Genomic DNA, 111,431 nt, shown 5'->3' on the forward strand with positions numbered 1-111,431 from the left:
GGCGGAGGCGTTGTGGGGGACGGCGAAGAGGGGAACGAGGAGGAGAGCGAGCAGGCAGCGACGAAAGCGGGTCATGCGAACTCCGATGTCCGATGATCGATGTTGACGTCAACATGCCCGGCCGAGAATCCTCCCGGACCGCGTGCGGTGTCAAGCGTCAGACGGGGGCGACCTCGACCGGAATTCCGTTCAACACCGACGTTCCGGACGGAACGTCCAGCAGCGTCTCGTCGGCGACCAGGTTCGAGTTCACGCCCGGGTTCGCGCGCGCCACCCGGGTCCGCGAGCCGTCGACGTCGTGGCCCCAGCCGTGCGGGATGCTGACCACGCCCGGCCGGACCTCGTCGCTGACCTCGACCGGAACCTCCAGCTGGCCGGCGCGGGACGTCACCGACGCGAGTGCGCCGTCCGTGAGGCCGAGGCGGGCCGCGTCTTCGGGGTGGACCAGCACCGTGCACCGGTTGCCGCCGCGGACCAGTGGCTTCAGGTTGTGCATCCACGAGTTGTTCGAGCTGAGGTGCCGTCGTCCGATCAGCACGAGCCCGTCGTCGGCGGGCTTCGCCAGTTCCTCGCGCAGGCGCGGGACGTCGGCGACGACCGGTTCGGGCGCCAGCTCGATCCGGCCCGACGCGGTGCACAGCACTTCCGGGATCCGGGGCTTCAGCGGCCCGAAGTCCAGCCCGTGCGGTGCCGCTTCGAGGTCGGCGAGCGTGACGTCGTAGGGGCCGGCGCGCAGCAGCAGGTCGACCAGCCGGGCGGGACCGGTGCGGTCGCCGGTGACCTCGATGCCGTTGCGGCGCGCGGTTTCCGCGGCGACGAAGCCGTCGAGCGCCGCGACGTCCGCTTCGGGGCCCTGACCGGCGACGATGCCGGTGAGTCGCAGCATCGTCTCCCACTCCTGCGGCAGCGGCGACGGGAGCGTCGCCGGCGTCCAGTTGGCGACGTTGCGCACCGAAAGCTGGTAGAAGGCCAGGTCGAAGTGCGGACGTTCGAGCGGCGACGGGCCGGGCAGGATGACGTCGGCCTGGCGGGACGTCTCGTTCAGGTAGACGTCGACGGAGATCATGAAGTCGAGGTTCTTCAGGGCTTCGCTCAGCCGCCCGGCGTTGGGCGTGCTCAGGCACGGGTTGCCGCTGACGGTGATCAGCGCGCGGACCTGGCCGTCGCCCGGGGTTTCGATCTCGTCGGCGAGGGTGGCGACCGGCAGCTCGCCGACGACCTCGGGATAGCCGCGCACACGGCTGCGCCAGCGCCCGACGGCGAACGGCCGCCGGTTCCCGGTCGGCTGGCACGCGGCCAGCGGGAACATCGCGCCACCCGGCCGGTCGAGGTTGCCGGTGAGCACGTTGAGGACGTCGACCAGCCAGCTCGCCAGCGTGCCGAAAGCCTGCGTCGTGGTGCCGATCCGGCCGTAGACCACGGCGTTCCCGGTGGCCAGTTCGCGGGCCATCCGGCGGATTTCGGTGGCGTCGACGCCGGTGCGCGGCGCGACGGCTTCGGGGGTGAAGGGCTGGGCCAGCGCGCGGACGTCGTCGAGGCCGTTCAGGTGCTCGCGCAGCCGGCCCGGGTCGACGCGGTCTTCGGCGAACAGGACGTTGACCAGCGCGAACAGCAGCAGTGCGTCGGTACCGGGCCGGATGGCGTGGTGCTCGTCGGCGAACCGCGCGGTGCGGGTGCGGCGCGGATCGACGACGACGATCTTGCCGCCGCGTTCGCGGATCCCGCGCAGCCGCCCGCGGATGTCCGGCGCGGTCATCAGGCTGCCGTTGGAGACGAGCGGGTTGGCGCCGAGGATCAGCAGGTGACGCGTGCGGTCGAGGTCGGGGACCGGGATGGCGAGCGGGTCACCGAACATGGTGCCGGCCGAGTAGTGCTTCGGCATCTGGTCGACCGACGTCGCGCTGTAGAAGTTCTTGGTGCCCAAGGCTTTGTAGAGCACGCGGCCGTACAGCGTCAGCGCGATGTTGTGGACGCCGGGGTTGCCCGCGTACACCGCGACGGCGTCCCGGCCGTACTGCTCGATGATCGGCGGGAGACGGCGGTGGATCTCGTCGTAGGCCTCCTGCCAGCTCACCTCGACGAACTCGCCGTCCCGCTTGAGCAGCGGCGCGGTCAGCCGGTCGGGGTCGTGGTGCAGTGCGCCGAGCGACGCGCCCTTCGGGCAGATGTAGCCCTTGGAGAAGACGTCCTGCTCGTCGCCGGTGACCCGGGTGACCTGCCGGTTCTCGTCGAGCGTCACCTCGAGCCCGCAGGTGGCTTCGCACAGCGGGCAGGTGACGTGAGCAGTGGTCATGGCCAGTCAACATACCGAGCGGTATGTCGATGGGCAAGGCACGATTGTGCCATGGACGTCTCGGCTGCCGAACGCGCGGTGACCTCCCGGCACCTGCGCCGGGTGTGGGCGCTGCCCGCAACCGTGCTGGGCCGCAGCGGCTGGCCACCTTCGCTCGGGCAGCGGCTGCACTGGCACTGGAACTACTGGTGGCAGGCCCACCTGCTGGACACGCTGGTCGACGCCCAGCTGCGCGCGCCGTCGCCGGCGCGGCTGAGGTTGATCCGCTCGTTCGTCCGTTCGGTGCGGCTGCGCAACTTCGGCAAGTGGACGAACGACTACTACGACGACATCGCATGGCTCGGCCTTGCGCTGCAACGGGTTTCGTCGCTCGGCATCGACGTGGGCCCGGCACTGGCGGCGATCGACACGCAGCTGCTGTCGGGCTGGACAGCGGCGGCGGGTGGCGGAATCTGGTGGCGTCGCGGCGACGACTTCAAGAACGCCCCGGCCAACGGCCCGGCGGCAATCTTCCACGCCCGATCGGGAAAGCTCCCACGCGCCCGCGCCATGACGGACTGGCTTTCGTCCACATTGGTCGACCCGGCGACGGGACTCGTCTGGGACGGAATCCGCGCGGACACGGGCGAGCTGGTGAAGCACATCTATACGTACTGCCAAGGGGTTTACCTGGGCGCGTGCCTGGAGCTGTCCGAAGTGGACAATGCGGCGCGCACGGTCCGCGCGGTGGCCGGGCACTGCGCACCGGAAGGAGTGATCCGAGGCCAGGGAGGCGGCGACGGCGGCCTGTTCGCGGCGATCCTGGCCCGCTACCTGGCCTTGGCAGCGCGGTCCCTGCCGGGCCCGGAGGCAGCGACGGCCCGGTCGTTGGTGCTGAAGTCGGCAGCGGCCTGCTGGTCAGGCGCGGCGGAGGGCCCGCTGTTCAGCGCGTACTGGGACCGCCCGGCACCATGGCCGTTGCCGGAAGACGCACCGGAACGCGACCTGTCGGTCCAGGTGGGCGGCTGGATGCTGCTGGAAGCCGCCGCGACGCTGGCGGACTGACTCAGCACCCGCAGGAAGCGCCGTGCAGGAAGCGGGGTGTCAGCAACGCCGTCTCCGGGGGACGGTCCGGGTCCGCCATCCGGGACAGCAGCAGCTGCACCGCCCGGCGTCCGATGTCCGCCACCGGCTGGGCCAGCGTCGTCACCGCCGGGCTCACCCGGCGGGCCCAGTCCATGTCGCCGTAGCCCACCAACGCCAGCTCCGAGCCGATCTTGATGCCCCGGCGGTGGGCTTCGTACTGGACGCCCACCAGCATCGACTCGTCCGCCACCACCAGCGCTGTCGGGGAGGGCCAGCCGTCCAGGAGCTTGGCCGTCGCGCGGGCCGCTCCGCCCGGGGTCGACAGGCCGCACTCCACCAGTTCGCGGTTGAAGCGCAGGCCCGCCTGCTCCAGGCCCAGCCGGTAGCCGCGGACGCGCTCGCGGCTCGTGCCCAGGCCCTCGTCGCCCGAAATCAGGCCGATCTTGCGGTGCCGTCGCTCCGTCAGGTGGCGGACCAGCGACGCCACCGCGTGCACGCTCTCCGTGCCCACCTGGTCGACGTCGTTGCGCGCGGTGAGCCGGTCGACCAGCACGGTCGGCACGCCCATCCGGACCAGGCCGTTGATCACCGCTTCGTCGCCCGCCGACGGCACCAGCAGCACGCCGTCGACGAGGTCGGCCCGCAGCGCGCGGACCACCGCCGCTTCCTCACTGACCGTGTCGCCCGTGTCCGCCAGCGTGACGTCGCAGCCGGCTTGCGCCGCGGCCGCCCTGATCGAGCGCAGCAGCTCACCCGAGTAGGGGTTCGCGTGCACACCCATCGCGACGCCGATCCGGTAGGTGACCGGGGGGTCCCACAACCGGAGCTCCGGCGAAAGTGCGGTCATAAGCCCTCGCAGACGCTCAGCGGAAAGGTATCCGCTCAACGCCCGCGGGATGACACGAAAACCGCAGAATCACTGATGTGAGTGAATCGGCGGGCAGCCACACGACTCACGATGACGCAGAGTGGGTGCCAGCCGGACCGTCTCGGCCTGCCGGGACGGGTCGTTGATCCGGGCGAGCAGCAGCCGCACCGCCTGCCGGCCGATCTCCTGGATCGGCTGCGCCATCGTGGTCAGCGGCGGATCCACGAGGTCCGCCCACTCGACGTCGTCGTAGACCACCACCGGCAGGTCACGCCCGATGCGCAGGCCACGCCGCCGCGCCTCGTGCAGCACCCCGACCATCATGCTGTCGTTCCCGACGACCAGCGCCGTGGGCGGCTCGGGCAGCGCCAGCAGCGTGCTCAACGCGAGCGCCCCGCCGTCGCGTGAGGAGTTCCCGCAGGCCACGAGCTCGGACGACCACGTCAGCCCGGACCGGCCGAGCCCCAGCCGGTAGCCGAGCACGCGCTCCTCGCTCGTCGACAGCCCCGGCGCGCCGCTGATCATCCCGATCCGCCGGTGCCCGAGCGTCGCCAGGTGCGCGGTGAGCGCCGACGTCGCCTGGATGTTCTCCGACCCGACCTGGTCGACGTCGGTGCGGGTGGCCAGCCGGTCGATCAGCACCGTCGGCACGTCCAGCGACACCAGCTCGCCGATCACCGGTCCGTCGCCGGGCGCGGGCGTGATGAGCAGGCCGTCGACGCGCCGGGAACGCAGCGCCCGCACCGTGTCACGCTCGGTGCCGGCGGTGTCGTGCGTGTCGGCCAGCAGCACGGTGTACCCGTGGGCGGACGCCTCTCGCTCGATCGCCTGCATCAGCGTCGCGAAGTACGGGTTGGCCACCAGCGAGATCGCCATCCCGATCGACCGCGTCCCGCCGGTGACCAGGGAACGAGCGATCGCGTCACCGGTGTAGCCGGTGGCCTCGATCGCCCGCAGCACGGCCGCCTTGGTGTCCTCGGCGACCGCCCGCGTCCCGTTCACGACGTGCGAGACGGTCGTGATCGAGACGCCGGCGAGTTCGGCGATGTCGCGCTGGGTGGGTCGCGACGACCTCGGCTGAGGCATGCCAGTCCTTTCCGGCAAGCGTTTGCGCAAACGCTTGCGTCCACGCTGCAGTCTGTCTACCTTCCCGACCATCGGCAAGCCCTCGATCACCAAGGGTGGAAATCATGAGACAGCGAAGTCTCACCGCACTCACGCTGGCCGCCGTCCTCGCCGCGACGACCGGGTGCACGGTCGAACGCCACTGGGGCGGCAACACGAACACCGGCGGGAGCGGCAAAGCGAAGGTCGGCCTGGTCACCAAGACCGACACCAACCCGTACTTCGTCGAGCTGCGCAACGCCGCGAGAGCCGCCGCGCAGGCCAACGGCGCCGACTTCAGCGCCCTCGCCGGCCAGTTCGACGGCGACAACGACGGCCAGGTGCGCGCCATCGAGAACCTCCGGCAGCAGGGCGCGAACACGATCCTCATCACGCCGAGTTCGTCGACCGGCGTGCTCAAGGCGATCAAGGATGCCCGCGACGCCGGCGTCCTGGTCATCGCCCTCGACACCGCCACCGAACCGCCCGACGCGGTCGACGCCACCTTCGCCACCGACAACTTCGCCGCGGGCGAGCAGCAGGGCGCCTACGTCAAGGCCGCGCTCAAGGGCGTTCCGCCCAAGCTGCTCATGGTCGACGGCACCGCCGGCAGCTCGGTCGACACCCAGCGCCACGGCGGCTTCCTCAAGGGCATCGGGCTGACCGACGGCTCGCCCGAGATCAAGGGCCACACCGCCGCCAACGGCGACCAGAGCCTCGCCCAGCAGGGCATGGAGAACCTGCTGCAGCGCAGCACCGACATCAACGCCGTCTACTCGATGAACGAGCCGATGGGCCGCGGCGCGTACGCGGCGCTGAAGGCCCGAGGGCTGACCGGGCAGATCGTGATGGGCTCGATCGACGGCGGCTGCGAAGGCGTCCAGAACGTCAAGGACGGCCAGTTCGCCGCGACCGTCATGCAGTTCCCGAAGAAGATGGCCGAGCAGGGCGTGCTCGCCGCCGTCGAATACGCCAAGACCGGGAAGAAGCCGTCGGGTTTCGTCAACACCGGGTCGGCCGTGATCACCGACAAGCCCGTGCCCGGCGTCGAAAGCCACGACACCGCGTGGGGCCTGCAGAACTGCTGGGGAGGCAACAAATGACCACGGCAGTGGCCACCAAGGAACGTGAGTCCCTCGGCGAGTTCTTCCTCCGCGCCCCGGCGATCGGGCCGGCGCTCGCGCTGGTCGTCGCCGTCGTGGTGTTCTCGCTGGCCACGGACACGTTCTTCGACCTCGACAACCTGTCCACGGTGGTCCAGCAGTCGCTGGTCGTCGGGACGCTCGCGCTGGGACAGACGCTCGTCATCCTCATCGCGGGCATCGACCTGTCGAACGCGTCCTCGATGGTCGTCGCGACGCTGATCATGGCGAAGCTGGCCGCGGCGGGCACGAACGGCTTCGTCGCGCTGCTCGCCGGCGTCGTGCTGACCGTCATCGTCGGCATCTTCATCGGCTCGCTCGCCACGCGGATCAAGCTGCCGGCGTTCATCATCACGCTCGGCACGTTCACCATGCTGACCGCGGTGTCGAAGCTGATCGCCGGCGGTCAGGCGGTGCCGGTGACCGACGGGCTGCTGCAGTGGCTCGGCACCAAGCGCTACCTCTTCGGCGGCATCCCGATCACCTACGGCATGACGCTGGCGCTGCTGATGTACCTCGGGATCTGGTACGCGCTGACGAAAACGGCGTGGGGCAAGCACGTCTACGCGGTCGGCAACGCGCCGGAGTCGGCGCGGCTGTCCGGCATCAAGGTCAACCGCACGGTGCTGTCGGTGTACATCGTGGCCGGGCTGACCTTCGGGATCGCCGCCTGGCAGGCGCTCGGCCGGACCCCGAACGCCGACCCGAACCAGTTCCAGCTCGGCAACCTCGACTCGATCACCGCCGTCGTCCTCGGCGGCACGAGCCTGTTCGGTGGCCGCGGTTCGGTGCTCGGGACGCTGATGGGCGCGCTGGTCGTGGCCGTGCTGCGGTCGGGCCTCACGCAGATGAACGTCGACGGCAACTACCAGGACCTCGCCACCGGCGCCCTGCTCATCGCCGCCGTCGTGGTGGACCGGATCGCGAGGAGGCAGCAGCAGTCATGACCGAACCGATCCTCCAGGCCCGTGGCCTGGTCAAGCGCTACGGCCGGGTGACCGCCATCGACGGCGCCGACTTCGACCTGCTGCCCGGCGAGGTGCTCGCCGTGGTCGGCGACAACGGCGCCGGGAAGTCCTCGCTCATCAAAGCCCTTTCCGGGGCGCTGATTCCCGACGCGGGCGAGATCAAAGTGGACGGTCGGACCGTCCACTTCAAATCCCCTTTGGACGCTCGGCACTACGGCATCGAGACGGTCTACCAGGACCTCGCCGTCGCGCCCGCGCTCGACATCGCGTCGAACATGTTCCTCGGGCGCGAGAAGCGGCTCAAGGGACCGTTCGGGCTGTTCCGCAAGCTCGACACCGCGACCATGCGGAAAGAGGCGCAACGGATCCTCGACGAGCTGGGCATCAACATCAAGTCGATCTCCCAGCCCGTCGAGACGCTTTCCGGCGGGCAGCGGCAGGGTGTCGCGGTGGCCCGCGCGGCCGCGTTCGGCACGAAGGCCGTGATCATGGACGAGCCCACCGCCGCCCTCGGCGTCGCCGAGTCCGGCAAGGTGCTCGACCTGATCGGCCGGATCCGCGACCGCGGCCTGCCGGTGGTGCTGATCAGCCACAACATGCCGCACGTGTTCGACATCGCCGACCGCATCCATGTGCATCGCCTCGGCAAGCGCGTCGCGGTCGTCTCGCCGAAGACGCATTCGATGAACCAGGTCGTCGGCCTGCTCACGGGTGCCCTGCGGCTCAACGAGAACGGCGAAGTGGAAGAAGCGGCCGCCGCGACGCACGTGGCCGGCTTGAAGTGAAGGTGCTGCTGGCGGGCCTGTGCACCGTGGACGTCGTCCAGCGGGTCGGCGAGCTTCCGGCGCCGGGCGAGAAGGTGCAGTCACTGCGGGTGGACGTCGCGGCCGGGGGACCCGCGACGAACGCCGCGGTGACGGCGGCCGCGCTCGGCGCCGAGGCGACCCTGCTGACCGTCCTCGGCGCACACCCGCTGGCGGCGCTCGCCCGCGCCGATCTCGAAGCCCACGGCGTCCGGGTCGTCGACCTCGATCCCGCGCGGACCGGCCCGCCGCCGGTCAGCGCGGTCGCCGTCCGCGACCGCGACGGCGAGCGCACGGTCGTCTCGCGCAACGCGGCCGGCTCCGAAGCCACGTGGAGCGGGGACGTCGACGCGGACGTGGTGCTCGTCGACGGCCACCACCCGAAGGTCGCGCTGGCCGTCGCACGAGCGGCCGGCGACGTCCCGGTCGTGCTCGACGCCGGGAGCTGGAAGCCCGTGCTCGACGAGCTGCTGCCGCTGGTCGACGTCGCCGCGTGCTCCGCGCACTTCACCGCGCCGGAACCGGGCCTGCACGCGCGCGGCGTCCCCACCGTCGTCACCACCGCGGGCCCGGGCCCGGTGCGGTGGTCCACTGCGGACGGCGGCTCGGGTGAGGTGCCTGTGCCCGCCGTGGAAGCGCGGGACACACTAGGTGCGGGCGACGTGTGGCACGGCGCTCTCGCCGTCGCCGTGGCCCGCGAACCGACGGTGACCGACCGGATTCGCTTCGCCAACGAGGTGGCCGCCGAACGGGTGCGGCATGTGGGACCGCGGTCGTGGACGACCGCGATCGCAGGAAGGAACAGGACATGACGGCGTTCGACGACCTGCTGGCCCGGGCCGAGGGCCTGACCGTGCGCGGGCAGCGCAACGTGCTCGGCATCGTGGGCGCGCCCGCGTCCGGCAAGACCACCCTCGCCTGGGCACTGGCCAACGCACTGGGCTCGCGCGCCGCCGTGGTCGGCATGGACGGCTTCCACCTCGCGCAGGTCGAGCTGCGCCGGCTCGGCCGCACCGAGCGCAAGGGCGCACCGGACACGTTCGACGCCGCGGGCTACTACCACCTGATCCGCCGCCTGGCCGAAGGCCGCGAGACGGTGTACGCGCCGGAGTTCCGCCGGGAGATCGAGGAGCCGATCGCCGGCGCGGTGGCCGTGCCGCCGGAGGTCCAGCTCGTCATCACCGAGGGCAACTACCTGCTGCTGCCGGACGACCCGTGGAGCGGCATCCGGCCGCTGCTGACCGAGGCGTGGTTCCTCGCGCCGGACGAGCCGGAGCGGATCGAACGGCTCGTGTCGCGCCACCGCCGGTACGGCCGTTCGCTGGTGGAGGCGCGCCGGCGGGCGCTCGGCTCGGACCAGCGCAACGCCGACCTGATCTCGCAGACCCGCGACCGGGCCGACCTGGTGCTGGAGAACCTGCCGCTGGCGAACTTCGCGATTTGACGCTCGTCGTCACGGGCGGCAGCCGCGGGATCGGCGCGGCCATCTGCTCGCTCGCCGCCGAGCGCGGGTACGACGTCGTGGTGAACTACTCCGGCGAGCCCGGGCCCGCGGAGGCCGTGGCCGCACGGGCGCGGGACCACGGCCGCCGGGCGCTGGCCGTCCGCGCGGACGTCTCCAGCGAGGACGACGTCCGCGCGCTGTTCGACGCCGCCGCGCGGCTGGGACCGGTGACCGCGCTGGTCAACAACGCGGCGATCGTCGGCAACACCCCGGGACGGCTCGACACCTACGAGGTGGCCGTCGTGCGCCGCACTTTCGACGTCAATGTGACCGGCGTGTTCCTGTGCTGCCGCGAGGCGGTCCGCCGGATGTCGACGCGGTACGGCGGCGACGGCGGCGCGATCGTCAACATCTCCTCGACGGCCGCGCGCACCGGCTCGGCCGGGGAATGGGTGCACTACGCCGCGTCGAAGGCCGCCGTCGACACCTTGACGTTCGGGCTCGCGCAGGAGGTCGCGGGGGAAGGCGTGCGGGTCAACGCCGTCCGGCCGGGCCTGGTCGACACCGGCCTGCACGCGGCCGCCGGCCTGCCCGGCCGGCTGGCGAAGTACGCGCCGCAGATCCCCATGGGTCGCGCGGGTGAACCGGTGGAGATCGCCGAAGCCGTGCTGTTCCTGCTGTCCCCCGCGTCGTCGTTCACCACCGGTGCGGTGCTGGACGTCGGTGGCGGCCGGTGACCGGCTGAACACCGTCCGGCAAACGCGAATGACCTTCGGTCACCGGCGTCCGCCTGCTGGGACGCCCGGAGACGGCGAGATCACGATCGGACGCGGAACTTGGTCACCGCGGTTTCGGCAGGCGAACGCTGTGCAACTCTGGGAAGCCGCCACGCGAAAGGACGGCTTCGAAAGCCATGGCCAAACTCATGTCCGTGCACCATCTCGCGCTCACCGTGACCGACGTGGACCGCAGCGTGCCGTGGTACGTGCGCGTCCTCGACCTCGAGGAGGTCACCCGGCGCGAAGAGCCGGACACGGGTCTGCGCAAGGTCGTGCTCCGGTCCGCCGGGGACGAGTTCTCCGTGGTGCTGGTCCAGCACGCGGACACCGGCAGACGCGGGTTCGACGAACGCCGGACCGGGCTCGACCACGTCGCGTTCCGCGTCGGCTCGACGAGCGAGCTGGCCGAGTGGGAAGCCCGGCTGGCCGAGTTCGGCGTCTCCTACCTGCCGACCGCGCCGTCCCGCACGTTCGAGGGCTCGCACGTGCTCGTGTTCCGCGACCCGGACGGCATCCAGCTCGAGATCTGGGCCGATCCGCAGCTGTGACTCAGGCCCGCGCGTCGTCGCGCTCGTCGACCGGGCGGCGCATCTCCTGGCGGTAGCGCAGCACACCGAAGCCCGTCCCGAACACGAAGAACGCGATGCTGACCCACAGCGCCGCCGTCTTCAGCCACGGCAGGGCGTCCAGCAGGCCCGCGCCGTAGTAGCCGAGCAGCACCAGCGTCGGCACCCACAACAGCCCGCCCAGCGTGGTCGCCAGCAGGAAGCGGCGCGGGGCCATCCGCGCGGCTCCCGCGATCAGCGGCGCCAGCGTGCGGATCCACGGGATCCACCGGGCCGCCACGATCGCGAAGAAGCCCTTCCGGTCCAGGAACCGCTGCGCGCGTTCCAGGTTGTGCCGGTTCAGCACCTTCCCGTCGCGGCGCACGATGAGTTTCGTGCCGCTGGTGCGCCCGATGTAGTAGCCGATCTGGTTGCCGAGGACGGCGACGATCAGCGCGGCACCCGACAGGAACCACGCGTTCGCGTCCGAACCGTGCTGCGCCAGCACCACGCCGGCCCCGAACAGCAGCGAGTCACCGGGCAGGAACAACCCGATGATCAGCGCGCACTCGACCAGCACGAAACTCAGCACGATGACCCAGACGAGCAGCGGTCCGGCGGTGTCCAGCCAGCTCACGCCGACGCCCGCGGCCTCGATGCTCACGACGTTCACACCCGGAGCCTACGTGGCCCAGGTGAACACCCCACGGCGAACGGCCAAATCGAGCTGTCCGGAACACGCGCTTCTACGAACGGTGAAGGCCCCCTCACCGGTGGTGAGAGGGCCTCCATCCACGAACTCACGGGCTCAGAACTGCGGCAGCGACTCGCCCTGCACCGCTTCGATGTCCAGCTCGACCTTCACGGTCGTGCCGACCGCTGCGACGCCGGCGCGGACCATCGCGCTGTAGTTGATCGCGAAGTCGCTCCGGTGCAGCGTCGTCTCCGCGTGGAACGCGGTACGCACGCCGCCCCACGGGTCCGGGCCCCAGCCGCCGTAGGTGAGCTCCAGCTCGATCTCGCGGCGCTCGCCGTGCAGCGTCAGCTCACCCACCAGCGTCCACGAGTCCACCCCGCGCTGGCGCAGCCCGGTGCTGGTGAACGTGATCACCGGGTGCACGTCGACGTCGAGGAAGTCCGGCGAGCGCAGGTGGTCGTCGCGCATCTTGATGCCGGTGTCGATGCTCGCCGCCTTGATCTCGGCGTGCACCGACGACCGCTCGGCCGGGCGGCCGATCTCGATCCGGCCCGACACGTCCGGGAACCGCGCCTTGATGCTCGCGATGCCCAGGTGCCGCGCGGTCGCGACGACCGACGAGTGCATCGGGTCGATCACCCACGGCCCGACGGGCGGCAGGTCGATCGCCTCGGCGACCGGGGCCAGCACGACGTCGCCGAGCGAGCCCGACCCGTCCGAGGCGATCTGCGCCATCCGGGCGACCGGGGTGTACCCGGCGGCCGTGACGACGGCGGTGTAGGTGCCCGGCGCGAGCGCGCCGGTCACCACCTCGCCGCGGACGTCGGCCGCCTGCCGGGCGACCTGCCGCCCGGCCGGGTCGGTCACGGTGAGCACCGCGTGCTCCACCGCCCAGCCCTCGGCCGTGCGGAAGGTCGCGCGCAGGCCGGTCATGACCGGTCGACCAGCTCGTCGAGGGCCTGGTCGTAGCTCAGCCGGACGTCGTGGCCGGCCTCGCCGCCGGTGAGCTCCACCTGGCTGGTCGCCGGCGGGTAGCCGCTCGCGACCACCGTGTAGGCGCCCGCGGGCAGGTCGCTCACCACGTACCGGCCCTGGTCGTCGGTCCGGGCCACGGCCGCGACGTTGCCTTCGGCGTCGAGCACGGTGATCCGCGCGTCCGGCACCACCCGGTCGCCCTCGGTCCGCGCGGTGCCGGTCAGCAGCACCGAGCTGGCCAGCTCGACGTCGTGGCGCAGCACGCCGCTGTCCGGCACGGTCAGCGTCACCGCGACGGGCCGGTAGCCCGCGCCGCTGGCGACCAGGGTGTAGGCCCCGGCGCCGACCCCGACGAAGGCGTAGGTGCCGTCCGTGGTCGTGATGAACGCGCCGTTCACCTCGCCGCGGCTGTCGGTCAGCGTCACCGTCACGTTCGGCAGCGGGGCGCCGGTCGCGGCGGCCCGCACGGTGCCGGTCAGCTCGCCGGAGCCGGTGAGCGTGACGTCGACCGTGGCCGGCCCGTTGCTGATCACGACGCTGGAGGCCTGCGGCTGGTGGCCGTGGGCCGACACGATCAGGACGTACTGGCCCGGGCCCTGGCTGGGCACCGAGTAGCTGCCGTCGGGAGCCCCGGTGGCCCGCGCGACCTGGCGGCCGCGCTGGTCGATCAGGGTCAGCGCGGCACCCGGCACGTGGCTGCCGTCCTGACGGCGGACGTGGCCGATCACCGGCACGCCACCCGCGCCGACGGGCACGTCGAGCTCGGAGTCCGCGACGGAGTTCGTGATCGGCAGCGCGCCCGACACGGCCTGGTAGTCACCGTGCCCGTTCGTGCTCAGCGCGTGCTTCCCGCCGCTGCCGACCAGCGCCGGCTCGCGGTCGAGCGGACGCACCGGCTCGACGATCTCGGTCGGCTCGTCGGCGTGCTCGTCCAGCAGCGCCTCGCCACCCTCCATGGCCGCGGCGGCCGGGGCGGCGTTGACCAGCGGGATCTCCTTCATGAACAGCAGCACGAGCGTGGCCAGCAGGGCCACCGCGCCGGCGACGTAGAACACCGTGGTGATCGAGTCGGTGAAGCCGATCAGGACCGGCGTCCGGATCGCCTCGGGCAGGTTCTGGATGCCGCTGGTGTCGCCGGTCAGGTTGCCGATACCGGCACCCGCGCCGGGCGGCAGCTGACCGCCGAACGCCTTGGTGATGTTCGGCAGCAGGGTGTTGAAGAGGATCGTCAGGAAGATCGCGACACCCGCGGTACCACCGATCTGGCGGAAGAACGTCGCCGACGCGGTCGAGACGCCCATGTCGCTGCGCGGGCCCGCGTTCTGCACCGCGATGATCAGCGTCTGCATGCACTGGCCGAGGCCCAGGCCGATGATGGCCGCCGCGACCAGCGGGTGCCACAGCTGCGAGTCGTACTTGACCTGCGCGAAGAAGAACGCGCCACCGGCGATCAGGATCGTGCCGATGATCGGGAAGATCTTGTAGCGCCCGGTCTTCCCGGTGAGCCGGCCGGACACGACCGAGCTGGTCATGATGCCCGCCATCAGCGGCAGCATCAGCAGACCCGACTCCGTCGGCGTGTAACCCTGCACAACCTGCATGAACTGCGGGATCATGGTGATCGCGCCGAACATCGCGACACCGACGATGACGCCGCCGATGATGGCCACGGTGAACGTCGAGTTCTTGAACAGCCGCAGCGGGATCAGGGCGGCTTCCTTCATCCAGCGCTCGATCGCGATGAAGGCGATGACGCCGACACCGCCGACGACGTAGCACCAGATGGCCTTCTGGTCGCCCCAGCCCCACTTCTGGCCCTGCTCGGCGACGATCAGGAACGGCACCACGGCGACGACCAGTGCGAGCGCGCCCCACCAGTCGATCTTGTGCTCGTGGCGCTCGTGCGGCACGTTCAGCACCCGCGCGACGACGAACAGCGCGAGGACGCCGATCGGCACGTTGATCAGGAAGACCCAGCGCCAGCCGTGGATGTCGTAGCCGAAGATGCTGCCGGCGTGCTCGATGCCCGCGAAGAACCCGCCCAGCACCGGGCCGAGCACGGTGGACAGGCCGAACACGGCGAGGATGTAACCCTGGTACTTGGCGCGTTCCCGCGGCGGCACGATGTCGCCGAGGATGGTCATGGCCAGCGACATCAGACCGCCGGCGCCGAGGCCCTGCACCGCGCGGAACGCGGCCAGCTGGTACATCGACTGCGCGAAGGTGGAAGCCAGCGAGCCGATGACGAAGATGCTGATCGCGGCCAGGTAGAACGGCTTGCGGCCGTAGATGTCGGAAAGCTTGCCGTAGATCGGCGTGACGATCGTCGAGGTGATCAGGTACGCCGTGGTCGCCCACGCCTGCAGGTCGAAGCCGTGCAGGTCGTTGGCGATCTTGACGATCGACGTACCGACGATCGTCTGGTCGAGCGCGGCGAGGAACATGCCGCACATGAGGCCGCTCAGGATCGTGACGATCTGGCGGTGGCTCAGCCGGGGTGGTTGCTTCACCTCGGCGTGTGCCGGTGCTTCGGTGGTGGAACTCATGCGTTGGCCCCCTTGGCCGGTGCAGTGGCGGACGCGTGCGCGTCGGCCAGCTGTGGAGAGTGGTTCTCGATACCTGTGTTGAGCCGGCCGAAGAGCCGGTTCAGGGTCTGGATCTCCCCTTCGGTCCAGTCCCCGAGTACTTCGGCCAGCCACTGGTTGCGCTTCTTGCGGTTCTCTTCGAACACCCGCATGCCCTCGGCCGTCGGCGCGAGCAGGCAGGCCCGCCCGTCCTCCGGGTCGGCCTGGCGCTCGACCAGGCCGTGCTGGACGAGCGAGCTCGACTGCCTGCTGATCGTCGAGATCTCGGAGTGCAGCGACTCGGCGAGCCTGCTGGTGCGCTGCGGGCCCTCGTGGATGAGGGTGAAGAGGATCGCGTAGGCCGCCCGTTCGATCCCGTCCGGACCCTGCTTGGACACCTGCGACTTCGCCTTGTTGACCAGGCGGACGAGACGGACGAGCTCGTGCCCGAGCTGGTCGGCGAGGTCCAGTTCGGCCGTGGGCCGGGTGGCGGAGCGGTTCGGTGCCATGGATGGAGTCCTTCACGGCGTTGGTTGGCGGCTGCAACTAGTTGCCTACGGCAAGAATGTGCCTTCACTAGCGGTTATGCAAGCGGAGGCGCCGCCGATGTGTCGGAACACACTTTAGTTGCCATATGCAAGCAGATTTCCGGCGGCTCCCGGAACAAACGCGGCGGCATCCGGTTGGTACAGCTATGACGGACGACACAGCGCTGAAGGACTTCCTCGCCGCGCGCCGCCACGGCGTGCTGGCCACGATCCGCCGCGACGGGCGGCCCCAGCTGTCCACGATCACGCACCTGTACGACCCGGAGACGAACACGATCACCGCGCCGATCACCGAGACCCGGGCGAAGACGAAGAACATGCGCCGCGACCCGCGGGTGACCTACCACGTGGGCAGCGAGGACGGCTGGAGCTACGTGGTCGCGGAAGGCCGCGCCGAGCTGAGCCCGCCGGCGGCGGCACCGGACGACGCGACCGTGGAGGCGCTCGTCGACTACTACCGCCGGGCGGCGGGCGAGCACCCCGACTGGGCCGAGTACCGCGCCGCCATGGTCACCGACCAGCGCGTGCTGCTGCGGGTGCACGTGGAGAAGCTGCTCGGACTGGTCCGTTGAGGCCGATTTCGAAAGAGAACTTCCGCTCTGCGGACTATCCGGGCTTACCATGAGGCCATGGGCAACGAAGCTTTGGTCACCCGCCTGCGCGACCTGCTCGGCCGGAACGCCGTGCTCACCGATTCCGACGTCACGGCCTCCTACGCGCGCGACATGATGCCGCTGGCGCCGTCCGGCAAGCCGCTCGCGGTCGTGCTGCCGGCCAACGTCGAGCAGGTGCAGGCCGTGGTCAAGGCGTGCGCCGAGGCGAAGGTGCCGATCGTGCCGCGCGGCGCGGGCAGCGGCCTGTCCGGCGCCGCGAACGCCATCGACGGCTGCGTGACGCTGTCGCTGACCAAGCTCGACCAGATCGTCGAGATCGACCCGGGCAACCGGCTCGCCGTCGTGCAGCCCGGCGTCGTCAACCTGGACTTCCGCACCGCCGTCGAGAAGCACGGGCTGTTCTACCCGCCGGACCCGTCGAGCTACGACTGGTGCACGATCGGCGGCAACCTGTCGACCAACGCGGGCGGCCTGTGCTGCGTGAAGTACGGCGTCACGACCGACTCGGTCCTCGGCCTGGAAGTCGTCCTGGCCGACGGGTCACTGCTGAAGACCGGGCGGCGGACGGTGAAGGGCGTCGCCGGGTACGACCTGGCGCGGCTGTTCGTCGGCAGCGAGGGCACGCTCGGCGTCATCACGCAGGCGACGGTCCAGCTCAAGCCACTGCCGCAGGCGCCGGCGACGCTGGTCGCGGGGTTCTCGACGACCGAAGCCGCCGGGGAGGCCGTGGCCCGCGTGGTGCGCGAAGGGCTCGTGCCGTCGTTGCTGGAGATCATGGACGCGTCGTCGATCAAGGCAGCCGAGACGTACCTCAAGACGGATCTGGGCGCGGGCTCGGACTGCCAGGCACTGCTGCTGGGCCAGTCGGACGCGGGCGGCGAGGTCGCCCGCCGCGAGCTGGCGGCGCTGGAGCAGATCTGCGTCGACTGCGGCGCGGACCTGGCGTACACGACGGAGGACCTCGAAGAGGGCCGGATGCTCCTGCAGGCCCGCCGGGTGGTGCTGACCGCCTTGGAGACGTACGGGCTGTGGCTGACCGACGACGTGTGCGTCCCGCGCACGCGCATCGCGGAGCTGATCCGCGGCTGCGAGAAGATCAGCGAAGAGGTGGGCCTGCGCATCGCGGTGGTGGGCCACGCGGGCGACGGCAACATGCACCCGACGATCGTGTACCAGTCCGACGACCCGGACGAGTTCGCCAGGGCCCGGCGGGCGTTCGACGAAATCCTCGAGGTGGGCCTGTCCCTGGGCGGCACGGTGACCGGCGAGCACGGGGTGGGCAAGATCAAGCGCGAGTGGCTGGCGCGGGAGATCGGGCCGGTCGGGCTGCGCGTGCACCGGCAGATCAAGCAGGCGCTGGATCCGGAGAACCTGTTCAACCCGGGTTCGATGTTTTCGATGGCGGAGTGATCAGTCCTTGACGCGCGGAATCCGCTGCGTGACCTCGGGATCGGTCTCTGCGAGAGCCTTCTTCCCACGCCGCGACTTCAGGTACTCGAGGACGATCGGCACCACCGAGATCAGCACGATCAGCACGAAGATCGCGTCGATGTTGTTGCCGATGAACGGGATGTCGCCGAGCACGTAGCCGAGCACCGTGATGCCCGCGGCCCACAGGATGCCGCCGATCACCGTGTACGTGAAATACGTCTTCGGGTTCATCCGGCCGATGCCGGCGATCCAGGTGATGAACGTCCGGACGAAGGGCACGAACCGGGCCAGCACGACCGCCTTCGGGCCGTGCTTCTCCAGGAACGCGTGCGTCTTGTCGACGTGCTCCCGCTTGAAGAACTTCGAGTCCGGCCTGCTGAACAGCTTGGGCCCGGCGAAGTAGCCGATGTAGTAGCCGACGACGTTGCCCAGCAGCGCCGAGACCGTGACGAGGATGCAGGTCAGCCAGAGCGGGAGCAGCCCGCCGCCCGCGATGAGCAGGCCCGCCGTGAACAGCAGCGAGTCACCGGGCAGCACCGGGAAGATGCTGCTCTCGATGAAGATGACGAGGCACAGCACCGCTACCGCGGGCCCGGCCACCCCGGCGAGCAGGGTGTGCGGGTCCAGCCATGACGGCAGCAGCGACATCGTGTTGACCGTGCTCTGGGCGAGAATCACCCCAAAAACGGTACAGGGTCACCCTGAGTCGTGGCTGAGACCCGGTCAGACCAGCGTGAGCAGGCCCACGACGGACCCCGCGGCGAGACCGAGCAGCACCGCCAGCAGCAGGATCCAGTACGCGGGCAGCTGCGCGCCCTGCCGCGCGGGCGGTGGCTCCGGCGGGGGTGAGTACGCCGTGGGAGCCTCCGAAGCGGCGTCCAGCGCGGCCCGCTCGCGCTCCAGCGAGTCCGCGCTCGCGCCCGACAGCAACCCGTAAGCCGAGGGCAGCTCGTTGATCGCGCTGGCGGGGACCGCGTCGGTGCCCGGCTCCGGCTCCCGGACCGGAGCGGACGCCGTGGACGACGCCTGCGGGGCGAAGACGGCTTGCGCGCGAAGGGCGTCCGCCAGCAGCTGCTCGGGGTCCTTCGGCTCGCTCATCTCCGCCCGTCCGCTCGTCGGGAACCTACGTACTCAAGGTAGCCGTACCCACCTCGGCGACCCATTCGCCCCGGCGCAGCACCTTCGCGGGCCGCAGGTCCTGGTCGAGGACCACGATGTCGGCCGCGTAGCCGGTGCACAGCATCCCCGTGCGGTCGGCGATGCCGAGCAGCTCGGCGGGCCGCTGCGACGTCGCGTGCACGGCGTCGAGGATGCCGAGTTTCGCACCCCGGACCAGATTCCGGAAGGCGGTGTCCATCGTCAGCGTGCTGCCGGCCAGCGAGCCGTTGTCGGCGAGAGTGGCGACGCCGTCGTGCACGTCGACCTCCAGCCGGCCCAGCGTGTAGCGGCCGTCGGCGGCGTCGGTGGCCGACATCGCGTCGGTGATCAGGACCGTCCGGTCGCGGCCCGCGTGCCTGGCGGCCAGCCGCACGACGGTCGGGTGCAGGTGGACCAGGTCGCAGATGAGCTCGATCGTGATGCGCTCGTCATCGAGCAGTGCCCCGACCGGGCCGGGCTCGCGGTGGTGGAGCGGCCGCATGCCGTTGAACAGGTGCGTCGCGACGGTGGCGCCCGCGTCGATGGCGGGCAGCAGCTGCTCCTCGACGCCGTCGGTGTGCCCGATGGCCGCGATGACGCCCGATTCGGCCAGCTGGCGGACGGCCTTGACGCCGCCGTGCAGCTCGGGGGCGATGGTGACCATCCGGATCGCGCCCTGGCCCGCGCGCAGGAGCTTGTCGACCGTGCCGGTGTCGGGCTCGAGGAGCGTCTCCGGGTCGTGCGCCCCGCAGCGGGCCTTCGAGATGAACGGCCCCTCCAGGTGGATGCCCGCGACCTCCTCGTCCTGGACGAGCTCACGCAGCGCGGCCACTTGCTCACGCAGGATGTCCACCGGGTCGGACACCAGGCTGGCGAGCATGGTCGTGGTGCCGTGACGGCGGTGCGCTCGCACCGCCGTCAGGAGCTCTTCCGGATCGGGGGAGGTGAACGAAGCACCTCCCCCGCCGTGGCAGTGGGTGTCGACGAACCCGGGCACGACCAGTGCCCCACCGACGTCGACGTGCTCGCCCGAAGGCGGGGTCCCGGAACCCACGCCGGCGATCCGCCCGTCGGAGACGGCCACCCAGCCGTCGTCGAGTAAACGGTCCGGGGTTGCCACCCGGCCGCCCATGATCACGAAATCTCCGGCGCCTCTCACGCCCCCCAGCATATATTGGTCTGGACCAAGCATGGTGATACGACTCAGTGATCGGAATGGTCCACCCGGGTCACTGTGGGGCCTGCATGGCCTTCTGGAGTGCCTCGAGCGCCCGGCTGGCGGTCGATTTCACGGTACCCTTGGAAATGCCTGCCGCCTCAGAGATTTCGGCCTCGCTCAGCCCACCGTAGTAACGCAGCACCAGCACCTCGCGCTGCCGGGGTGGCAGCTTGGACAGCGCGGCGACGACGGCCTGGTGCTCGCTGGAGAGCATCGCGAGGCTCTCGGCGGAGCGGGCGTTGACCGCGTGCGGCGGCACGTACTCCCGGGCGGTCTTGCGGCGGCGCAGCACGCTGCGCGACCCGTTGACCACGGCGGTGCGCAGGTAGCCGACGGCGGCCGCGGCGTCACGCAGCCGTCCCCAGTTGCGGTGCAGGCCGGTGAAGGCCTCCTGGACCACGTCTTCCGCCGTCGCGGGCTCGTCGACCAGCAGAATCGCCAGCCGGACCAGTCGCATGCGGTGCTGGCGGTAGAGGTCTTCGAGGGTCAGCGGCGCGGCCGTCTGCGCCGGGACCGGACCGTCCATGACCCGCAGGTGGCCGAGGGTCGCCTCGACGCTGCGTTCCGCATTGCCCTCGAGCATGAACCCCTGCCTGTCCTCGACCCCGGTCTGCACGTGGTGCCGCGTCAGCAGGTTCACGGTATTCACAGCGCTCACACAGGTACTGACGCACACCCAGCCTATCGGGTTGGCCTGCCGTCGCCACCGATCGCCCGCCGTGATCCGGGTAGCGTCGGACCCGTCCCGTCCGTGCGACCCCGGAGCGCCCCTCATGGCCTGGTTCCTCGTCGAAATCACCTACGTCCAGGAGAAGATGCCGGACGTCCGGCCGCGGCACCGCGAGTTCCTGGGCAAACTGGCCGAGCAGGGCCGCGTCGCGGTCGCCGGCCCGCTCGGCGACGGCACCGGCGGCGTGACGCTCTACCAGGCCGACGACGAGGCGCACCTGAAGGAGACGATCGACCAGGACCCGTACTTCCTGGAGGGTGTCGTCGCGGAGCGGACGGTGCGCGAGTTCAAGCCGGTGATCGGCGCCTGGCTGCCCGCCTAGGCGGACCGGCCGGACAACTCGTAGTCCGCCGGGTCGACCTTGCGCGTCTCCAGCCAGTACCGCCAGGTGAAGCCCGGCCAGATCGTCCGGTTCACGCCCTTCGCGTCCAGGTACCAGCTCTTGCAGCCGCCCTGGGTCCAGACGCCCTTGACCAGCTTGTCCTGGATCTCCCGCTGGAACCGCTCCTGCACGCCCGGCCGGACGTCGAGCGCGGCGGCGTCGCGGGAGTCGGCCAGCTTGATCGCGTCGACGACGTACCGCGACTGCGACTCGATCATGAACACCACCGAGTTGTGGCCCAGCGCGGTGTTCGGGCCGAGCAGGAAGAACAGGTTGGGGAAGCCGGACACGGTGATGCCCTTGTGCGTCCGCATGCCTTCGGTGGCCCACTCCTTGGCGAGGTTGCGGCCGTCGACGCCGGTGATGTCCAGGTACTCCAGCGCGTCGGTCACCTTGAAGCCGGTGCCGTAGATGATCGCGTCGACCTCGTGCTCCACGCCGGAGCCGTCGACGATCGAGTGCGCCTTGACCTCCTTGACCCCCGCCGTGACGACGTCCACGTTCGGCCGGTTCAGCGCCGGGTAGTAGTCGTTGGAGATCAGGACGCGCTTGCAGCCCATCGTGTAGCGCGGCGTGACCTTCTTGCGCAGCGCGGGATCCTGGACACCCTTCGCGATGTGCCGCTTCGCGATCAGCTCGCCCGCCTTCATGATCGCCGGGTGGCCGTTGAAGCCGATGGCGCGTGCCTCGAGGAACCAGTACAGCGCGTTGCGGTACAGGCGCTGCGTGCCAGGAACGCGCTTGAACAGCGTCCGCGCCCACCGCGGCATCGCGTGGTCCGGCTTGGGCATGATCCACGGCGGCGTGCGCTGGAACAGCGTCAGCTCGGCGACTTCGGGGGCGATCCGGGGGACGAACTGGATCGCGCTGGCCCCGGTCCCGACCACCGCGACCTTCTTGCCGCGCAGGTCGTACTCGTGGTTCCAGCGCGCCGAGTGCCAGGTCTGGCCGGCGAACTTCGCGATCCCGGGCAGCTCCGGGATCTGCGGGATGTGCAGGCCGCCGACGCCGGAGACGAGGAACTGGGCGACGAACTCGCGGCCGTCCTTGGTCGTCGCCGTCCAGCGGCGGTCCCGTTCGTCCCAGTGCGCGCCGGTGAGCTCGACGCCGAAGCGGATCTTCTCGCGCAGCCGGTACTTGTCCGCGACCCGCTTGAGGTACTCGAAGATCTCCGGCTGCGGCGAGAACGACCGCGACCAGTCCGGGTTCTGCTCGTACGAGAACGAGTACATGTGCGACTGCACGTCGCACGCGCACCCGGGGTAGGAGTTGTCGCGCCAGGTGCCGCCCACCTCGTCGGCCTTCTCCAGGATCACGTAGTCCCGGATGCCGGCCTTTTCGAGCTGGATCGCCTGGCCGAGCCCGGAGAACCCGGTGCCCACGATCACGACCTTGAACCGCTCGGTCATCTGTCGGCCTCCGCTGCGTCGAGGTTGCTGCCCAGATGACGTTACCTCAAGTAACAGTTACTTGGAAGTACTCCCTACCGGCTAGTACGTCCCGTCGAGCTTGGTGTGGTCCCAGCTGGCGACCTTGGTCGGGGTGAACACCAGCCCGATGCGTTTCGGGGCCTGACCTGCGATGAACGCCTTCAGCTCGGCCGGCGCGGGGTCGCCGGGCCGGGCGCCCGAGTACCGCTGCATGAGCGTGATCCCCATCCGGGTGACCTCTTCGGTGTCCTCGATGATCCGGACGTCGGCTTCGAACGAGACGCCGCGCAGCTTCTCGTAGCTGTCACCGTCTTCGACGAGCACGGTCGCCTCGGGCAGGCGCCGGAGGTTCTTCGCCTTCTGCGACGTGCCGTACGTCCAGGTCGCGACGCCGTCCTCGTGCGGGAAGTACCACAGCGGCGCCAGGTGCGGGCGGCCGTTCGGGCCGATGCTGGCGACGTTGATGACCTTCTGCTCGGCGAGGTACGCGCGCACCTCGTCCTCGGTCATCCGGATCTGGTCGCGACGGGACATGGTCACCCCTTGGTGGCGGCCCGGCCGCCGTGTCCGGTGACCGCCGACTCGAACGCGCCGCGGGCCTCGATGTCGGCCAGCGCGGCCTTGTCCGCCGACGGTACCCGGCTGCGGGACCCGATCTCGATGATCGGCGGCAGGAACGCGCGGAACAGCTTGAGCGCGCCGACCCAACGCGGCACGTGGATGGTCCTGGCCCGCTTGAGGATGCCCGCTTCGAGGTCGTCGAGCGCGACGTCGAGCGGGTAGGTCTTGCCGATCAGGCCCGGCATCGACGCGCGGAGCTTGCCGAACACCGGGTGCGCGTCGGCGCTCTCGACCAGGTCGGTGCGGATCCACGTCGGGTGCGCGACGCCGACCTTGACGCCCAGGTGCGCGACCTCGGCGCGGAGGCTGTTCGAGAACGCCTCGACGCCGGCCTTGGCGGCGGCGTAGTTCGCCATGCCCGGCGCGTGCGTGATCGCGGCGAGGCTCGAGATGGCCAGCAGGTAGCCCTTGCGCTCGATGACGTGCGGGAGCGTGACGCGGAACGTGCGCCAGACGCCGAGCAGGTCGACCTCGATGACCTTCTCGAAGGCGGCCCGGTCGACCGACCGGACGAAGCCCGCGGTCGCGATGCCGGCGTTCGCGATGACGATGTCGATCCCGCCGAAGTGCTCGACGACCCCCTTGGTGGCCTGCTCGAGGGCGTCCCAGCTGGTGACGTCGGCCTCCCACGCGCGGGCGTTCGGCCCGATCCGGCCGGCGACCTTCTGCTGCTCTTCGGCTTCGAGCCCGACGAGGGCGACCTTCGCGCCGCGCGCGGCGAGCCGCTCGGCCAGCCCGGCGCCGATGCCGCGGGCGGCGCCGGTGATCAGCACGACCTTGCCGTCGACCTTCTTGGTGCCGCTCAGCAGCGAAAACGGGTTGGCCACGGTGCCCTCCTAGACGTCACTTGAGGGCACCGTACCGCACCTTACCCGCGGTAAGCTACCCAACAGTAGGCTCACTTTCGCGGGAAAGTGCGGCCAGTTCGTCCGCGGTGAGTTCGAGGGTCACGGACGCGACGAGATCGGTGAGCTGCCGGGGCGTCCGCGCGCTGGCGATCGGCGCCGCGACCGTCGGCTGCTGCCGCAGCCAGGCCAGTGCCACGGTGGCGACCGAGACGCCGCGCGCGGCCGCGACCTCGTCGAGCGCCGCGAGCACGCGTTCGCCGCCGTGGTCCAAATAGGACGCCGCACGAGCGGCACGCGGGCTGTCACCGGTCTCGTCCTTGGTGCGGTACTTGCCCGTGAGGAAGCCCTTCGCCAGAGCGAAGTACGGCAGCGTCGCGAGGCCTTCGCGCTCGACGAGCGGGGCGAGGTCGCGCTCGTAGCCCCGCTCCACGAGGTTGTAGTGCGGCTGCAGCACGGCGTACCGCGCGAACCCATTCCTGTCCGAAATGGACAGTGCGGCGGCCAGCCGCTCGGCGCTGTAGTTGGACGCGCCGATGTGGCGCACCTTGCCCGCGCGGACCAGGGCGTCGAACGCTTCGAGCGTCTCCTCGAGCGGGGTGCCCGGGTCGTCGCGGTGGGCGTAGTAGAGGTCGATGTGGTCGGTCCCGAGCCGGCGCAGTGAGTCTTCGGCCGCGGCCTGGATGTTCTTCGCGGACAGACCGGGCCGCGCGTCCCACATGCCGACCTTGGTCGCGATGACGACGTCGTCGCGGTTGCCGCGCGTGGCCAGCCAGTTGCCGAGGATCTCCTCGGAACGGCCGCCGCCGCCGTACAGGTCGGCTGTGTCGACGAAGTTGCCGCCGGCCGTCGTGTAGGCGTCCAGCACGGCGAAGGACTGCGCCTCGTCCGCCGTCCAGCCGAAGACGTTGCCGCCGAGGTTGAGCCCGTACACGTCGAGGTCGGTGTTACCCAGCTTGGTCATGCCGCCGACGTTAGTCTTTCCCACGTACTGGGAAGCCGGGAGGAAAATCGCCTCCTCGCGCGTTGGAGTGTTCCATGGCAATCGAACTGGGCAAGCTCGGAATCTGGCGGCAGTACCCGGACGTCGACGCGAAGTTCGCGGCGGACGCGGAGAAGCTCGGCTACGGCGCGATCTGGCTGGGCAGCTCGCCCGGCGGCGACCTCGCCTACGTAGACGACCTGCTGGGCGCGACGGAGTCACTGGTCGTCGCGACCGGCATCGTGAACATCTGGCAGGACGAACCGGCGTCGATCGCCAAGGCGTACGAGCGGATCGCGGGCAAGTACCCGGACCGGTTCCTGCTCGGCGTCGGCGCCGGCCACCGCGAGCACACGCAGGAGTTCAAGAAGCCGTACACCGCGCTGGTCGAGTACCTGGACGGCCTGGACGCGGCGGGGGTCCCGGTGGCCGGCCGGGCGCTGGCCGCGCTCGGCCCGAAGGTGGTCAAGCTGGCCGGGGACCGGACCGCGGGCGCGCACCCGTACCTGGTGACGCCGGAGCACACGCGCGAAGCGCGGCAGATCCTCGGCCCGGGCAAGCTGCTGGCGCCGGAGCACAAGGTCGTCCTCGGCACCGACGCGGCGGAGGCCCGCGCGATCGGCCGCCGGACCGTGAAGTTCTACCTCGGGCTCGTCAACTACGTCAGCAACCTGCGGAAACTCGGCTTCACCGACGAGGACCTCGCCGGCGAGGGCAGCGACCGCCTGGTCGACGCGCTGGCGTTGCACGGCGACGCGGAGACGATCGCGACCGGCCTGCGCGCGCACTTCGAGGCGGGCGCGGACCAGGTCATCGTCCAGGTGCTGAACGAGGACCCGTGGCCGGCGTACCGCGAGCTGGCCGCCGCGTTGCGCTGAGCGTGTGACGTCCGTCCGGTCCCCGGGTGCCCGTGGACCGGACGGGCCGCGTTCTGAACCGATTCGACGTGCGCGGAAGTTTCTGCGCGGGGACCGGTGTGCGGCGGCGGTCCACCTCGTACGATGCGGTCGGGACCACCCTGTGCCAAGGAGGAGTAACGATGCCCATCGCCACCCCCGAGGTCTACGCGGAGATGCTCGACCGGGCCAAGGCGAACGAGTTCGCCTACCCGGCCATCAACGTGACCTCGTCCGAGACCGTGAACGCCGCCATCCGCGGCTTCGCCGAGGCGGAGAGCGACGGCATCATCCAGTTCTCCACCGGCGGTGCCGAGTTCGCGTCCGGCCAGAAGGTCAAGGACATGGTCACCGGCGCGACGGCGCTCGCGGAGTTCGCCCAGGTCGTCGCGGCGAAGTACGACGTGAACGTCGCGCTGCACACCGACCACTGCCCGAAGGACAAGCTGGACGGCTTCGTCCGCCCGCTGCTGGAGATCTCGGCCGAGCGGGTGAAGAACGGCCAGAACCCGCTGTTCCAGTCCCACATGTGGGACGGCTCGGCGATCGACCTCGACGAGAACCTGGAGATCGCGGCGGAGCTGCTGGCCAAGGCGTCGGCGGCGAAGATCATCCTCGAGGTGGAGATCGGCGTCGTGGGCGGCGAGGAGGACGGCGTCGCGCACGACATCAACGAGAAGCTGTACACGGCCGAAGGCGACTTCCTGAAGACGATCGACGCGCTGGGCGCGGGCGAAAAGGGCCGCTACCTGCTGGCGGCGACGTTCGGCAACGTCCACGGCGTGTACAAGCCGGGCAACGTGAAGCTGCGCCCGGACGTGCTGAAGGGCGGCCAGGAGGCGGCGGCGAAGAAGCTGGGCCTGGACGCGGGCTCGAAGCCGTTCGAGCTGGTCTTCCACGGCGGCTCGGGCTCCCTGCCGGAGGAGATCCGCGAGGCGGTCTCGTACGGCGTGGTGAAGATGAACGTGGACACGGACACGCAGTACGCGTTCTCCCGCCCGATCGCGGACCACTTCTTCAAGAACTACGACGGCGTCCTGAAGGTGGACGGCGAGGTGGGCAACAAGAAGGTCTACGACCCGCGTTCGTACCTGAAGGCGGCAGAGGCCGGCATGGCGGCCCGCGTGGTCGAGGCCTGCCAGGCGCTGGGCTCGGCGGGCACGAAGCTCAAGTAGGTTTTCGCGCGAAGGGCCGCCACGGAAGATTCGTGGCGGCCCTTCGTCGTGTTCAGATCGTCTCAGGCACCACCGAGCGCCGGGCGGAGAACCGCCGCGCCACCGGACCGGCCCCGGCCCACAGCACGAACACCCCGGCCAGCACCACCAAAGCCGTCCAGTACGCGACCGGTGGCGCCGACTCCGTGTGCGCGTCGCCGAGGACCCACGGGCGGAACTGGGACTGCACCCACAACGCCCCGTACCCGAACGCCGTCACCAGCAGCGCTCCCGCGCCCGCGCGCAGCACGCCGTTGCCCATCGTGAACGCCACGTCCACTGCCAGCCCCACGAAGACCAGGTAGAACGGCACCGTCGACACCGGGAACCCCAACCCGAGCAGCAGCGGCCACATCACCGACCGGTACGCCACATACGCCAGCGCCACCGAAGAGGCCGCCCAGCGGAAGCCCAGCGTGCGGCGCGCCAAGACCAGGATCAACGCCATCACCCCGATGCCCCACAGCGGGTACACCCACTCCGGAATCGGCATCGTGAAGTGCAGCACCGCCGTCCGGTCGACCGGGTGGCCGATCTGGTTGGCCGCGAAGTCCAGCAGCGACTTCTCCGCCTCCGGCGTGCCGCGCTCCCACGCGCGCAGGCCCAGGATCCCGTACTCCTGCTGGCCGTTCGGGAAGAACGTGTTCTCCAGGAAGAACGCCCACAGCGCCAGCAGCACGCCCGTGCGGAAGCGGCCCGGCGGGGACAGCCTGAGCCAGCCGAGCAGGACGCCCGCCTGCATGATGCCCGTGCCCAGGTAGAGCATCATGTGCGACGGGCTCCACGCGGTCAGGTCGAGGCCGTTGACGCGGTGGTTGATGACGTCCAGCGGCGCCGCCACCAGGAACGTCAGCAGGCCGATCTGCATCAGGCGCAGCGACCGCCGGTCGGCGCCGAGGCCCGTGTAGCTGTGGATCGCCACCAGCACGACGATGATCACCGTGCCGACCGTGTTGATCAGGTGCGGCGGGGCCAGGTCGTCGCGCAGCCACCGGAAGTGCCACGACATGTCCCACGACGAGCCGACCAGCTTGAACGCGAACGCCGTCAGCCACATCCCGTAGCAGAACCGCAGCACCCAGTCCGGCGTCGGCTGCCCGGGGGCGCCGCGGTGCCAGTGCCGCGTGAAGAACAGCCGCGTCTTGCCGATCGGGCTGCGCGGGATCACGTCCGCCGGGACGTCGACTGCCTTGGCCATGCCGGACATCATGGCCGGTCATGGTCACGAGCGGATCCCGACCGTGGCAAACACCGCGAAAATCCGGGTTCCCCCCGACCTTCGCCCCACCTTCTTCCCCACCACCGCCCTCAACGGAGGCGCTTCGCGCCACAGTTCACCCTTAAGGGTGGCCGGCTTGCTTCCGGCCGCCGTGGCTTGGCATGGTGTGCCGCCATGATGCCGAAACGAGTTGTGGCCGCCGTCCTGGTCGGCGCCCTGGTCCTGGCCGGCGGCGGGGTTCTCGCGGGTCTGTTCTTCTGACCATTGGGCAGAATGGGCGCCATGACGCACAACCTGCTCGGCCCCGAGCCGACGCTGCTGCCGGAGCACACCGCCGCCCAGGCCGCGCTCGACGCCGGGAACGACCCGGCCGCCGTCGCGGCCGAACACCCCGACTACAGCGAGGCGTGGGCTTCGCTGGCCGAGAAGGCCCTGGACGCGGGCGAGACCGTCGCCGCGTACGCGTACGCCCGCACCGGCTACCACCGCGGCCTCGACCAGCTGCGCCGCGCCGGCTGGAAGGGCTTCGGCCCGGTGCCCTGGTCGCACCGCCCCAACCAGGGATTCCTGCGCGCCCTCGCCGTGCTGGGCAAGGCCGCCGGCAAGATCGGCGAGACCGAAGAGTACGAGCGCTGCAAGACCTTCATCGCCGACTCCGACCCGGCGGCCGCGGAAGCCACCGGCCTGAAGTGACCCGCCCGGTCGTGAGTGAGAAACGGTGTTCCAACCCTGTTTCTCACTCACGACCGGCCGCGGGAGGGGTCAGAACAGGCCGCAGTCGGTGGGCGCCGGGAGACCGGCGAAGCGCCCTTCGAGCCAGGCGAACGCCTCCGGGAACGCCCGCACCGCGGCCAGCACGTGCGTCGGCACCAGCGTCGTGCTGAACTGCACCCGCACGCCCTTGCCGCACCACGTCCGGCCCAGGTCCCGGTCCTGCGCGTACGGCACGATGTCGTCGAGCGCGCTGTGGACGATCAGCACCGGCACCGACGGCTTCAGCGTCCCGATCTTCTGCTCCGCCACCCGCGACGCGTACGGCTCCTCACCGAGGTACGCGGTCAGCGAGCGGCCGTCGTTGGTCAGCGTCGACGACTGCGTGAACGCGTGCGCCGCGATCGCCTCCACCGTGCACTCGGTCCGCACCTGCTCGAACAGCTGCTTGCCGCGCGCGTTGAGCAGCGCCGGGATGTTCAGCTCCGGGTACGCGTAGTTCATGCTGACCAGCGCGAAGCCGAGGAAACCGACCGCGTAGTGGCCGTCGAGGTTCTTGGCGACCTCGGCCAGGTCCGCCGGTACCGCGCCCGCGTACGCGCCCTTCAACTGCAACTCGGGTGCGTAGCTCGGCTGCAGCTCGGCCGCCGCGGCCGACGCGCCGCCGCCCTGGGAGTAGCCCGCGATCGCGACCGGGCCGTCGTCCGGCAGCCCGGCCTCCGGCAGCCGCTGGGCCGCGCGGACCGCGTCGAGCACCGCGTGCGCCTCCGCCGCGCGGTTGACGTACGTGTGGTCTCCGGGCGTGCCGAGACCTTCGTAGTCGGTCACGACGACGCCGTAGCCCCGCGTCAGCAAGCCCGCGATGAAGGGCCCTTCGTACTCGAAGCCGGCGGCAAGCGCTTTCGACGGCGCGCAGTCGTCGCCCTCGCCCTGCGTGCCCACGGCGTAGGAGACGATCGGCCGCGGGCCCGAGCCGTGCCATGCCGTTCGCGGCGTCAGCACGGTGCCGGTGACCGCGATCGGCGCGCCGTGCGTGTCCGTGCTCCGGTACATGATCCGCTGGACCGACGCGTCGGCCTTGATCAGCTTGATCGGGTCGACGTAGAAGGTCGACGTCTCGTGCCGGATGACGTCGCCGTTGCTGCCCGCGGGCAGCGGCGACGGCGGGTCGTAGAAGGACTCGGCGGAGGCCTGCGGCGGGCCGAGCGTCACCAAGGCCAGCACGGAAACCGTGGCGACCGCCGCGGACAGCGCGCGGCGAGGGAAGATACGCATGCTTGCTCCTCGTTGAGCAGGACTAGTGCGCGGGGAACACCTTTTCAGACAGAGGTGTCGGAAAAAGAATCACGTGAGGTGGACCACCATGTCAAGCCCGGCGCCGCGCGGGCGGCCGCGCAAGCTCCCGGTCGGCGAGCAGCGCACCCGCGTGCTGGACGCGGCGGCCAAGGTCGTCGCGCAGCACGGGATGCAGGGCGCGACGATCGAGCAGATCGCGCGCGAGGCCGGCGTCTCGCGGCAAGCCGTCTACGAGCAGTTCGGTGACCGCGCGACGCTGTTCGCCGAGGTCGTGGCGGCCACCGAGGAGCAGGCCTTCGCCGCCATCGCGGGTCCTTCGGTGACCGACCCGCAGCCGGGGCTGCGGGCCTGGGCGCGGGCCAACTACGCCACCATGGTCACCTTCGTCGCCGAGCGCCCGGAGGCCTACGGCGTCCTCCGCGCGGCCGAGCGCGCCGGCGACCCCGCACTCACCCGGTTGAGGGAGAGATTGGCCGCCGTATACGCCGACGCGAGCCGCAAGCGGTGGGCCGCGCACGGCATCGACTCCGGCCGCGCCGACCGCGCGCTCGTCACGCTCTTCTTCGCGATGACGGAGTCACTGGTCCAGGCCACCTGGGACGGCGATCCGCCGGACCAGGACGCCCTGATCGACCTGCTCACCGAATTCACGGTCGGCGGCGTCGCCCGCCTCCAGACGAAGGCGAGCGACGTCATCGAACGGCTGCGGTAGGGCAGCTAAGCCGCGGCCAGTGCCACGGGGACCGAGCCCACGACCCGGTTGCGCCCGCCGTGCTTCGCCGCGTACACGGCCGCGTCCGCGGACGCCATCACTTCCTCGATCGAGGACCCGTCGATCGGGTAGGCGGCGACGCCGATCGACGCCGTCTGCCGTTCGATGTCGACCGCCGCGCCTTCGTTGGTCGTCGTGCTGATGACCAGCTCGCTGACCCGCTGCCGGATCCGCTCGGCCGTGACGATCGCGTCCTCCTTGGACGTCGACGGCAGCAGCGCGACGAACTCCTCGCCGCCGAAGCGGCCGACCAGGTCGTGCGCCCGGGTCTCCTGCTTGACCACGGCGGCGACCGCCTTGAGCACGTCGTCACCCGCGAGGTGCCCGTAGGTGTCGTTGATCCGCTTGAAGTGGTCGAGGTCGATCATCAGCGCACCGAAGCTGCCGTTCTCGCGCTCGGCGCGCGAGATCTCCCGCTGCGCGCCGTCCTGCCAGGTGGTGGCGTTGAGCAGCTGCGTCTTCTGGTCCGTGGTGGCCAGCTCTTCGAGCCGCTTGATCAGCACGGACCGCTGCAGCACGTACAGCGGCAGGATGACCAGCACCGACAGCAGCGGCTCGGTCGTCAGGACCATCACGAGCAGGCCGCCGACGCACAGGGTGGCCAGCTCCAGCAGGTTGTCGTCCATGCTGCCGAGGCAGTTCTCCGCGGTTGCCTTCTCCGGGGCGGCCAGGTAGAGGCCGAGGCCGGTCAGTGCGGTGTTCGTGGTGAAGAACGCGGCCGCGGCCAGCGCCACGGCGACCATGCCGTGCCCGCTGAACAGGTCCGCGACCAGGCCGGCCGCGAAGCCGGACAGGATCATCGTGGTCGCGTTCGCGGCGACGCGGTGCGCTTCACCCGGACGGGTGCCGGACCAGCTGCGGAACGCGAGGTAGACGTACAGCACGGTGCCCAGCACCGCGACCAGCTGCGGCGGCACCAGCAGCCCGGCCGGCAGCAGCCACACCGACGTCATGTTGATGTGCGGGCCGTTGCTCAGGATCCGGCGCTGGCGCTCGATGCGCCTGCTGACTTCGGTCTGCGCCACCGCGAGGCCGGTGAGCAGCGCGAACGTCCCCAGGTTCGCGAGCGTGACCGGAATCGTGACCGCGGCGGCGGTGGTCCAGGCGAGCATGACGGCGATCGCGGCGAGCGTGACCGTGACCCAGGCGCGTGGCCTGCTCCACAGTGCCCAGGCCGCAACACCACGAACCGACGCTTGTCCAGACCGTTCCCCCGATGTGACCATTTTTCCCCCAGCCCCTTGCGCAGGTGATCAGTGACAATCTACTCACGGACAGTTTCAGACCGTTTGCCTGCTGTCCACAAGGGCTTTCGGTGTGTACTTTTTGTTTGACACCGGAACGAGAGGTGGCCAGCGATGCGCGGCAAAGATCAGTGACCGCACAGCGCACCGCAAGGTCGCGCAGGTCGAGCCCACGCGCGGGGCATGTCAGGCATGTTCGGCGCGTGCGGCTTCTTTGTCGACCCATCTTCCGGGGTCGCCGGCGAGGGCGCGCGCCCACAGCACGGCCAGCGGCAGGGTGAGGACGATCCCGGCGACGCCGAAGATCCCGACGGTGCCGTGCGGGCTCAGCTGATCCGCGAGCACACCGCCGATCAGCGGGCTGATGCCCATCATCGTGGTCAGGCCCGTGTTCGACAGGCCCATGACCTGCGCGCGCTGCTCGTCGGGCACGGCCAGGGTCAGTGACGCGGTCGCCTGCAGCAGGCAGACGGTGCCGAGGCCGCCGGAGACGATGAACAGCACGATCGACGAGACGGGTCCCGGGTTCAGGAAGCACAGCACCAGCGGGATCGCGCAGAGCGCCGAGAGCGGGCCGATCAGCTTCGGCCGCAGCCCGGCGGGCACCCAGCGCGTGTAGGCGAAGGTCGCGATGACGCTGCCGATCGGGTCGGCCGCCAGCAGCAGGCCGATGGCTTCGGGACCGCCGCCCGCCGCGGCCACGTACGGCGCGGCGATGCCTTCGTAGACCGGCAGGAGCCCCATCAGCCAGGTGAACAGCACCAGCGTGCGCAGCGGCGAGCTGGCGAAGGCCGTCCGGCCACCGCCGCCGAGCGTCGCGAAGAACGACTTGCGCTGCTCGCCGCTCGCCGCGGCCGGCCGGGCGCGGACGCCGAAGCGGACGAACACGGCCGAGAGCACGAAGGTGGCGGCGTCGATGACCAGCGCCACGTGCGGGTCGAGCGCGATCAGCAGCGCGCCGCCGCCGGCGAAGCCCAGTAGCTGCGCGCTCTGCACGGTCATGCTGCGGATGCCCATCCCGACGACGAACCGGTCACCCTCGAGCACCTGCGGCAGCAGCGCGAGCTGGGACGCCTTGAACGGCGGGTTGACCAGCGAGACGCCGCCGACCAGCACGCACATCAGCCAGAACGGCATGCCGGGCAGCGCGACGAGCAGGATCAGGGCGGCCCGCAGCAGGTCGACGAGCACCATCACGGTGCGACGCGGGAAGCGGTCGGCGAAGCCGGTCAGGAAGATGCCGCCGAGCAGCGAAGGGGCGTAGGTCAGCGCGTACGTCAGGCCGGTGAGGGTGGCGGAGTTGGTGCCGGAGAAGACGAGGATGGACAGCGCGACCCTGGCCAGCTGGTCACCGGCGATCGACAGCAGCTCCCCGAACCACAGCGCGCGGAACTCGGCGATCCCGAACACCTCGCGGAACGTGACGCGATCCCGCGGAGCTGCCATGCGCGTTCTCCCGACCTCTTGTGCAGACCGTGGCCCTCGCACGACGATCGGTCCGTCATGACGTAGTCACGGTACGTGAGTTACCTCAGTCAGTGTCCCGTGACTGTTGGTGAATCTCTAGGTTCTTTCGCCGGTATCCAAGGTGTCACGGAGGTTTCCTGAACGGGTCAGACGATAGCCCGGAGTGTCTGGCCGGTCGCCCAGGAGTCACCAATGGATCATTCCGTACCCGATGGCCGGAGGACCAGAGGCAAAAGTAGCCACCTCGCGCGAGGCGAGGTGGCTACCGGAGTCGGCCCGCTGGGGCAGCGGGTTCGGGAGGAGGGGCGGGGTCAGCCGTCGACGGCGAGGGCGTCCTCCGCCGGGGCTCGGTTCGTCTTCGCGGCACGCTCGGCGTCGCGCTTGGCCACCTCTTCGCGGACGATCGGGATCACGTACCGGCCGAAGTCGATCGTGTCGCCGAGCATGTCGTAGCCGCGGGCCGAGAGGATCTCGACGCCGAGGTCGTAGTAGTCCAGCAGGGCCTGCGCGACCGTCTCCGGCGTGCCGACCAGCGCGTTCGAGTTGCCCGCGCCGCCCGTCGCGGCCGCCGTCGGAGTCCAGAGCGCCCGGTCGAACCGCTCGCCGCGGCTGGCGATCTCCAGCAGCCGCTGCGAGCCCGTGTTCTCCGGCTCGGTCAGCTTGTGCCGCCGGGTCAGCGGCCGGCCGCCCTTCGTGCGGTCCTTGATCGCGCCCACCGTCGCGTACGCCTTCTCCCAGGCCAGCTCCTCGGTCGGCGCGATGATCGGCCGGAACGCGACCTGGATCCGCGGGACGTCCGTGCGGCCGGCCGCCGCGGCCGCGGCCTTGACGAATTCGATCTGCTCCGCGGTCTGGGCCAGCGGTTCGCCCCACAGGCAGTAGATGTCGGCTTCGGCGCCACCGGCGGCGTACGCGGCGGGCGAAGAGCCGCCGAAGGAGACGTTCGGCCGCGGCTGCTGCACCGGCTTCACATCGCTGACGAAGTCGGCGAAGCGGTAGTACTCGCCCTCGAAGTCGAACGGCTCGTCCGACGTCCAGGCCTTCTTGATGATCTGGATGGCTTCGCGCGTCCGCGCGTAGCGCTGGTCCTTCGTGAGGTAGTCGCCTTCGCGCTGCTGCTCGTGGTCGTTGCCGCCGGTGATGAAGTGCACCGTCAGCCGGCCACCGGAGATCTGGTCCAGCGTCGCGAACGTCTTCGCCGCGAACGTCGGGTACGAGACGTTCGGCCGGTGCGCGAGCAGGATCTGCAGCTTGTCCAGTTTCGTGGCGACGTACGCGGCCGCCTGCGCCGGGTCCGGCGAGCCGGAGCCGTAGGCGAACAGCACCCGGTCCCAGCCGAAGTCCTCGTGCGCGCGGGCCAGGCGCAGCGTGTACTCCTTGTCGAAGACCCCGCCCGAGCGGGCGTGCGTCTCCGAGCCGTCGTGCGTGCCTCCGATGCCCAGGAACTCGACCGGCATACCGTCCTCCATCTCGCGTCGGTACTGCCGACAGCTACGCCCGTCCGGCGCGGTGCGGCAACGGGGTCCGCAGGGTGGAACTCACCGCCGGTGCTCGAAGGTGGGCGGGGCCGCCCGGTTGACCACGACGGTCGGGGACCGCCGTGGGATGGCCACGAACGTCCCGGGTTTGGTGTTATTCCCGGGATTCCGGAGTATGGGAAGGGCTTCCCGGACCCGGGCCGCGGCGTAGCTTCGGCTGCGTGGCCGATCTGCCGCCGTTCACCCTCGCCGTCGTGGGCGCCGGACCCCGGGGGGTCGGCGTCCTCGAGCGGCTCGGCGCGAACTCCGCCGAACTCCTGCGTGGCCGCCGGCTCGAGGTGCACCTGATCGACCCGTTCCCGCCGGGACCCGGCCGGGTGTGGCGGTACGACCAGTCACCCCTGCTGCGGATGAACTCCATGCCCGAGGACGTCACGATGTTCACCGACGAGTCGGTGAAGATGGCGGGCCCGGTGCGGCCGGGGCCGTCGCTGCTGGAGTGGGCGCGGAAGGTGCGTGACGGCGTCCTCGACGCCGAAGTGCCGCCGGACGTCGTCGCGGAGCTGACCGCGCTCGGCAGCTTCGACTTCCCGACCCGGCGGCTGCAGAGCGCCTACCTGACCTGGGTGTACCGGAAGGTCGTCGCGGACCTGCCCGGGAACGTCGACGTCGTCGAGCACGCGGCGCGGGCGGTGGGTGTCGACGGTTATACCGTCAGACTGTCCGACGGTACCTCCGTCACGGCGGACGCCGTCGTGTTCACCGTCGGGCACCTCGACGCCGAGCCGGACGACCGGGAGCGCGAGCTGGCGACGTTCGCCGCCCGGCACGGGCTGGCCTACTACCCGGCCGGGTACACCGCCGACGTCGACTACTCGGGCATCGCGCCCGGGGAAACCGTGCTGGTGCGCGGGTTCGGGCTGGCGTTCGTCGACCTGATGCTGCTGCTGACCGAGGGCCGCGGCGGCCGGTTCGAGGAGCTTGCGTGCGGCGGCCTGCGCTACCACCCGAGCGGCGCCGAGCCGGTGCTGCACGTCGGCTCGCGGCGCGGGGTGCCGTACCACGCGAAGATCGGCTACCGGCTGCGCGGGAAACCGTTGCGGCTGCCGAGGTTCTTCGACGCGTACGCCATCGACGAGCTGGCCGGTGCCGCCCTCGACTTCCGCGCGGACGTCTGGCCGCTGATCGCGAAGGAACTCGCTTGGGGCTACTACAGCGAGCTGTTCACCGGGCACCCGGACCGCGTGCGCATGGACTTCGCGGTCTTCGCCGACGCCTTCGCCGACCTGCCGTGGGGCTCGCCTGCCATGCGGGACCTCGTGCTGAAGGCGGTGCCCGCCGAAGCCGACCGCCTCGACCTCGACCGCCTCGACCGGCCGATGGCGGGCCGCGAGTTCGGCTCGGCGGAGGAGTTCGGCAAGGAGCTGCGCGAGTACATCGAAGCCGACCTCGCGCGCCGGGCGGACCCGGAGTTCAGCGCCGACCTCGGCGCGTTCATGGCGTTGCTGTCGGTGTACGGCCAGCTGCCGGTCCTGGTCCAAAAAGGACGATTGGATGCGTCGTCGCAAGTGTCTGATATGGACGGATGGTTCCACGGGTTCTTCTCGTACTACGCCAGCGGGCCGCCGCCGCGACGGCTGGAGGAACTGCTGGCCCTGCACGAGGCGGGCGTGGTTTCCTTCGCTGGCGCGGAAATGCGGGTGACGGCTGAGGGTGGCGTGTTCGTGGCGTCGAGCGCGAGCTACCCGGGCACGGTGGAGGCACGCACGCTGGTGGAAGCCCGGCTGCCGGGCCCGAGCGTGACCCGCGCGGCGGACGGTCTCCTCCGACAGCTGCGAGACGCGGGCGAGCTGGCGGAGGAAACGGTGGCGGACCCGGTGACGGGCGCGCTGCTGCCATCGGGCCGGATCCACACGCGGGTGTCGGACTCGCGCCTGCTCGACGGATCGGGCCAGGCCCACCCGCACCGTTTCGCGGTGGGCCCCCACACAAGCGCCCGATCGGCGGCGGCATTCACCCGCCCCAGGACGAACGCGCTGTCGTTCCGCCAGAACGACGCGGTGGCGCGGGAGATCCTGGCGCTGGCCGGCGAGCAGAGCTGATCGGCGCGGCGGGCGTTGCGCTAACGGTGCCCGGCACGGCGGTTCCGCGTGCCCTCAGCGAGCCCAGCTGACCAGCTCGCCCAGCACTTCCTCCGGCGGCGGCATCTCCGCGATCTCGGCAGCCACCCCTCGCGCGACTTCGCGCGGTTCCGGATCCTCCAGCAGCGCCCGCGCCGCCGCCTCGATCGCCGGTATCCGGATCTCCGCACCCACCAGCGCCGTCCCCGCCCCCAGCGTCGTCAGCGCCTCCGCGTTCGCGAACTGGTCCGCTCCCTGCGGCAGCACCAGCTGTGGCAGGCCCGCGGCCAGCGAGGCCAGCACCGTGCCCGAGCCGCCGTGGTGGACCACCGCGCCCGCGTGCTTCAGGACCTCCGCCTGCGGGACGAACCCCGCGATCCGCACCCGCTCCGGAACCGGGCCCAGCGCCGCCGGGTCGCCCGGGCCCAGTGCCACCAGCACCTCCACCGGCAGGCGGGACAGCGCAGCGATCGCTCCACGCAGCACGTCCGTCGCGCCGAACGCCACCGTGCCCAGCGTCAGGTACACGAAACCGTCCGCCGGCAGCGGCGGTAGCGGGACCTCCGGGTCGTACGGGGTCGGGCGCATCCGGAACACCTTCGGCACGCCCGCCGTCCCCGGGTCGCGGATGCTGTCCGGCCAGACGTCGATGCAGGCGTTGCCCAGCATCGCGTCCGCCGGGGGCGTTTGCCAGATCGGCGCCAGCCGCTCGGCTGCGAGCGCCAGCACCTGCGGTGGCATCGACCGGCCGATGACCAGCGACACCGCCGGCACGCCCGCCCGCTGCGCCAGCGCTCCGGCGCCGACGTCACTCTGCTCGTAGACCACCAGGTCGGGACGCAGTTTCGGCAGCAACGGCGTCAGGTCGCCGATGGTCGCCCGTGGCAGCAGCTCCGCGAACATCGTGATGCCGACGTCGAGGAACCCCGCGTCCTCGCCGTGCCGCCGCCTGGCCTCGGCCTCCGCGTCGGCGATGGCGATGCCCACGCGGTGTACCTCGAAGCCCAGTTCACGCACGCGCGGCACGAAGGCCTCGCCGGTGCCGAAGACGACGTCGTGTCCCGCCGCGCGGGCCGCGTTCGCCAGCGGCAGCAGGGGGAACAGGTGCCCGTACGCCGGGCGGCACGTGAAGAGGATCCGCACCGCCCGAGCGTACCGGTCAGCGCTGCCCGGCCGGGGCGATCCGGGACCGCCCCGGGATCGCCGCGAGCAGTTCCTTCGTGTACTCCGCCCGCGGCTCGTGCAGCACCTGCGCCGCCGGGCCCAGCTCGACCAGCGAACCGTCCCGCAGGACGCCCACCTGGTCGGCCAGCTGCCGGACCACCGCGAGGTCGTGCGAGATGAACAGGTACGACAGCCCCAGCGACTCCTGCAGCTCCGCCAGCAGCCGCAGGATCTGCGCCTGCACCGAGACGTCCAGCGCCGACACCGGCTCGTCGCACACCACCAGGTCCGGCCGCAGCGCCAGCGCCCGCGCGATCGCCACCCGCTGCCGCTGGCCGCCCGACAGCTCGGCCGGCTTCCGGCGCGCCACCGACGCCGGCAGCGCCACCTGGTCCAGCAGTTCCGGGACCCGCGTGCGCGGCAGCCCGAACGCCCGCAGCGGCTCGGCGACGACGTCCTCGATCGAGAACTTCGGGTTCAGCGACGCGTACGGGTTCTGGTACACGACCTGCATCCGCCGCCGCAGCCGGCGCAGCTCGGACCCGGCGAGCGACGTGATGTCCCGGCCGTCGAACACCACCGAGCCCGCCGACGGCGTCTCCAGCCGCAGCACCATGCGGGCCGTCGTCGACTTGCCCGAGCCGGACTCGCCGACCAGGGCCAGGGTCTGGCCGCGCGGGATGTCGAACGAAACGCCGTCCACCGCGCGGATGCCGCCGTCGAACGTCTTCGCCAGGTCCCGCACCGACACGAGCGGCTCGGCGGGCGGGGCGGCCGGCCGCGAAGCGCTCGACATGCTCGGAGCCGCCGCCAGGAGCTGCTGGGTGTAGGGGTGCTGGGGCGCGCTGACCACCGACGGGCCCTCTTCGACCACCGATCCCTGCGAGAGCACCACGATCCGCGACGCCCGGTCCGCCGCGACACCGAGGTCGTGCGTGATCAGCAGGATCGCCGTGCCGGACTCCGCCGCCAGCGCCGTCAGGTGGTCGAGGATCCGCCGCTGGACGGTGACGTCCAGCGCCGAAGTCGGCTCGTCCGCGATGATCAGCTTCGGGCGCCCGGCCAGCGCGGCCGCGATCAGCACCCGCTGCCGCAGCCCGCCCGACAGCTGGTGCGGGTACTGCCGCGCCCGCAGCTGCGGGTCCGGGACGCCCGCGCGTTCCAGCAGCTCGATCGCCCGCGCGGGAGCGGACCGCCGGTCGGCGAGCCCGTGGATCTTCAGCACCTCCGCGACCTGGTCGCCGACCCGGTGCACGGGGTTCAGCGACACCGCCGGGTCCTGCGGCACCAGCGCGATCTCTCGCCCCCGGACCCGGCGCCACTGCTTGTCCGACAGGGAAAGCAGGTCACGGCCGGCGAACGTGATCGAGCCGCCGTCGACCCGGCCACCGCGCGGGAGCAGGCCGATCGCCGCGTGCGCGGTGGTCGACTTCCCGGAGCCCGACTCACCGACGACGGCGACCACTTCACCCGCCTCGACGTCCAGGCTGACGTCACGGACGGCCGGGACCGCCCGGTACGACACCGCGAGCCGGGAGATCCGCAGCAGGGTCATCGTTCGCCTCCGTCCAGTGCGCGGGACAGCCGGTTCGCGGACAGGACCACCGCCGCGACCGTCAGGCCCGGGAACGTCGTCATCCACCAGGCCGTGGCCAGGAAGCTGCGGCCGCCCGCGACGAGTGAGCCCCACTCCGGCGTCGGCGGGGTCGCGCCGAACCCGAGGAAGCTCAGCGCCGACACCTCGAGCACGGCCGTGCCGAGGGTGAGCGTGGCCAGCGCCAGCACCGGGCCCACGGCATTGGGCAGGACGTGCCGCAGCAGCACGCCGGACCAGCGCACTCCGCTGGCGCGTGCCGCTTCGACGAACACGCCGCTTCGCACGCGAAGCACCTCCGCGCGCATGACCCGCGCGAAAGACGCGAGATTCGCGATGCCGACGGCGATCGCGACGTTCGTCGTGCCGAAGCCCAGGGCCGTGACCAGGGCCAGCGACAGCAGGATCGGCGGGATGGCCAGGAAGACGTCGACGATCCGCATGATCACGGTGTCCGCCCAGCCGCCGCGGAACCCGGCCAGCAGGCCCAGCGCCGAGCCCGCGACCAGCGCCACGAGCACGGCGATCGCGGTCGCCCGCAGCGAGAGCGACGCGCCGTGGATCACCCGCGCGTAGACGTCACGGCCGGTCTCGTCGGTGCCGAACAGGTGACGCAGCGAAGGGCCTTGCAGCCGTTCCGCCGGGACGCCGGTGATCGGGTCGTACCCGGTCAGCAGCGCCGGCACGAAGGCCGCGAGCAGCACGAACGCCAGCACGGCGACGGCGAGCACCAGGCCCGGGCGGCGCACCACGCGGGCCGGGGCGGCGAGGTCAACCACGGGCCACCACCGCGGGCGTGCGCGCGATGCGCGGGTCGAGCAGCGGGTAGAGCAGGTCGACGACCAGGTTGAGCACCACGAACACCAGCGCGGCCAGCACGATCACCGCCTGCACCACGGGGACGTCCTGCGCGGTGACGGCGGCCGCGGTGATCCGGCCGACGCCGTCGCGCGAGAACACCGTCTCGGTGATCACCGACCCGGCGACGAGGTTGCCCGCGACCACGCCGGCGACGGTCAGCGTCGGCACGGCCGCGTTGCGCAGCAGGTGTCCGAAGTGGACGCGCCAGCGGCTCGCGCCCTTGGCCGCCGCGATCTCCGCGTACGGCTCTTCCTGCTGCGTGGCGAGGCTCTTCGCCAGGACCTGGCCGATGATCGCGCCGGTCGGCAGGGCGAGGGTGATCGCGGGAAGGATCACCGCCGAGAAGCCCTGCGTGCCGAGCGCCGGCAGCAGCCGCAGCCGGAACGAGAAGAACTGGATCAGCAGCAGCCCCACCCAGAACGGCGGCAGCGAGATCGCCAGCGACGGCAGGGACAGCAGGGCCTGCCGCAGCCAGCGGAACCGGGTGAACGTGCCGAGGAACGCCGAGCCGCCGCCGAACAGCACCGCGAACACCAGCGCCAGCCCGGTCACCGCGAGCGTCGGCGGCAACGCCGTGACGACCATGTGCGTGGCGTCGTCGCCGGTCGCGACGCTGCGGCCGAAGTCGCCGTGCAGCGCCGAGACCAGCCGTTTCAGGTACTGCACCGGCAGCGGCGAGTCGAGGCCGTACTCGGCGCGGGCCGCCGCCAGCTGCTCCGGCGTCGCCGACGAGCCCGCTTCGCCGCTGGCGAGCTTCGCCGAAACGGCGTCGCCCGGCAGCAGGTAGAGGATCAGGAACGACAGCGTGAACGCCGCCCACAGCACGAACACCGCCTGCCCGAAGCGGCGCAGCAGGTAGCGCCTCACGACAGCCACGCGTCGAACAGCTGCAGCCGCGACGACGCCTCGAAGTCGACGCCGTGGGCCTTGGAGCTCAGCGCGACGACCTGGGTCAGCTCGAACACCGGGACCGCGTAGGCGTGTTCGACGATCAGCTTCTGCGCCTCCTCGGCCGGCGGCTTGCGCTTCGCCGCGTCCACAGTGGACGACTGCGCGTCGAGGACGGCGTCCAGCGGGTTGCCCGGCGCGAGCTTGCTGCGGTTGCCCGCCTTCGTCGAAAACTGGCTGCGCAGGATGTCCGGGTCGGCGCGGGTGACGTTGTACCAGAGGAAGTCGTAGTTCCCGCTCAGCTGGATCTGCGTGGTCTCGGCCGTCGTGTGCTGCTCGATCTTCAGGTCGAAGCCGATCTTGCGCAGCTGCTGCTGGATCAGCTCCAGCACGCTGCGGTTCTGGTTGAACACCGGCGAGAACACCACGGACGCGGCCAGCTGCTGGCCGTTCTTCGTGCGGATTCCGCCGGGCCCGGGCACCCAGCCGTCGGCGTCCAGCAGGGCCGCCGCGCCCTTCTGGTCGTACGCGAGCTGCTGCGAGAAGTCGCTGTGCAGCGGCGTCGCCGAGCCGAGGATGCTGGTGGCGGCCTTGTAGCTCGGCGTCAGCACGGTGTTCACCACCTCGGCGCGGTCGACGCCCTTGAGGACGGCCTGGCGCACCTTCTCGTCGGTGAGCACGCCGCGGGTGGTGTTGGCGTGCAGGTTGAACACGACCCCGGGGTTGGGCCGGATGTTCTCGCCGAAGCCGTTGCCGGCGAACTGCGGCTCGTCGACCGGCTGGACGTCGGTGATCGCGTCGAGCTGGCCGGAGGCGAGGCTGCCGGTGCGGACGCCCGGCTCGGGCACGATCTTGTAGTCGATCTTGTCGAGGTAGGCTTCGCCCTGGTGCTTGAACAGCGCCGAGCCCCAGGTGTAGCCCTTGCGCTTGGCCAGGACGATCTCCTGGTTCTGCTTCAGGCTCTCGAAGACGAACGGCCCCGAGCCGATGAGGCCGTTGCCCTGGCAGCGCTGCTCCGGCGTCTTCGCGAACGCCGCCGGGGCCAGGACGCCGAGCGACATCGTCGAGCTGGCCTGCAGGAACTGCGCGCTGGGCGCGGAGAACTCGAGGCGGACCGTCCGCGGGTCCACGACCGTCGCCGCCTTGTACGCGGCGAGGTAGCCGTAGCCGAGCTGGGCCTTCGTGCCGAGGGCCTTGATGCCGTCGAAGCTGGTCTTGACCGCGGCGGCGTCGACCGGGCTGCCGTCGGAGAACGTCGCGCCGGAGCGCAGGTGGAAGGTGAACGCCGTCGAGCCGGCGTCGATCTCCCACTTCTCGGCCAGCCACGGCTTGATCTCGCCGGTCTTCGGGTCCTGGTCGGTGAGGGAGTCGACGAGCTGGCGGCCGACGTTGATGGACGCGTTCGTGGCCGACTGCTGCGGGTCGATGCAGTCGGGCGCGGACGAGATGCCGAGGCGCAGCGTGCCGCCGGCCTTCGGCGGGCCCGCGTCGGCGGCCTGTTCGGTACCGGCGGCGGAGCAGGCGGTCAGCAGGACGGGAAGGGCGAGCAGGGCCGCGGCGTTGCGGGCGCGGGAAAGGGGGGACACCGGACGGCCTCCAGCGGGGAGCGGTTGCGTCTTCAACCACCGACGCTAACCACGCGCTGAAGGCCGTCCCACTGTGCGAACCGCGGTCTCATTCCCTGACACCGCAAGGATTCGCTCTTGACAGCGTCAGCAGCGGTTGAGCATGTCCGTCAGCGCGCTCTTCTCCGCCGAGTTGATCGTCAGCTTGAACTTGTACTTCACCGCGACCCACATCTTCGCGTAGGTGCACCAGTAGCTGACCAGCGGCGGCTTCCACGCGTCGGGCGACTTGTCGCCCTTCTCCTGGTTGACGTTGTCCGTCACGGCGATCAGCTGCGGGTCGGTGAGGTCGTTCGCGTACGCCTGGCGCTGCGCGGTGGTCCACGTGGACGCGCCGGTGCGCCACGCGTCGGCCAGCGGGACGACGTGGTCGATGTCCACATCGGACGCCGCGGTCCAGGTCGCGCCGTCGTACGGGCTGAACCACTTGCCAGAGATGGGCGCGCAGCTGGAGTCGGTCACCACGTTCGTGCCGTCGCGCTTGAGCACCACTTCGCGCGTGTTGCAGTTGTTGCCCTGGTCGATCCAGTGCGGGAACTTGTCGCGGCTGTAGCCGGTCAGCGAGCCGTCCGCCTTGACGGTCAGCGCCGCGAGCTCGGACTTCGCCGTGGTCGCCGACGGGATGCCCGGCGGGGTCGCGTCCGCGACGCCGGCCAAGGTGCCGGACAGCACGGCCGTGACGGCGAGAATGGTGAACGAATGACGAACAGCACGCCTGGTTGGCATCTTGCTGCCTCCGTGTCAGGTGCGGGGACAGCTAACCCTGATACATCGGAGTGGCGTGTGCAACACGTATAGGTGACATGTTGCTGCCCGTCGATGAACCGTGCGTTACCAGGCGGGCACCCGCTCGTGAACCCCGCCGGTCAGAGCGTGCCGCGCACCAGCCGCAGGTCCTCGGTGTGCCGGTACCACGTCCACTTGTTCACCGCGCGCTCGTGGACGACGTCGTCGCGGACCGGGCGCGTCGGGATGCAGCCGATCTGGAACGCCCGCGCGTAGAACGTCGTCGGCCGCTTGAAGAGGGTGCCCTTGACGACCCGGACGGCCAGGCCGGGCCCGCCCGGATCCGGCGTCACCTCGATCGACGAGGCCGGCCCGCGCAGCGCCACCTGCTCGTCGGCGTAGGCCACCCCGCGGACCAGCCGCAGCTGCCCGCGCCCGACGAGCACGCCGCCGACGTCGTCGCGGATCAGCGGCACCGGGTCGACCTCGCCGCGCAGCGCCAGCGCGAGCGCCTGCAACGGCGTCTTCGGCAGCCCCCAGAGCGCCGCGACGGCCGAGTCCGGCGACGACGGCACGAACCCGACCGACACGCCGGAGAGCGCGTCCTTGCGGAGCAGCCGCAGCACGACCGCGGCCAGGTCCGCGTCGGTCCCCGACACGACCAGGTGATCGTGTTCGCCCAGCAAGGGGTCGATTTCCGCCTTGCCGGGACGGCTCGGCACGCGGATCGACACGACGTCGTCGACCTCTTCGAAGCCCGCCGCGCCGTCGCCACAGGCCACCACTATTCCGCGCACCCGCGGGACCTCCGTTACAGTCATGCACCGGCATTTCCCAAGCGCCACCGGTGTCCGTCCGGGACACTTAACCTCAGTCGTCGAACACCTGGAGTGTCACATGCCGGCCATCGTGCTCATCGGTGCCCAATGGGGAGACGAAGGCAAGGGCAAGGCCACCGACCTGATGGGTGACCGGGTCCAGTGGGTCGTCCGCTACCAGGGTGGCAACAACGCCGGTCACACGGTCGTCCTGCCGAACGGCGAGAACTTCGCCCTGCACCTCATCCCGTCCGGCATCCTCACGCCCGGCGTGACCAACGTCATCGGCAACGGCGTGGTGGTGGACCCCGGTGTGCTGCTGGAGGAGCTGTCCGGCCTCGAAGCGCGGGACGTCGACACGTCCAAGCTGCTGATCTCGGCCGACGCGCACCTGATCATGCCGTACCACGTGGCCATCGACAAAGTCACCGAGCGCTACCTCGGCAGCCGCAAGATCGGCACCACCGGGCGTGGCATCGGGCCGTGCTACCAGGACAAGATCGCCCGCGTCGGTGTCCGGGTGCAGGACCTGCTCGACGAGAAGATCTTCCGCCAGAAGGTCGAGGCCGCCCTGGAGTTCAAGAACCAGGTGCTGGTGAAGGTCTACAACCGCAAGGCCCTCGACGCGAACCAGGTCGCCGACGAGGTGCTGACCGCGGGCGAGAAGTTCGCGCACCGCATCGCCGACACGCGGCTGCAGCTCAACCAGGCGCTCGAGCGCGGCGAGACCGTGCTGCTGGAGGGCTCACAGGGCACGCTGCTGGACGTCGACCACGGCACCTACCCGTTCGTGACGTCGTCGAACCCGACGTCCGGCGGCGCGAGCGCCGGGTCGGGCATCGGCCCGGGCCGGATCACGACGGTGCTCGGCATCCTGAAGGCGTACACCACCCGCGTCGGCTCCGGCCCGTTCCCGACCGAGCTGCACGACGAGTCCGGCGAGTACCTGCGCAAGCAGGGCGGCGAGTTCGGCGTGACGACGGGCCGGTCGCGGCGCACCGGCTGGTTCGACGCGGTGATCGCGCGGTACGCGGTCCGCGTCAACGGCATCACCGACTACTTCCTCACCAAGCTGGACGTGCTGTCCGGCCTGGAGAAGGTGCCGGTGTGCGTCGGTTACGAGGTCGACGGCTTCCGCACGCAGGACATGCCGATGACGCAGACCGACGTGCACCACGCGATCCCGATCTACGAAGAGCACCCGGGCTGGTTCGAGGACATCTCGGGCTGCCGCACGTTCGAGGAGCTCCCGGCGAACGCCCGCGCGTACGTCGAGCGCCTCGAAGAGCTGTCGGGCGCCCGCATCTCGGCGATCGGCGTCGGCCCGGGCCGCGACCAGACGATCGTGCGCCACGAATTCGTCTAGGTCAGCTTGGTCGACACCGGCGTCTCGTTGCGGAAGAGGTCGAGCACCGGGCAGTGCTCGTCGACCTCGCGCTTGAGGTCCTCGTAGCGCTCCCGGCTCGCCGGGCCCTCCAGTTCCACGGACACGCGGACGTCGCCGAAGCCGGGACGCGTGTTGAAGGAGAAGCCGAAGAAGCCGTGCAGGTCGAGGTCGCCGTCGACGGTGACCTTGATCGAGTCGAGCGGGATGCCGCGCTTCGCCGCCCAGAACTGGTAGGTGATGACCTGGCAGGAACCGAGGGCGGCCAGCGCGTACTCGACGGGGTTGGCGGCGTGGTCGGTCCCGCCGAGCGCGGGTGGCTCGTCGACGGTGAAGCTGTGGTCCCGCACCTTCACCTCGACCTCGGTCCTGGTGCCGGGCTTGAGGGTGTTGGCCACGCTGAAGGAGACGGCGGCGTTGTGCGGGTCGGCGTCGACGGCCCGGCGGGTGCCGTCGATGACGTCGGTCAGCGACATGGGTGCTCCTCGGTGATCGGTATTTCGCCACAGGGTGGGCGAATCCCGCGCGCCGCGCTCGGGTTCTCAATTCCTGGGAAGCCGGAAATCGGGGCGGGCACTCGCTAGCTTGGGATCATGACCATCGGAGTCACGCTGCCCGCCGGCGACACCGCGGCCGCGCCCAACCTCGTCGACGAGCTGATCGCCCAGACCCGCCAGGCCGCCGATGCCGGCCTGAAATCCGTCTGGTTCTCGCAGCTTCCGCTCGGCCAGGACGCCATCACCGTCGCCGCGCTCGCCGGGCGTGAGGTGCCCGGGATCGAGGTCGGCACGTCGGTGGTGCCCACGTATCCGCGGCACCCGTTCCTCGTCGCGAGCGCGGCGCAGACCGCGCAGGCGGCGACCGGCGGCCGGTTCACGCTCGGGATCGGGCTCGGCTCGCAGGGGTTCCTCGGCCCGGTCTACGGCCTCGAATACCCGCCGCCGATCCGCCATCTGCGCGAGTACCTGACCGTCCTGAAGCAGGTCTTCGCGGGGGAAGCCGTCGACTTCGAGGGTGAGACCGTCACCGCGAAGGCGCCGGGACCGTCCACTGTGGGCGGTGCGGTGCCGGTCGTGGTCGCCGCCATGGGGCCGCAGGCGCTGCGCGTCACCGGTGAGCTGGCCGACGGCACCCTGCCCTACCTCGCGGGGCCGAGAGCGCTTTCCGAGCGGATCGTGCCCGCGCTTCCCGGGGGCAAGCGGATCATCGCCGCCGTTCCGGCCGTCGTCACCGACGAGCCCGACGCCGTGCGCGCGCTGGCCGTCGAGCAGATGGGCTTCTACGCGCAGATCCCGTCGTACCAGCGGATCCTCGACGCGGAAGGCGTCGATCATCCGGCGGACCTCGCGCTCATCGGTGACGAAAAGACGGTCCTGGAAGGCCTGCGGCGCTACTACGACGCCGGCGCGACCGGCGTCGTCGTGACGCAGACCGGCATCCGCTCCGCCGAGGAGCGGCTTCGGACATGGGAGGTCGTCAGCTCAGCCGGTTCGTGAGCGTTGTCGACACCGACAGCTCCTCCAGGTCCAGCTCCCGCAGCACCTTCTGCAGGATCTCGTCGTCGAGCCGGCCCGCGCGGTTCTCCTCGAGCATCGCCTTGCGCTGCGTGATCAGCAGCTCCCGCCGGGCCTTGGCGAACTGGGCCTGCGGGCTGCCGGCCCGCTCTTCGCCCGAAAGGGTGATCGCCGCCTTCGCGAACCGGTACCGCGTGTCGACGAGCCGCTCGAGCCGCTCCTTGAGCCGGTCGATCCGCTCCGGCGGCAGGTCCAGCGACGCCAGCCGGTCGCGGCTGATCTCGCGCAGCCGTTCGTGCGCCGCCTTCTTCGCGACTTCGCGCGCGGCCAGCTCCTCCGCTTCGTCTCGCTCGGCTTCCGAGGGGTCCTGCACCTTCAGGACGCGGATCAGCGGCGGCAGCGTCAGGCCCTGGATCAGCACGGTCCCGATCGCCACGGTGAACGCGAACAGCTGGATCTCCTCGCGTCCCGGGGTGCCGGCCGGGACGCCGGCCGCGGCGGCGAGCGTGACCACCCCGCGCATGCCGGTCCACGACACCACCGCCAGGGTCCGCCACGACGGGGCCGCGCGGTCGCGGCCGAACAGCCGCACGGTCTGCGGCAGGTACGCCGAGACGAACACGGCCGGGATCCGCACGAGCATCGTCACCGCGAGCACGGCCACCGCGACCAGGGCCAGCGTCCCGTTGTCGCGGGCCGCGTGCTGCGCGCCTTCGAGCACGAACGGCAGCTGCAGGCCCATCATCGCGAACACCAGCGATTCGAGCAGGACGTCGATGGACGCCCAGACGGACCGGTCCTGCATGCGCGTCGCCGGGGACGCGTAGATCGACCGGTGGCCGAGGAACAGGCCCGCCGCGACGACGGCGAGCACGCCGGATCCGCCGAAGTCGTCGCTGAAGGGGTGCAGGTGCTCCGCGGCGACGTACGCGGCGAACGGCACGATGATCCCGAACGCCGACTCGATCAGCGGGTCGTCGAGCTGCCGCCGGATCAGCACCACGGCGGCGCCGATCGCCAGCCCGACGGCGATGCCGAGCACGGTCGCGACGCCGAACACCGCGAACCCGTGCCCGGCCGAACCGGCGGTGCCGGCGACGGCGGCGAGCGCGACCTTGTACAGCGTCAGCGCGGCGGCGTCGTTGACCAGGCTTTCGCCGGTCAGCACGGTCATCACCCGCCGTGGCAGGCCGAGCTTGCGGCCGATCGCCACCGCGGTCACCGCGTCCGGGGGTGCCACGACCGCGCCGAGCACGAGCGCCGACGCGAAGGGCACGTCGGGCAGCAGCAGGTGCACCACGAAGGCGACGACGACCGCGGTCACCGCGACCAGCACCACGCCGAGCGCGACGATCGGCCGCAGCGCGCGCTTGAAGTGCGTCAGCGAGCTTTCCAGCGACGTCGAATACAGCAGCGGCGGCAGCACGACGGTGAGGACCAGTTCCGGCTCGAGCTCCAGCCGCGGCACGCCGGGGACCAGCGCGACCCCGAGCGCGACGACGACCACCAGCAGCGGCGCGGACAGGTTGTAGCGCCGGGCGAGCGCGGTGAGCGCCAGCGATCCGGCGAGCACGGCCATGAGCGTCAGGATCTCCACGCGCGTGATCTTTCCGCAGGTAGAGGCCATGCGCTCGGCTTCCGCTGAATGGAAGTGACCTGGCTCGCCCCGGGCCGCCGGGGCATACTGTGCGCCATACGCACAGCTGTGCGGATCATGTGCACCGACGCACGTCCGGAGGTTCCCCATGTCCGCTGGCGCCCGCTCCTGGGTCGTGCCCCTGGCCTGGACCGCCGTCCTGCTCGACGGGTTCGACCTGGTCGTGCTCGGCACCGTGCTGCCCGTGCTGCTGCGCGGCCACGTCTGGGGGCTGACGCCGGGCACGGCGTCGGTCGTCTCCACGGTGGGCCTGGCCGGGATGATGCTGGGCGGCCTGGCGATCGGCACGATCACCGACGTCATCGGCCGCCGGAAGGCGCTGATCATCTCGGTCGCGTTGTTCTCGCTGTGCACGCTGCTGTGCGCGGTCGCGCCCTCGACGTTCGTCTTCGGCCTGCTGCGGTTCGTCGCCGGCCTCGGCCTCGGCGGCTGCCTGCCGACGGCCATCACGCTGGTCACGGAGTACGCGCGGCACGGCCGGTCTGGCAGCGCCACCACCACGGTGATGACCGGCTACCACGTCGGTGCCGTGCTGACGGCGTTGCTCGGCATCGTGCTGATCGCGCCGCTGGGCTGGCGGGCGATGTTCGTCGCCGGCGCGGTCCCCGCGGTCGTGCTGATCCCGTTGATGCTGAAGTTCCTGCCGGAGTCCGAGACGTTCCAGCGGGTCCGCGAGACCGAGCGGTCGGCCGGGCACGCCGTGGCCGGGTTGTTCCGCGGTGGCCTGCTGCGCGCGACGATCGCGTTCTGGGTGACGTCGTTCATGGGCCTGCTGCTGGTGTACGGGCTCAACACGTGGCTGCCGGAGATCATGCGGCAGGCCGGCTACCCGCTCGGCGCCGCGCTGAGCCTGCTGCTGACGCTGAACGTCGGCGGCATCGCCGGGCTGCTGGTCGCGGGCCGGGTGGCCGACCGCGTCGGCATCCGGCCGTCGGCCATCGCCTGGTTCTGCGCGGGCGCGGTGTTCCTCGCGCTGCTGAGCGTCAAGCTGCCCGCCGCGGGCCTGTACGCGGCGGTGTTCCTCACCGGCTGTTTCGTGTTCAGCGCGCAGGTGCTGGTGTACGCCTACATCGGCCGGATCTACCCGGACGCGGTCCGCGCGACCGGCCTCGGCTGGTCGGCGGGCATCGGCCGGGTGGGCGCGATCTCCGGCCCGATCCTCGGCGGCGCCCTGCTGACGGCGGGCATCGCGTACCCGTGGGGCTTCTACGCGTTCGCCGGCGTCGGCGCGCTGGGCGCGGCGGCCGTGACGGTGGTCCGCCCCGGCCGCCACAGGCCGGCTGTGGAACCCGCGCCGGCCGCGGACTCCCGCCCCGCCACCACCTGATTTCAGCCCAGCTCTTTCAGCTCCTGCTCCACCGCGGCCAGTTCCGCCTCGGAGCCCTGGACCTTCGGGCCGGTGAACCACTTCCGCGCCGAGGCGACCCACCACAGCGCCGCCCCGCCGAGCACGACCAGGAACGCGATCGGCGTGTAGTTGAACGAGTCCACGGTCACCGGCGACACCTGCGGCAGCATGAACAGCACGAAGATCACCACGACCCACGCCGTGGCGACGATGCCGACCGGACGGCCCCAGCGGCCCAGGTGCCACGGCCCGCGCTCGAAGGCGTCACCCTGGCGGACGCGCAGGAACACCGGGATCACGTAGGCCACGTACAGCCCGACGGTCGCGATGGACGTCACCGCCGCGTAGGCCGTGGGGCTCCACAGGTACGGCAGCGCCAGCACCAGCGCCCCGCCCGCGGCGAGCCACACGGCGTTGGTCGGCGTCTGCGTGCGCTTGTTGATCCGGTGCCAGAAGGCCGACCCCGGGATCGCGCCGTCGCGGGCGAACGCGTAGATCATCCGCGAGTTCGCCGTCACCGACGCCATGCCGCAGAACAGCTGCGCGCCGATGCAGATCAGCAGCAGGAACTTGCCGGTGACCGCGCCGGTGGCGTCGATGAAGATCTGCGCGGGCGGGACGCCGGTGGCGGAGTTGACCGCGCCGTCGTAGTCCTGGATGGCGAAGGTCAGGCCGATCAGCAGGATCCATCCCGCGACGAGCGAGACGACGATCGACATGACGATCCCGCGCGGACCCGCCTTCGCCGCGCTCTTCGTCTCCTCCGTCATGTGCGCCGAAGCGTCGTAGCCGGTGAGCGTGTACTGCGCGACCAGCAACCCGAGCGCGAAGACGTAGAACGCCGAGCCCCAGCCCGTCTGGTTGACGAAGCTGCCGAACACGAAGGACGCGTCCTGGTGCTTGGCCGGCACGAAGATCAGCACGCCGACGATCACCAGCACGCCGATGAGGTGCCACCACACGCTGACGTTGTTGAGGATCGCGACGATCCGGACGCCGAAGGTGTTCAGCAGGCCGTGCACCACGAGGATGATCGCGAGCAGCAGGATCGTGTGCCCCGGCGTCGCTTCGAAACCCCACTGCAGGTCGAGGAACGCGTTGAGGAACAGCGCCGCGCCGAAGTCGATGCCCGCGGTGACGGCGATCTGCCCGACGAGGTTGAACCAGCCGGTGAACCACGACCACGCGGGCCCGTTCTTCCGTGCCAGCTTCGCCGCCCAGTAGTAGAGCCCGCCGGCTGTCGGGTAGCTGGAGCAGACCTCGGCCATGCCGAGGCCGACCAGGACCACGAACAGCCCGACCAGCGGCCAGCCCCAGATCATCGCGGCGGGCCCGCCGGTCTTCATGCCGAAGCCGTAGAGGGTGAGGCAGCCGGAGAGGATCGAGATGATCGTGAACGAGACGGCGAAGTTGGAGAACGCCGACATCGTCCGTTTGAGCTCCTGCGCGTACCCCAGCTGGTGCAGGCGGGCGCTGTCGTCGTCGGTGTGGTCGGGGGTGGTCTGCTGGTCGGAAACGTCCATCGGGCACCTCTTGAAAGGTATGCGGCCAGACCATTGAATTCGCCGAAAGTAGCCTTGGCGCCCGAGGGTGTCAAGGCTTCGCCAGCAACTCGTCCAGGCGGCGCAGCCGGGGCCCGCCACCCCGGTGGTCGTTCGAGATCAGCGTCGCGGTGACACCCGATGACGGCCGGTGCGTGCTGCGGAACGAGACGCCGTGGTCGCCGCCCTCCAGCCGGACCAGGCCGGGCCCGGGCAGCCAGAAACCGAGCCCGTAGCCGTCCGCGTGCGGCCGCAGCATCCGGTCCACCCACGCGCGCGGGACGATCCGGCCGTCCAGGAGCGCGGGCCAGAACTTCCGGAAGTCCGGCGCGGTGCTGTAGCACCCGCCGTCGCCGTGGCCCAGCACGGGCAGGCTGAAGACGTTGGTGCGGCCGTCCTCGAGGTAGCCGGTGGCCGTCCGGCCGGGCAGTGCGTCCGAACGGAGGAACGCCGTGTCCGTCATCCCGGCGGGCTCGGACACGCGGGTCCGGACGAGGTCTTGGAAAGGTATGCCGGCGATCCGTTCGGCGATCAGGCCGAGGACGACGAACGCGCCGTTGTTGTAGCGGAACCGTTCGCCGGGCGGGAACCGCTGCGGGAAGCCGCCGAGCGCGGCGAGGTAGTCGGCCGACGTGGCGAGCAGCGGGTTCGGTGGCGGGTCGGCCGCTTCGTCGCAGTAGTCGCCGATGCCGGACGTGTGCGTCAGCAGGTGCTCGACGGTCACGCGGTCGTCGATCAGCGGCAGGTCGTCGCCGAGGACTTCACGGGCCTTCGTGGTCAGCTCCAGGCGGCCCTCGGCGATCAGGCCGACGACGACCAGCGCCGTGAAACCCTTGGTGCCACTGGCGATCGCGAAGCGGGTGCCGACGGTGTTCTCGACGCCGTAGCCGATGTGCGCGTACCCGGACGCCTCGGCGAGCAGGACTTCGGCACCGCGGCTGACCAGCACGACACCGGAAAAGGGCGCTTCCATGGACTCAGCGTCCACGGAAGCGCCCTGGACGGCAAAGCGATTACCGGCCGAGGAACGCGTGCAGCGACTCGAGCGCGGTGTCGGGCTGGTCGGCGAAGAAGCCGTCGACCCCGGCCTTCAGGAACGCCGCTTCTTCGGTGAAGACGTCACCGTAGGCGTCCGGCTCGGCCGACGAGCGCAGGTTCGCCGGCAGGAACGGGTTCTCGTTCCGGAAGGTGTACGGCTGCACCTTCAGCCCGGCCTGGTGCGCGTCGGCCACCAGCGTGGTCGGCGTGCCCAGGTTGTCGTTCTTGTCCCGCGGGATGACCTGGGCCTTGTCCGGCCCGAGGTACTTCGCGTACTTCGCCACTTCGCGCAGTCCCTGCGGAGTCACGAGGTCGGCGTACGTCCGCTTGTCGCCCTTCGCGACGAAGTCCGCCGGGGCGCCGGAGGCCGAGGTCAGCTGCAGCAGCGGCGTCCGGAGCTCCTTGTGCAGCGCGACGAGGTTCGACACCTCGAACGACTGGATGATCGCCGGCGCGTCCGGCCGGTCGAGGCCGTTGCGCTTGAGGATCGACACCAGCTTCGGCTCGGTCGGGTTGCCGATCGACTGGAAGAACGTCGAGTGCTTGACCTCGGGGTAGGTGCCGAGCGTGCGGTGCAGCTCGCGGCCGAGCCGCCGGGTCAGGTCGAGGACTTCCTGGTAGGTGGCGATCTGGTAGCGGCCGTTGTAGAGCGTGTTGTGCGGCCGGTTCTGCGGGATGCGCTCGACCGCCCGCAGCGTCTTCAGCTCGGCGAGGGTGAAGTCCTGGGTGAACCAGCCCGTCGTGGCGACGCCGTCGATCACCAGTGTCTTCTTGCGGTTGGCGAACTCGGGGTGCTTGGCGACGTCGGTGGTGCCGCCGATCTCCGGCTCGTGCCGCGCGACGAGCTGCCCGTCCTTGGTCGGCACGAGGTCGACGTCGACCCAGTCGGCGCCCATCCGGAAGGCGAGCTCGTAGGAGGCGAGCGTGTGCTCCGGCCGGTACCCGGGCGCGCCGCGGTGTCCGATGATCACGGGGTCATCGTGGCCCCGCCCGTGCGCGGCCGCGTCGGCGGACCCGCTTTCCGACGCGCTCGCCGACCCGACGGCCAGTCCGGTGACGCTCAGCAACGCCAGTCCCGCCAGTGCCAGGACGCCCACACGTTTGCGCTTCATCTGGTGACCTCTTTTCACACAGGGTGTTCCCTGACTACTCGCGCCACCCTCGATGCCGCAAGCGACTCGCGGCGGTACTTCGGTGGTCACGGCGGTGAACGCCACGTGGACTCCTGGCCGGTTTGCGGCGGATGGGGTTTTCGCGCCGGCTGCACGGTCACCCACGGCGTGCCGGCCCTCACCACCGGTGTCAGCCGGACGGCGAAAGTGTCCGGCGCGAACCGGCCGGATACGCTGTGCCGCGTGCGCGTACTGGTAATCGGGTCCGGCGCCCGTGAGCATGCACTCGTCCTCGCGGCGTCCGGCGATCCCGCCGTCACCGCGCTGGCCTGCGCGCCCGGCAATGCCGGGACCGCCGCGATGGCCGAACAGCTCGGCGTCGACGCCGCCGACCCGGAAGCGGTCGCGGCGCTCGCGCGGAGCTGGGAGGCCGACCTGGTGGTGGTCGGGCCGGAGGTCCCGCTCGTCGCCGGGGTCGCCGACGCCGTCCGCAAGGCGGGCATCGCCTGCTTCGGCCCGTCCGCCGCGGCCGCCCGCATCGAGGGCTCGAAGGCCTTCGCGAAGGACGTCATGGCCGCCGCGAACGTGCCGACCGCGCGCAGCGAAGTGGTCGACAACCCGGCCCGCCTCGACGCCGCGCTCGCCCGCTTCGGCCCGACGTACGTCGTCAAGGACGACGGGCTGGCCGCCGGCAAGGGTGTCGTCGTCACCTCCGACGTCGACGTCGCCCGCAAGCACGCGATCATGCTCCTCGACGGCGGCCACCCGGTCCTTCTGGAGTCCTTTTTGGACGGTCCGGAGGCCTCGCTGTTCTGCTTCGTCGACGGCCACACCGTCGTCCCGCTGCTGCCCGCGCAGGACTTCAAGCGCGTCGGCGACGGCGACGCCGGCCCGAACACCGGCGGCATGGGCGCGTACGCGCCGTTGCCGTGGGCGCCCGAAAACCTCGTCGACGAGCTGGTCGAGAAGGTCGTCCAGCCGGTCGCCGACGAGCTGGTGAACCGGGGCGCGCCGTTCTCCGGCCTGCTCTACGCCGGGCTCGCGCTGACCTCCGAAGGCCCGCAGGTCATCGAGTTCAACTGCCGCTTCGGCGACCCGGAGACCCAGGTCGTGCTGGCGCTGCTGCGCACCCCGATCGCCGGGCTGATGCACGCCACCGCCACCGGCAAGCTCGCCGAGCACCCGCCGCTGGAGTGGGCGAACGGCGCCGCGGTCACCGTCGTGATCGCCGCCGACGGCTACCCGGGCAAGCCGCGCACCGGCGACGTCATCACCGGCGCCGAACTGGAAGGCGTGCTGCACGCCGGCACCCGCCGCCGGGACGACGGCGCCGTCGTCTCCGCCGGCGGCCGCGTGCTGTCGGTCGTCGGCACCGGCAAGACGCTCAAGTCGGCGCGCAAGCACGCCTACGAGATCGTCGAGAAGGTCCACCTCGCGGGCTCGCACCACCGCACCGACATCGCGCTGAAGGCGGCGAACGGCGAGATCAGCGCCCCGGGGGCGAAACAGCGCGCCTGATCCACGGATCGGGGAACCGGCCGGGCACGCTCTCCGTCAAAACTCAGGCTGCCGCCACACCGGCGTTGGTAGCCTCGACGGGAGCCGGCCGGTCACTGTCCGTATGACGTCAGGGGAGAGCATGTCAGGACCCTCGTACGACCTCAGCTCGGCCGTCCCGGTGGCACCGGCCGCCGCGGACGTCCTGGTCCACCCGGACAAGCTGCTCGACGTCGCCCGGATCGTCGAAGAGCAGGCCAACGCCCTCGAAGACCAGCTGCTGACCAAGCTCGGGCAGCTGCGCATCGACGCGCCGTCGGCCGACGTGATCAGCACCCAAGCGATCCAGGCGTGGAACACCCTGATCGCCGACGGCGACCGCTCCTACGCCGGCCAGGTCCGCGAGTACGTCGCCGGGCTGAAGCGGCTGGTGTCGCAGCTGCGGGACGCGGCGAAGGACTACCAGGTCAGCGACGAGGAGAAGGCGGCGGTGTTCGGTGACCGCGGCAAGCACGGTGCGTAACCGGAGGTTGCGGGTCACCGGGGGCGTGCTCGCGACCGCGGCGCTCGCCGGCTGCTCGGCGGGCACGGCGGGCACCGCCTACCCGGTCGAGACGGCCGCGACCGCGGCGTCGCAGAGCGCCAAGGCGGCCCAGCTGCCGCAGCGGCCCGCCGAGCTGCCGCTCGCCGGCGTCAACCTGTGCGAGGTCTTCCCGCAGGTGCAGCTCGACGCGCTGAAGATCACGAGCGTGCCACGGGAGGCACCGCCCGAAGACGGCCCGACCTGCGTGTTCGACGCCGACGGCGCCGAGCCGATGCACTCCTACCACGTGCGGGCGGTCCCGGCGGACCTCGGCGAGTGGATCACCGGCGCCCGCAAGAAGAACAGCATGACCACCGAGCCGAAGACGATCGGCGGTTACCCGGCGCTGACGAACTACCGCGCGGCCGGCGACCCGGCCGACTGCGAGACCCTCGTCGGCGTCGCGCGGGGCCAGACGCTGGCCGTCCAGACGTTCGCCATCACCCGCGGCAAGCTCACGCAGCCGCAGCTGTGCGACATGTCGGCGCACGCCGCCGACCTGGCGCTGCAGTCCCTGAAAGCACGCAACTAGGGAGGGCGCGTGGAATTCTCCGAGCTCGCGGCCGGCATCCGGAACCACCGGTTCGACGGCTGGACCAACACCGCGATCGCCGACCAGATCACGCGGATGATCAACGGCGACGGCACCGGCAGCATCGGCACCGCCGTCGACGCGCTGAAGGCCGTCGCGACCGCCCTCGCCCACACCGACCAGACGCTGCGCGCGCAGCTGCTGAAGCTCGGTGTCGAGTGGCAGAGCCAGGCCGGGGGCGCGGCCAGCCAGGTGCTGACCGAGCAGGCCGGGTTCTCCCAGGACGCCACCGCGAAGGTCGCGCACGCCGCGGAAATGGTGTTCGAGCAGGGCGAAGCCTTCAACCGGACCAAGTACAAGCTGCCGGACGCCGAGACGGTCCGGAAGGGCGCGGGCGGCTACACCCTCACCGACGGCCTGCTGCTCAGCCTGATCGGCTTCGAGACCGACCACGCCCGGCAGGTCGAGGCGGCCAACAACGCCAAGGCGCAGGCGCAGCAGGCGCTGAACGAATACGCCCAGGAGAGTGGCTCCAACCTGCTCTCGACGCAGTCGCTGTCCGATCCCGAGTCGCTGAAGCTGGCCGCGCCCGGGGTCACGCCGGGCGTGCTGGACGTCGCCGGGGCCGCCGTCGCGGTGACGCCGGACGGTGGTGTGCGGCCGGCTTCGGACAAGGTCCGTTCGGTGCACGTCGACCCGCCGGTGGTGCAGCCGGTGTCGCACACCGTCCACGCCGACCCGCCGACCCCGGTCTACGGCGTCGCGGCGCAGCAGCAGCCCTCCCGCGCCGCCGCGCCGCCGCCACGGCAGACCGGCGGGGGCGTCGCGCCCGCCCAGCACACGACGCCGAGTTCAGTGACGACGCCGTCGGGCGTGAAGCCGGCGGCGCCGTCGCCCGGCCCGGGCTGGGTGAACGGTCCCGGCCGCGGCACGTCGTCCGGCGACTCCAGCCGGTTCACCCCGGGACCCGCGACCGGCGGCAGCGGCGACCAGTTCGCTCCGCCGGGCGCACCGGGCGCACCGGGACCGTTGCCGCCCGGCTCGTCACCGGCGACGGCGCCGATCAAGTCGCTCGGCGGCGGGGGCGGTGGCGCGCCGGGTGGGTCGACCGGCGTCGACAGCTCGCCCGGCCGTGGCCCGGACGGGCTGCTGGGCAAGGGCCGCACGGTCGGCGCCATGCCGCAGGCGCCGCTGCCGCCCGGCCAGTTCACGGCCGAACGCGGCTTCGCGGCCAAGCCCGGCGCGACGCCGGGTGAGCTGGGCGCGGGCGCGGCGGCGGTCGGCGCGGGCGCGGCCGGCGGCGCGCTGAGCGGCGACAAGGAACGTCAGCGGCGAGAGAAGAACCAGCCGAAGGGCCCGGTGCGGCCGCTGCCGGTCGGCGAGCTGCCCGAGGAGGAGGCCGCCGCGCTGCGGAAGCGAGAACAGATCAGCCCCAAGCAGCAGTCCGGCGAGGCGAAGTTCCTTTCGGAAGCGGCCCCGCAGGAGGAGGACGCCGAGCACATCCGCCGTTACGGCGTCGACGACCAGGACCTGTTCGCCGACCAGCGGATGGTTTCTCCCGACGTGATCGGCGACCACGGCGGGGATGTGCGCTGACCGTGTCGCTGATGCTTTCGGTGCGTGAGTTCGACGTGCTCTGGGAGTCGCTGGACCTGCCCCGCCGGCACGTCGCGATCGACGTGCCGAGCGAGGGCACCACGCGCACCGAGCGGCAGGAGCTGGTGGAGTCGGCCTGGGCGTCGCTGGGCGAGCGGCGGCTGGCCCGCAACCGCCGGGTGTCCGGCGAGGTGGCCGACCTGCTGCACCTGCTGGCCCGGCCGCGGTTCGGGGTGGACGTGTGGGTGTGGGCCGAACGCGAGATCCGCGGCCGCGCGGTGAGCGCCGGTAGCCAGGCGGTGCTGGCGGTGGTGGACCACGGCGAGGTCTGGCTGATCCCGGCCACGGACGACGGCCTCCCGGAGGCGGCGGTCTCGGTGGCGGGCGAGCTGGGCCCGGGCATCGGCCAGACGGTGAGCATCCCGTACGAAGTCCTCCGTTCGGCGGACGCGGCGGCGAAGGGCGACGCGAAGGCGCTGGTGACGGCGCTGGAGGACCGGGGCGTGGCGTTGTTCCAGGCCCAGGAGCTGTCGGGGATGCTGCTGGGCCAGGAAGCCCGCGGCCAGTTCGGCGCGGAACGCGTCGGCCGCGACGGAGTGGTCCACCGGGCGGGCCGCGTGGTGGCCTTCTTCGACACGGACGCGGGAAGGTACCTGTTCCAGGTGGCGAAGGACCGCGAAGGCCGCGAGTGGGCGACGGTCACCCCGGCGGACAACACCCTGCTGGCGACGAGGATCCGCGAGCTGATGGCGGAGGCCTGAGCTCCGCCGGGTGGAAGTTGCCGGAGATCCCGTACGCGCGACCTCGGTGAAGTCATAAAGTAAGCGCGGGAACCGTCCTGGTCATCGCGACGTCTGACCGGGCGGACACAAGTTTTCCGAAGGGGATGACGAACCGTGCCTGTCTACGACCCGGACTCGATGGCCATCGCGGCCGGCCAGGTGGAGAAGCTCAAGGACGAGTTCGAAAAGTCCAAGCAGAAGGTCACCGGGCTGGACCACGAGAAGGAAAGCCCCTTCGGCGGGATGGACGCGACGGGCGACGCCCACAGCGCGGTCGGGAAGTTCAAGGACGGCGTGCACAGCCAGTTCGACGCCGCGGGCAAGCACATGGAGGCGCTGGGGTTCGCCATGCGCAAGGCCGCGGGGCTGGTGACCGAGACCGACCAGGTCGGCGCGAGCGACCTCACCCTCCACGTCGACAAGTGAACTGAGCAGGGGGCACGACAGTGGCTTTGACTTCGAAGGGTGCCGGGGAACCGGACAATTGGCACGACTTCATGCAGAAGGTCGAGCAGGTCGAGAAAGTCGACCTGACCAAGATTTCGGCGGCGGCGGCGCAGTTCCGCGAGGCGGGCAAGAACGCCGGCGACCACAATGCCGCGCTGAAGAATTCGACCGACGCGCTCAACGGCGGTGTCTGGGCCGGTCCGGCCGCCGACCAGTTCTTCACCTACGTCCGCCAGGTGCGGGACGCCGGCACGAAGGTGCAGACCCACCTCGAGGACGTCGCCAAGGACCTCGACAACCTCGCGTCGACCCTCGACCAGATCAAGAAGAACGTCGGCGACAAGCAGCTGGCCGCGGAGAAGGCGGTCAACGCCCGCAACGAGCAGGCCCAGAACGACATGGACGCGGCGAACCGGGCGGCCGCCGAGCACGAAAAGGACTCGAGCAAGCCCGCGCCCAGCCCGACCGCCGCGGAGATCCTGGCGAAGGCGAAGGCGGACATCCACACGATCACCGCCGGCTTCGACGGGGACGTGACCGGCCTGCAGACCCAGGCCGACACCGCGATCAAGGCGTCGCAGCAGCTGATGTCCCAGCAGATCGAGGGCGGCTACGACCAGGTCCCGCTGCCGAGCAGCTCCGCGTCCGCGCCGAAGAGCACGGGCGGCATCCACAGCAACGGCTCCTCCGGCTACCACGGCGGCGGAGGTGGCGGTGGTGGTGGTGGAGGCGGCGGCGGCCTCGGCCCGAGCGGCGGCCCGCCGTCCTCGCCGCCGCCGGGGAACGTGCAGCAGTGGATCCAGGAGGCCCTCAAGGCGCTCCAGGCCGCCGGGGTGCCCGTCACCGATGCCGACATCCCCAAGATCTGGGCGATCATCCAGCACGAGTCCGGCGGGAACCCCAACGCCATCAACAACTGGGACTCCAACGCGGCCGCCGGGCACCCCTCCAAGGGGCTCATGCAGTGCATCGACTCGACGTTCAACGCCCACAAGCTGCCCGGGCACGACAACATCTACAACCCGGTCGACAACATCATCGCCGGGGTGCGGTACTCCTTCGACCGGTACGGCAGCCTCGACAACGTGCCGGGCATCAAGGCCATGGCCCACGGCGGCGCCTACCGCGGTTACTGAGCGGCCGCGCGGCCAGGCACTAGCCTGGCCGCATGGTCGACCTCGGAGCCTTCGCCGGGCCGGCGCTGCGTGCCGGCGTCCCGCCCTTCCACGTCATGGACGTCCTCTCCGCGGCCGGCGCGCGGCAGCGCAGCCACGGCGACCTCGTGTCGCTCGCCGCCGGGCAGCCGTCCGCGCCCGCGCCGAAGCCTGTCCTCGAAGCGGCTGAACAGGCGCTGCGGGACTCCACCCTCGGTTACACCGAGCAGCTCGGCATCCCCGAGCTGCGGGCCGCCGTCGCCGGGCACTACCAGCGGAAATACGGTCTGGACGTGAACGCGCAGGACGTCGTGCTGACCACCGGGTCCTCCGGCGGCTTCCTGCTGTCGTTCCTCAGCGCCTTCGATCCCGGCGCGAAGGTCGCCATGGCCCGGCCCGGCTACCCGGCCTACCGGAACCTGCTGTCCGTTCTCGGCTGCGAGGTCGTCGAGTTCGCCACGACCGCCGAGACGAACTTCCAGCCCACCGTCGAGCTGCTCGACCGGCTGGGCCCGATCGACGGGCTGATCGTCGCCAGCCCCAGCAACCCCACCGGCACCGTGCTGCCGCCGGGGGAGCTCGCCGCGATCACCGGCTGGTGCTCGTCGCACGGCGTGCAGCTGATCAGCGACGAGATCTACCACGGCATCTCCTACGGCGCCGAGCTCGACTGCGCGTGGCAGTTCGGCCGCGAGCCACTCGTGCTGGGCAGCTTCTCGAAGTACTTCGCGATGACCGGCTGGCGGCTCGGCTGGATGCTCGTGCCGCAGCGCCTCCACCGCGCGGTCGACGTCCTGACCGGCAACTTCACCATCTGTCCGCCCGCGGTTTCGCAGTACGCCGCGCTCGCCGCCTTCACGCCGGAGGCATACGCCGAGGCCGACGCGCACGTCGAGCGGTACCGCGCCAACCGTGACCGCCTCTTCGCCGGTCTCAAGCGCATCGGCCTCGGCAAGCTCGCCCCCGCCGACGGCGCCTTCTACGCGTACGCCGACGTCAGCGAGTACACCGAGGACAGCCTGAGCTGGTGCCAGCGCCTGCTCGCCGACACCGGCCTCGCGATCACGCCCGGGGTCGACTTCGACCCGGTCGATGGCGGCAAGTACGTGCGGTTTTCGTTCGCCGGCAGCGCCGAGGACATCGACGAAGGCGTCCGGCGGCTGGGCGCCTGGCTCGGCCAGGGGGAACCCTGATTCATCCCTGAACGTTGGCTCGACGAGGGGAGTTTCACCGCCGGAGATGGCACATTGGAGTCACCGGGCCGGTGGGGCCACGGGAGCAATCGGAGGAGCCATGTTCTGGAAGATCGTCGGCGGCCTGATCGTCGCCTGGGTGGCGTTCATGGTGCTGGGTGCCGTGATCGGCTTCGTGTTCAAGGCCGTCCTGTGGATCGCCATCATCGGCGGCATCGCCTTCCTCGGCGCGGCCGGCTACCGCGCCATCAGCGGGAAGAAGGACTACAAGCGCATCAACCGCTACTGACTTCGTGACGGGCGTGGCTCACTCGAGCCACGCCCGCGCCGCGTCGGCGCCGTTCCACACCTGGGCCTTGAGGCCCACCGCCCGTGCACCATCCACATTGGACGGACGGTCGTCGAAGAACAGGCAGTCGGCCGGCTCGGCGTCCAGCTGTTCCAGCAGCAACCGGAAGATCTTCGCGTCCGGCTTGACGCACCGGACGTCGCCGGAAAACAACGTCACGCGGAACAGCCGCGACCAGTCCTGCGCGCGAACCCACTCGCCGAACACCACCGGCGCGTTCGACAGCAGCGCCAGGTTCGCGCCCGCCTCCGCGAGCGCTTCGAGCAGGTCACGCGAAGACGGTTCCAGGTGTCCCCAGCCTTCGACGTCGATGCGGGTCAGCTCGGCCGACATCGCCTCGTCGACGGACACGCCCACGGCGTCACCGACCGCCTGCCAGTATTCGAGCGGAGTGCTGCCGGCGTCGTACGGGATCCGGTAGTCCCAATAGGCCTTCTCGAACTCCGGCAGCGGCGCACCCATCCGCGCGGCCAGGTCAGGGCGGGCGAGGCTCGGCTTGCTCAGCACGTCGCCGTAGTCGAACACGATCCAGTTCACGGTGCCCCCAGTGCTCATCACGCGCCGGTCTTGATCCGGCGCAAGGCTTCTTCGACGTCGGCCGCGCTCAGGTCCCGGTGGGTGACGAACCGGACCCGGCCCGCCATCGGCACCGCCCGGATCCCGAGCGAGTCGAGCCAGGCCAGCGCGGTCGGGATGTCGGGGACCTCGGCGAGCACGATGTTCGTGTCGGGCTCGTTCGTCGGCCACCCGTGCTCGCGCAGGCCCTCGGCCAGCCGGCGCGCGTTCTCGTGCGACTCGGCCAGCTCGGGGATGCGGTCCAGTGCGACCAGGCACGCCGCGGCCAGGACGCCGCCCTGCCGGACGCCGCCGCCGAGCATCTGCCGCATCCGCCGCGCCCGCTCGACGAACGCGGCGCTGCCCGCGACGACCGAGCCGACCGGCGCGCCGAGGCCCTTGCTGAAGCAGGCCGACACGGAGTCGACGCCGACGGTCAGCGCGGCGGGCGGCACCTCCAGCGCGACGGCGGCCTGCCAGAGCCGGGCGCCGTCGAGGTGCACGGTCAGCCCGGCTTCTTTCGCGACGGACAGCAGCTGGGCGTGCTCGTCGGGCGGCGTCACCGCGCCACCGGCCGCGTTGTGCGTGTTCTCGAGACAGAGCAGGGATGTCCGTAACGTGAAGTACGGTCCGGGTTGTCCGATCGCGGCCGCGAGGGCGTCAGGCGATGGGCGGCCCGGGCCGCCGTCGTGCTCCAGGATGTCCGGCATCCCGCCGGCCAGCCACGCGGCCGAGCCCAGCTCGTTGGCCAGCACGTGGGCGCCCCGCGTGGCGAGGAACCGGTCGCCGCGCTGCAGGTGCAGGCTCAGCGCGATCAGGTTCGCCATGGTGCCGCTCGGCACCCACAGCGCGGCCGGCATGCCCAGGACGTGCGCGGCCCGTTCCTCCAGCGCCGCCACCGTCGGGTCGTGCTCGAGGACGTTGTCGCCGACTTCGGCGGACGCGATCGCCGCGCGCATCACGTCGTCCGGACGGGTGACAGTGTCGGAGCGGAAGTCCAGCGGTGGCAGCGTGAAGGTCACGGAGTGATCACATCACACCCACCTCCCGGGGATCAATCAGCCCTTGAGTGGTCGAACCCGGGCCGTCCGTGCAACCGTGGACGCCCCTGATTCCGTCCTACCGGCCGAACGACAACAGAGCGGAGCACGACTGCGCGTGGACCAGCGCGACGAGCAGGAGTTCGCGGAGTACTTCGCCGCCAGGCGGGACGCCGTGCGCCGGACCGCGTACATGCTCTGCGGCGACTGGCACCGGGCGGACGACCTCGCGCAGACGGCGTTCGTCGCACTGCACCGGAGGTGGAAGAAGATCAGGGATCGCGCGGCGACCGACGCGTACGTCCGCAAGACGCTCGTCCGGGCGTCGATCGACGAGTCACGGCGTCCGTGGCGGCGCGAATGGCAGACCGAGACGCTGCCGGAGCCGTCCGACGACACGCCGGGCCTCGACGAGCTCGTCGCGACGCGGGAAGACCTGCTCGCGGCGCTGAAGGAGGTGCCGCCCAAGCAGCGGGCGGTGCTGGTCATGCGGTTCTTCGAAGGGCTCGACGTGACCAGCGCGGCGCAGGCGCTGGGCTGCAGCGAAGGCAACGTCAAGAGCCAGACCGCACGCGGGCTGGCGAACCTCAAGCAGGTGCTGGAACGGGAGGTGGAGACCAATGGATGAGCAGGAGCTGCGCTCGTTGTTCTCCACCGCGCCGGGCGAGCCGCCCGCGCCGACGTTCACGCAGAACGACGTCGTCCGCGAGTCGCGCCGGCAGACCGTGCGGCGCCGGCACCGGATCACGACCGGGGTCAGCGCCGCCGCGCTGGTCGTCGTCGGATTCGGCGCATACGGGCTGCTGTCCGGGGGTACCCCCGAGTCGTTGACCGCGGCGAAGGACAACACCGCGCAATCCGCGCCGGGCTCCGGGCAACCCGGGATCGGCCCGGCACGTCCTGAGATCGGTGGGGAGTCACCGAACTTCTCGTCCGAACCACCCCGGCAGGGGGGTGACCAGGGCGGGAAGACCGGCCCTCTGGCCGAAGGCGCCTCCGGGTGCGAACAGGTGGACGGGGAGCTCGCCATCGCCCTCGCTGGCGAGCTCCCCGCCCACGTCGCCGTTTCCCAGGCTGTCCCGGGCGGCGCCTGTTCGACGGCGGCGCGGTCCGCCGGGTTCCCGGTCGCGGGCGGCGAGGTGTCGGCGGCGGTGTACCCGAAGGGCACCCCGGTGGTCTTCAAGTCCCAGCCGGCCGGCACGGTCACGGCACAGGCGGCCACCGCGTCCGGCGGGGCCATGGTGCTGGTCAGCGTGCCTGCCGCCGGAGCGGCCGCGCCGTACGCGAGTCAGCTGGACAGCTTCGCGCACCATCTCGCGCCCCGCTTCTGAGCCCGGGTCCGCCCGGTTGGCAGAATGACCCGTCATGACCGCCGCGACCACCCCGAAGGGGGAGCGACGGCGCGCCGCGCTCGTCGAGGCCGCCGCGAGCCTGCTCGTCGAGGGCGGGTTCGACGCCGTCCGGCACCGGGCGGTCGCCGAGCGCGCCGGGCTCCCGCTCGCCTCGACCACGTACTACTTCGACTCGCTGGAAGAGCTGGTCACCGCGGCCGTCGAGCACCACTCGAACGCGGAGCTGGCGACCGGCCGGCGCCGGCTGGAGGAGCTGGCGACGCGCAACCGCGGCGTCCAGGCGACCGTCGACCTGGTGCTGGAGATGCTGCTGGGGCCGGAGAGCGGTGACCCGGAGGCGGACGCGGAGGCGGTCCTCCTGCGGTACGAGCGGCTGGTCGCGACCGGGCGCCGCCCGTACCTGCGGCCGCTGATGCGGACGCTGTCGGCCCAGCTCAACGAGCTGCTGACGGAGATCTTCGCGCGCTCGGGCACCCCGGTGACCGACGCCGAGCTGGAACGGCTGGTGGCGCTGGTCGACGGCGCGGTCGTCAACGCCCTGATCGCGATCGACCCGGCCCCGCGCGCAGCGGCGGCCCGGATGCTGCAGGCCGCCCTCGACGGTTCATGACCGCGTGCGGCGGGCCTTCGCGAGGTCTTCGCCTGCCTTGGTGACCAGCGTGAGCATCGCCTCCTCCGCGGCCACCGGGTCGCCGGCCACGATCGCGTCGACGACCTTCCGGTGACTCGGCACCGGGTCCGCCGCCGGCGCGGCCCCGTGCACCAGCTTGTCCCGCTCGGCCAGCCCGATCGCGATGACCCGTTCCACCCGCATCAGGAAGTTGTTGTGCGTGGCGGCCATCAGCCGCCGGTGGAACGCCAGGTCGGCCTGGACGCTGGCTTCGGCGTCGTCGCCGGCCGCGGCCATGTCGGCCAGCGCCGCCCGCAGCCCCTCGACGTCCTCGTCCGTCGCGCGCCCGGCCGCGATCCGCGCCGCCGCCGGCTCCACGACCGCGCGGACCTCGGTGAGCTCGTCGAGCAGGCGCGGGTTGTCGGCCGCGGCCGTCTGCCAGCGCATGACGTCGGCGTCGAGCAGGTTCCACCTCTCGCGCGGCTGGACGAACGTGCCATGCTTCTGCCGTGCGTCGATCATTCCCTTGGCAGCCAGCACTTTCAGCGCTTCGCGCAGCGCCGTGAGGCTGATGTCGAGCTCCTCGCGCAACGCGGGCAGGTCGAGGACCGTGCCCTCGCCCCATTCGCCGGAGAGGATGCGGCTGGCCAGTGCCTCCACGGTCTGGCCGTGCAGCCCGCGTGGCCGGTGTTCGGTCAAGGGAGGGCCCTCTCGGTTGGCAGCGGTGGCACGGAATCAGGGCAGGGAGACCGGCAGCACGAAGGTCGGCGAGCCGGTCGGGTAGTACCGCAGTTCCGCGTCTCCCGACGCCGTCAGCGTGAACGCCGTGATCGCGTCCTCCAGCTGGGCCGCGACGTAACAGGTCCCGTCGACCAGCGCGAAGTGGCGCGGGCCGGCGCCGCACGGCTGGTCCGCCACCGCGGCCGCCTCGTCGAGCGCGAACTCGGTCACGCAGTCCGGGCCGCGGTTCGACACGTACAGCCGCGAGCCGGTCAGCTCCAGGTGGGCCACCAGGTTCGGGCCGGACGGCTCGGCGAAGGTCGACGCCGTCGAGGTCACCACCGAGAACGCGCCCGGCGAGGTTTCCCGGAGCGTCAGCAGCGTCCCGGCCAGCTCGCCGACGACGTACGCGAGGTCGGTCCCCGGCCGCCGGACCAGCTGGCGCGGTCCCGTGCCCGGCGGAAGCGGCGACACCGCCAGCGGCTCCAGGCCGCCCGACGGGGTCAGCGTGTAGCTGCGGATCTCGTCGGTGCCCAGGTCCACGGCGCTCACCATGGCGTCGCCGGGCACCGCCATGTGGACGTGCGCCGCCTCCTGGCGGTCGGACACCGGGCCGCTGCCGCTGTGCTGGACCAGTGCTGTCCGCGCGAGCAGTTCCCCGTCCGGGGACAGCGAGAACACGGCCAGGCTGCCGCCGGTGTAGTTGGCGCACAGCAGGAACCGGCCGTCCGGGGTCACCGCGAGGTGGCACGGGTGCGCCCCGCCCGTCTCGGCCGTGCCCAGGATCGACAAGGCGCCGGAAGGAGATATCGACAACGCGGTGACGCGGCCGGTCGAAAGCTCGTTCGCCGCGTACAGCACCGGCAACGAAGGGTGTCGCACCAGCCACGACGGTGATTCCAGCGGCAGCGAAGCCACTTCCGTCAGCGAACCGGAGGCGGACCGGGAGAACGTCGTGATCCCCGTGCCGTTCCCCGCGTCGCCGGTGTAGCACCCGACGAAGACCAGTTCAGCCATGCGCGCTCCTCACCAGCGTCTCGACCCGGGCGGCGATCTCCGCGGGGGTGCCGCGCGTCAGCGCCGACCCGACCCCGCACGCCACCGCGCCCGCCGCCAGCCACTCTGGCACGTCGTCGACGCCGATGCCGCCGGTGGGCACCAGTGGCGCCTGCGGCAGGGCCGCCCGCACGTCCGCGACCCACGACGGCCGCAACGCCGAAGCCGGGAACACCTTCACCGCGTCGGCGCCTTCCGCCAGCGCCCGCACGATTTCCGTCACCGAGCCCGCGCCCGGGAAGGCCGCCACGCCGTACCGGTGCGCGGTGCGGATCACGGCCGCGTCCACCGACGGCGACACGAGGAACCGCGCGCCGGCGCGGATGGCCAGCACCGCCGAGGCCTCGTCGAGCACGGTGCCGGCACCGATCGTGGCGTCCGGGTAGGCCGCCACGAGTCCCGAGATCGCGTCCAGCGCGCCCGGGTTGGTCAGCGGCAGTTCGACCGAGCGCAGTCCGCCGTCGAGTGCCGCGCGAGCCGCCTCGACCGCGGACTCGGCGTTCCGCGTGCGCACGATCCCGATCACGCCCTGGCGCAGCGCGGCCGCGGTGATCTCCCAGCGATAGCTCATGGGCCGCAGCATACCGGCGGAAAACATATTTTAGGATTTATTCTTGACCGCCGCGGACACTGCCCGGCATGCTGCACGCGGTGGTCGTCTCGGAAAGGGGTCGGCGATGTCGACGCGTACGGCGGTGGTGACCGGAGCGGCGTCCGGGATCGGGAAGGCGACCGCCCGGAAGCTCCTCGAAGACGGCTACCGCGTGCTCGGCGTGGACATCGCCGAGCTGCCCGAGGGTGTCGTCCCGATCCGCGGCTCGGTGGCCGACGAGGCGACCTGGACGGACATCGGCGAGGTGGACGCCCTGGTCAGCAACGCCTACGTGCCCAGCACCGGCCCGCTGCACGCGATCGGCCGCGCCGAATGGCAGCGGCAGCTCGACGTCAACCTGACCGGCGCGTACCTGGCCGTGCGGGCCTGCCTGCCGTCGCTGCGGGCGCGACGCGGCGCGGTCGTGCTGGTCTCGTCGGTGCACGCGCACTTCGGGCTGCCGGGTCACCCCGCGTACGCCGCGAGCAAGGGCGCGCTCGTCGCGCTGGCCCGGCAGCTGGCCGTCGAATACGCACCCGAGGTGCGGGTCAACTCGGTCCTGCCCGGGCCGGTGCTCACCGAAGCCTGGCAGCGCATCTCGCCGGAAGACCGCGAACGCACCGCGCGGGCCACGCCCGCGGGTCGCCTCGGCGAACCGGACGAGGTCGCGAACGTCATCGCGTTCCTGCTCTCGGACGCCGCGTCGTTCGTCACCGGGGCCGAGCTGACCGTCGACGGCGGCTGGTCCGCCGCCAAGGATTCCGCGTAGAGGGGGGACACCGGTGAAGATCACCGCGGTCGAAACGTTCCTGGTCGCGCCGCGCTGGCTGTTCCTCAAGATCAGCACCGACGAAGGCCTCAGCGGCTGGGGCGAACCCGTCGTCGAGGGCCGCGCGGAGACCGTGCGCGCGGCCGTGCACGAGCTGTCCGAGCTGCTGATCGGGCAGGACCCGCTGCGCATCGAGGACCACTGGCAGGTCCTGCGCCGCGGCGGGTTCTACCGCGGCGGCCCGGTGCTCTCCAGCGCGCTCGCCGGGTTCGACCACGCGCTCTGGGACATCGCGGGCAGGGCCCGCGACGCCCCGGTGCACGAGCTGCTCGGCGGCCCGGTCCGCGACCGCGTCCGGGTCTACAGCTGGGTCGGCGGCGACCGCCCGTCCGGCATCCGCGAGGCGGTGTCCGCGCAGGTCGAAGCGGGGTTCACGGCGGTGAAGATGAACGTCGCCGGCCCGCTGACGGCGATCGCGTCACCGGCGGAGGCCGACGCGGCGGTGGCGCGCGCGTGGGAGGCGCGGGAAGCGCTCGGCCCGCGCCGCGACCTGGCCATCGACTTCCACGGCCGGGTCTCGCCCGCGATGGCCCGGCGGCTGGTCAAGCTCCTCGAAGACGTCCAGCCGATGTTCGTGGAGGAACCCGTGCTGCCGGAGACCCAGGGCGACGCGCTGCGCTCGGTCGTCGAGGCGTCCACCGTGCCGATCGCGACCGGCGAGCGGCTGTACTCGCGCTGGGAGTTCAAGCCGGTGCTCGACGCCGGGGTCGCGGTGGTCCAGCCGGACCCGTCGCACGCCGGCGGCATCTCCGAGCTGCGGCGGATCGGCGCGCTGGCCGAGATCTACGGCGCTTCCTTGGCCCCGCACTGCCCGCTCGGGCCCATCTCGCTGGCCGCTTCGCTGCAGGTGGCGTTCGCGACGCCGAACTTCCTGATCCAGGAGCAGAGCGCCGGCATGCACTACCACGAAGGCCGCGAGCACCAGTACCTCACCGACCCGTCGATCTTCGCCTTCCGGGACGGTTACGCGGGCCGCCCGGTCAAGCCCGGCCTCGGCATCGAGGTCGACGAAGAAGCCGTCCGGCGCGCCGACGAGACCGGCCACACCTGGCGGTCGCCGGTGTGGCGCCACGAAGACGGCGGCTTCGCGGAATGGTGATCTGGCTCGAGCGCGGCGACCTGCGGCTCGGCTTGGTCCCGGAGCTGGGCGGCAGGCTGCTGTCGGTGTGCCACCGCGGCGTCGAGCTGCTGTGGCGCAACCCGGCGCTGCTCGGCGACGACCTGCGCGGCGACTACGCGCCGAACTCCGGCCGGATGGGCGACTGGGTCAACTACGGCGGCGACAAGACGTGGCCGGCGCCCCAGGGCTGGGCCGGCCCGCACCAGTGGCCCGGCCCGCCCGACCCGGTGCTCGATTCCGGCCCGTACACCGCCGTGGCCGACGGCGACACGGTGACCATGACCAGCGCACCCGACCCGCGGACCGGCCTGCGGTTCACGCGCGCGGTGACGATCCTCGACGACGGCTACGAGCTGCGGCTGCGGGCGGAGAACACGACCGGCCGTCCGGTCCGCTGGGCGCTGTGGAACGTCACCCAGCTGCCCGGCGGCGGGCCGGTGACGGCGGGTCTGCGCCGCCCGGACGTCGTCGCGCTGGTGGCCGGGACCGGCACCCCGGAGTACACAGTGGACGGTGACCGGTTGGTCGTGCCGCCCCAGGACGTCGTCGGCAAGCTCGGTGTCCCCGGCACGGCGGGCTGGGTGCGGTACGGCCCGCTGACGCTGTCGTTCGGCGTCGACCCGGCCGGCGAGTACCCGGACGCGGGGTCGCCGCTGGAGATCTGGCTGGAGCACCCGCTGCCCGCACCGCTCGCGGAACTCGGTGACCTTGACCCGCCCGCGCGGATCGTCGAGCTGGAGATCCTCGGTCCACTCACGACTCTCGGGCCGGGCGAGGACACCCGCTTGGTGGTCCTTGCCGGGATCCGGGAAGATGACGTGTGCCCTTCACCGTCAGGACCCTGACCGCCGCGGTGTTCGCGCTGGTCGCCTCGGCCGCCGTGCCCGCCACCGCACACGCGCAGCAAGCCCCGGAGTGCCCGCCGGACCTCGGCTGCCGGTTCCTGCCCGCCGCCTACGACTGGGCGAGCGCCGACCACGGCGACCCCAACAACTACGGCAACTACGACCCCGCGAACCGGCCGTCCGACGGCCAGCAGATCCGGTACATCGTCATCCACGACACCGAGAGCGCGCCCGGCAGCGGCGCGAGCCCGTACGACCAGGCCATCGCCACCTTCCAGAAGCCGTCGAGCGGGTCGAGCGCGCACTACGTCATCCGCTCCTCCGACGGCCAGGTCACGCAGATGGTGCCGACGAAGGACGTCGCCTGGCACGCCGGCAACTGGACGCTGAACGAGCACTCGATCGGCATCGAGCACGAAGGCATCGCGGCCGAGGGCCGGACCTGGTACACCGAGCGGATGTACCGCGCTTCCGCGGAACTGGTGAAGTACCTGGCGGCGAAGTACCACATCCCGCTGGACCGGCAGCACATCCTCGGCCACGAGGACATTCCCCGCGAGCGCGCGGCGAACTTCGGTGCCGCGCACTGGGATCCGGGCCCGTACTGGGACTGGAACCACTACATGGACCTGCTCGGCGCGCCGGTCGAGGCCACCGGGCGGGACGGCGGCCCGGCCGTCACGATCCACCCCGACCACGCCGCGACCGGCGTGAACTACGTCGACCTCCACACGGCACCGGACGCGGCTTCGCCGTTGATCACCGACCCGGTCGTGCACCCGGACGGCTCGCCCGGCACGACGGCGCTCGACGACTGGGGCGACAAGGCCGTCGCGGGCCGCACGTACGCGCTCGCCGGCGAGCAGGGCGACTGGACGGCGATCTGGTACGGCGGGCAGAAGGCGTGGTTCTCCAACCCCGGGCACAGCGTCACGCTGCCGGCCGGCGGCCGCCGGGTGACCGCGCCGGACGGCGTCACGTCGGTGCCGCTGTACGGGCGTGCCTTCCCCGAGCAGTCCGAGTACCCCGCGGCCATCCCGTTCGACCCGATCTGGACGGTCGGCGCCATCCCGTGGACGCTGCCCGCGGGCCAGAGCTACGTCGTCACCGGGGAGTTCCAGGCGGAGAACTACTACGCCCGGTTCGACCCGGCGGGCGCGCCGGCTGGCCACACGCTGGTCACCGGAGCCACGAAGTACCTCCAGCTGTCCTACAACCACCGGCTCGTCTACGTGAAGGCGTCCGACGTGCGACCCTGCTGACCTGCGCAGGTATCGTGAGGGCGTGACGGACAAGCCCCGCATTCCGAACGTGCTCGCCGCCCGCTACGCCTCGGCGGAGCTGGTCTCGCTCTGGTCCCCGGAGCACAAGGTCGTCCTGGAGCGGCAGCTCTGGCTCGCCGTCCTCAAGGCACAGAAGGACCTCGGCGTCGAGGTGCCCGACGGCGTCGTCGAGGACTACGAGCGGGTGCTGGCGGACGTCGACCTGGAGTCGATCGCCGCTCGCGAGCGCGTCACCCGGCACGACGTCAAGGCGCGCATCGAGGAGTTCAGCGACCTCGCCGGCCAGGAGCACATCCACAAGGGCATGACCTCGCGCGACCTCACCGAGAACGTCGAGCAGCTGCAGCTGCTGCGCTCGCTGGAGCTGGTGCGCACCCGCGTCGCCGCCGTGCTGGCGCGGCTGGCCGCCCTCGCCGTCGAGCACACGGACACCGTCATGGCCGGGCGTTCGCACAACGTCGCCGCGCAGGCCACCACCCTCGGCAAGCGGTTCGCCACGGCGGCCGACGAGCTGCTCGTCGCCTTCGAACGGCTCGACAACCTGATCGAGCGCTACCCGCTGCGCGGCATCAAGGGCCCGGTCGGCACCGCGCAGGACATGCTCGACCTGCTCGGCGACGAGTCCACTTTGGACCAGCTCGAGGACCGCGTGATGCAGCACCTCGGGTTCGGCAGGCGGTTCGTCAGCGTCGGTCAGGTGTACCCGCGCTCGCTCGACTTCGACGTGCTGTCCACTGTGGTCCAGCTCGCGGCGGCGCCGTCCAGCCTGGCCAAGACGATCCGGCTGATGGCGGGCCACGAGCTGGTCACCGAGGGCTTCAAGCCCGGCCAGGTCGGCTCCTCGGCCATGCCGCACAAGATGAACACCCGCTCGTGCGAGCGGGTGAACGGCCTCGCCGTCGTGCTGCGCGGCTACCTCTCGATGATCGGCGAGCTGGCCGGTGACCAGTGGAACGAAGGCGACGTGTCCGACTCGGTCGTCCGGCGCGTCGCGCTGCCGGACGCGTTCTTCGCGCTCGACGGCCTGCTGGAGACGTTCCTCACGGTGCTTTCGGAGTTCGGGGCCTTCCCGGCGGTGATCGAGCGTGAGCTGGATCGCTATCTGCCGTTCCTGACCACGACGAAGGTGCTCATGGCGTCCGTCCGCGCGGGTGTCGGACGTGAGACGGCCCACGAAGCGATCAAGGAGCACGCCGTCGCCGTCGCGCTGGAGATGCGCGAAGGCCGGGCCGAGAACGACCTCCTCGACCGCTTCGCCGCGGACGAGCGCATCCCGCTCGACCGCGGTGAGCTGGACAAACTCCTCGCCGACCGCATCTCGTTCACCGGGACGGCCGGGCGTCAGGTCGCGCAGGTGGCCGAGCGCGTCGAGCGGGTCCTCGAGCGGTTCCCCGAGGCGGCGGGCTACGCGCCGCAGCCGATCCTGTGAGCTGACGCACCCGTCCACACACTGGAACAAATCCACTCGAACGGGCGAAATCCCTAATCTCGATCGCTGACCACGGAGCGCTGCGAAGCGCCAGTCCTCACCATGGAAGAAGCGATGAGATCCACGCTGTCCAAGATCGCCGCCGTCCTCACCGCGGGCGCGCTGACGCTGACCCTGGCCGCCTGCGGTGGTTCCGGCGCGGGGTCGGCCACCCTGCGCGTCGGGACCCTCAGTGACGCGCCGCCGTCGATCTACCTGGAGAACGGCCGGTTCACCGGCTATGACAACGAGCTGCTGCGCGACATCGCCAAGCGCGAGGGCTTCGAGGTCGAGTTCGTCGGCACCGAGTTCTCGGGGCTGCTGGCCGGCGTCGCGAACGGCAAGTTCGACATCGGCAGCTCGACGATCTCCAGCACCGAGGCGCGCAAGAAGACCGTCGCCTTCTCCAACGGCTACAACACCGGCTTCACCACGGTCGTGACCGCGAAGGGCGCGAACCTCAAGGACGTCGCCGCGCTGGCGGGCAAGCGGCTCGGCGTGGTCCAGGGCTCGGTGCAGGACGAGTTCGCCGGCGGCAAGGTCGCCGGCGCCCAGGTCGTCCGCTTCCCGGACTACAACGCGGGCTTCGCGCAGCTGAAGAACGGCACCCTGGACGGCTGGGTCGTCCCGCAGGACATCGGGCAGAAGTACCTGGACCAGAACCCGGGTGTGCCGCTGGAGCTCGGGTACACCGTCGAGGACAAGGACACGCCGTCGGCCTTCGCGGTCGCGAAGAAGAACACCGACCTGCTGAACAAGCTCAACGACGGCCTCGCCAAGGCCATCGCGGACGGCACGGTCGCCCGCATCTACGCGCAGTTCTACAAGAACACGCCGTTGTCCAAGGAACTCCAGCAGGGCGGCCCCGGCCTGCCCGTGAAGAACGTGGGTGTGTGACGTGAAGAAGCTGATCGTCATGGTGCTGGCCGCCGCGCTCACGCTGACCGCGTGCGGCAGCGGCTCGGACACCGCGTCCTCGACGCTGCGCGTCGGGACGCTGAGCGACGCGCCGCCGAACATCTACCTCAAGGACGGCAACTACACCGGCTTCGACAACGAGCTGCTCAAGGCCATCGCGGCCAAGGAGAACCTCAAGCTGGAGTTCGCCGCGACGGACTTCTCCGCGCTGCTCGGGCAGGTCGCGTCGGGCCGCTACGACATCGCCAGCTCGGCGATCGCACAGACCGACGAGCGCAAGAAGACCGTCGACTTCTCCGCGGCCTACGACTTCGAGACGATGAGCATCCAGGCCAAGCAGGGCACGCCGGTGACCGACGAGAAGGGCCTGGCGGGCAAGCGCGTCGCCGTCATCCAGGCGACCGTCGGCGACCACTGGCTGACCAGCACGGTCCCCACCGCGCAGGCCGTGCGCTTCCCCGACTACGCCGCCGCGCTGACCGCGTTGAAGACCGGCGCCGTCGACGCGTACATCCTCGACCAGAGCATCGCCGAGAAGAACGTCACCGACAACCCGGACGCCAAGCTGGTCGTCGTGAAGAGCTTCGTCACGGACGTGCCGCACGGCTTCGCGGTGAAGAAGGGCAACACCGAGCTGCTCGGCAAGATCAACGACGGGCTCAAGCAGGTGATCGCCGACGGGACCTGGCTTAAGCTGCACCAGCAGTTCCTGCCGACCGCTCCGGTGCCGGCCGGGTTCCATGGTTAGGAGAAGCATGAAGAAGACACTGGTCACGGCGATCGCGGCGACGCTGCTCGCGGCGCTGACGGCGTGCGGTGGCGGCAGCGGGGACAGCGGTTCGAAGACCCTGCGCGTGGGCACGCTCAGCGACTCCAAGCCGAACGCCTACCAGGAGAACGGCACCTTCACCGGCTTCGACAACGAGCTGCTGAAGGCCATCGCGGCGAAGGAGAACCTCAAGCTCGAGTTCGTCGCGACCGACTTCTCGGCGCTGCTCGGCCAGGTCGCGAACGGCACGTTCGACATCGGCAGCTCGGCGATCTCCCAGACCGACGCCCGCAAGAAGACGGTCGACTTCTCCGCGCCGTACAACTACCAGGCCCTCGGCATCGAGGCGAAGGAGACGGCGGGCATCACCGACGAGAACTCCTTGGCGGGCAAGCGGATCGGCGTGGTCCAGGGCACGGTCTCCGACACGTGGCTGGGCTCGAACGCGCCGGCCGCGCAGGCGGTCCGGTTCCCGAACGACGCGGCCGCGCTCAGCGCGCTGAAGACCGGCGCGGTCGATGGCGCGGTGTTCGACCAGGCCACGGCGGAGGACTACGCGAAGAACAACCCGGACGCGAAGCTCAAGGTGACCAAGGCGATCACCACGACCATCCCGCACGGGTTCGCCTTCAAGAAGGGCAACACGGACCTGATCGGCAAGATCAACGACGGGTTGAAGAAGGTCATCGCGGACGGCACCTGGGTCAAGGTGCACGACGAGTTCGAACCGACCGCGCCCGTCCCGGCGGAATTCAAGCCCGGGCAGTAAGTCCACATGGAACAGTTTTTCGACACCTTCCTCGACTGGGAGTACATCTGGCAGGTCTTCCCGGATCTGCTGAAAACCGGCCTGCTCAACACGCTGATCCTGGCGGTGACGTCCGCGCTGATCGGCACCGTGCTCGGCATGGTGCTGGCGGTGATGGGCCTGTCCACCAAGATCTGGCTGCGGTGGCCGGCGCGGGTGTACACCGACATCTTCCGCGGGCTGCCGGCGATCCTGACGATCCTCGTGATCGGCCAGGGTCTCGGCACGCTCGCGCGGGGCGTCGTCGGCACCAACCCGTACCCGCTGGGCATCCTGGCGCTGAGCCTGATCGCGGCCGCCTACATCGGCGAGATCTTCCGGTCCGGCATCCAGAGTGTCGACAACGGACAGCTGGAAGCCAGCCGGGCGCTCGGGATGAGCTACAGCAAGGCGATGCTGCTGGTGATCATCCCGCAGGGCGTGCGACGGGTGCTGCCCGCGCTGGTGAACCAGTTCATCGCGCTGATCAAGGACTCCAGCCTGGTGTACTTCCTCGGGCTGCTGTCCGAGCAGCGCGAGCTGTTCCGCATCGGCCAGGACCTCGCGGCCAACACCGGCAACCTGTCGCCGCTGGTCGCGGCCGGGTTCGTCTACCTGGTGATCACGGTCCCGCTGACGCACCTGGTGAACTACATCGACAAGAAGCTCCGGACCGGCCGCAAGGTGCGCGTCGACGACCCGGGCGAGGATGACGAGCTGGACCTGGTCTCCAGCGGGAAGGTCGTCTCGTGACGACGGCGGTGCGATCGTCGAGTGTGGAGCTGCGGGACATCCACGTGCGCTTCGGCACGCTGGAGGTGCTGCGCGGAGTGGACCTGCGCGTGGAGAGCGGTAAGACGACGTGCGTCATCGGGCCGTCCGGCTCGGGCAAGTCGACCCTGCTGCGGTGCGTGAACCGCCTGCAGGAGCCGGATTCCGGCGACCTGCTGCTCAACGGCGAGTCGGTGATCAGGTCCGACCCGGACGCGTTGCGCCAGCGCGTCGGCATGGTGTTCCAGCACTTCAACCTGTTCGGCCACCGGAGCGTGCTGGACAACATCGTGCTGCCGCTGCGCAGCGTGAAGAAGCTGGGCAAGGAAGAGGCGGCGGAAATCGCCAGGGCTCGCCTTGCGGAGGTCGGCCTGGCGGACAAGGCGCCGTACCGGCCGAGCGCGCTGTCGGGCGGCCAGCAGCAGCGCGTGGCGATCGCGCGGGCGCTGGCGATGGACCCCGAGGTGATGCTGTTCGACGAGGCCACCAGCGCGCTCGACCCGGAGCTGGTCAAGGGGGTGCTGAACCTGATGGCGGGCCTGGCCGCCCGCGGCCTGACGCTGATCGTGGTGACGCACGAGATGGGCTTCGCCCGCAGCGTGGCCGACGAGGTGGCGTTCATGGACGCGGGCCGGATCGTGGAGCAGGGGCCGCCGGCCCGGATCTTCGACGAGCCCCAGAGCCCGCGTCTGCAGCGCTTCCTGTCCCAGGTGCTGTGAAAACGGCGGGCTTGACCGGCGGCCGCCCGGGTAGCCTGCGGGCATGGCGAGGATCGCGCGGCTGACGTACTACCCGGTCAAGGGCTGTGCCGGCACTTCGGTGCCGGCCACCGAGGTCACCCCGGCCGGGCTGGCGCACGACCGCGTCTTCCAGGTCGTCGCGCCGGACGGTGACTTCCGCAGCCAGCGCCGTTACCCCGTGCTCGCGTCGGTCCGGCCGCGCGTGCTCGGGGAGCAGCTCGCGCTGTCCGCGCCCGGCCAGGAAGACCTCGTCGTCGACATCCGGCGCGACGGCCCGCGCCACCCGGGGTCGACGTTCTCCTGGGAGGGCGAAGGCATCCACCAGGGTGCCGAGGCCGCCGAGTGGTTCTCGGACCTGCTGAAAACGCCGTCCGTGCTGATCCACGTCGCTCCGGACCACGAGCGCGTCACCAGCGGGGAAACACCCGGCACGGCCGCGTTCGCCGACGGGCACGCGCTGCTCGTCGCCTCCGAGTCCTCTTTGGACGGATTGAACGCGCGGATCCTCGAACGCGGCGGCGAGCCCGTGCCGATGGACCGCTTCCGGCCCAACGTCGTCATCTCCGGCTGGACCGAGCCGCACACCGAGGACGAGGTCCGCGCCATGACCGCCGGCACCGCGGAGTTCGGCTACGCCAAGCAGTGCGTCCGCTGCACGGTGCCGATGGTCGACCAGGAGACCGGCGCGAAGGCCGGCCCCGAGCCGATCCGCACGCTCGCCACCTACCGCCGTCACCCGGACGGCGGGGTCACCTTCGGGATGAAGGCCGCGGTGCTGCGCCCGGGTCAGGTCTCGGCCGGCGACGAGGTGATCGTGCACTCCTGGGCGGGCCCGAGCCCGAGCACGGCGGCCGCGGAACCGCCGTTGACCGCGACGGCGAGCCGTCCCGCGGAGTCCGTGTAGAGCACGCTCGCCCCGGCGGGCACGTCCGCGAACGTCCGCCCGATCACCGTGCTGACCGCGACGCGCTCGCTGTGCACGGAGACCGCACCGGACAAACCCGACAGCTCCAGGTCGGCCGGGGTCGCCGCGAGCTGGACGTTGCCGAAGTGGTCGACGGTCAGCACCTCGGACACGAGCTTGCCGGGGAAGGCGGCCACGAACGGCTCCGGCATCGAGACCAGCTCGGCGACCGGGTCGCCGAAGTCGGACGGCGGGACGCCCAGCGCGAGGTGCGCGGCCGCCGGCGCGAAGACGTCGCGCCCGTGGAAGGTCGCCGACGTCACCGGCAGCCGCAGCGACGGCTCGGTCAGCTCGTAGGCCGCCCGCACGCCGCCCAGCGCCTGCGCGGCGGGCAGCAGGAGGCCGTTGTCCGGCCCGACCAGCAGCCCGCGCTCCGCGACGACGACCACGCCGAGCCGTTCGGTGCCCACGCCCGGGTCGACGACGGCGACGTGCACCGCCTCGGGCAGGTACGGCACCGTCTGGGCCAGTGCCATCGCCCCGTGCCGGATGTCCTGGGGCGGCACCTCGTGGGTCACGTCGATCACCCGCACCGCGGGCGCGAGCCGCGCGATCACGCCGTGGCAGGCCGCCACGAAGCCGTCGCGCAGGCCGTAGTCGGTGGTCACCGAGATCCAGTCGTACGCCATGCCAGCATCATCCATGGTGGCGGAGGGTGCCCGTTAGGGTTCAGCGCGTGACACCCCTCCCCGCGCTCGCCACCGGCAAGGTCCGCGACCTGTACGCGGTGGGCGACGACCACCTGCTGATCGTCGCCTCCGACCGCATTTCCGCCTTCGAGCACGTCTTTCCCACTCCCGTCCCCGACAAGGGCCGGGTGCTGACCGCGATGAGCGTGTTCTGGTTCCGCGAGCTCGCCGACGTGCTGCCGAACCACCTCGTGGCCTGCGACGGCCCCCGGATCCCCGAGGCGGTCCGCGGCCGGGCGCTGCTGGTGGAGCGGCTCGAGATGCTGCCGGTCGAGGCCGTGGTCCGGGGTCACCTGACCGGCCGCGGGTACGCCGACTACCGCAGGTCGGGGTCGGTGTGCGGGGTCGAGCTGCCGCCGGGGCTGGCCGAGTCGGCCCGGCTGCCGGAGCCGATCTTCACCCCGTCCACGAAGGCCCGGCCGGGCGAGCCCGACGAGAACATCGACTTCGACACGTTCGTGTCCGTCCTCGGCCGCAAGCTGGCCGAAGAGGTCCGCGAAGCCTCGCTCGAGCTGTACCGCCGGGGTGCCGCGCGGGTCGCAGAGCAGGGGCTGGTGCTCGCCGACACGAAGTTCGAGTTCGGCATCGGCGCGGACGGCGGCCTGGTGCTGGCCGACGAGCTGCTGACGCCGGACTCGGCGCGGTACTGGCTCGCCGGCGACCACCGGCCCGGCCGTCCGCGGCCGTCGTTCGACAAGCAGCACGTGCGCGACTGGCTGGTCGGCCCGTCCTCCGGCTGGGACTGCGTGTCCGAGCTGCCGCCGCTGCCACCCGAAGTGGTGACGGCCACGCGCGAGCGGTACGTCGAGGCGTACCACCGCATCACCGGGCTGTCCCTGGCAGACTGGCCGCGTGATCCTGCTGATCTGCGGCAGCCTGCGGGCCGGCTCGGGCAACGCGGCGGTGCTGGGGACCGTCGCGACCCTCACCGCGAGCAAGACGTACAGCGGCCTCGGCGACCTGCCGCACTTCAACCCGGATGACGACCGCGACCCGCTGCCGGCGGCCGTCGCCGAGCTGCGGGCCGCGATCGGGGCGGCGGACGCGGTCCTGATCTGCACGCCGGAGTACGCGGGTGGCCTGCCGGGCTCGTTCAAGAACCTCCTGGACTGGACGGTCGGCGGCGGCGAGATGTACGGCAAGCCGGTGGCGTGGATCAACGCGTCGTCGGTCGCGGCGCCGACGGGTGGCCGCGACGCGCACGACTCGCTGCGCAAGGTGCTGACCTACGCGGGCGCGAAGATCGTCGAAGAGGCGTGCGCGCGGATCCCGGTCTCGCGCGCGGCGGTGGCCGACGGCCAGGTGGCCGACCCCGACCTGCGCGGCCGGATCGCGGTGGCCGTGCAGCGGCTGCGCGAGGGGATCTGACCCTTCCGGCAACGGTCTCCCGCCCGTTCTGCGCCGTTCACGCGGGTTTCAGACGCGTGCGTCCCAATGGGGTCGTGGACGCTCGCTTGCTGGTCTCGCTGTCGGGAATCACCCCGCGCACGCTGCACCGCTGTGCCGACCTCGCGGCCGAGCTCGACCGCCGCAGGGTGCCGCTGTCGGTGCTGTACGCCGCCCGCACGGGCGAAGGCCCGGTGACGGAGTGGGTGCGCACCCGCGCCCGGCTCGGTGATTCCGTGCTGCTGCACGGTTACGACCACACGGTCACGCCCACGCACCGCACGGTCTACCTGGGCAAGAAGGCGGAGTTCGCGACGCTGCCGGCCCACGAGGCGCGGCTGCGGCTGATCGCGGCGAAGGCGTTGCTGGACACGGCGGGCTTGTCAGTCGACGGCTTCGCGCCGCCGCGCTGGATCGCGTCACAGGGCACGTTGCAGGCGCTGGCCGAGCACGGCTTCCGGCTGTGTGCGGACCTGGGCGCGGTGCGCGACCTGGTGACCGGCGAGGTGCGCCGCGCCCGCGTGAACGAGTTCACAAGCCAGTCGCACCGCACGGAGACGGTGCGCTGCTTCGCGCTGGTGCTGGCGGCGGCGCGCGCGGCCCGCCGGGGCGGGCTGGTCCGGCTGGGGGTGGACGCCACGGACTTGACCCGCCCCGGCCTCCGCCAGGCCCTGCTCGACGCGGTGGACGTGGCTCTGGAGAACCGCGCGTACGGCGCGACCTACGGGTCGCTGCGCACGGTGGCGGCCTAGAGCGTCGTGGGTTCGGCCCGCTCGAGGACCTTGACCTCGGTGCCTTCGGGCGCGAGGTTGCCGAACAGGCCGTAGTGCATGGCGGGGTTGGCGAGCACGGCTTCGTGGATGGGCACGGCGATCCGCGGCGCGACGGCCCGCAGGTAGTCGACGGCCTCCCCGGCCTTGAGCCAGGGCGCCCCGGTGGGCAGGCCGAGGACGTCGACCTTCTGCTCGGGCACGAAGAACGAGTCGCCGGGGTGGAAGAAGGCGCCGTCGTCGAAGACGTACCCGATGTTCGGGATGACCGGAATGTCGGAGTGGATGACAGCGTGCTCCCCGCCGACGGCCTTGATCGAGGTGTTCCCGACGGCGAAGGCGTCACCCACGTTCGCGACGTCGAAGGCGAGTCCCAGCTTCTCGACCTCGGGAGCCGAGCCCGGATCGACGACGAGCTTGGCACCGGGGTTGGCCTCGAGCACCTTCGGCAGCCGCTCGGCGTCGAGGTGGTCGAAGTGCTGGTGCGTGATCAGCACGGCGGACAGCTCACGTTCACCCTCGAACCCGGTGGAGAAGACGCCGGGATCGATCAGGATCCGCTCGGAGCCGGTCTCCAGCAACAGGCAGGCGTGTCCGAAATGGACGATACGCATCGATGGTTCTCCTTCAGGCGTGGTCGATTTCCAGCCTAGTCCCGGTCCACGAGCCGGCGCCGGATCGCGGCGATGTCCTCGCGGGCGACCCCGGCGTCGAGGAGGTACCGCTCGACGTCGAACCCTTCGAGGGTGTCGCGGACGGCCGCCGCGGTCGTCGTGCCCCGCTCCGCGAGGAGCGCCGCGATGGCCGACCCCTGGTCTTCGGCGCCCATCGCGGCGAACAGCGGTTTCACGGCTTCGGCGGACAAGTCGTAGTCCGCGGCGATGGCGCCGGCGTCGACGTCGGCCAGCGCCAGCAGCAGCAGCGCGACGAGACCGGTCCGGTCGCGCCCGGCACCGCAGTGGAACAGGACGCCGCCGGGGGCGGACCGGGCGATCGCTTCCATGACGGCGGCGCAGCGTCCGGCCTTCCGATCGAGGAAGACGCGGTAGTAGAGCGGGGTGCCGTTCAGCCGCTCGCGGTTGACGTACCGCCAGAACCCGAGGTCGTCGATGTCGTCGAGGGGAACCTCGACGCGGTCGATGCCCGGTGGTGTGATCGCCGCGTCCGCGGCGGCGAACCGCGCGGACCCTGCCAGCGACGTCGGGGAGTCCGCTGTCGGCCGGATCTCGTCGGGGTTGCGCAGGTCGATGACGGTCCGCACGCCGGACTCCAGCGCCTGCGCCCAGCCGGTGCCGGTCACGAACCGGAGGTCCGCGGCCCGGAAGAATGCGCCGCGGCGGGTCGTGCGGCCCGAACGCGTCGGCAGGCCGCCGAGGTCCCTGGTGTTGTAGAAGCCGTCCCACGCCACTGCTCTGGTCACAGTCACAGTTTCCCGGTCAGCAACGCGTCGCCGAGTTCCGTGCGCCGGTACAGCACCCGATGACCCCGCCGTTCCGACGCCAGTAGTCCCGCCGCGCGCAACGCCGTGAGGTGCGCCGAAACCGTCGCCGGAGCCAAGCCGTGCCGCCGGGCCAGTTCCGTCGTCGCCGCCGGTTCGTCCAGCGTCGCCAGCAGCAGCGCCCGCGTGCGGCCGAGGATCTCCGCCAGCGGTTCCGGTGGTGCCGCGGCCGACGTCCACAGCGAAGCCACTCCGCGAGCCGGGTACAGCAGCGAAACCTGCCACGGCGGCACCGTCACCACCCCGACGTTCGGCCACGCGAACACCGCCGGGATCAGCAGCAGCCCGCGCGCGTCCACCTCCAGCCGTTCGCGTGCCCGGACGTCGACCAGCACTGATGTCTCCGCGAGCCGCACGCGCGGGTGCAGCCCGGCCAGCATCGCCGCGATGCCACCGGACCCCAGCTGCCGCGTCCGGTACGCGATGTCCGCCGCCAGCAGCTCCCGCAGCCGCGGCCACTTCGGGGCCAGCAGCGCGTGCCACACCGTCTCGAGCTGGCCGGCCAGCAGGTCGCGCGCGGTGGCCGGGTCGGCGGGCAGCGCCGAAAGGTCGGCGTCGACCATCGAAAGCTCCAACGCCACCTGCGACGGCGGCGTCGCGCGCACGGCCTCGAGCTGCGCCTCCGCGGTCGTCTCCGGGCCGTCGGGCGGCGGGCTCAGGAACTCCGTGATGTAGTGCCGCGCGCTCAGGACCGCGGCCAGCTCGGGCACGTCGGGAGCGCCGGAAAGCCACGCCGGGTGCGCCGGGTGCCGCCGGACGCCGAGCAGTGCCTGGACGGCGCCCAGCACCTCCTCCAGCGGCGAGATCGCGAACCGGACGCGTTGCGCGCCGGCCGCCGTCAGGACCAGTTCGATCATCGCGGATTCGTCCTCACCCGAATCAGTGTGCCTCGACCGGGCGGCGAACGACGCTGGCGGCATGTCGTTGTTCACCCATCGCGCCTACTGGCGCTGGTCGGCCGGCGTCCAGTTCGCGCGGCTCCCGTCGACCATGGCGCCGCTCGCGTTCACCCTGCGCACGACGGCCATGACCGGTTCCTACCGGCTCGGCGGGGTGCTGATGTCGGTACTCGTGGCCGCCGAGATGGTCTGCGCGGTGCCGGTCGGCCGGCTGCTCGACCGGGTCGGCCCCGCGCGCGGCCTGCCCGTGTTGCTGCTGCTGACCGCGGCCGGGTTCGCCGTGCTCGCGTCGGCCTCCGACGCTCCCGCGCCGGTCCTGGCCGCGCTCGTCCTGCTTCCCGGCATCACCGGCGGGGCGTTGTCGGGCGGGTTCCGGACGTTGCTGGCCGACACCGTCGACGACGCGTTGCTGCCCCGCGCGATTTCCGTGGACGCGATGATCCTCGACGGCGTGCTCGTCGGCGGGCCCGCGTTGGTCACGCTGCTCGACCTGGCCGGTCCGCTCGTGCCACTGGCCGCGATGGCCGCCGCCTGCGTGGCCTCCGCCGCGCTCGTGCCGCGCCGCGCGAGTTCCCACGAAAGTGTGGATTCCACCGAAGCTGGGCCGTCCGTGCGACCGGTCGCCTACCTGCCGTGGCTCGGCTGCGCCTTCACCATCGGGCTGCTGACGTCGACGATCGAGGTCGCGCCGTTGCCGCTGGTCCAGCGCCTGGGCGCGGCGGAGACGGCGGCCCCGGTCGTGATCGCCGTGCTGACCGGGGCGAGCATCGCGGGCAGCGCGGGCTACGTGTGGCGCGGGAAGATCGGCGACCCGCGGCTGTTCCTCGGCGGGTTCGTCGCCGGCGGGATCGGGCTCGCCGCGGACCTCGGCTGGGCCGGGCTGCTCGCGTCGGCGGCGGTGATCGGCGCGTGCGGTGGGCCGCTGGTCGCGGCGACGTCGGTCAACCTGCAGCGGCTGCTGCCGAAAAACCGCAGGTCATCGGGGTTCTCATTGAGCTTCACGGTGCAAGCGGCCGGCTTCGGGCTGGGTTCGCTGGCCGTCGGCGTGCTGCCGTTGTGGCTCGCACCGTTGTTCGGTGTCTTTGCCGCGGCGGTCACCGGTGTAATGCTGGTGCGGAAGCCCGCACGAGCTATTGGCACACTGTCAGTAACGTCGTAACCTGGGCTGACCCTCGACCTCACGGGAGACGCCGATGACTGCCGTCCAGCCGAAGCCGACGTCGGTCGGCGAGACCTTCGACTCGCTCAGCCCGGCGACCGACGAGGTGGTCGGAACCTACCCGATCCACACGGCCGAGGACGTCAAAGCGGCCGTGGCGCGGGCGCGCGTCGCGGCGAAGTGGTGGGAAGGGCTCGGCTTCGCCGGGCGCGCGGAGCGGCTTCGCGCCTGGAAGGGCGTGCTGACGCGGCGGCTGCCGCAGCTGTGCCAGGTGGTCCGCGACGAGACCGGCAAGCCGATCGCCGACGCGCAGCTGGAGAGCGTCCTGGCCATCGAGCACATCGCTTGGGCGGGCAAGCACGCTCGCAAGGTGCTCGGCAAGCAGAAGCGCTCGGCGGGGCTGCTGATGTCGAACCAGGCGGCGACGGTCGAGTACCAGCCGCTGGGCGTGGTCGGCGTGATCGGCCCGTGGAACTACCCGGTGTTCACGCCGCTCGGCTCGATCGCGTACGCGCTGGCGGCGGGCAACGCGGTGGTGTTCAAGCCGAGCGAGTACACGCCGGGCGTGGGCAAGTGGCTGGTGGACGCGTTCGCCGAGGTCGTCCCGGAGCAGCCGGTGCTGCAGCTGGTGACGGGCTTCGGCGAGACGGGCGCGGCGCTGGTCGGCGCGGGCGTCGACAAGATCGCGTTCACGGGTTCGACGGCGACGGGCAAGCGCATCATGGCGGCGGCGGCGGAGACGCTCACGCCGGTGGTCATCGAGGCGGGCGGCAAGGATCCGGTCCTGGTGGACGCGGACGCCGACCTGGACGCGGCGGCCGACGCGACGGTGTGGGGCGCGTTCTCGAACTCGGGCCAGACGTGCATCGGCGTGGAGCGGGTGTACGTCCACGAGAAGGTGCACGACGAGTTCGTGGCGAAGGTGGTCGAGAAGGCGAAGGACGTCCGAGCGGGCTCGGACGAGGCGGCGCAGTACGGCCCGGTGACGATGCCGTCGCAGCTGGGCGTGATCAAGCGCCACATTCAGGACGCGCTGGCCAGGGGAGGCAAGGCGGTCCTGGGCGGCGAGGACGCGGTGGGCGACCGGTACGCGCAGCCGACGGTGCTGGTGGACGTCCCCGAGGACTCGGAAGCGGTCAAGGAGGAGACGTTCGGCCCGACGGTGACGATCGCGAAGGTCCGCGACATGGACGAAGCGGTGGAGCGGGCGAACAACACGAAGTACGGCTTGGGTTCGACGGTGTTCTCGAAGTCCCGCGGCGTGGAGCTGGCGGAGAAGCTGCGCACGGGCATGACGGCGATCAACGCACCGCTGTCGTTCGCGGGCATCGCTTCACTGCCGTTCGGCGGCGTGGGCGACTCGGGTTTCGGCCGCATCCACGGCCCGGAGGGCCTGCGCGAGTTCGCGAGGACGAAGGCCATCGCGCGGCAGCGGTTCACGGCCCCGTTGACGTTGACGTCGTTCAGCCGCAAGCAGTCGACGGACGCGTTGGTGGCAAAGCTGGTGACGGTGCTCCACGGCAAGCGTTGAGCAGCGCCGGGGCTGTGGACAACTCAGGTCCGCAGCCCCGGAACTGTCGGTGCCCGCCGGTAAGCTGGATACCGGGGGCCGAGGGCCACCCCGCCCGCCGGAACCTCACCGCCCCCGGATCAGGTCCGCCGCCTTCTCCGCCACCATGATCGTCGGCGCGTTCGTGTTCCCCCGTGGCACCACCGGCATCACCGACGCGTCCACCACCCGCAGTCCTTCGACCCCCTGAACCCGCAGCTGCGGATCGACCACCGTCCCGATCGCGCACGTCCCGACCGGGTGATAGAGGGTCTGCGTGTTCTCCCGGATGTGCTCGGCCAGCTCCGCGTCACTCAGATCGTGCCGCGCGGGCAGGAACGGCTGGTCCAGGAACCGCCGCAACGGCCCCGACCGGCCGATCTCGATCAGCGCCCGCAACCCCGCGATCATCGTCTCCAGATCGCGGGGCTCCGAGTAGTAAGCCGGGTCGATTTCCGGCTTCCACAACGGATTGGCCGACTTCAGCCGCAGCCGGCCCCGGCTGGCCACGTCCACCAGCGTCGCCGCCGACGTGAAACCCGGGACCGTCGGCTCGCGCAACCCGTTGTCGTAGAACAACGTCGGCGCCACGTGGACCTGCATGTCCGGCGCGGGCAGGCCGTCCGTGGTCGGGAAGAACGCGCCCGCCTCGCCGATGTTCGACGCCAGCGGCCCGCGGCGGGTCAGCTGGTAGCGCACCAGCCCGAACGGCGTGGCCGCGTCGACCAGGTCCGTCGTGTCGCGCGTCGACCAGATGATCCCGCACGCCGGGTGGTCGTGCAGGTTCTCGCCGACGCCCGGCAGCGCGGCGACGACGTCGATCCCGTGCTCGCGCAGGTGCTCGGCCGGTCCGACACCCGAAACCATCAGCAGCTGCGGTGAATTCACCGCGCCGCCGCTCAACAGGACCTCGGTCGACGCGCGCACGGTCCGCTCGACGCCCTTGTCCAAATAGGACACACCGATCGCCCGCGTGCCCTCGAAGACGACCCGGGTGGCCGGCGCGCACGTCTTCACCGTGAGGTTCGGGCGGTCGAGCGCCGGGCGCAGGTAGGCGTCAGCGGTGGACCAGCGTCGGCCCTTCTTGCAGGTCACCTGGTAGACGCCGGCGCCTTCCTGGCTTTCGCCGTTGAAGTCGTCGGTGCGCTTGAGGCCCCACGTGACGGCCGAGTCGACCCACGCGTGCGACAGCTCGTGCGTGAACCGGCGGTCCTCGACGTGCAGCGGGCCGTCGGTGCCGTGCAGCGGACCGTCCAGCCGCTGGTTGCCCTCGGCGCGCTTGAAGTACGGCAGGACGTCGTCCCAGCCCCAGCCTTCGGCGCCGTGCTGATCGCGCCAGCCGTCGTAGTCGGCGCGGTTGCCGCGGATGTAGATCATGGCGTTGATCGACGAGCAGCCGCCGAGCATCTTGCCGCGCGGCCAGTACGCGGGCTTGCCGGTGTGCTTCTGCTCGACGGTCTCGTAGTTCCAGTCCCACTTGGTCTTGAACAGCGAGGGGAACGCGGCGGGGATGTGGATCTCGTCCGCGGTGTCCTCCGCCCCCGCTTCGAGCAGCAGGACCTGCGCCGACGGGTCTTCGGTGAGGCGGTTCGCGAGGACGCAGCCCGCGCTCCCGGCGCCGACGATGACGTAGTCGTAGGACTCCTGGACGGCCACGATGCCTCCTGTTGGCGAGATGTCAACGACTCATCATGGCGCAGCACCGCGCCGTGGGCCAGTCTAGGTTTCCCGGTGGTCCTCGCCACCTGGGCGCGGGCGCCGCCGACCTCGTCAACTATGCTGGCGAGGTACCCACGACCTGCGTTTTTAAGGAGCGGCCTGCCGTGGCCCGAGTCGTCGTCGACGTCATGCCGAAGCCCGAAATCCTCGACCCGCAGGGGCAGGCCGCACTCGGCGCCGCCGGCCGCCTGGGGTTCACCGGGATCACCGAGATCCGCCAGGGCAAGCACTTCGAGATCGAGGTCGACGACACGGTCGACGACGCGACGCTCGAGAAGATCGCGGAAGGCTTCCTCGCCAACCCGGTCATCGAGCAGTGGACGATCAAGCGGGTGGACGCGTGAGCGCGCGCATCGGCGTCATCACGTTCCCGGGCACGCTCGACGACGGCGACGCGGCCCGCGCGGTCCGCTACGCCGGCGGCGAAGCGGTGCCGCTGTGGCACGCGGACGAGAACCTGCACGACGTCGACGCGGTCGTCGTCCCGGGCGGCTTCTCCTACGGCGACTACCTGCGCGCGGGCGTGATCGCCCGGTTCGCGCCGGTGATGACGCCGGTGATCGAGGCGGCGCGCGCGGGCATGCCGGTGCTCGGCATCTGCAACGGGTTCCAGATCCTCTGCGAGGCGGGCCTGCTGCCGGGCGCGATGATCCGCAACCAGGGCCTGCACTTCATCTGCCGCGACCAGTGGCTGCGGGTGGAGAACAACGCGACGGCGTGGACGACGCGGTACGAGCCCGGCGCGGAGATCCTGATCCCGATGAAGAACATCGACGGGTGCTACGTCGCCGAGCAGTCCACTTTGGACGAGCTGGAGGCGGAGGGTCGCGTGGTGTTCCGGTACGTCGGCGGCAACCCGAACGGGTCGCGCAACGACATCGCGGGCATCCGCAGCGAGAACGGCCGGGTGGTCGGGCTGATGCCGCACCCGGAGCACGCGATCGACGCACTGACCGGCCCCTCGGACGACGGGCTGGGCATGTTCTACAGCGCGGTCGACGCGCTGGTGAAGGCCTGAGGTTCCGCGGCCGGGCGCTCCCGGCCGCGAGCCGAGGTCTCAACGCGGGTCGGCTGCCTGATCACGCGTGCAATCGAGCCGTTGCCACCGCCGCAGCTGGGATGGGCGGTGGCGGGATCGCCGTCAGGTGATCGGTCATCTCCAGCGTGCTCCGGGCTCGCCGGCGCCTCGGCCGGAGCCCGGAAACAGGGGGAAGCGGGTCCGGCCACGCTGCCGGCCGGAGTCGGTGTCGGCTTCCCGATGACGCGTGTCCATGCGTCCATCCCGGGACTCGGCGCTCGCGCAACCCCGCTGACGCGTCCAGCCAGCTCACCGTGCGCAGGGCGGCCCTCGGCCCCCGGCATCCATTTTACCGACGGCCACCGACAGTTCCGGGGCTGCAGACCCAACCTGTCCACAGCCCCGGACCACGTCAACCCTTGCTCTGGTCGTTCGACAGCCACTTCTCCGGCCGAACCCGCACGAGCACCGAATTCTCACCCAAGGCGGAGTCGACGTAAGCCGTCGCCTGCTCCGCAGGCCAGTACCGCTCAGCGATCCGCAACGCCTGTTCGCGCGTCGGCGGCTCGTCGTTCGCCACCACCGGGCCCTCCACCGTCACGTACTTGTACGGCGGGTTCTCGTCCTGCGCCACCAGGCTCAGGCGCCCGGCCGCGCGGATCGACCTGTCCTTGACCGTGTCGCGTTCCATCCAGATCAGCAGCTCGCCGCCCGGCGAGTAGTCGTACCAGACCGGGACGGCCAGCGGTGCCCGGTCCGCGCGCTCCACCGCCAGCACCCCCACGTGCACCCCGCTCAGGAACTCTTCGCGCTCCGCCGCGGTCATCACGAACGACGACATGTCACTCCCCAGGTAGAAGGCCATTCCTGGGGAGCAACACGTCGACCGCACCGGACATTCCGGACTACGAAGCCGCCGCCACCAGACGCGCGTACGAGCCGCCCGCCGAAAGCAGCTGATCGTGTGGTCCCAGCTCCGTGACCCGGCCGCCCTCGACCACCGCGACCCGGTCGGCCGCCGCCGCCGTGTGCAGCCGGTGGGCGATCGCGATCACCGTCCGCCCCGCCAAAACGCTGTTCAGCGACCGCTCCAGGTCCCGCGCCGAGCCCGTGTCCAGCAGGGACGTCGCCTCGTCCAGCACCAGCGTGTGCGGGTCCGCCAGCACCACGCGGGCCAGCGCCAGCTGCTGCGCGATCGCCGCCGGCACCGGGTGCTCGCCCGAGCCCAGCTTCGTGTCGAGGCCGGCCGGCAGCGACGCCACCCAGTCGGACGCCCCCGCCGACTCCAGCGCCGCCAGCAGCTCGTCGTCCGTCCAGTCGCCGCCCTCGCGACGCGCCGGGAGCGCCAGGTTCTGCCGCAGCGTCCCGGAGAACACGTGGTGCTCCTGGGTCAGCAGCAGGACCTCGCCGCGCAGGACGTCGTCGGCGAGCGCGGAGACGTCCTGGCCGCCGATCCGCACCGAGCCCGCCGTCGGCGCCGCGATGCCCGCCAGCAGCCGGCCGAGCGTCGACTTGCCCGCGCCCGACGGCCCGACGATCGCCAGCCGCTCGCCACGCGGCACCCGCAGGTCGATGCCGTGCAGCACCTCGCGGTCGGCCGTGTACGCGAACCGCACGCCGTCGACGTCGATGTCACGCCCGCGCGGCACTTCCGTCACCTTCGGCGCCTCCTCGGTGGCCACCGACCGGACGCCGAGGATCCGGCGCGCCGCGGCCGCCGCCACCTGCAGGTCCTCCAGCCAGAACAACGCCTCGTTCAGCGGCGCCGCCATCGCCTGCACGTACAGCAGCATCGTGGTGATCTCGCCGAGCCCGGCCCAGCCGCGCGTGTACGCGAGCAGCCCGAGCGGCAGCATCACCGCGATCGGCAGCACGTAGCTGATCTCCAGCGACGGCAGCCACCGCAGCTGCAGCGCCCGCATCCGGCGCTCGCCGAGGATGCTGCGGTCCAGCGCGTCGTACGCCGCGCCGATCCGCCGCTCGGTCAGCCCGAGCGCCTCGACCGTGCGCGCGCCCTCCGCCGTCTCGTGGACGCTCGTGGTCAGGTCCGCCCAGCGGTCAAGCATCCACTGCATCACCGACGGGATCCGCCGCTGGTACCAGACGTTGACGCTGACCAGCAGCGGCAGCGCGATCAGCAGGCCCAGCGCGAGCAGCGGCGACGTGCACACCATCGCGACGACGGTGAACACCACGGTCACCGCCGCGATCAGGATCTCCGGCGCCGCGAACCGCGCCGCGTGGTCGATCCGGCCGAGGTCGGTGGTGGCGCGGCTGAGCAGGTCGCCGGTGCCCGCCGCCTCGACCGTGCCGAGCGGCAGCCGCAGCGCCGTCCCGACGAACTCCTCGCGCGTCTCGGCCAGCACCAGCTCGCCGAACACCGCACCGCGCATCCGGGCGACCTTCCGCGCCAGTGCCTGCAGCACCAGGATCCCGACGAACGCGGCCGCCAGCACGTCGACACGGCCGGTCGTCGTGCCGGCCGCGACGTCGTCGACCAGCGTGCCGAGCAGCTGCGGCCCGGCGAGCCCGATCAGCGTCGCCACCGCGAGCGCGCCGAGCAGCAGCCCGAACTCGCGCTTGTGGCCCATCGCCGTCTTCAGCGCCCAGCGCCGGACGTCCCGCCGGGACGCCGTGGGGAGCCGTTTCATACCGTCACTGCTTTCTTCGTGTAGACCTCGTCCGCCACATGTGTCCACAAGGGACTCTGGCTGAACACCACCGTCGTCTTGCCGCGCCGCAGCCGCGCGACGCGTTCGGTGATGCGAGCCTCCGTGTGCGCGTCGACCGCCGAGGTCGGCTCGTCCAGCACCAGGACGTCGGCGCCGGTCGCCAGCGCGCGGGCCAGGTTCAGCCGCTGCCGCTGACCGCCGGACACCTCGCGGCCGCGCTCGCCGATCACCTCTTCGACGCCGTTCGGCAGCGCCTCGACGATGTCGTCGGCGTCGGCCGCGTACAGCGCTTCGGCGATGCTCACGTCGCTCGGCCGCGCCGGCGTCAGCTGCTCGCGCAGCACGCCGGAGAACCAGATGTCCTGGTTGTGCGCGTAGACGACCCGCCGCCGCAGCTCCGCGAGCGCGATCTGGTCCGCCCGCACGCCGCCGACCAGCACCTCTTCGCCCTCGGCCGGGTCGGCGAACCGGGCCAGCCGGTCGGCGACCGCTTCGCCTTCGGCGCCGAAGTCGACGACCGTCAGCCGTCCGGGCGCGACCCGGACGCCCGACTCGGTGTCGACCAGCTCCAGCGGCCCGTCGGGCAGCGGCACCGGCGTCTCGGGGTCGGCCAGCTTCGGGCGCAGCGCCAGCAGCGCCACCACCTTGCGCGCGGCGACCAGGCCGGACGTGATCGCGCCGACCGCCTCGGTCGCGGCGGTGACCGGCCAGATGAGGAACGCCGAAACGCCGTAGAACGACACGAGCTGCCCGACGCCGATCTCGCCGGCCACGGCCAGCCGCGCCCCGAGCCAGGTGATCACCACGGTGACCAGGCCGGGCAGCGCGATCTCGGCCGCGGCCAGCCACGCTTCGGCCTTGCCGACGTCGATGCCGGCCCGCCGCACCCGCTGGCTCGTTTCCCGAAATCGGGTGAAGAACCGCCGCTCGCCACCGATGCCACGCAGGATCCGCAGGCCGGACACGATGTCGGCGCCGAGCGCGTTGACGTCCCCGCGCTTCTCACGCTGCTTCGCCTTGCGCTTCTGCAGCGGCGCCAGCAGCGGCCCGATGCCCAGCACCGCGACCGGCACGCCGACCAGCGCGACCACGCCCAGCAACGGCGACGTCGAGATCAGCCAGACCGCGACCACGACGAACGCCAGCAGCGAGCCGAACGCGCGGCCGGTCATCTCGACGGTGTTGCCGACGTGGTTGACGTCGGTGGTCGAGATCGCGACGAGGTTGCCGGTGGTCGTCTGCTCACGCAGGGCGGCGCCGATCCGCGTGGTGTGCGCCGACACGGCGCGCTGCGTCGAGCCGGCGCCGTGCAGCCACAGGCCGTAGTTGAGGAAGTGCAGCCACGTCCCGGTGAGCGTCTGCACCAGCCCGAGCAGGGCAGCGGCGAGCGCCCACCGCCAGACGGCGGCGCCGTCGTGCGCGCTGACGGCACCGATGCCCTGGCCGATCACCAGCGGCACCAGCGCACCGGGCAGCGCCCAGACGACACCGAGCGCGGCCGCGCCCAGCACCGTGCCGAGCCGAGCCCGGAACACGGCGAGCAGGAACCGGCTCGCGCTCGGCCGCGCGGGCAGCCGCAGCGGCGGAAAGGGATATGTGGCGGAAAGCACGATTCCCGACGGTAAGCCGAGGCCGGGACAAAGGCGACCGATTTTCGCCGCGCCGGCGTCCCCACGTGCCCCGAGCCGCTTTGGGGACCCCCGATTTCAACGTTACTCGCGAGGACCGACAGTTCCGGGCCCGCGCACCGGAGTTGTCCACAGCGCCCCAAGGCGGCCTTGGTTGCGTCTCACGCACCGAAGGCCGCCTTGGGTGCTCCACCCATGCCACCACCGCCGCCCTCAGCGGAGGCGCTTTGCGCCGCAGTGCTGATCCAATGCACCGAAGGCCACATTGGGGCGCTCGGGGCCGGGCGATGTCGGCTTGCTCACACCCCGCCGAGCGCGGCCCGATTCCGCGGGCCCACCGTCCGGGGCACCCGGGACCGGCACGTATCCTGGCGGCCGTGGCGAACCCTGACACGGACACCGTGACCAGCACCGTTGACACCACCGAGCGCGCCGGGGCGACCCCGGACCACACCCAGCCGTACCGCGAACTCGGCCTCGCCGACGACGAGTACGCCCGCATCCGCGAGATCCTCGGCCGCCGGCCCACCGACGCCGAGCTGGCGATGTACTCGGTGATGTGGAGCGAGCACTGCTCGTACAAGTCGTCGAAGAAGCACCTCCGGTACTTCGGGGAGACCGCCACCGACGAGATGAAGGCCAAGATGCTGGCCGGCATCGGCGAGAACGCAGGCGTCGTCGACATCGGCGAGGGCTGGGCGGTCACCTTCAAGGTGGAGAGCCACAACCACCCGTCCTATGTGGAGCCGTACCAGGGCGCGGCGACCGGCGTCGGCGGCATCGTCCGCGACATCATGGCCATGGGCGCGCGGCCCCTCGCGGTCGCCGACGCCCTGCGCTTCGGACCGGCCGACGCCCCTGACACCAAGCGCGTGCTGCCCGGCGTCGTGGCCGGCGTCGGCGGCTACGGCAACTGCCTCGGCCTGCCCAACATCGGCGGCGAGCTCGTGTTCGACCCGTCCTACTCGGGCAACCCGCTGGTCAACGCCCTGTGCGTCGGCGCGATGCGCGTCGAGGACCTGCACCTGGCGTTCGCGTCCGGCACCGGCAACAAGATCATCCTGTTCGGTGCCCGCACCGGCCTCGACGGCATCGGCGGCGTCTCCGTCCTGGCAAGTGACACCTTTTCGGGTGACGAATCGGCGTCCGGCCGCAAGAAACTGCCGAGCGTCCAGGTCGGCGACCCGTTCACCGAGAAGGTGCTCATCGAGTGCTGCCTCGAGCTGTTCGCGCAGAAGCTCGTCGTCGGCATCCAGGACCTCGGCGGCGCCGGGCTGTCCTGCGCGACGTCGGAGCTGGCGGCGGCCGGTGACGGCGGCATGCACATCTACCTCGACCGCGTCCCGCTGCGCGCCACCGGGATGACGCCGGCCGAGGTCCTCTCCAGTGAGTCGCAGGAACGCATGTGCGCGGTCGTCGCGCCGGAGAACGTCGAGGCGTTCATGGCGGTGTGCCGCAAGTGGGACGTCATCGCCACCGACATCGGCGAGGTCACCGACGGCGAGCACCTGGTCATCACCTGGCACGGCGAGACGGTCGTCGACGTCCCGGCGCACACGGTGGCCCACCAGGGCCCGGTGTACGACCGGCCGATCCAGCGTCCGTCCACTCAGGACGCACTGATCGCGGACACGTCGGCGAAGCTGCCGCGTCCGTCCACTCCGGACGAATTGCGCGCGGACATCCTGCGGCTGATTTCGTCGCCGAACCAGGCGTCGAAGGAATGGGTGACGTCGCAGTACGACCGGTACGTGCGCGGCAACAGCGTGCTGGCGCAGCCGTCCGACTCGGGCATGATCCGGATCGACGAGTCGAGCGGCCGCGGCGTCTCGGTGGCGACGGACTGCAACAGCAAGTTCGTCTACCTGGACCCGTACCGCGGCGCGCAGCTGGCGCTGGCGGAGGCGTACCGCAACGTGGCGACGGGCGGCGCGACGCCGGTTGCGGTCTCGGACTGCCTCAACTTCGGCGCCCCGACCGACCCGGGCGTGATGTGGCAGTTCGAGCAGGCGGTGCACGGCCTCGCGGACGGCTGCGTGGAGCTGGGCATCCCGGTGACGGGCGGCAACGTGAGCTTCTTCAACCAGACGGGCGACACGGCGATCCTGCCGACGCCGGTGATCGGCGTGCTGGGCGTGATCGACGACGTCACCCGCCGCATCCCGACGGGCATCGGCGCGGAGGCGGGCGAAACGCTGCTGCTGCTGGGCGAAACGCACGACGAGCTGGACGGCTCGGCCTGGGCCCGCGAGCTGCACGGCCACCTGGGCGGCGTGCCCCCGCGCGTCGACCTGGCCCGCGAAAAGCTCCTGGCGGAGATCCTGGTGGCGGGTTCCCGCGACGGCATGATCTCGGCCGCGCACGACCTTTCGGACGGCGGCCTGATCCAGACGCTGGTCGAGACGGTCCTCATCGGACAGTGCGGCGCCCGGGTGTTCCTGGACACCGACCAGGACCCGTTCGTCCAGCTGTTCTCCGAGTCGGCGGGCCGCGTGCTGGTGGCGGTCCCGCGCACGGAGGAGCTGCGGTTCACGGAGATGTGCACGGCCCGCGGGCTGCCGTGGCGCAAGACGGGCGTGGTGGACCCGGAGTCGGGAACGCTGGAGCTGCAGGGCATCACCGAGTTCACGCTCGACGAGCTGCGCGAGGCCTGGGAGAACACGCTCCCGGCCCTGTTCGACTGACCCGAACCCCGACCTGTCCACAGCCGGGCCCGAATGTGGACAGGTCAGGGCTTCGCGGGCAATTTCGCGGGTTTCGTCGCACCCCGCCGATAGACTGGAACCGGGGACGCCCCCCAGGGAAGGGCGGGGGCTGCTCATGTGCGGCTACAGCCGGGGCGAAACGATCGTGGCGCAGCCGCATCCACCGCTATCCCGCGACACCTGGTCCACGACCAGCTCGCTGACCGTGGACCAGGGCCGCCGGGCAGCGGCCATCTCGCGCGCGGAGTGCACGGGCCGTTCGCCGGCCTCATGCGGTGCGTAGTTGATCTCGGCCGGTCGGAAACCGGACCGGCAGGGGGTTGCTCGGCCCGCCTCGGTGACGACTCGCGGCTCCAATCCCCCGCGCTCACGGCAGCGCAAAGCACGCCGCTCAGCCGACCGTCGCGCGACCTCACCCCGCCTTGGCGATGATCCTCAGCTCCCCATCCCGCAGCTCTTCCAACACCCAGCTCTCCGGCAACTGCACATCCTTCTCCGCCCGAACCCGCGTGTTGTACAACGCGGGCGGCGACGCAAGCGACGCGAACCGCAGGTCGGTCTGGCCCCCGAATCGGGTTCGGTTCAAATCGATCGACCCCGCCACCACGACCCCGTGAAACACCGCGTCGCCCGCGAACGTGGCGTTCTTGAACGTCGTCTGGCCGGCGAACGTCGTCTCCGTGAAGTCCACCAGCTCGGCGAACCGGGTTCCGCTGAACCACGCGAGACTCTCGAAAACCGCCCCGCGGCACCGGAAGTGGCCCCCCAGCCGGCCCGGTCCCGTACCCGCTCCCGTCAGGTAGACCCTGCCCGTGAAGCGGGAGCCGCTCAGGTTCGTGCTGCTGTGCAAGGCCGCGTACCTCAGCAGCATGCCGCCCACCTTGCACCCCGACAGGTCGAGGTATTCGACGACCGCGCCCGTCAGGTCCAGGTCGTAGCCGGGAGCGCCGGCTTCGCCCGCCGGTGGCAGCAGCTCACGGATCAGCCGCTGGGCCGTCAGCCGGACCTGCAGTTCGCGCTCTTCCTCGGGCGGACCGATCAAGGCGTCGCGGTCGAGGCCCGGCTTGTACCGCGGGTGGTCGAACGGCCGCCGCAGGTACGAGCACAGCACGTCCAGCACCGTCTGCGTGTACTCCGGCCGGCTCCGCGCCAAGCCCGCCAACGCGTGCAGCGCCCCCACCCGCACCTGGTCGGCGTCGTGCCCCAGCAGCTCCACGGCCTTGGCGAACCGCTCGTCCGCCACCCGCTCGCGATCCTGCTCCGCGCGCTGCGACTCCAGCTCGTGGCGGCGTCGCTCGATGTCCTGGCGGCGCTCCTCGACGCGTCGGCGCCGGTCGTTCAGCCACAACGCGTACAGCGCCACGATCGCGCCGCCGGCGAGGCCGCCCGTCTTCAGTGCGTCGCTGCGGCTCGTGGCCGGGTCGGCCAGCAGCCAGCCGCCCACCGCCACCAGCAGCAGCGACGCCGCGAACGTCCACGCCAGCGGCGATCGCCACACCCTCACGAAACGAGCATCGTGCTGATGCAGAAACCCTTGTCGTCGAAGTTCGTCGCGCTCAGCGTGCCCTTGACCGACTTGCCCGCCGACGTCCCGGTGACCTGACCCTCGACCAGGAACTGGTCGTCCGGCACGTCACCGAGCTGCAGCTGCAGCGGCGGCTTGAGGAACGTCTTGAGCCACGAGTCGAGCAGGTCCTTCGAGTCCGAGCAGCCCAGCGCCAGCGCGCCCGCGTTGTCACCCGCGTTCAGCTTGTCGATGAAGCCCTGCAGGACGGCCTTCGCGTCCGCGTTGCCCGACCCGCTCGGCGCCGACGGCTTCGTGCTCGGGGTGGTCGACTTCTTCGGGGTCGGCTTCGGCGTCGACGGCTTGGCCGACGTGCTCGGCGGCGCCGCGACCGTGTTGTCGTCCTTCGACAGGAAGAAGCCCGGCGCGACGAAGCCGGTCACGCCCACGGCCGCCAGCAGGACCACGACCGTGGCGCCGATGGCGATCCACATCCCGGTCTTGCTCTTCTTCGGCGGCGCCGGCGGCCCGCCGAACCCCTGCCCGTAGCCCCCGGCCTGCTCCCAGCCGGACATCTGGCCGCCCTGGCCCGGGTCCCACGCCTGCTGGCCGTACTGCTGCGCGTTCGGGTCCGCCCACGCCGACTGCTGCTGCGCGTTCGGGTCACCCCACTGCGGCTGCGGGCTCGCCGGGAAGCCACCGGACGGGTACCCCTGCGGGTACTGCTGCGTCGGGTACGGCTGCTGCTGGTTCGGGTCCCACCCACCCTGCTGCGGGTACGGCTGCTGCGGGAAGCCACCCGACTGCGGCTGCTGGCCGTACGGGTCGGGCTGGCCGGGCTGGCCCGGCTGAGGCGGGTACGTCATCTTTCATGCCTTCCGGGCGCGGGGTGTTCGTGCGCTTCCGACGTCCGCAAGGCCCGTGCGGTTCCCCCAGGACGTGGTGAGCAGCATTCTGCAAGCTCGGACGGTACGGCATGAAACCGGCTCCCGGACGCGGCCGACGCGAAGTCGTCACGATCCGGGAGCCGGTGCTGCGGATCAGCCGTTGGCCAGCGCCTGGAGCCGGTCGTAGGCACCGTTGAAGGTGTCCTGGTCGAGCGGGCTCGAGGTGTACTGCCAGACGGTGTAGTAACCCCAGTTGTACGGCAGCGTGCCCACCGACGAGGCGTACCGCGCGACCCACAGCGGGGCCGTGCTGGAGAAGTCACCGCTGACGCAGGAGCTCCACCAGCTCGTCGAGGTGTAGATCACCGGGTACCGGCCGGTGAGGGCGTGGTAGGTGTCGTGGAAGTCGAGGATCCACGACGTCATCCCCGCCTTGCTCAGCCCGTAGCAGGTCGCGCCGTACGGGTTGTACTCCATGTCCAGCGCGCCGGGCAGCGTCTTGCCGTCGGCCGACCAGCCGCCGCCGTGGGCGACGAAGTACTGGGCCTGCGCCGCGCCGCTCGAGGTGTTCGGCGTGGCGAAGTGGTAGGCGCCGCGGATGAAGCCCTGGTTGTAGGAGCCGTTGTACTGCTGCGCGAAATACGGGTTGGTGTAGCTGGTGCTCTCCGTGGCTTTGGTCCAGACGAACCGCTTGCCCTGGTTCCACCAGCTCGCCCAGTCGACGTTGCCCTGGTAGCTGGCGACGTCCATGCCGGCCACCGTGGCCAGCACCTGGTTCGGCACGGCCTGCGCCGGCTGTGGCTGCTGCGCCGCCTGCTGCGTGTCCGGTGTCGACTTGTCGCCTTCGACGCGCCGGATCTGCGACCCCAGCTCGTGGTTGTGCTGCGCGATGTCCGCGTTGATCGCGGCCACCGGGTCGGCCTCGGGGGAGAACGTCGCCGCCTGCGCCGTGCTGCCGAGCAGGAGCAGCGTGGCCGGGACGACCAGGGCGGCGAACAGCCGCCCTCTTCGGGAAGTGGACATCGTTGAATCCCTTCACAGATACCCTCGCTGAGGACGGCTTACTGCAGGTAGCCGTCCGTGCACGATTGTTGAGGACGACGTGGCGTTTGTCACTCAGTTCCGTGAAATTGGGTATACGCGTGGGTGATTTTCCCGGGAAGTTGATCTTCAATTGGTGATGCGTTAACACTTATTACTGACGCCGCTGGGCCGTTCAGCCCAGCGCGAGGGCGCGCAACCGGTCGGCCGGGCCGTTGAACCAGTTCTGGTCGCCGGGCAGGGAACCGCGGTCGGCGAACTGCCAGATCGTGTGGATGCTCCAGCCGGCGGGCAGCTCGCCGATGAAGGTGTTGTAGCGCGCGATCCACAGCGGGTTGCCGCCGAACCCGCCGTTGTTCGCGGTGCAGCGCTTCCACCAGCTCGTCGACGTGTAGATGGTCGGGTACCGGCCCGTCGCGGCGCGGTAGGTCTCGGAGAAGTCGCGGATCCAGGCGACCATGCCCGCGGCATCCTTGCCGTAGCAGGTCTCGCCGTACGGGTTGTACTCCGCGTCGAGCGCGCCCGGCAGCGTCTTGCCGTCGGCCGACCAGCCGCCGCCGTGGGCCAGGAAGTACCGCGCCTGCGACGCGCCGTCGGAGATGTCCGGCCGGGCGAAGTGGTAGGCGCCGCGGATCAGGCCGACTTGGTAGGAACCGTTGTACTGCTGGGCGAACTGCGGGTTGAGGAACCCGGTGCCCTCGGTCGCCTTGACGTAGACGAACTTCGCGCCCGACCGGGCGGCGCCGGGCCAGTCGACCGGACCCTGGTGCCCGCTGACGTCGTGGCCGAGCTGCTGGTCGTCACCGCCGTACAGCACGCCGGGCGCCGCGTCGACGCCTTCCACCTTGGCGATCTGCGAACCCGCGTAGTGGTCCTCGGCGCCCGCGTAGACGTCACCGGCCGTCGCCGGGGCCTGCCCGGCGGCGAGCAGGACGACGGTCAGGAACGCGGGCAGCAGCGAACGACGTTTCACCCTCTTGCTCCCCACCGGTCCCGTGAGATTTCTTCAGGCTCACGATGCACCCGCGTCGCCGGATCGGCGACTCGGATGATCACTCGGTGGGGTGGAACCCGCAGGTCAGCGGCGTTCGTCGGCCAGTGCCTTCAGCAGGTGCTCGGCCGGCACGACCGCCGTGATCAGGTCGTGCGGGTTGATCGCGACCGGGTGACCGCCGAGCAGCCGGACGATGTCGCGGCCGAGCACCGCGCGGGCGTGCGGCCACTCGCGCGGCACCAGCGCCTTGCGCGTGTAGGCGGGCACCATGACCCGGCCGTCGGTGTTGTGGAACCCGATCACCGTGCGCTGCACCGGCGACATGGCGTAGACGAACAGCGTCGCGTCGAGGACGACCTTCGGCAGGTCCGACGCCGGCCGGTGCTCGGTGCGGACCAGCTGCAGCAGCTGCTCCAGCTCGTTCGTCGGCTCCGGGAAGCCGAGCGCCTTGGGCGAGGGCCGGTAGCGGTCGTTCGGGTGGAAGTCGGCGACGACGTCGCCCGCGCCGTTCACCGGGTAGGCGCCGACGACCGCCCACGACGGCACCGGGCCGTTCGGGTCGAAGGCCTCGTCGATGACGTAGAGCCAGCTGTTGGGGTTGGCGCGGGCGTTCGCGCGCATCTCCGCGGTGATCTCCGGCGTGCCGTGCCTGCCCGACCGGCGGGCCTGCTGGCCGCCGCGGCGCGCGGCCCGGTTCTGCTTGCTGTGCCTGCCGGGGCGGTCGGCCCCGCTGCCGGTGGGCTGCTGCGAAACCATCCGATCTGCCTCGTCCCGCTGCGCCATCGTCGTCCCCACGTTCTCGGGTGTGCCGGAAAACTCTCGGTGCGCCACTCTACTGTTTGGCCATGGCCTCTTCGCGTTCGGTCGACCCCGGACAGTTACGTGCGGCGGTGCTGGCGATTTCCCCGTGGTTGCAAGGCGACGCGCCGGATCCGGCGCGCCCGGAACTGGCCGCGGCGGTCCGGCTCAGCCTGCGCGCGCTCGCGGCGGACGCGCCCGGCCGCACGGTCGAAGTGCGCGTGCCGCCGTTCGCGGCGGTGCAGTGCGTGGAGGGCCCGCGGCACACGCGCGGCACCCCGCCGAACGTGGTCGAGACCGACCCGCGGACGTGGCTCGAGCTGGCCACCGGACGGCTGGACTGGACCACGGCCGTGGCGGACGGCCGGGTGACCGCTTCGGGCACCCGGGCCGACCTTTCCCACTGGCTCCCCCTCGTCCGCCTCTGACGGACGGGGCGGTTACGGCTTGCGGCCGACGCCGCCGGCGATGGTGCGCTGCGCGACGTTGAGCTCCTTGAGCCGCGGGCCGTCCGGCCACCAGTCGGCGCACAGCGTCACGCCGGGTTCGACGAGTTCGAGACCGGGGAACAGCGCCTCGATCTCCTTCTGCGTCCGGAAGGTGCCCGAGCCCATCGGGCTGTGCAGGAAGAAGTCCTCCATGCGCCGCGCGGTCGCCGAGTCCTCGTTCGCCGGGTCGAAGAAGTGGCTGATCCCGACGAAGGAGCCGGACGGCAGCGCGTCGACGTACTCCTTCATGATCTCGGCCGGGCGTTCCTTCGGGCCGTTGAAGTGGTGCAGCGTGCCCATCTGCAGCAGCACGAGCGGCTGCGAGAAGTCGATGTGCTCGCGGATGAGCTCGTTCCCGAGGATCCGCTGCGGCTCGAAGATGTCCTCCGAGACGAAGTGGGTGTGCTCGTTCTCCTCCAGCAGCGCGCGGCCGTGGGCGAGGACCACCGGGTCGTTGTCGACGTAGACAACCGTGGCCTCGGGGTGGATCCGCTGCACGACCTGGTGGGTGTTCTCCGCCGTCGGCAGCCCGGAGCCGAGGTCGAGGTACTGGGTGATCCCCGTCTGGCTGGCGAGGAAGCGGCAGGCGCGGATGAGGAAGCCGCGGTTCTCGAACGCGAGGTCCTGAGCCTCCGGAGCCGCCTGCTGGACCTTGTGGAGGACTTCCCGGTCGATCTCGTAGTTGTCCTTCCCGAGCAGGAAGGCGTCGTACACGCGCGCGATGCTCGCTCGGGTGGGGTCGACCCCCACGGGAACCCGTTCGGTCCGGGTCGCGGCTTCGGGCATGTTGAACCTCGCAAGTTCTGTGTCGAAAGTCTCGTACTCTACGTAGAGTAGGACTCCGCGCGCATGGGGTAAACCGGGTCACCTCTTTGCGCAGGACGGGGGAACGTGTACTTTCGGTAGTCGGGCTAGAACCCCCTGGTGACGTGAGCGCGGAAGGTCCGGGAATGAACGCGGTGAACGCGTCCGCAGGAGAACAGAACATCGGCCCCACGGCGCGCCGCATGATCCTGGGCTCGCAGCTGCGGCGGCTCCGTGAAGAGGCCGGCATCACCCGGCAGCAGGCCGGGTACAACATCCGCGGGTCCGAGTCGAAGATCAGCCGGCTGGAACTGGGCCGGGTCGGCTTCAAGGAACGCGACGTCACCGACCTGCTGACGATGTACGGCGTCGAGGACCCGGCGGAGCGCCAGACGTTCCTCGACATGGTCAAGCAGTCGAACGAGCCGGGCTGGTGGCGGCGCTTCGGCGACACGATGCCGAACTGGTTCACCGACCTCGTCGGGCTCGAGGAGGCCGCCGCCCGGATCCAGATCTGGGAGCCGCTGTACGTGTCGGGGCTGTTGCAGATCGAGCCGTACGCGCGGGCGATCTTCAGCCATGGACGCCCGGAGATGGCCGACGAGCGCGTCGACCAGCTGGTCGCGCTGCGGATGCGGCGGCAGAAGATGTTCAGCAGGCCGGACGCGCCCCGCGTGTGGATGGTGCTCGACGAGTCGGTCCTGTACCGGCCGATCGGCGGGATGAAGGTGCTCAAGCAGCAGATCGAATACCTGCTGGAGATGAGCGCGCTGCCGCACGTGTCGGTGCAGATCCTGCCGTACTCGCGCAGCGGCCTCTCCGCGGAACACGCGTTTTCGCTGCTGCGGTTCGGCGAACCGGAACTGCCGAACATCGCCTACGTCGAGTACCTGACCGGCGCGCACTACATCGAGAAGCGGGAAGAGATCGAAAAGTACAGCCGCGCCCTCGACATGCTCGCCGTCGACGCCGAGACGCCGGAGCGTAGCCGCGCTCTGCTCGCGAAGCGCCGCCAGGAGATCTGAAACTCCCTGCCCGTGCTCGGATCGCGGCGCCGCAGTGTGCCCGCCGATCGGTGACAACGCGTAGCCGTTAACCCGTTAGGGCTGCTTTCTGTCACTCGATAGGTTAACCGCAACCTCGGGATTTCTTACCGTCCGAGAACTTTGCAAGAAATTCTGCACGTGCATTTACCGTTGCAAGCACACGTGCTAACCTCGGATACGCGGGCAAATGCACATGCAGATGCATCGCCCCGGAAGGTTTTCCGCATCGAGAGGTGGGACCATGGCAGAGCGATTCGAGAACGGCATCCCGGCCGATCGGCTGTCCGGTGCCGAGTGGCGCAAGGCGAGTTACAGCGGTGCCGTCGGCAACTGCGTCGAGGTCGCACCGCTGTCCAGCGGCGAGATCGCGATGCGGAACTCGCGGTTCCCGACCGGCCCGGCGCTGGTCTACACGCGCGCCGAGATGGCGGCGTTCCTGGCGGGCGCGAAGGACGGTGAATTCGACGATGTCCTCGGCTGAGGCCGTCGCCGTCTTCGACATCGAAACCGGACTGCAGGAGCTGGTGGCCCGCGGCTACCAGTTCGTCCACCCCGCCGACGAGCACGGCGAAGTCCTCGCCGTCGTCGGCGTGCGAGTGCACGACGACGTGGTGGACGTGGTCCGGCTCAACGCCGAAGACGACGTCGTGGCGACCCGGATGCCCGGCACCGAGGAGAACATCTTCGAGCCGGAGCGCTGGTTGTGGCGCCGCCGCGGCGATGGCGCGCAGGTGCTCTCGGAAATCCTCTCGCTGCCGGATGCTTGCTAGACATGACGGCTCCAGGCCCCGTCCGAAGTGGTCAGCGCCACGTCGGGCGGGGCCTGCCGCATGTCCGGACCGTTTACACTGAGAACGGCCCGACCACGTCTTCCCAGGAGCTCTTCGGTGGTTTCCGACCCCCAGCTCGTGTCCGACCAGCCCGAACCGGAACCTCGTGAGGAGTGCGGCGTCTTCGGCGTCTGGGCTCCCGGGGAAGAAGTCGCGAAGCTGACCTACTACGGCCTGTACGCCCTCCAGCACCGGGGCCAGGAGGCCGCCGGTATCTCCGTCTCCGACGGCTCGCAGATCGTGGTCTTCAAGGACCTCGGCCTGGTCAGCCAGGTGTTCGACGAGCAGATCCTGCAGTCGCTGCAGGGCCACATCGCCGTCGGGCACTGCCGGTACTCGACGACCGGCGCGACCATCTGGGAGAACGCCCAGCCGATCTTCCGCACCACCGAGACCGGCAGCGGCCTGTCCTTCGCCCACAACGGCAACCTCGTCAACACCGCCGAGCTGCGCGAACGCACCATCGAGGCCGGCCTCAAGCCGCACGCGGGCCTCACCGGCTCGTCCAGCGACTCGGACCTCATCTGCGGCCTGCTCGCCGCGAACGCCGCCGACAAGGGCATCGAGGCCGCCGCGATCGAGCTGCTGCCCACCCTGAAGGGCGCGTTCTGCCTGGTGTTCTCCGACGAGAACACGCTGTACGCGGCGCGCGACCCGCACGGCGTCCACCCGCTGGTGCTCGGCAGGCTCGAACGCGGCTGGGTCGTCTCGAGCGAGACCGCCGGCCTCGACATCGTCGGCGCGTCGTTCGTTCGCGAGGTCGAGCCGGGCGAGCTCATCGCGATCGACGCCGCGGGCCTGCGCTCCTCCCGGTTCGCGAACCCGGACCCCAAGGGCTGCGTCTTCGAGTACGTCTACCTGGCCCGCCCCGACACCACGATCGCCGGCCGCGGCGTGCACGCCACCCGCGTCGAGATCGGCCGCCGCCTCGCCGCCGAGCAGCCGGCGGAGGCCGACCTGGTCATGCCGGTGCCGGAGTCCGGCACCCCGGCGGCCATCGGCTACGCGCAGGGCTCGGGCATCCCGTACGGCACCGGCCTGGTGAAGAACGCCTACGTCGGGCGCACGTTCATCCAGCCGTCGCAGACGATCCGCCAGCTGGGCATCCGGCTCAAGCTGAACCCGCTGCGCGACGTCATCCGCGGCAAGCGCCTGGTCGTCGTGGACGACTCGATCGTCCGCGGCAACACCCAGCGCGCGCTGGTCCGGATGCTGCGGGAGGCCGGCGCGCTCGAGGTGCACGTCCGGATCGCGTCTCCGCCCGTGCGCTGGCCCTGCTTCTACGGGATCGACTTCGCCTCGCGCGCCGAGCTGGTCGCGAACGGCGTCGACCTCGACGGCATCCGGCGCTCGATCGGCGCCGACTCCCTGGGCTACATTTCCCTGGACGGCCTGGTCGCGGCGGCGGAACAGCCGAAGTCGCGGCTGTGCACGGCGTGCTTCTCCGGCGAGTACCCGATCCCGCTGCCGGAGGACGCGCTGATCGGGAAGCACCTGCTCGAGAGCCTCGACTCGGTCAATGGCGCGGCAACTCCCGTCAGCCCCGCCGGGTACGGTGCCGAAGACGCCGTCCGGCGTCCCTGAGTTCCTTCCAGTAGGGAGTCCGTCCACCGTGAGCGAGTCCACGAGCGCCACGTACGCCGCCGCCGGGGTCAGCATCGAGGCCGGTGACCGAGCCGTCGATCTGCTCAAGCCGCACGCCGAGCGGGCCACGCGCCCCGAGGTCCTCGGCGGCGTCGGCGGCTTCGCGGGGCTCTTCTCCCTCAAGCTCGACAAGTGGAAGGAGCCGGTGCTCGCGTCGTCCACCGACGGCGTCGGCACCAAGATCGCGGTCGCGCAGGCGCTGGACAAGCACGACACGGTCGGCATCGACCTGGTCGCCATGGTCGTCGACGACCTGGTCGTGACCGGCGCCGAGCCGCTGTTCCTGCAGGACTACATCGCCGTCGGCAAGGTGCACCCGGAGAAGATCGCCGCGCTGGTCGGCGGCATCGCCGAAGGCTGCGTCCGCGCGGGCTGCGCGCTGCTCGGCGGCGAGACCGCGGAGCACCCCGGCCTGATGGGCGAGCACGACTACGACATGTCGGCCACCGGCATCGGCGTCGTCGAGGCGGCGCAGCTGCTCTCGCCGGAGAAGGTCCGCCCGGGTGACGTCGTGCTGGCGCTGGGCTCGTCGGGCCTGCACTCCAACGGCTACTCGCTGGCCCGGCACGTGCTGCTGGACATCGCGCGCATGCCGCTCGACGGGCACGTCGAAGAGTTCGGCCGCACCCTCGGTGAGGAGATGCTGGAGCCGACGCGGATCTACGCGAAGGACTGCCTGGCGCTGGCCGCCGAGACCGAGGTCCGGACGTTCGCGCACGTCACCGGTGGTGGGCTCGAGGCCAACCTGGCCCGGGTCATGCCGCGCGGGCTGGTTGCGCGGCTCGACCGCGGCACCTGGACGCCGCCGGCGGTGTTCGCGCTGATCGGCCAGCGCGGCAAGGTCGAGCGGGCCGAGCTGGAGAAGACGTTCAACATGGGCGTCGGCATGGTCGCGATCGTCGGCGCCGAGGACGTCGACCGGGCGCTGGCCATGCTGACCGCGCGGCACGTCCCGGCGTGGGTGCTCGGCGACGTCCAGCCCGCCGAAGACGTCGACGGCCCGCGCGCGGTGCTTTCGGGCGACCACCCGCGGTTCTGAGCGTGGCCACCGGGGACGTGGTGGTCGGCTCCCGGTTCGTCATCCCGGAGGCCGAGCTCAGCGAGCGTTTCTCGCGCTCGTCCGGCCCCGGCGGGCAGGGCGTCAACACCACGGATTCGCGGGTCGAGCTGTCGTTCGACGTCGCGGCTTCGCCGTCCATCCCGGAACACCTGCGTGACCGGGTGCTGGCCGCGCTGGAGTCCAGGCTGGTCGACGGCGTCCTGACGATCGCGGCGAGCGAACACCGCTCACAGCTGCAGAACCGCGAAGCGGCGCGCGGCCGGCTGGCGAACCTCCTGCTCGACGCGTCGGCCCCGCCACCGGCCAAGCGGCGCCCCACGAAACCGTCGCGCGGTTCGAAGGAGCGCCGCCTGGCGTCGAAGAAGCGCCGGAGCGACGTGAAGAGAGGCCGCTCCGGCCGCTTCGACGACTAGTCCAGCGAGAGGTGCACGCACTCCCCGGCCGGCCGGTAGCCGACCCGGGCGTAGATCCTCCCGATCCCCAGGTCGCCCGGGGTGAGGAACGCCGTGTGCGCCCCGGCCTCGTGGACTTCGCGGGTGAGCCGCGCGGTGATGGCGGCGGCGATCCCGCGTCCGCGGTACGCCTCGAGCACGGCGATCCCGGCGATCTCCGCGGTGCCGTCGACGATTTCGAGCGCGCTCCCGCCGCCGAGCACCGCTCCCGAGCCGGTGTCCTCCGCGAGGAGGTGCCGGACGCCGGTGTTCGCCTTCAGCCGCTCGACCTCGGCGTCGCCGACCTCTCCTGGCTCGCCGAACGCCGTGTTCTGCGCCGACCGCAGGCGCCGGAAGTCCGCGTCGGATTCCGGCGCGCGCAGCCGGATCCCCGGCGGACCCGGCCGGTCGACCCGCTCGCCCGGCGCGCAGGTCATCAGCGGCACCCGCCGTTCGAGCTGGTACCCCGCGCCGACCAGCAGGTTCTCCAAGCCGGGAGTGACGTCGGTGAAGTACTCGAGCCGCGGGAGCAGGCCCCGCCGCCGGTACGCCTCGGTCAGGGCGCCGATCTCGGCCGCCGTCGGCCGTGCGCCGTCGTCCGGGATCGCGTAGTTGAGCATCGGGTGGGCGGTGCCCGGGGTGTAGGTGGCCAGGAAGGGACCGACCCGCTCGGTTTCCCGGCCGCGGGGCGCCGTCTTGCGGACATAGGTCTGGATGGCAGACATGTGAGCCTTTCGAAAGCAGGTCAAAGAAGCCATGGGGAGTTCGCTGGGCGTCGGGACCTAGCGGAGGCCGACGCCGGAGGCGGCGCCAGGCATAGGCGGTCATTCCTTGACTCGAAGGGCTACTGCGGGTTCAGTTTCGCACGACCGGCAACCGGTTTACCGGCGTTCGGGTGCGCCATCGGCCAGGGCACAGTGTCCACTGTGGAGCATGTGGACAACTCTGTGGAAGAAATCGGCGATCCGGCCGGGAAGCGTTGCCGCGCAACGCAAAGCCGGCAGACGCCCCTGTGTACTACTCGGCCAGCTCGCGGGCTCGTTCGAGCAGGGTCTGCAAGTGCAGGCCGCGCCGGACGTCGCAGGGGTGGCTGGTGGTGCCGCTGGCGATCATCGCCGCGAAGTCGTCCAGCAGCGCGGTGTAGGACTCCTGCGCCGAGCCCGGTTTGCGCCCGAGCGTCCGGTAACCGTGCTCGCCCCAGACGGCGACCTCGACGACGGTCGGCTGCACCGGCAGCCGCAGCGACAGCGTGGCCGTGCTGATCACGCCGTCCTCGTGGGCCAGCATCAGGTGCCAGAGGTCGCCGGGGCTTCGCCGGGCCGCCACGACCTCGGTGATCGGGCCGAGCGCGGCGTCCAGCATGTCGAGCGCGTGCGGGCCGATGTCGAACAGCGCGCCGCCGTCGTCCTGGCGCCACGGCGAAGCCGCGTACTGGCCGCCGAGCAGGGCGCCGGAGAGCCAGCGCGCGCCGCCGCCCGCCCAGCCACCGGCCTCGGCCAGCCCGGCGAGCCACTCCTGCGTCTGCGCCGAGTACCGCAGGGTCAGCATGACGAGCGCGGCGACGTCGGCGGCCGCGACGGCGTCGGCCAGCCGCCGGGCACCGGCGAGGTCGGCCGCGATCGGCTTCTCGAGGATCAGGTGCTTCCCGGCCTCGGCCGCGCGCACGCCCAGCTCGGCCTGCACCGACGGCGGCACGGCGAACGCGACCGCGTCCACCTGCTCGAACAGCTCCTCGACGGTACTCGCGGCGGCCGCGCAGTGCGTCTCCGCAAGCGTTTGCGCCGCCTCCGGGCGACGGGCCCAGACCGCCGTCAGCGCGGTACCCGGGTGGTCCGCCAGTCCGGGCGCGTGCACCGTCTTCGCCCACGGGCCGGCGCCGATCAGGCCGACGCGCAGCTGTCCGTCCGCGATGAGCTGTCCCACGGCCCGCAGTCTAGGTGTGGTGCTCGTCGCGCCGGAACCGCGTCCGCGGATGGCTAAAGTGCCTGCATGATCGCCTCGCGTTTGGCCCGCTGCTTCGCCGTCTCCGCCCTGCTGGTGGGCGCCTCGTTCGCGGGCGCCGCGCCCGCCTCGGCGACGGGCACCGACGGGGCGTGCCCCGAGGTCGGCGGCGTCACGGTGGTCGTCGACTTCGGCGACCTGGGCCCGCAGCCGCTGGTCCGCTGCGCCCCCGGCACCCCCGCGAACGGCATCGCCGCCCTGCAGGAGGCCGGCATCGACGTCGCCGGCTCGCAGAAGTACGGCCTCGCCGTGGCGTGCCGGATCAACGGCAAGCCGGGGCCGGACGTCGAGTCGTGCGCGGGGATGCCGTCGGCCACGGCGTACTGGAGCTATTGGCACGCCTCGGCGGGCGGCACCTGGCAGTCGAGCCAGGAGGGCGCGCAGACGGCCAAGCCCGCGCCCGGCGGGTTCGAAGGCTGGGCGTTCGCGCGGCCGAAGTCCGCGAACGACCTGCCGTCGCCGCCGCGGGTGCCGCCGGCGCGGCAGGCGTCCTCACCGTCGTCCGCGCCCGCTGACCAGGGCAGTTCGTTCCCGTGGGGTGTGGTGATCGGTGCCGTGGTGATCGTGGTGGTCGGCGGCGCGGGGATCGTCGTCGCCCGTCGCCGGCGTGCGCAGTAGGGCGCTGCACCCCGGCGCCTGGTGGGTCTGGGCGCTCGCGCTGGCCGTCGCCGCGAGCCGGACGACGAACCCGCTGCTGCTCGGCCTGATCATCGCCATCGCGGGGTTCGTCGTCGCGAACCGGCGCAGTGACGCGCCCTGGGCGCTGGCGTTCCGGCTGTACGCGTA

Annotated in this window: 113 protein-coding genes (2 of these 113 cut by a window edge); 59 read left to right on the top strand and 54 right to left on the bottom strand. The window is 71.2% G+C overall.

Translation table 11 applies throughout. From position 1 onward, the window contains the following. Window positions 1-75 carry the beginning of a cellulase family glycosylhydrolase gene (locus tag BT341_RS07120; RefSeq protein ID WP_072475515.1) on the bottom strand. Its footprint begins 894 nt before the window's first position, so only the first 75 of its 969 coding nucleotides appear in the window; the start codon lies at window positions 73-75; its stop codon lies beyond the left edge, outside the window. 82 nt (window positions 76-157) lie between these two features. Further along, the gene (locus tag BT341_RS07125) at window positions 158-2,293 is read right to left on the bottom strand and encodes a molybdopterin oxidoreductase family protein (RefSeq protein ID WP_072475516.1); all 2,136 of its coding nucleotides are present in this window, start codon (window positions 2,291-2,293) and stop codon (window positions 158-160) included. A gap of 51 nt (window positions 2,294-2,344) precedes the next feature. On the opposite strand from BT341_RS07125, the gene BT341_RS07130 reads away from it, so the two are divergent. After that, a complete protein-coding gene (locus tag BT341_RS07130) occupies window positions 2,345-3,337 on the top strand; it encodes a glycoside hydrolase family 76 protein (protein WP_072475517.1) in 993 nt (330 codons plus the stop codon). A gap of 1 nt (window position 3,338) precedes the next feature. On the opposite strand, the gene BT341_RS07135 is transcribed toward BT341_RS07130, so the two are convergent. Together BT341_RS07135 and BT341_RS07140 are read right to left on the bottom strand one after the other, a co-directional pair. Then, window positions 3,339-4,205 carry a LacI family DNA-binding transcriptional regulator gene (locus BT341_RS07135; protein ID WP_072475518.1) on the bottom strand — a complete coding sequence of 289 codons (867 nt, stop codon included), beginning with the start codon at window positions 4,203-4,205 and terminating at the stop codon, window positions 3,339-3,341. Between the two features lie 69 nt (window positions 4,206-4,274). After that, a complete protein-coding gene (locus BT341_RS07140; RefSeq protein WP_072475519.1) occupies window positions 4,275-5,312 on the bottom strand; it encodes a LacI family DNA-binding transcriptional regulator in 1,038 nt (345 codons plus the stop codon). A gap of 104 nt (window positions 5,313-5,416) precedes the next feature. Between BT341_RS07140 and BT341_RS07145 the strand changes: the two genes are divergently transcribed. From BT341_RS07145 to BT341_RS07175, 7 genes are all read left to right on the top strand, one after another. Then, the gene (locus BT341_RS07145) at window positions 5,417-6,433 is read left to right on the top strand and encodes a substrate-binding domain-containing protein (RefSeq protein WP_072475520.1); all 1,017 of its coding nucleotides are present in this window, start codon (window positions 5,417-5,419) and stop codon (window positions 6,431-6,433) included. Next, window positions 6,430-7,419 carry an ABC transporter permease gene (locus BT341_RS07150; RefSeq protein WP_072475521.1) on the top strand — a complete coding sequence of 330 codons (990 nt, stop codon included), beginning with the start codon at window positions 6,430-6,432 and terminating at the stop codon, window positions 7,417-7,419. The genes BT341_RS07145 and BT341_RS07150 overlap by 4 nt, the downstream gene beginning before the upstream one ends. Then, entirely contained in the window at window positions 7,416-8,225 is an 810-nt protein-coding gene (locus BT341_RS07155; RefSeq protein ID WP_072475522.1) for an ATP-binding cassette domain-containing protein, read from the top strand. Before BT341_RS07150 ends, BT341_RS07155 begins: the two co-directional genes overlap by 4 nt. Before the next feature lie 2 nt (window positions 8,226-8,227). Continuing rightward, window positions 8,228-9,055: a PfkB family carbohydrate kinase gene (locus tag BT341_RS07160; RefSeq protein ID WP_084743183.1), complete on the top strand. Its 828-nt coding sequence runs from the start codon at window positions 8,228-8,230 to the stop codon at window positions 9,053-9,055. Further along, window positions 9,052-9,687, top strand: coding sequence for a nucleoside/nucleotide kinase family protein (locus BT341_RS07165; protein ID WP_072475524.1), 636 nt, complete (start codon window positions 9,052-9,054; stop codon window positions 9,685-9,687). Before BT341_RS07160 ends, BT341_RS07165 begins: the two co-directional genes overlap by 4 nt. Beyond that, window positions 9,684-10,424, top strand: coding sequence for an SDR family oxidoreductase (locus tag BT341_RS07170; RefSeq protein ID WP_072475525.1), 741 nt, complete (start codon window positions 9,684-9,686; stop codon window positions 10,422-10,424). Before BT341_RS07165 ends, BT341_RS07170 begins: the two co-directional genes overlap by 4 nt. Window positions 10,425-10,600: 176 nt before the next feature. Further along, window positions 10,601-11,014: a VOC family protein gene (locus BT341_RS07175; protein WP_072475526.1), complete on the top strand. Its 414-nt coding sequence runs from the start codon at window positions 10,601-10,603 to the stop codon at window positions 11,012-11,014. Between the two features lies 1 nt (window position 11,015). On the opposite strand, the gene BT341_RS07180 is transcribed toward BT341_RS07175, so the two are convergent. The 4 genes from BT341_RS07180 to BT341_RS07195 form a co-directional block, all read right to left on the bottom strand. Further along, window positions 11,016-11,684, bottom strand: coding sequence for a DedA family protein (locus tag BT341_RS07180; protein ID WP_072475527.1), 669 nt, complete (start codon window positions 11,682-11,684; stop codon window positions 11,016-11,018). 135 nt (window positions 11,685-11,819) lie between these two features. Continuing rightward, window positions 11,820-12,641 (bottom strand): YceI family protein, encoded by an 822-nt coding sequence (locus BT341_RS07185; protein ID WP_072475528.1) that lies wholly within the window; start codon window positions 12,639-12,641, stop codon window positions 11,820-11,822. Then, window positions 12,638-15,229: an MFS transporter gene (locus tag BT341_RS07190; protein WP_072475529.1), complete on the bottom strand. Its 2,592-nt coding sequence runs from the start codon at window positions 15,227-15,229 to the stop codon at window positions 12,638-12,640. Before BT341_RS07190 ends, BT341_RS07185 begins: the two co-directional genes overlap by 4 nt. Then, window positions 15,226-15,756, bottom strand: a complete 531-nt coding sequence (locus tag BT341_RS07195) for a MarR family winged helix-turn-helix transcriptional regulator (protein WP_072475530.1) — start codon at window positions 15,754-15,756, stop codon at window positions 15,226-15,228. Before BT341_RS07195 ends, BT341_RS07190 begins: the two co-directional genes overlap by 4 nt. A 185-nt stretch (window positions 15,757-15,941) precedes the next feature. Between BT341_RS07195 and BT341_RS07200 the strand changes: the two genes are divergently transcribed. Continuing rightward, entirely contained in the window at window positions 15,942-16,367 is a 426-nt protein-coding gene (locus BT341_RS07200) for a PPOX class F420-dependent oxidoreductase (protein ID WP_072475531.1), read from the top strand. Window positions 16,368-16,424: 57 nt separating this feature from the next. After that, window positions 16,425-17,819 (top strand): FAD-binding oxidoreductase, encoded by a 1,395-nt coding sequence (locus tag BT341_RS07205; RefSeq protein WP_072475532.1) that lies wholly within the window; start codon window positions 16,425-16,427, stop codon window positions 17,817-17,819. Here the strand turns inward: BT341_RS07205 and BT341_RS07210 are convergent, their stop codons facing one another. The 4 genes from BT341_RS07210 to BT341_RS07225 form a co-directional block, all read right to left on the bottom strand. Continuing rightward, entirely contained in the window at window positions 17,820-18,518 is a 699-nt protein-coding gene (locus tag BT341_RS07210; protein WP_072475533.1) for a DedA family protein, read from the bottom strand. A 45-nt stretch (window positions 18,519-18,563) separates the two neighbouring features. Further along, window positions 18,564-18,938 carry a hypothetical protein gene (locus tag BT341_RS07215; RefSeq protein ID WP_072475534.1) on the bottom strand — a complete coding sequence of 125 codons (375 nt, stop codon included), beginning with the start codon at window positions 18,936-18,938 and terminating at the stop codon, window positions 18,564-18,566. A gap of 25 nt (window positions 18,939-18,963) precedes the next feature. After that, window positions 18,964-20,115, bottom strand: a complete 1,152-nt coding sequence (gene nagA / locus BT341_RS07220; protein ID WP_072475535.1) for an N-acetylglucosamine-6-phosphate deacetylase — start codon at window positions 20,113-20,115, stop codon at window positions 18,964-18,966. A 91-nt stretch (window positions 20,116-20,206) separates the two neighbouring features. Beyond that, window positions 20,207-20,779, bottom strand: coding sequence for an RNA polymerase sigma factor (locus BT341_RS07225; protein WP_072481824.1), 573 nt, complete (start codon window positions 20,777-20,779; stop codon window positions 20,207-20,209). Between the two features lie 190 nt (window positions 20,780-20,969). Between BT341_RS07225 and BT341_RS07230 the strand changes: the two genes are divergently transcribed. Further along, window positions 20,970-21,248 carry a YciI family protein gene (locus BT341_RS07230; protein WP_072475536.1) on the top strand — a complete coding sequence of 93 codons (279 nt, stop codon included), beginning with the start codon at window positions 20,970-20,972 and terminating at the stop codon, window positions 21,246-21,248. Here BT341_RS07230 and BT341_RS07235 read toward each other — a convergent pair. The 4 genes from BT341_RS07235 to BT341_RS07250 all read right to left on the bottom strand — a co-directional run bounded on the left by BT341_RS07235 (window position 21,245) and on the right by BT341_RS07250 (window position 25,168). Beyond that, the gene (locus BT341_RS07235) at window positions 21,245-22,717 is read right to left on the bottom strand and encodes a flavin-containing monooxygenase (protein ID WP_072475537.1); all 1,473 of its coding nucleotides are present in this window, start codon (window positions 22,715-22,717) and stop codon (window positions 21,245-21,247) included. The two genes, BT341_RS07230 and BT341_RS07235, sit on opposite strands and share 4 nt — an antisense overlap. Before the next feature lie 81 nt (window positions 22,718-22,798). Then, a complete protein-coding gene (locus BT341_RS07240) occupies window positions 22,799-23,272 on the bottom strand; it encodes a pyridoxamine 5'-phosphate oxidase family protein (protein ID WP_072475538.1) in 474 nt (157 codons plus the stop codon). 2 nt (window positions 23,273-23,274) lie between these two features. After that, a complete protein-coding gene (locus BT341_RS07245) occupies window positions 23,275-24,186 on the bottom strand; it encodes an SDR family oxidoreductase (protein WP_072475539.1) in 912 nt (303 codons plus the stop codon). Window positions 24,187-24,241: 55 nt separating this feature from the next. After that, on the bottom strand, window positions 24,242-25,168 hold the full coding sequence (locus BT341_RS07250; RefSeq protein WP_072475540.1) for an aldo/keto reductase: 927 nt from the start codon (window positions 25,166-25,168) through the stop codon (window positions 24,242-24,244). 74 nt (window positions 25,169-25,242) lie between these two features. Between BT341_RS07250 and BT341_RS07255 the strand changes: the two genes are divergently transcribed. Further along, on the top strand, window positions 25,243-26,064 hold the full coding sequence (locus BT341_RS07255) for an LLM class F420-dependent oxidoreductase (RefSeq protein ID WP_072475541.1): 822 nt from the start codon (window positions 25,243-25,245) through the stop codon (window positions 26,062-26,064). A 161-nt stretch (window positions 26,065-26,225) separates the two neighbouring features. Further along, window positions 26,226-27,257, top strand: a complete 1,032-nt coding sequence (gene fbaA, locus BT341_RS07260; protein ID WP_072475542.1) for a class II fructose-bisphosphate aldolase — start codon at window positions 26,226-26,228, stop codon at window positions 27,255-27,257. 52 nt (window positions 27,258-27,309) lie between these two features. Here the strand turns inward: fbaA and BT341_RS07265 are convergent, their stop codons facing one another. Then, window positions 27,310-28,494 carry a hypothetical protein gene (locus tag BT341_RS07265; RefSeq protein WP_177328759.1) on the bottom strand — a complete coding sequence of 395 codons (1,185 nt, stop codon included), beginning with the start codon at window positions 28,492-28,494 and terminating at the stop codon, window positions 27,310-27,312. Window positions 28,495-28,797: 303 nt separating this feature from the next. Here BT341_RS07265 and BT341_RS07270 point away from each other — a divergent pair, with 303 nt between their 5' ends. After that, window positions 28,798-29,208, top strand: a complete 411-nt coding sequence (locus BT341_RS07270) for a DUF3151 domain-containing protein (RefSeq protein WP_072481825.1) — start codon at window positions 28,798-28,800, stop codon at window positions 29,206-29,208. A 69-nt stretch (window positions 29,209-29,277) separates the two neighbouring features. Here the strand turns inward: BT341_RS07270 and BT341_RS07275 are convergent, their stop codons facing one another. Continuing rightward, window positions 29,278-30,501, bottom strand: a complete 1,224-nt coding sequence (locus tag BT341_RS07275; protein WP_072475544.1) for a lipase family protein — start codon at window positions 30,499-30,501, stop codon at window positions 29,278-29,280. 88 nt (window positions 30,502-30,589) lie between these two features. Here BT341_RS07275 and BT341_RS07280 point away from each other — a divergent pair, with 88 nt between their 5' ends. Beyond that, window positions 30,590-31,234, top strand: a complete 645-nt coding sequence (locus BT341_RS07280; protein WP_072475545.1) for a TetR/AcrR family transcriptional regulator — start codon at window positions 30,590-30,592, stop codon at window positions 31,232-31,234. 5 nt (window positions 31,235-31,239) lie between these two features. Here the strand turns inward: BT341_RS07280 and BT341_RS07285 are convergent, their stop codons facing one another. From BT341_RS07285 to BT341_RS07295, 3 genes are all read right to left on the bottom strand, one after another. Further along, window positions 31,240-32,406, bottom strand: coding sequence for a sensor domain-containing diguanylate cyclase (locus BT341_RS07285; protein WP_072475546.1), 1,167 nt, complete (start codon window positions 32,404-32,406; stop codon window positions 31,240-31,242). Window positions 32,407-32,724: 318 nt separating this feature from the next. After that, window positions 32,725-33,984, bottom strand: coding sequence for an MFS transporter (locus BT341_RS07290; RefSeq protein ID WP_072475547.1), 1,260 nt, complete (start codon window positions 33,982-33,984; stop codon window positions 32,725-32,727). Window positions 33,985-34,316: 332 nt separating this feature from the next. Next, window positions 34,317-35,462, bottom strand: a complete 1,146-nt coding sequence (locus BT341_RS07295; protein WP_072475548.1) for an LLM class flavin-dependent oxidoreductase — start codon at window positions 35,460-35,462, stop codon at window positions 34,317-34,319. 242 nt (window positions 35,463-35,704) lie between these two features. Between BT341_RS07295 and BT341_RS07300 the strand changes: the two genes are divergently transcribed. Next, the gene (locus BT341_RS07300) at window positions 35,705-37,585 is read left to right on the top strand and encodes an FAD/NAD(P)-binding protein (RefSeq protein ID WP_072475549.1); all 1,881 of its coding nucleotides are present in this window, start codon (window positions 35,705-35,707) and stop codon (window positions 37,583-37,585) included. A 54-nt stretch (window positions 37,586-37,639) separates the two neighbouring features. On the opposite strand, the gene BT341_RS07305 is transcribed toward BT341_RS07300, so the two are convergent. From BT341_RS07305 to BT341_RS07335, 7 genes are all read right to left on the bottom strand, one after another. Next, entirely contained in the window at window positions 37,640-38,746 is a 1,107-nt protein-coding gene (locus BT341_RS07305) for a glycosyltransferase (RefSeq protein WP_072475550.1), read from the bottom strand. 16 nt (window positions 38,747-38,762) lie between these two features. After that, window positions 38,763-40,322, bottom strand: coding sequence for a dipeptide ABC transporter ATP-binding protein (locus BT341_RS07310; protein WP_072475551.1), 1,560 nt, complete (start codon window positions 40,320-40,322; stop codon window positions 38,763-38,765). Then, on the bottom strand, window positions 40,319-41,140 hold the full coding sequence (locus BT341_RS07315) for an ABC transporter permease (protein WP_072475552.1): 822 nt from the start codon (window positions 41,138-41,140) through the stop codon (window positions 40,319-40,321). Before BT341_RS07315 ends, BT341_RS07310 begins: the two co-directional genes overlap by 4 nt. Continuing rightward, on the bottom strand, window positions 41,133-42,089 hold the full coding sequence (locus BT341_RS07320) for an ABC transporter permease (protein WP_072475553.1): 957 nt from the start codon (window positions 42,087-42,089) through the stop codon (window positions 41,133-41,135). Before BT341_RS07320 ends, BT341_RS07315 begins: the two co-directional genes overlap by 8 nt. Beyond that, window positions 42,086-43,696: an ABC transporter substrate-binding protein gene (locus BT341_RS07325; RefSeq protein ID WP_072475554.1), complete on the bottom strand. Its 1,611-nt coding sequence runs from the start codon at window positions 43,694-43,696 to the stop codon at window positions 42,086-42,088. The genes BT341_RS07320 and BT341_RS07325 overlap by 4 nt, the downstream gene beginning before the upstream one ends. Window positions 43,697-43,822: 126 nt before the next feature. Continuing rightward, the gene (locus BT341_RS07330; RefSeq protein ID WP_072475555.1) at window positions 43,823-44,461 is read right to left on the bottom strand and encodes an HNH endonuclease family protein; all 639 of its coding nucleotides are present in this window, start codon (window positions 44,459-44,461) and stop codon (window positions 43,823-43,825) included. 140 nt (window positions 44,462-44,601) lie between these two features. Beyond that, on the bottom strand, window positions 44,602-45,282 hold the full coding sequence (locus tag BT341_RS07335) for a hypothetical protein (RefSeq protein ID WP_425426322.1): 681 nt from the start codon (window positions 45,280-45,282) through the stop codon (window positions 44,602-44,604). Between the two features lie 76 nt (window positions 45,283-45,358). Between BT341_RS07335 and BT341_RS07340 the strand changes: the two genes are divergently transcribed. Further along, complete coding sequence (locus BT341_RS07340; protein WP_072475557.1) at window positions 45,359-46,645, top strand: adenylosuccinate synthase; 1,287 nt, start codon at window positions 45,359-45,361, stop codon at window positions 46,643-46,645. Here the strand turns inward: BT341_RS07340 and BT341_RS07345 are convergent. Then, complete coding sequence (locus tag BT341_RS07345; RefSeq protein WP_072475558.1) at window positions 46,642-47,139, bottom strand: OsmC family protein; 498 nt, start codon at window positions 47,137-47,139, stop codon at window positions 46,642-46,644. The two genes, BT341_RS07340 and BT341_RS07345, sit on opposite strands and share 4 nt — an antisense overlap. Before the next feature lie 117 nt (window positions 47,140-47,256). On the opposite strand from BT341_RS07345, the gene BT341_RS07350 reads away from it, so the two are divergent. Further along, window positions 47,257-48,159 carry a TIGR03564 family F420-dependent LLM class oxidoreductase gene (locus tag BT341_RS07350; RefSeq protein WP_072475559.1) on the top strand — a complete coding sequence of 301 codons (903 nt, stop codon included), beginning with the start codon at window positions 47,257-47,259 and terminating at the stop codon, window positions 48,157-48,159. Here the strand turns inward: BT341_RS07350 and BT341_RS07355 are convergent. Continuing rightward, on the bottom strand, window positions 48,140-49,774 hold the full coding sequence (locus tag BT341_RS07355) for a Na+/H+ antiporter (RefSeq protein ID WP_072475560.1): 1,635 nt from the start codon (window positions 49,772-49,774) through the stop codon (window positions 48,140-48,142). The genes BT341_RS07350 and BT341_RS07355 overlap by 20 nt on opposite strands. 148 nt (window positions 49,775-49,922) lie before the next feature. Here BT341_RS07355 and BT341_RS07360 point away from each other — a divergent pair, with 148 nt between their 5' ends. Next, entirely contained in the window at window positions 49,923-51,161 is a 1,239-nt protein-coding gene (locus BT341_RS07360) for an MFS transporter (RefSeq protein WP_072475561.1), read from the top strand. Window positions 51,162-51,163: 2 nt separating this feature from the next. On the opposite strand, the gene BT341_RS07365 is transcribed toward BT341_RS07360, so the two are convergent. The 3 genes from BT341_RS07365 to BT341_RS07375 form a co-directional block, all read right to left on the bottom strand. Next, window positions 51,164-52,705 carry an amino acid permease gene (locus tag BT341_RS07365; RefSeq protein ID WP_072475562.1) on the bottom strand — a complete coding sequence of 514 codons (1,542 nt, stop codon included), beginning with the start codon at window positions 52,703-52,705 and terminating at the stop codon, window positions 51,164-51,166. Window positions 52,706-52,775: 70 nt separating this feature from the next. After that, complete coding sequence (locus BT341_RS07370) at window positions 52,776-53,696, bottom strand: serine hydrolase domain-containing protein (RefSeq protein WP_072475563.1); 921 nt, start codon at window positions 53,694-53,696, stop codon at window positions 52,776-52,778. A 40-nt stretch (window positions 53,697-53,736) separates the two neighbouring features. Further along, complete coding sequence (locus BT341_RS07375) at window positions 53,737-54,873, bottom strand: glycerophosphodiester phosphodiesterase (protein ID WP_072475564.1); 1,137 nt, start codon at window positions 54,871-54,873, stop codon at window positions 53,737-53,739. A 243-nt stretch (window positions 54,874-55,116) separates the two neighbouring features. Between BT341_RS07375 and purD the strand changes: the two genes are divergently transcribed. The 9 genes from purD to BT341_RS07420 all read left to right on the top strand — a co-directional run bounded on the left by purD (window position 55,117) and on the right by BT341_RS07420 (window position 62,946). Continuing rightward, window positions 55,117-56,391 (top strand): phosphoribosylamine--glycine ligase, encoded by a 1,275-nt coding sequence (gene purD / locus BT341_RS07380; RefSeq protein WP_072481826.1) that lies wholly within the window; start codon window positions 55,117-55,119, stop codon window positions 56,389-56,391. 121 nt (window positions 56,392-56,512) lie between these two features. After that, on the top strand, window positions 56,513-56,893 hold the full coding sequence (locus BT341_RS07385; protein WP_177328760.1) for a hypothetical protein: 381 nt from the start codon (window positions 56,513-56,515) through the stop codon (window positions 56,891-56,893). Window positions 56,894-56,918: 25 nt separating this feature from the next. Next, a complete protein-coding gene (locus BT341_RS07390) occupies window positions 56,919-57,485 on the top strand; it encodes a DUF3558 family protein (RefSeq protein ID WP_072475566.1) in 567 nt (188 codons plus the stop codon). Between the two features lie 9 nt (window positions 57,486-57,494). Continuing rightward, window positions 57,495-59,081, top strand: a complete 1,587-nt coding sequence (locus BT341_RS07395) for a hypothetical protein (RefSeq protein WP_072475567.1) — start codon at window positions 57,495-57,497, stop codon at window positions 59,079-59,081. A gap of 11 nt (window positions 59,082-59,092) precedes the next feature. Next, window positions 59,093-59,842, top strand: coding sequence for an ESX secretion-associated protein EspG (locus BT341_RS07400; RefSeq protein ID WP_177328761.1), 750 nt, complete (start codon window positions 59,093-59,095; stop codon window positions 59,840-59,842). 135 nt (window positions 59,843-59,977) lie between these two features. Next, entirely contained in the window at window positions 59,978-60,289 is a 312-nt protein-coding gene (locus BT341_RS07405; RefSeq protein ID WP_072475569.1) for a hypothetical protein, read from the top strand. A gap of 26 nt (window positions 60,290-60,315) precedes the next feature. After that, window positions 60,316-61,446: a transglycosylase SLT domain-containing protein gene (locus BT341_RS07410; RefSeq protein ID WP_245805303.1), complete on the top strand. Its 1,131-nt coding sequence runs from the start codon at window positions 60,316-60,318 to the stop codon at window positions 61,444-61,446. Between the two features lie 32 nt (window positions 61,447-61,478). Beyond that, on the top strand, window positions 61,479-62,657 hold the full coding sequence (locus BT341_RS07415; RefSeq protein WP_072475571.1) for a pyridoxal phosphate-dependent aminotransferase: 1,179 nt from the start codon (window positions 61,479-61,481) through the stop codon (window positions 62,655-62,657). A 100-nt stretch (window positions 62,658-62,757) separates the two neighbouring features. Then, on the top strand, window positions 62,758-62,946 hold the full coding sequence (locus tag BT341_RS07420) for a hypothetical protein (RefSeq protein ID WP_072475572.1): 189 nt from the start codon (window positions 62,758-62,760) through the stop codon (window positions 62,944-62,946). 18 nt (window positions 62,947-62,964) lie between these two features. On the opposite strand, the gene BT341_RS07425 is transcribed toward BT341_RS07420, so the two are convergent. Next, window positions 62,965-63,543 (bottom strand): HAD family hydrolase, encoded by a 579-nt coding sequence (locus tag BT341_RS07425; RefSeq protein WP_072481827.1) that lies wholly within the window; start codon window positions 63,541-63,543, stop codon window positions 62,965-62,967. 17 nt (window positions 63,544-63,560) lie between these two features. Then, window positions 63,561-64,583 carry a threonine aldolase family protein gene (locus tag BT341_RS07430; protein ID WP_072475573.1) on the bottom strand — a complete coding sequence of 341 codons (1,023 nt, stop codon included), beginning with the start codon at window positions 64,581-64,583 and terminating at the stop codon, window positions 63,561-63,563. A 136-nt stretch (window positions 64,584-64,719) separates the two neighbouring features. On the opposite strand from BT341_RS07430, the gene BT341_RS07435 reads away from it, so the two are divergent. From BT341_RS07435 to BT341_RS07445, 3 genes are read left to right on the top strand one after another with little or no spacing between them, the layout of a single operon-like run. Next, window positions 64,720-65,229: a SigE family RNA polymerase sigma factor gene (locus BT341_RS07435; protein ID WP_072475574.1), complete on the top strand. Its 510-nt coding sequence runs from the start codon at window positions 64,720-64,722 to the stop codon at window positions 65,227-65,229. Continuing rightward, window positions 65,222-65,932: a hypothetical protein gene (locus tag BT341_RS07440; RefSeq protein WP_072475575.1), complete on the top strand. Its 711-nt coding sequence runs from the start codon at window positions 65,222-65,224 to the stop codon at window positions 65,930-65,932. The genes BT341_RS07435 and BT341_RS07440 overlap by 8 nt, the downstream gene beginning before the upstream one ends. Before the next feature lie 34 nt (window positions 65,933-65,966). Then, a complete protein-coding gene (locus tag BT341_RS07445) occupies window positions 65,967-66,563 on the top strand; it encodes a TetR/AcrR family transcriptional regulator (RefSeq protein WP_072475576.1) in 597 nt (198 codons plus the stop codon). Here the strand turns inward: BT341_RS07445 and BT341_RS07450 are convergent. Genes BT341_RS07450 through BT341_RS07460 form a run of 3 tightly spaced genes read right to left on the bottom strand, consistent with a single transcriptional unit; the run spans window position 66,558 to window position 68,910 of the window. Continuing rightward, entirely contained in the window at window positions 66,558-67,262 is a 705-nt protein-coding gene (locus BT341_RS07450; RefSeq protein WP_072475577.1) for a FadR/GntR family transcriptional regulator, read from the bottom strand. The genes BT341_RS07445 and BT341_RS07450 overlap by 6 nt on opposite strands. A 36-nt stretch (window positions 67,263-67,298) precedes the next feature. Beyond that, on the bottom strand, window positions 67,299-68,300 hold the full coding sequence (locus BT341_RS07455; protein ID WP_072475578.1) for a lactonase family protein: 1,002 nt from the start codon (window positions 68,298-68,300) through the stop codon (window positions 67,299-67,301). After that, window positions 68,293-68,910 carry a bifunctional 4-hydroxy-2-oxoglutarate aldolase/2-dehydro-3-deoxy-phosphogluconate aldolase gene (locus tag BT341_RS07460; protein WP_072475579.1) on the bottom strand — a complete coding sequence of 206 codons (618 nt, stop codon included), beginning with the start codon at window positions 68,908-68,910 and terminating at the stop codon, window positions 68,293-68,295. The genes BT341_RS07455 and BT341_RS07460 overlap by 8 nt, the downstream gene beginning before the upstream one ends. Window positions 68,911-69,016: 106 nt before the next feature. Between BT341_RS07460 and BT341_RS07465 the strand changes: the two genes are divergently transcribed. The 11 genes from BT341_RS07465 (at window position 69,017) to BT341_RS07515 (ending at window position 79,365) form a co-directional block, all read left to right on the top strand. Further along, window positions 69,017-69,700, top strand: coding sequence for an SDR family NAD(P)-dependent oxidoreductase (locus BT341_RS07465; RefSeq protein ID WP_072475580.1), 684 nt, complete (start codon window positions 69,017-69,019; stop codon window positions 69,698-69,700). A 13-nt stretch (window positions 69,701-69,713) separates the two neighbouring features. Further along, on the top strand, window positions 69,714-70,859 hold the full coding sequence (gene dgoD, locus BT341_RS07470; RefSeq protein WP_072475581.1) for a galactonate dehydratase: 1,146 nt from the start codon (window positions 69,714-69,716) through the stop codon (window positions 70,857-70,859). Then, a complete protein-coding gene (locus BT341_RS07475) occupies window positions 70,853-71,725 on the top strand; it encodes a DUF4380 domain-containing protein (protein ID WP_072475582.1) in 873 nt (290 codons plus the stop codon). Before dgoD ends, BT341_RS07475 begins: the two co-directional genes overlap by 7 nt. Continuing rightward, complete coding sequence (locus tag BT341_RS07480; protein ID WP_245804903.1) at window positions 71,701-72,987, top strand: N-acetylmuramoyl-L-alanine amidase; 1,287 nt, start codon at window positions 71,701-71,703, stop codon at window positions 72,985-72,987. The genes BT341_RS07475 and BT341_RS07480 overlap by 25 nt, the downstream gene beginning before the upstream one ends. Window positions 72,988-73,009: 22 nt before the next feature. Further along, window positions 73,010-74,437 (top strand): adenylosuccinate lyase, encoded by a 1,428-nt coding sequence (purB, locus tag BT341_RS07485; protein ID WP_072475583.1) that lies wholly within the window; start codon window positions 73,010-73,012, stop codon window positions 74,435-74,437. A 114-nt stretch (window positions 74,438-74,551) separates the two neighbouring features. Next, window positions 74,552-75,373, top strand: coding sequence for a substrate-binding periplasmic protein (locus tag BT341_RS07490; RefSeq protein WP_072481829.1), 822 nt, complete (start codon window positions 74,552-74,554; stop codon window positions 75,371-75,373). A 1-nt stretch (window position 75,374) separates the two neighbouring features. Continuing rightward, window positions 75,375-76,142, top strand: a complete 768-nt coding sequence (locus BT341_RS07495; protein ID WP_072475584.1) for an ABC transporter substrate-binding protein — start codon at window positions 75,375-75,377, stop codon at window positions 76,140-76,142. A 7-nt stretch (window positions 76,143-76,149) separates the two neighbouring features. Then, window positions 76,150-76,932: an ABC transporter substrate-binding protein gene (locus BT341_RS07500; RefSeq protein ID WP_072475585.1), complete on the top strand. Its 783-nt coding sequence runs from the start codon at window positions 76,150-76,152 to the stop codon at window positions 76,930-76,932. A 6-nt stretch (window positions 76,933-76,938) separates the two neighbouring features. Further along, the gene (locus tag BT341_RS07505) at window positions 76,939-77,703 is read left to right on the top strand and encodes an amino acid ABC transporter permease (protein ID WP_072475586.1); all 765 of its coding nucleotides are present in this window, start codon (window positions 76,939-76,941) and stop codon (window positions 77,701-77,703) included. After that, window positions 77,700-78,440 (top strand): amino acid ABC transporter ATP-binding protein, encoded by a 741-nt coding sequence (locus tag BT341_RS07510; protein WP_072475587.1) that lies wholly within the window; start codon window positions 77,700-77,702, stop codon window positions 78,438-78,440. The genes BT341_RS07505 and BT341_RS07510 overlap by 4 nt, the downstream gene beginning before the upstream one ends. Before the next feature lie 43 nt (window positions 78,441-78,483). Next, the gene (locus BT341_RS07515) at window positions 78,484-79,365 is read left to right on the top strand and encodes an MOSC domain-containing protein (RefSeq protein WP_072475588.1); all 882 of its coding nucleotides are present in this window, start codon (window positions 78,484-78,486) and stop codon (window positions 79,363-79,365) included. Here the strand turns inward: BT341_RS07515 and BT341_RS07520 are convergent. Then, on the bottom strand, window positions 79,248-80,054 hold the full coding sequence (locus BT341_RS07520; protein WP_072475589.1) for an SAM hydrolase/SAM-dependent halogenase family protein: 807 nt from the start codon (window positions 80,052-80,054) through the stop codon (window positions 79,248-79,250). The two genes, BT341_RS07515 and BT341_RS07520, sit on opposite strands and share 118 nt — an antisense overlap. A gap of 47 nt (window positions 80,055-80,101) precedes the next feature. Here BT341_RS07520 and BT341_RS07525 point away from each other — a divergent pair, with 47 nt between their 5' ends. From BT341_RS07525 to BT341_RS07535, 3 genes are all read left to right on the top strand, one after another. Further along, a complete protein-coding gene (locus BT341_RS07525; RefSeq protein ID WP_072475590.1) occupies window positions 80,102-81,097 on the top strand; it encodes a phosphoribosylaminoimidazolesuccinocarboxamide synthase in 996 nt (331 codons plus the stop codon). Beyond that, entirely contained in the window at window positions 81,018-81,482 is a 465-nt protein-coding gene (locus BT341_RS07530) for an NADPH-dependent FMN reductase (RefSeq protein ID WP_072481830.1), read from the top strand. The genes BT341_RS07525 and BT341_RS07530 overlap by 80 nt, the downstream gene beginning before the upstream one ends. A 74-nt stretch (window positions 81,483-81,556) precedes the next feature. Next, the gene (locus BT341_RS07535; RefSeq protein WP_245804904.1) at window positions 81,557-82,252 is read left to right on the top strand and encodes a DUF2334 domain-containing protein; all 696 of its coding nucleotides are present in this window, start codon (window positions 81,557-81,559) and stop codon (window positions 82,250-82,252) included. Here BT341_RS07535 and BT341_RS07540 read toward each other — a convergent pair. From BT341_RS07540 to BT341_RS07550, 3 genes are read right to left on the bottom strand one after another with little or no spacing between them, the layout of a single operon-like run. Beyond that, the gene (locus BT341_RS07540) at window positions 82,249-82,884 is read right to left on the bottom strand and encodes an MBL fold metallo-hydrolase (protein WP_072475592.1); all 636 of its coding nucleotides are present in this window, start codon (window positions 82,882-82,884) and stop codon (window positions 82,249-82,251) included. The two genes, BT341_RS07535 and BT341_RS07540, sit on opposite strands and share 4 nt — an antisense overlap. A 35-nt stretch (window positions 82,885-82,919) precedes the next feature. Continuing rightward, window positions 82,920-83,690, bottom strand: a complete 771-nt coding sequence (locus BT341_RS07545; RefSeq protein WP_245804905.1) for a tyrosine-protein phosphatase — start codon at window positions 83,688-83,690, stop codon at window positions 82,920-82,922. A gap of 2 nt (window positions 83,691-83,692) precedes the next feature. Continuing rightward, window positions 83,693-84,625, bottom strand: coding sequence for a DUF5937 family protein (locus BT341_RS07550; RefSeq protein ID WP_072475594.1), 933 nt, complete (start codon window positions 84,623-84,625; stop codon window positions 83,693-83,695). Window positions 84,626-84,686: 61 nt separating this feature from the next. Here BT341_RS07550 and BT341_RS07555 point away from each other — a divergent pair, with 61 nt between their 5' ends. Beyond that, a complete protein-coding gene (locus BT341_RS07555; RefSeq protein ID WP_072481831.1) occupies window positions 84,687-85,826 on the top strand; it encodes an MFS transporter in 1,140 nt (379 codons plus the stop codon). Between the two features lie 34 nt (window positions 85,827-85,860). Further along, the gene (locus BT341_RS07560; RefSeq protein WP_072475595.1) at window positions 85,861-87,357 is read left to right on the top strand and encodes an aldehyde dehydrogenase family protein; all 1,497 of its coding nucleotides are present in this window, start codon (window positions 85,861-85,863) and stop codon (window positions 87,355-87,357) included. A 105-nt stretch (window positions 87,358-87,462) separates the two neighbouring features. On the opposite strand, the gene BT341_RS07565 is transcribed toward BT341_RS07560, so the two are convergent. Next, the gene (locus tag BT341_RS07565) at window positions 87,463-89,031 is read right to left on the bottom strand and encodes a GMC family oxidoreductase (protein WP_072475596.1); all 1,569 of its coding nucleotides are present in this window, start codon (window positions 89,029-89,031) and stop codon (window positions 87,463-87,465) included. Between the two features lie 167 nt (window positions 89,032-89,198). On the opposite strand from BT341_RS07565, the gene purS reads away from it, so the two are divergent. Both purS and purQ read left to right on the top strand, forming a co-directional pair. Beyond that, complete coding sequence (gene purS, locus BT341_RS07570) at window positions 89,199-89,438, top strand: phosphoribosylformylglycinamidine synthase subunit PurS (protein WP_003056885.1); 240 nt, start codon at window positions 89,199-89,201, stop codon at window positions 89,436-89,438. Next, window positions 89,435-90,112, top strand: a complete 678-nt coding sequence (gene purQ, locus BT341_RS07575) for a phosphoribosylformylglycinamidine synthase subunit PurQ (protein ID WP_072475597.1) — start codon at window positions 89,435-89,437, stop codon at window positions 90,110-90,112. Before purS ends, purQ begins: the two co-directional genes overlap by 4 nt. Window positions 90,113-90,524: 412 nt before the next feature. Here the strand turns inward: purQ and BT341_RS07580 are convergent, their stop codons facing one another. The 3 genes from BT341_RS07580 to BT341_RS07590 form a co-directional block, all read right to left on the bottom strand. Next, the gene (locus tag BT341_RS07580) at window positions 90,525-90,953 is read right to left on the bottom strand and encodes a TIGR03618 family F420-dependent PPOX class oxidoreductase (RefSeq protein WP_072481832.1); all 429 of its coding nucleotides are present in this window, start codon (window positions 90,951-90,953) and stop codon (window positions 90,525-90,527) included. A gap of 64 nt (window positions 90,954-91,017) precedes the next feature. Beyond that, window positions 91,018-92,763 (bottom strand): ABC transporter ATP-binding protein, encoded by a 1,746-nt coding sequence (locus BT341_RS07585; RefSeq protein ID WP_072475598.1) that lies wholly within the window; start codon window positions 92,761-92,763, stop codon window positions 91,018-91,020. Then, window positions 92,760-94,394 carry an ABC transporter ATP-binding protein gene (locus BT341_RS07590; RefSeq protein ID WP_072475599.1) on the bottom strand — a complete coding sequence of 545 codons (1,635 nt, stop codon included), beginning with the start codon at window positions 94,392-94,394 and terminating at the stop codon, window positions 92,760-92,762. The genes BT341_RS07585 and BT341_RS07590 overlap by 4 nt, the downstream gene beginning before the upstream one ends. Window positions 94,395-94,789: 395 nt before the next feature. Between BT341_RS07590 and purL the strand changes: the two genes are divergently transcribed. Further along, entirely contained in the window at window positions 94,790-97,096 is a 2,307-nt protein-coding gene (gene purL, locus BT341_RS07595; protein ID WP_072475600.1) for a phosphoribosylformylglycinamidine synthase subunit PurL, read from the top strand. 433 nt (window positions 97,097-97,529) lie between these two features. Here purL and BT341_RS07600 read toward each other — a convergent pair whose 3' ends face one another. The 5 genes from BT341_RS07600 to BT341_RS07620 form a co-directional block, all read right to left on the bottom strand. Beyond that, window positions 97,530-98,621 (bottom strand): pentapeptide repeat-containing protein, encoded by a 1,092-nt coding sequence (locus tag BT341_RS07600; protein ID WP_072475601.1) that lies wholly within the window; start codon window positions 98,619-98,621, stop codon window positions 97,530-97,532. Then, entirely contained in the window at window positions 98,618-99,487 is an 870-nt protein-coding gene (locus BT341_RS07605; protein ID WP_072475602.1) for a hypothetical protein, read from the bottom strand. The genes BT341_RS07600 and BT341_RS07605 overlap by 4 nt, the downstream gene beginning before the upstream one ends. Before the next feature lie 174 nt (window positions 99,488-99,661). Then, window positions 99,662-100,531 (bottom strand): lysozyme, encoded by an 870-nt coding sequence (locus BT341_RS07610; RefSeq protein ID WP_072475603.1) that lies wholly within the window; start codon window positions 100,529-100,531, stop codon window positions 99,662-99,664. 193 nt (window positions 100,532-100,724) lie between these two features. After that, the gene (locus BT341_RS07615; RefSeq protein ID WP_072475604.1) at window positions 100,725-101,522 is read right to left on the bottom strand and encodes a lysozyme; all 798 of its coding nucleotides are present in this window, start codon (window positions 101,520-101,522) and stop codon (window positions 100,725-100,727) included. Between the two features lie 105 nt (window positions 101,523-101,627). Next, on the bottom strand, window positions 101,628-102,326 hold the full coding sequence (locus BT341_RS07620) for a type VII secretion system-associated protein (RefSeq protein WP_072475605.1): 699 nt from the start codon (window positions 102,324-102,326) through the stop codon (window positions 101,628-101,630). A 62-nt stretch (window positions 102,327-102,388) separates the two neighbouring features. Here BT341_RS07620 and BT341_RS07625 point away from each other — a divergent pair, with 62 nt between their 5' ends. Further along, the gene (locus tag BT341_RS07625; RefSeq protein WP_072475606.1) at window positions 102,389-102,769 is read left to right on the top strand and encodes a sterol carrier family protein; all 381 of its coding nucleotides are present in this window, start codon (window positions 102,389-102,391) and stop codon (window positions 102,767-102,769) included. 12 nt (window positions 102,770-102,781) lie between these two features. Here BT341_RS07625 and BT341_RS07630 read toward each other — a convergent pair whose 3' ends face one another. Next, entirely contained in the window at window positions 102,782-103,579 is a 798-nt protein-coding gene (locus BT341_RS07630; protein WP_072481833.1) for an SAM-dependent methyltransferase, read from the bottom strand. A 200-nt stretch (window positions 103,580-103,779) separates the two neighbouring features. Here BT341_RS07630 and BT341_RS07635 point away from each other — a divergent pair, with 200 nt between their 5' ends. The 6 genes from BT341_RS07635 (at window position 103,780) to arfB (ending at window position 108,626) form a co-directional block, all read left to right on the top strand. After that, entirely contained in the window at window positions 103,780-104,658 is an 879-nt protein-coding gene (locus tag BT341_RS07635; RefSeq protein WP_072475607.1) for a helix-turn-helix domain-containing protein, read from the top strand. Between the two features lie 262 nt (window positions 104,659-104,920). After that, on the top strand, window positions 104,921-105,160 hold the full coding sequence (locus BT341_RS07640) for a DUF397 domain-containing protein (protein ID WP_072475608.1): 240 nt from the start codon (window positions 104,921-104,923) through the stop codon (window positions 105,158-105,160). After that, window positions 105,147-105,449, top strand: coding sequence for a hypothetical protein (locus tag BT341_RS07645; RefSeq protein ID WP_072475609.1), 303 nt, complete (start codon window positions 105,147-105,149; stop codon window positions 105,447-105,449). The genes BT341_RS07640 and BT341_RS07645 overlap by 14 nt, the downstream gene beginning before the upstream one ends. Window positions 105,450-105,566: 117 nt before the next feature. Further along, window positions 105,567-107,093 carry an amidophosphoribosyltransferase gene (gene purF, locus BT341_RS07650; protein WP_072475610.1) on the top strand — a complete coding sequence of 509 codons (1,527 nt, stop codon included), beginning with the start codon at window positions 105,567-105,569 and terminating at the stop codon, window positions 107,091-107,093. 28 nt (window positions 107,094-107,121) lie between these two features. Beyond that, complete coding sequence (gene purM, locus BT341_RS07655; protein WP_072475611.1) at window positions 107,122-108,192, top strand: phosphoribosylformylglycinamidine cyclo-ligase; 1,071 nt, start codon at window positions 107,122-107,124, stop codon at window positions 108,190-108,192. Between the two features lie 17 nt (window positions 108,193-108,209). Further along, complete coding sequence (gene arfB, locus BT341_RS07660) at window positions 108,210-108,626, top strand: alternative ribosome rescue aminoacyl-tRNA hydrolase ArfB (RefSeq protein ID WP_072481834.1); 417 nt, start codon at window positions 108,210-108,212, stop codon at window positions 108,624-108,626. Here the strand turns inward: arfB and BT341_RS07665 are convergent. Together BT341_RS07665 and BT341_RS07670 are read right to left on the bottom strand one after the other, a co-directional pair. Beyond that, window positions 108,623-109,369 (bottom strand): GNAT family N-acetyltransferase, encoded by a 747-nt coding sequence (locus BT341_RS07665; RefSeq protein ID WP_072475612.1) that lies wholly within the window; start codon window positions 109,367-109,369, stop codon window positions 108,623-108,625. The two genes, arfB and BT341_RS07665, sit on opposite strands and share 4 nt — an antisense overlap. A gap of 292 nt (window positions 109,370-109,661) precedes the next feature. After that, entirely contained in the window at window positions 109,662-110,567 is a 906-nt protein-coding gene (locus BT341_RS07670; protein ID WP_072475613.1) for a Gfo/Idh/MocA family protein, read from the bottom strand. A 66-nt stretch (window positions 110,568-110,633) separates the two neighbouring features. On the opposite strand from BT341_RS07670, the gene BT341_RS07675 reads away from it, so the two are divergent. Together BT341_RS07675 and BT341_RS07680 are read left to right on the top strand one after the other, a co-directional pair. Next, entirely contained in the window at window positions 110,634-111,263 is a 630-nt protein-coding gene (locus BT341_RS07675; RefSeq protein WP_072475614.1) for a hypothetical protein, read from the top strand. Next, window positions 111,253-111,431, top strand: the start of a protein-coding gene (locus BT341_RS07680) for a CbiQ family ECF transporter T component (RefSeq protein WP_072475615.1). It continues 883 nt past the right edge of the window; only the first 179 of its 1,062 coding nucleotides appear in the window; the start codon lies at window positions 111,253-111,255; the stop codon falls past the right edge of the window. The genes BT341_RS07675 and BT341_RS07680 overlap by 11 nt, the downstream gene beginning before the upstream one ends.

Source organism: Amycolatopsis australiensis (assembly GCF_900119165.1).
In the GTDB taxonomy this organism is placed as follows: Bacteria; Actinomycetota; Actinomycetes; order Mycobacteriales; family Pseudonocardiaceae; genus Amycolatopsis; species Amycolatopsis australiensis.

Excerpts from the sequence above, each read along its gene's own strand:
- BT341_RS07125 (WP_072475516.1), bottom strand. The coding sequence starts at position 2,293 with ATGACCACTGCTCACGTCACCTGCCCGCTGTGCGAAGCCACCTGCGGG.
- BT341_RS07130 (WP_072475517.1), top strand. The coding sequence starts at position 2,345 with ATGGACGTCTCGGCTGCCGAACGCGCGGTGACCTCCCGGCACCTGCGC.
- BT341_RS07135 (WP_072475518.1), bottom strand. The coding sequence starts at position 4,205 with ATGACCGCACTTTCGCCGGAGCTCCGGTTGTGGGACCCCCCGGTCACC.
- BT341_RS07140 (WP_072475519.1), bottom strand. The coding sequence starts at position 5,312 with ATGCCTCAGCCGAGGTCGTCGCGACCCACCCAGCGCGACATCGCCGAA.
- BT341_RS07145 (WP_072475520.1), top strand. The coding sequence starts at position 5,417 with ATGAGACAGCGAAGTCTCACCGCACTCACGCTGGCCGCCGTCCTCGCC.
- BT341_RS07150 (WP_072475521.1), top strand. The coding sequence starts at position 6,430 with ATGACCACGGCAGTGGCCACCAAGGAACGTGAGTCCCTCGGCGAGTTC.
- BT341_RS07155 (WP_072475522.1), top strand. The coding sequence starts at position 7,416 with ATGACCGAACCGATCCTCCAGGCCCGTGGCCTGGTCAAGCGCTACGGC.
- BT341_RS07165 (WP_072475524.1), top strand. The coding sequence starts at position 9,052 with ATGACGGCGTTCGACGACCTGCTGGCCCGGGCCGAGGGCCTGACCGTG.
- BT341_RS07175 (WP_072475526.1), top strand. The coding sequence starts at position 10,601 with ATGGCCAAACTCATGTCCGTGCACCATCTCGCGCTCACCGTGACCGAC.
- BT341_RS07185 (WP_072475528.1), bottom strand. The coding sequence starts at position 12,641 with ATGACCGGCCTGCGCGCGACCTTCCGCACGGCCGAGGGCTGGGCGGTG.
- BT341_RS07190 (WP_072475529.1), bottom strand. The coding sequence starts at position 15,229 with ATGAGTTCCACCACCGAAGCACCGGCACACGCCGAGGTGAAGCAACCA.
- BT341_RS07195 (WP_072475530.1), bottom strand. The coding sequence starts at position 15,756 with ATGGCACCGAACCGCTCCGCCACCCGGCCCACGGCCGAACTGGACCTC.
- BT341_RS07200 (WP_072475531.1), top strand. The coding sequence starts at position 15,942 with ATGACGGACGACACAGCGCTGAAGGACTTCCTCGCCGCGCGCCGCCAC.
- BT341_RS07205 (WP_072475532.1), top strand. The coding sequence starts at position 16,425 with ATGGGCAACGAAGCTTTGGTCACCCGCCTGCGCGACCTGCTCGGCCGG.
- BT341_RS07215 (WP_072475534.1), bottom strand. The coding sequence starts at position 18,938 with ATGAGCGAGCCGAAGGACCCCGAGCAGCTGCTGGCGGACGCCCTTCGC.
- BT341_RS07225 (WP_072481824.1), bottom strand. The coding sequence starts at position 20,779 with ATGCTCGAGGGCAATGCGGAACGCAGCGTCGAGGCGACCCTCGGCCAC.
- BT341_RS07230 (WP_072475536.1), top strand. The coding sequence starts at position 20,970 with ATGGCCTGGTTCCTCGTCGAAATCACCTACGTCCAGGAGAAGATGCCG.
- BT341_RS07235 (WP_072475537.1), bottom strand. The coding sequence starts at position 22,717 with ATGACCGAGCGGTTCAAGGTCGTGATCGTGGGCACCGGGTTCTCCGGG.
- BT341_RS07240 (WP_072475538.1), bottom strand. The coding sequence starts at position 23,272 with ATGTCCCGTCGCGACCAGATCCGGATGACCGAGGACGAGGTGCGCGCG.
- BT341_RS07250 (WP_072475540.1), bottom strand. The coding sequence starts at position 25,168 with ATGACCAAGCTGGGTAACACCGACCTCGACGTGTACGGGCTCAACCTC.
- BT341_RS07255 (WP_072475541.1), top strand. The coding sequence starts at position 25,243 with ATGGCAATCGAACTGGGCAAGCTCGGAATCTGGCGGCAGTACCCGGAC.
- fbaA (WP_072475542.1), top strand. The coding sequence starts at position 26,226 with ATGCCCATCGCCACCCCCGAGGTCTACGCGGAGATGCTCGACCGGGCC.
- BT341_RS07265 (WP_177328759.1), bottom strand. The coding sequence starts at position 28,494 with ATGGCCAAGGCAGTCGACGTCCCGGCGGACGTGATCCCGCGCAGCCCG.
- BT341_RS07270 (WP_072481825.1), top strand. The coding sequence starts at position 28,798 with ATGACGCACAACCTGCTCGGCCCCGAGCCGACGCTGCTGCCGGAGCAC.
- BT341_RS07275 (WP_072475544.1), bottom strand. The coding sequence starts at position 30,501 with ATGCGTATCTTCCCTCGCCGCGCGCTGTCCGCGGCGGTCGCCACGGTT.
- BT341_RS07280 (WP_072475545.1), top strand. The coding sequence starts at position 30,590 with ATGTCAAGCCCGGCGCCGCGCGGGCGGCCGCGCAAGCTCCCGGTCGGC.
- BT341_RS07285 (WP_072475546.1), bottom strand. The coding sequence starts at position 32,406 with ATGCTCGCCTGGACCACCGCCGCCGCGGTCACGATTCCGGTCACGCTC.
- BT341_RS07290 (WP_072475547.1), bottom strand. The coding sequence starts at position 33,984 with ATGGCAGCTCCGCGGGATCGCGTCACGTTCCGCGAGGTGTTCGGGATC.
- BT341_RS07295 (WP_072475548.1), bottom strand. The coding sequence starts at position 35,462 with ATGCCGGTCGAGTTCCTGGGCATCGGAGGCACGCACGACGGCTCGGAG.
- BT341_RS07310 (WP_072475551.1), bottom strand. The coding sequence starts at position 40,322 with ATGACCCTGCTGCGGATCTCCCGGCTCGCGGTGTCGTACCGGGCGGTC.
- BT341_RS07330 (WP_072475555.1), bottom strand. The coding sequence starts at position 44,461 with ATGCCAACCAGGCGTGCTGTTCGTCATTCGTTCACCATTCTCGCCGTC.
- BT341_RS07335 (WP_425426322.1), bottom strand. The coding sequence starts at position 45,282 with ATGACTGTAACGGAGGTCCCGCGGGTGCGCGGAATAGTGGTGGCCTGT.
- BT341_RS07340 (WP_072475557.1), top strand. The coding sequence starts at position 45,359 with ATGCCGGCCATCGTGCTCATCGGTGCCCAATGGGGAGACGAAGGCAAG.
- BT341_RS07345 (WP_072475558.1), bottom strand. The coding sequence starts at position 47,139 with ATGTCGCTGACCGACGTCATCGACGGCACCCGCCGGGCCGTCGACGCC.
- BT341_RS07350 (WP_072475559.1), top strand. The coding sequence starts at position 47,257 with ATGACCATCGGAGTCACGCTGCCCGCCGGCGACACCGCGGCCGCGCCC.
- BT341_RS07360 (WP_072475561.1), top strand. The coding sequence starts at position 49,923 with ATGTCCGCTGGCGCCCGCTCCTGGGTCGTGCCCCTGGCCTGGACCGCC.
- BT341_RS07365 (WP_072475562.1), bottom strand. The coding sequence starts at position 52,705 with ATGGACGTTTCCGACCAGCAGACCACCCCCGACCACACCGACGACGAC.
- BT341_RS07370 (WP_072475563.1), bottom strand. The coding sequence starts at position 53,696 with ATGGAAGCGCCCTTTTCCGGTGTCGTGCTGGTCAGCCGCGGTGCCGAA.
- BT341_RS07375 (WP_072475564.1), bottom strand. The coding sequence starts at position 54,873 with ATGAAGCGCAAACGTGTGGGCGTCCTGGCACTGGCGGGACTGGCGTTG.
- BT341_RS07385 (WP_177328760.1), top strand. The coding sequence starts at position 56,513 with ATGTCAGGACCCTCGTACGACCTCAGCTCGGCCGTCCCGGTGGCACCG.
- BT341_RS07400 (WP_177328761.1), top strand. The coding sequence starts at position 59,093 with ATGCTTTCGGTGCGTGAGTTCGACGTGCTCTGGGAGTCGCTGGACCTG.
- BT341_RS07415 (WP_072475571.1), top strand. The coding sequence starts at position 61,479 with ATGGTCGACCTCGGAGCCTTCGCCGGGCCGGCGCTGCGTGCCGGCGTC.
- BT341_RS07420 (WP_072475572.1), top strand. The coding sequence starts at position 62,758 with ATGTTCTGGAAGATCGTCGGCGGCCTGATCGTCGCCTGGGTGGCGTTC.
- BT341_RS07440 (WP_072475575.1), top strand. The coding sequence starts at position 65,222 with ATGGATGAGCAGGAGCTGCGCTCGTTGTTCTCCACCGCGCCGGGCGAG.
- BT341_RS07445 (WP_072475576.1), top strand. The coding sequence starts at position 65,967 with ATGACCGCCGCGACCACCCCGAAGGGGGAGCGACGGCGCGCCGCGCTC.
- BT341_RS07455 (WP_072475578.1), bottom strand. The coding sequence starts at position 68,300 with ATGGCTGAACTGGTCTTCGTCGGGTGCTACACCGGCGACGCGGGGAAC.
- BT341_RS07460 (WP_072475579.1), bottom strand. The coding sequence starts at position 68,910 with ATGAGCTATCGCTGGGAGATCACCGCGGCCGCGCTGCGCCAGGGCGTG.
- BT341_RS07465 (WP_072475580.1), top strand. The coding sequence starts at position 69,017 with ATGTCGACGCGTACGGCGGTGGTGACCGGAGCGGCGTCCGGGATCGGG.
- BT341_RS07475 (WP_072475582.1), top strand. The coding sequence starts at position 70,853 with ATGGTGATCTGGCTCGAGCGCGGCGACCTGCGGCTCGGCTTGGTCCCG.
- BT341_RS07490 (WP_072481829.1), top strand. The coding sequence starts at position 74,552 with ATGAGATCCACGCTGTCCAAGATCGCCGCCGTCCTCACCGCGGGCGCG.
- BT341_RS07500 (WP_072475585.1), top strand. The coding sequence starts at position 76,150 with ATGAAGAAGACACTGGTCACGGCGATCGCGGCGACGCTGCTCGCGGCG.
- BT341_RS07505 (WP_072475586.1), top strand. The coding sequence starts at position 76,939 with ATGGAACAGTTTTTCGACACCTTCCTCGACTGGGAGTACATCTGGCAG.
- BT341_RS07515 (WP_072475588.1), top strand. The coding sequence starts at position 78,484 with ATGGCGAGGATCGCGCGGCTGACGTACTACCCGGTCAAGGGCTGTGCC.
- BT341_RS07520 (WP_072475589.1), bottom strand. The coding sequence starts at position 80,054 with ATGGCGTACGACTGGATCTCGGTGACCACCGACTACGGCCTGCGCGAC.
- BT341_RS07540 (WP_072475592.1), bottom strand. The coding sequence starts at position 82,884 with ATGCGTATCGTCCATTTCGGACACGCCTGCCTGTTGCTGGAGACCGGC.
- BT341_RS07550 (WP_072475594.1), bottom strand. The coding sequence starts at position 84,625 with ATGATCGAACTGGTCCTGACGGCGGCCGGCGCGCAACGCGTCCGGTTC.
- BT341_RS07555 (WP_072481831.1), top strand. The coding sequence starts at position 84,687 with ATGTCGTTGTTCACCCATCGCGCCTACTGGCGCTGGTCGGCCGGCGTC.
- BT341_RS07560 (WP_072475595.1), top strand. The coding sequence starts at position 85,861 with ATGACTGCCGTCCAGCCGAAGCCGACGTCGGTCGGCGAGACCTTCGAC.
- BT341_RS07580 (WP_072481832.1), bottom strand. The coding sequence starts at position 90,953 with ATGTCGTCGTTCGTGATGACCGCGGCGGAGCGCGAAGAGTTCCTGAGC.
- BT341_RS07585 (WP_072475598.1), bottom strand. The coding sequence starts at position 92,763 with ATGAAACGGCTCCCCACGGCGTCCCGGCGGGACGTCCGGCGCTGGGCG.
- BT341_RS07605 (WP_072475602.1), bottom strand. The coding sequence starts at position 99,487 with ATGACGTACCCGCCTCAGCCGGGCCAGCCCGGCCAGCCCGACCCGTAC.
- BT341_RS07610 (WP_072475603.1), bottom strand. The coding sequence starts at position 100,531 with ATGTCCACTTCCCGAAGAGGGCGGCTGTTCGCCGCCCTGGTCGTCCCG.
- BT341_RS07620 (WP_072475605.1), bottom strand. The coding sequence starts at position 102,326 with ATGGCGCAGCGGGACGAGGCAGATCGGATGGTTTCGCAGCAGCCCACC.
- BT341_RS07625 (WP_072475606.1), top strand. The coding sequence starts at position 102,389 with ATGGCCTCTTCGCGTTCGGTCGACCCCGGACAGTTACGTGCGGCGGTG.
- BT341_RS07635 (WP_072475607.1), top strand. The coding sequence starts at position 103,780 with ATGAACGCGGTGAACGCGTCCGCAGGAGAACAGAACATCGGCCCCACG.
- BT341_RS07640 (WP_072475608.1), top strand. The coding sequence starts at position 104,921 with ATGGCAGAGCGATTCGAGAACGGCATCCCGGCCGATCGGCTGTCCGGT.
- BT341_RS07645 (WP_072475609.1), top strand. The coding sequence starts at position 105,147 with ATGTCCTCGGCTGAGGCCGTCGCCGTCTTCGACATCGAAACCGGACTG.
- BT341_RS07665 (WP_072475612.1), bottom strand. The coding sequence starts at position 109,369 with ATGTCTGCCATCCAGACCTATGTCCGCAAGACGGCGCCCCGCGGCCGG.
- BT341_RS07675 (WP_072475614.1), top strand. The coding sequence starts at position 110,634 with ATGATCGCCTCGCGTTTGGCCCGCTGCTTCGCCGTCTCCGCCCTGCTG.